Source organism: Bacillus sp. FJAT-29937 (assembly GCF_001509555.1).
Taxonomy (GTDB): Bacteria; Bacillota; Bacilli; order Bacillales; family Cytobacillaceae; genus Cytobacillus.
Genome location: NZ_LMAS01000005.1, coordinates 182,521 through 297,863, shown reverse-complemented (window position 1 = coordinate 297,863; position 115,343 = coordinate 182,521). Strand labels below are relative to the sequence as shown.

At 38.3% G+C, this 115,343-nt stretch carries 104 protein-coding genes, 1 pseudogene and 2 other annotated features (1 of these 107 running past the window's edge); of the genes and pseudogenes, 32 read left to right on the top strand and 73 right to left on the bottom strand.

Annotated features, from left to right (window positions below):
* The first annotated feature begins 223 nt into the window (after positions 1-223).
* Positions 224-955, top strand: coding sequence for a DUF3784 domain-containing protein (locus tag AR328_RS13465; protein ID WP_066295736.1), 732 nt, complete (start codon positions 224-226; stop codon positions 953-955).
* A gap of 72 nt (positions 956-1,027) precedes the next feature.
* On the opposite strand, the gene AR328_RS13460 is transcribed toward AR328_RS13465, so the two are convergent.
* Together AR328_RS13460 and AR328_RS13455 are read right to left on the bottom strand one after the other, a co-directional pair.
* Positions 1,028-2,863 (bottom strand): M6 family metalloprotease domain-containing protein, encoded by a 1,836-nt coding sequence (locus AR328_RS13460; protein WP_066295735.1) that lies wholly within the window; start codon positions 2,861-2,863, stop codon positions 1,028-1,030.
* Positions 2,864-3,057: 194 nt separating this feature from the next.
* On the bottom strand, positions 3,058-3,672 hold the full coding sequence (locus AR328_RS13455) for a GntR family transcriptional regulator (RefSeq protein WP_066295734.1): 615 nt from the start codon (positions 3,670-3,672) through the stop codon (positions 3,058-3,060).
* Between the two features lie 275 nt (positions 3,673-3,947).
* Between AR328_RS13455 and garR the strand changes: the two genes are divergently transcribed.
* The 3 genes from garR to AR328_RS13440 all read left to right on the top strand — a co-directional run bounded on the left by garR (position 3,948) and on the right by AR328_RS13440 (position 7,759).
* Entirely contained in the window at positions 3,948-4,841 is an 894-nt protein-coding gene (gene garR / locus AR328_RS13450; protein ID WP_066295732.1) for a 2-hydroxy-3-oxopropionate reductase, read from the top strand.
* Entirely contained in the window at positions 4,841-6,286 is a 1,446-nt protein-coding gene (locus AR328_RS13445; RefSeq protein WP_066295731.1) for a four-carbon acid sugar kinase family protein, read from the top strand. Before garR ends, AR328_RS13445 begins: the two co-directional genes overlap by 1 nt.
* A gap of 132 nt (positions 6,287-6,418) precedes the next feature.
* Positions 6,419-7,759 carry a GntP family permease gene (locus AR328_RS13440; protein WP_066295730.1) on the top strand — a complete coding sequence of 447 codons (1,341 nt, stop codon included), beginning with the start codon at positions 6,419-6,421 and terminating at the stop codon, positions 7,757-7,759.
* A gap of 50 nt (positions 7,760-7,809) precedes the next feature.
* Here the strand turns inward: AR328_RS13440 and AR328_RS13435 are convergent, their stop codons facing one another.
* Entirely contained in the window at positions 7,810-10,236 is a 2,427-nt protein-coding gene (locus AR328_RS13435) for a S8 family peptidase (protein WP_066295729.1), read from the bottom strand.
* A gap of 328 nt (positions 10,237-10,564) precedes the next feature.
* Between AR328_RS13435 and AR328_RS13430 the strand changes: the two genes are divergently transcribed.
* A complete protein-coding gene (locus AR328_RS13430) occupies positions 10,565-11,014 on the top strand; it encodes a CoxG family protein (RefSeq protein WP_066295725.1) in 450 nt (149 codons plus the stop codon).
* Between the two features lie 40 nt (positions 11,015-11,054).
* Here the strand turns inward: AR328_RS13430 and AR328_RS13425 are convergent, their stop codons facing one another.
* Both AR328_RS13425 and AR328_RS13420 read right to left on the bottom strand, forming a co-directional pair.
* Entirely contained in the window at positions 11,055-12,365 is a 1,311-nt protein-coding gene (locus tag AR328_RS13425; protein ID WP_082677232.1) for an alpha/beta hydrolase family protein, read from the bottom strand.
* Positions 12,366-12,578: 213 nt separating this feature from the next.
* Positions 12,579-13,049 (bottom strand): ribonuclease H-like YkuK family protein, encoded by a 471-nt coding sequence (locus AR328_RS13420; protein ID WP_066295955.1) that lies wholly within the window; start codon positions 13,047-13,049, stop codon positions 12,579-12,581.
* Between the two features lie 296 nt (positions 13,050-13,345).
* On the opposite strand from AR328_RS13420, the gene AR328_RS13415 reads away from it, so the two are divergent.
* The gene (locus AR328_RS13415) at positions 13,346-14,077 is read left to right on the top strand and encodes a DsbA family oxidoreductase (protein ID WP_066295723.1); all 732 of its coding nucleotides are present in this window, start codon (positions 13,346-13,348) and stop codon (positions 14,075-14,077) included.
* Positions 14,078-14,258: 181 nt separating this feature from the next.
* Positions 14,259-14,861 carry an AAA family ATPase gene (locus AR328_RS13410; RefSeq protein WP_066295720.1) on the top strand — a complete coding sequence of 201 codons (603 nt, stop codon included), beginning with the start codon at positions 14,259-14,261 and terminating at the stop codon, positions 14,859-14,861.
* A 61-nt stretch (positions 14,862-14,922) separates the two neighbouring features.
* Here the strand turns inward: AR328_RS13410 and AR328_RS13405 are convergent, their stop codons facing one another.
* Positions 14,923-15,846 (bottom strand): hypothetical protein, encoded by a 924-nt coding sequence (locus tag AR328_RS13405; RefSeq protein WP_066295714.1) that lies wholly within the window; start codon positions 15,844-15,846, stop codon positions 14,923-14,925.
* A complete protein-coding gene (locus AR328_RS13400; RefSeq protein WP_231734834.1) occupies positions 15,830-16,375 on the bottom strand; it encodes an RNA polymerase sigma factor in 546 nt (181 codons plus the stop codon). Before AR328_RS13400 ends, AR328_RS13405 begins: the two co-directional genes overlap by 17 nt.
* A gap of 613 nt (positions 16,376-16,988) precedes the next feature.
* Here AR328_RS13400 and AR328_RS13395 point away from each other — a divergent pair.
* Positions 16,989-18,662, top strand: a complete 1,674-nt coding sequence (locus AR328_RS13395; protein ID WP_066295713.1) for a hypothetical protein — start codon at positions 16,989-16,991, stop codon at positions 18,660-18,662.
* Positions 18,663-18,722: 60 nt separating this feature from the next.
* Here AR328_RS13395 and AR328_RS13390 read toward each other — a convergent pair whose 3' ends face one another.
* Positions 18,723-19,259, bottom strand: coding sequence for a DinB family protein (locus tag AR328_RS13390; RefSeq protein ID WP_066295709.1), 537 nt, complete (start codon positions 19,257-19,259; stop codon positions 18,723-18,725).
* A gap of 21 nt (positions 19,260-19,280) precedes the next feature.
* Positions 19,281-20,183: a LysR family transcriptional regulator gene (locus AR328_RS13385; RefSeq protein ID WP_066295707.1), complete on the bottom strand. Its 903-nt coding sequence runs from the start codon at positions 20,181-20,183 to the stop codon at positions 19,281-19,283.
* Positions 20,184-20,371: 188 nt separating this feature from the next.
* Here AR328_RS13385 and gdhA point away from each other — a divergent pair, with 188 nt between their 5' ends.
* The 4 genes from gdhA (at position 20,372) to AR328_RS13365 (ending at position 25,543) form a co-directional block, all read left to right on the top strand.
* Entirely contained in the window at positions 20,372-21,754 is a 1,383-nt protein-coding gene (gdhA, locus tag AR328_RS13380) for an NADP-specific glutamate dehydrogenase (protein ID WP_066295705.1), read from the top strand.
* A gap of 138 nt (positions 21,755-21,892) precedes the next feature.
* Complete coding sequence (locus AR328_RS13375; RefSeq protein WP_066295697.1) at positions 21,893-23,176, top strand: sensor histidine kinase; 1,284 nt, start codon at positions 21,893-21,895, stop codon at positions 23,174-23,176.
* Positions 23,173-24,066, top strand: a complete 894-nt coding sequence (locus tag AR328_RS13370; protein ID WP_066295695.1) for a response regulator — start codon at positions 23,173-23,175, stop codon at positions 24,064-24,066. Before AR328_RS13375 ends, AR328_RS13370 begins: the two co-directional genes overlap by 4 nt.
* Before the next feature lie 199 nt (positions 24,067-24,265).
* Positions 24,266-25,543, top strand: a complete 1,278-nt coding sequence (locus AR328_RS13365) for a cation:dicarboxylate symporter family transporter (RefSeq protein WP_066295693.1) — start codon at positions 24,266-24,268, stop codon at positions 25,541-25,543.
* 56 nt (positions 25,544-25,599) lie between these two features.
* Here AR328_RS13365 and AR328_RS13360 read toward each other — a convergent pair whose 3' ends face one another.
* Positions 25,600-26,796, bottom strand: coding sequence for a class I SAM-dependent rRNA methyltransferase (locus AR328_RS13360; RefSeq protein ID WP_066295945.1), 1,197 nt, complete (start codon positions 26,794-26,796; stop codon positions 25,600-25,602).
* 256 nt (positions 26,797-27,052) lie between these two features.
* Between AR328_RS13360 and putP the strand changes: the two genes are divergently transcribed.
* Together putP and AR328_RS13350 are read left to right on the top strand one after the other, a co-directional pair.
* Positions 27,053-28,531 (top strand): sodium/proline symporter PutP, encoded by a 1,479-nt coding sequence (putP, locus tag AR328_RS13355; protein WP_066295685.1) that lies wholly within the window; start codon positions 27,053-27,055, stop codon positions 28,529-28,531.
* A gap of 200 nt (positions 28,532-28,731) precedes the next feature.
* Complete coding sequence (locus AR328_RS13350; RefSeq protein ID WP_066295683.1) at positions 28,732-29,964, top strand: MFS transporter; 1,233 nt, start codon at positions 28,732-28,734, stop codon at positions 29,962-29,964.
* 6 nt (positions 29,965-29,970) lie between these two features.
* Here AR328_RS13350 and AR328_RS13345 read toward each other — a convergent pair whose 3' ends face one another.
* The 8 genes from AR328_RS13345 to AR328_RS13310 all read right to left on the bottom strand — a co-directional run bounded on the left by AR328_RS13345 (position 29,971) and on the right by AR328_RS13310 (position 38,409).
* On the bottom strand, positions 29,971-30,885 hold the full coding sequence (locus tag AR328_RS13345; protein ID WP_066295680.1) for an AraC family transcriptional regulator: 915 nt from the start codon (positions 30,883-30,885) through the stop codon (positions 29,971-29,973).
* Between the two features lie 237 nt (positions 30,886-31,122).
* A complete protein-coding gene (speG, locus tag AR328_RS13340; RefSeq protein ID WP_066295676.1) occupies positions 31,123-31,650 on the bottom strand; it encodes a spermidine N1-acetyltransferase in 528 nt (175 codons plus the stop codon).
* A gap of 786 nt (positions 31,651-32,436) precedes the next feature.
* Complete coding sequence (locus tag AR328_RS13335; protein WP_066295672.1) at positions 32,437-32,655, bottom strand: hypothetical protein; 219 nt, start codon at positions 32,653-32,655, stop codon at positions 32,437-32,439.
* 135 nt (positions 32,656-32,790) lie between these two features.
* Positions 32,791-34,305, bottom strand: coding sequence for an acetyl-CoA hydrolase/transferase family protein (locus AR328_RS13330; RefSeq protein ID WP_066295671.1), 1,515 nt, complete (start codon positions 34,303-34,305; stop codon positions 32,791-32,793).
* 286 nt (positions 34,306-34,591) lie between these two features.
* Positions 34,592-35,236 carry a LytTR family DNA-binding domain-containing protein gene (locus tag AR328_RS13325; protein WP_066295670.1) on the bottom strand — a complete coding sequence of 215 codons (645 nt, stop codon included), beginning with the start codon at positions 35,234-35,236 and terminating at the stop codon, positions 34,592-34,594.
* A gap of 124 nt (positions 35,237-35,360) precedes the next feature.
* Positions 35,361-35,762 carry a hypothetical protein gene (locus AR328_RS13320; protein WP_231734831.1) on the bottom strand — a complete coding sequence of 134 codons (402 nt, stop codon included), beginning with the start codon at positions 35,760-35,762 and terminating at the stop codon, positions 35,361-35,363.
* An 83-nt stretch (positions 35,763-35,845) separates the two neighbouring features.
* Positions 35,846-37,057, bottom strand: coding sequence for a benzoate/H(+) symporter BenE family transporter (locus tag AR328_RS13315; RefSeq protein ID WP_066295665.1), 1,212 nt, complete (start codon positions 37,055-37,057; stop codon positions 35,846-35,848).
* Positions 37,058-37,407: 350 nt separating this feature from the next.
* Positions 37,408-38,409: a hypothetical protein gene (locus AR328_RS13310; protein WP_066295663.1), complete on the bottom strand. Its 1,002-nt coding sequence runs from the start codon at positions 38,407-38,409 to the stop codon at positions 37,408-37,410.
* Positions 38,410-38,700: 291 nt separating this feature from the next.
* Here AR328_RS13310 and speD point away from each other — a divergent pair, with 291 nt between their 5' ends.
* Entirely contained in the window at positions 38,701-39,072 is a 372-nt protein-coding gene (gene speD, locus AR328_RS13305; RefSeq protein WP_066295659.1) for an adenosylmethionine decarboxylase, read from the top strand.
* 68 nt (positions 39,073-39,140) lie between these two features.
* Here speD and AR328_RS13300 read toward each other — a convergent pair whose 3' ends face one another.
* The 5 genes from AR328_RS13300 to AR328_RS13280 all read right to left on the bottom strand — a co-directional run bounded on the left by AR328_RS13300 (position 39,141) and on the right by AR328_RS13280 (position 42,781).
* Positions 39,141-39,326: a histidine kinase gene (locus AR328_RS13300; RefSeq protein WP_066295654.1), complete on the bottom strand. Its 186-nt coding sequence runs from the start codon at positions 39,324-39,326 to the stop codon at positions 39,141-39,143.
* Between the two features lie 34 nt (positions 39,327-39,360).
* Entirely contained in the window at positions 39,361-39,972 is a 612-nt protein-coding gene (locus tag AR328_RS13295) for a LysE/ArgO family amino acid transporter (RefSeq protein ID WP_066295943.1), read from the bottom strand.
* Between the two features lie 144 nt (positions 39,973-40,116).
* Complete coding sequence (locus tag AR328_RS13290; protein ID WP_066295652.1) at positions 40,117-41,289, bottom strand: MFS transporter; 1,173 nt, start codon at positions 41,287-41,289, stop codon at positions 40,117-40,119.
* Between the two features lie 164 nt (positions 41,290-41,453).
* Positions 41,454-42,260, bottom strand: a complete 807-nt coding sequence (locus AR328_RS13285) for an aminoglycoside N(3)-acetyltransferase (RefSeq protein WP_066295649.1) — start codon at positions 42,258-42,260, stop codon at positions 41,454-41,456.
* Positions 42,257-42,781 (bottom strand): GNAT family N-acetyltransferase, encoded by a 525-nt coding sequence (locus AR328_RS13280; RefSeq protein WP_066295645.1) that lies wholly within the window; start codon positions 42,779-42,781, stop codon positions 42,257-42,259. The genes AR328_RS13285 and AR328_RS13280 overlap by 4 nt, the downstream gene beginning before the upstream one ends.
* A gap of 252 nt (positions 42,782-43,033) precedes the next feature.
* Here AR328_RS13280 and AR328_RS13275 point away from each other — a divergent pair, with 252 nt between their 5' ends.
* The 6 genes from AR328_RS13275 to AR328_RS13250 all read left to right on the top strand — a co-directional run bounded on the left by AR328_RS13275 (position 43,034) and on the right by AR328_RS13250 (position 49,917).
* Positions 43,034-44,557 carry an ATP-binding protein gene (locus AR328_RS13275; RefSeq protein ID WP_066295643.1) on the top strand — a complete coding sequence of 508 codons (1,524 nt, stop codon included), beginning with the start codon at positions 43,034-43,036 and terminating at the stop codon, positions 44,555-44,557.
* Positions 44,558-44,560: 3 nt separating this feature from the next.
* Positions 44,561-45,781 carry a sensor histidine kinase gene (locus AR328_RS13270; protein ID WP_066295637.1) on the top strand — a complete coding sequence of 407 codons (1,221 nt, stop codon included), beginning with the start codon at positions 44,561-44,563 and terminating at the stop codon, positions 45,779-45,781.
* Positions 45,778-46,443, top strand: coding sequence for a response regulator (locus tag AR328_RS13265; RefSeq protein WP_066295633.1), 666 nt, complete (start codon positions 45,778-45,780; stop codon positions 46,441-46,443). The genes AR328_RS13270 and AR328_RS13265 overlap by 4 nt, the downstream gene beginning before the upstream one ends.
* 145 nt (positions 46,444-46,588) lie before the next feature.
* On the top strand, positions 46,589-47,521 hold the full coding sequence (locus AR328_RS13260; protein WP_066295631.1) for an ABC transporter ATP-binding protein: 933 nt from the start codon (positions 46,589-46,591) through the stop codon (positions 47,519-47,521).
* Positions 47,522-47,533: 12 nt separating this feature from the next.
* Positions 47,534-48,748 carry an ABC transporter permease gene (locus tag AR328_RS13255; RefSeq protein WP_066295629.1) on the top strand — a complete coding sequence of 405 codons (1,215 nt, stop codon included), beginning with the start codon at positions 47,534-47,536 and terminating at the stop codon, positions 48,746-48,748.
* 14 nt (positions 48,749-48,762) lie between these two features.
* Positions 48,763-49,917 carry an ABC transporter permease gene (locus tag AR328_RS13250; protein ID WP_066295624.1) on the top strand — a complete coding sequence of 385 codons (1,155 nt, stop codon included), beginning with the start codon at positions 48,763-48,765 and terminating at the stop codon, positions 49,915-49,917.
* 74 nt (positions 49,918-49,991) lie between these two features.
* On the opposite strand, the gene AR328_RS13245 is transcribed toward AR328_RS13250, so the two are convergent.
* The 4 genes from AR328_RS13245 to AR328_RS22265 all read right to left on the bottom strand — a co-directional run bounded on the left by AR328_RS13245 (position 49,992) and on the right by AR328_RS22265 (position 53,234).
* A complete protein-coding gene (locus tag AR328_RS13245) occupies positions 49,992-51,161 on the bottom strand; it encodes a DUF4317 domain-containing protein (protein ID WP_066295623.1) in 1,170 nt (389 codons plus the stop codon).
* 162 nt (positions 51,162-51,323) lie between these two features.
* Entirely contained in the window at positions 51,324-52,421 is a 1,098-nt protein-coding gene (locus AR328_RS22840) for an RNA-guided endonuclease InsQ/TnpB family protein (protein ID WP_066295622.1), read from the bottom strand.
* Between the two features lie 134 nt (positions 52,422-52,555).
* A complete protein-coding gene (gene tnpA / locus AR328_RS22270; protein ID WP_197414464.1) occupies positions 52,556-52,873 on the bottom strand; it encodes an IS200/IS605 family transposase in 318 nt (105 codons plus the stop codon).
* A 238-nt stretch (positions 52,874-53,111) separates the two neighbouring features.
* Positions 53,112-53,234 carry an FbpB family small basic protein gene (locus AR328_RS22265; RefSeq protein WP_082677230.1) on the bottom strand — a complete coding sequence of 41 codons (123 nt, stop codon included), beginning with the start codon at positions 53,232-53,234 and terminating at the stop codon, positions 53,112-53,114.
* Between the two features lie 330 nt (positions 53,235-53,564).
* Here AR328_RS22265 and AR328_RS13230 point away from each other — a divergent pair, with 330 nt between their 5' ends.
* Entirely contained in the window at positions 53,565-54,275 is a 711-nt protein-coding gene (locus AR328_RS13230; protein WP_082677229.1) for an anthrax toxin lethal factor-related metalloendopeptidase, read from the top strand.
* A gap of 120 nt (positions 54,276-54,395) precedes the next feature.
* Here AR328_RS13230 and AR328_RS13225 read toward each other — a convergent pair whose 3' ends face one another.
* Positions 54,396-55,778 carry a M28 family metallopeptidase gene (locus AR328_RS13225; RefSeq protein WP_066295614.1) on the bottom strand — a complete coding sequence of 461 codons (1,383 nt, stop codon included), beginning with the start codon at positions 55,776-55,778 and terminating at the stop codon, positions 54,396-54,398.
* 430 nt (positions 55,779-56,208) lie between these two features.
* Between AR328_RS13225 and helD the strand changes: the two genes are divergently transcribed.
* Genes helD through AR328_RS13210 form a run of 3 tightly spaced genes read left to right on the top strand, consistent with a single transcriptional unit; the run spans position 56,209 to position 59,310 of the window.
* Entirely contained in the window at positions 56,209-58,533 is a 2,325-nt protein-coding gene (helD, locus tag AR328_RS13220) for an RNA polymerase recycling motor HelD (RefSeq protein ID WP_066295610.1), read from the top strand.
* Between the two features lie 46 nt (positions 58,534-58,579).
* Positions 58,580-58,867, top strand: a complete 288-nt coding sequence (locus AR328_RS13215; RefSeq protein ID WP_066295607.1) for a hypothetical protein — start codon at positions 58,580-58,582, stop codon at positions 58,865-58,867.
* Positions 58,868-58,923: 56 nt separating this feature from the next.
* Positions 58,924-59,310: a RidA family protein gene (locus AR328_RS13210; RefSeq protein WP_066295603.1), complete on the top strand. Its 387-nt coding sequence runs from the start codon at positions 58,924-58,926 to the stop codon at positions 59,308-59,310.
* 37 nt (positions 59,311-59,347) lie between these two features.
* On the opposite strand, the gene AR328_RS13205 is transcribed toward AR328_RS13210, so the two are convergent.
* From AR328_RS13205 to AR328_RS13170, 7 genes are all read right to left on the bottom strand, one after another.
* Positions 59,348-59,650 carry a hypothetical protein gene (locus tag AR328_RS13205; protein ID WP_066295602.1) on the bottom strand — a complete coding sequence of 101 codons (303 nt, stop codon included), beginning with the start codon at positions 59,648-59,650 and terminating at the stop codon, positions 59,348-59,350.
* Between the two features lie 452 nt (positions 59,651-60,102).
* Positions 60,103-62,013 (bottom strand): threonine--tRNA ligase, encoded by a 1,911-nt coding sequence (thrS, locus tag AR328_RS13200; protein WP_066295600.1) that lies wholly within the window; start codon positions 62,011-62,013, stop codon positions 60,103-60,105.
* Positions 62,014-62,061: 48 nt separating this feature from the next.
* Positions 62,062-62,283 (bottom strand) — a binding site (T-box leader).
* A 38-nt stretch (positions 62,284-62,321) separates the two neighbouring features.
* Positions 62,322-62,542: a binding site (T-box leader), on the bottom strand.
* A 75-nt stretch (positions 62,543-62,617) separates the two neighbouring features.
* A complete protein-coding gene (locus tag AR328_RS13190; protein ID WP_066295595.1) occupies positions 62,618-63,244 on the bottom strand; it encodes a fumarylacetoacetate hydrolase family protein in 627 nt (208 codons plus the stop codon).
* A gap of 70 nt (positions 63,245-63,314) precedes the next feature.
* The gene (locus AR328_RS13185) at positions 63,315-63,770 is read right to left on the bottom strand and encodes a GNAT family N-acetyltransferase (protein WP_066295594.1); all 456 of its coding nucleotides are present in this window, start codon (positions 63,768-63,770) and stop codon (positions 63,315-63,317) included.
* A 256-nt stretch (positions 63,771-64,026) separates the two neighbouring features.
* Positions 64,027-65,397, bottom strand: a complete 1,371-nt coding sequence (locus AR328_RS13180; RefSeq protein ID WP_066295592.1) for a DUF4179 domain-containing protein — start codon at positions 65,395-65,397, stop codon at positions 64,027-64,029.
* The gene (locus AR328_RS13175; protein WP_066295590.1) at positions 65,390-65,920 is read right to left on the bottom strand and encodes an RNA polymerase sigma factor; all 531 of its coding nucleotides are present in this window, start codon (positions 65,918-65,920) and stop codon (positions 65,390-65,392) included. The genes AR328_RS13180 and AR328_RS13175 overlap by 8 nt, the downstream gene beginning before the upstream one ends.
* Positions 65,921-66,066: 146 nt before the next feature.
* Complete coding sequence (locus tag AR328_RS13170; RefSeq protein ID WP_197414463.1) at positions 66,067-66,531, bottom strand: hypothetical protein; 465 nt, start codon at positions 66,529-66,531, stop codon at positions 66,067-66,069.
* A 142-nt stretch (positions 66,532-66,673) separates the two neighbouring features.
* Here AR328_RS13170 and AR328_RS13165 point away from each other — a divergent pair, with 142 nt between their 5' ends.
* Positions 66,674-67,654, top strand: coding sequence for a glycerophosphodiester phosphodiesterase family protein (locus tag AR328_RS13165; protein ID WP_066295935.1), 981 nt, complete (start codon positions 66,674-66,676; stop codon positions 67,652-67,654).
* Positions 67,655-67,707: 53 nt separating this feature from the next.
* Entirely contained in the window at positions 67,708-67,953 is a 246-nt protein-coding gene (locus AR328_RS13160) for a DUF2164 domain-containing protein (protein WP_066295588.1), read from the top strand.
* Positions 67,954-68,056: 103 nt separating this feature from the next.
* On the opposite strand, the gene AR328_RS13155 is transcribed toward AR328_RS13160, so the two are convergent.
* On the bottom strand, positions 68,057-68,425 hold the full coding sequence (locus tag AR328_RS13155) for a hypothetical protein (RefSeq protein WP_066295585.1): 369 nt from the start codon (positions 68,423-68,425) through the stop codon (positions 68,057-68,059).
* Positions 68,426-68,741: 316 nt separating this feature from the next.
* On the opposite strand from AR328_RS13155, the gene AR328_RS13150 reads away from it, so the two are divergent.
* Together AR328_RS13150 and AR328_RS13140 are read left to right on the top strand one after the other, a co-directional pair.
* On the top strand, positions 68,742-69,404 hold the full coding sequence (locus AR328_RS13150) for a hypothetical protein (protein ID WP_066295583.1): 663 nt from the start codon (positions 68,742-68,744) through the stop codon (positions 69,402-69,404).
* Positions 69,405-70,028: 624 nt separating this feature from the next.
* On the top strand, positions 70,029-70,454 hold the full coding sequence (locus AR328_RS13140; protein WP_066295577.1) for a VOC family protein: 426 nt from the start codon (positions 70,029-70,031) through the stop codon (positions 70,452-70,454).
* A 290-nt stretch (positions 70,455-70,744) separates the two neighbouring features.
* Here AR328_RS13140 and AR328_RS13135 read toward each other — a convergent pair whose 3' ends face one another.
* The 8 genes and pseudogenes from AR328_RS13135 to AR328_RS13105 form a co-directional block, all read right to left on the bottom strand.
* Positions 70,745-71,182, bottom strand: coding sequence for an NUDIX domain-containing protein (locus AR328_RS13135; protein ID WP_066295576.1), 438 nt, complete (start codon positions 71,180-71,182; stop codon positions 70,745-70,747).
* 51 nt (positions 71,183-71,233) lie between these two features.
* Positions 71,234-71,692, bottom strand: coding sequence for a DinB family protein (locus tag AR328_RS13130; RefSeq protein ID WP_066295575.1), 459 nt, complete (start codon positions 71,690-71,692; stop codon positions 71,234-71,236).
* Between the two features lie 79 nt (positions 71,693-71,771).
* Entirely contained in the window at positions 71,772-72,665 is an 894-nt protein-coding gene (locus tag AR328_RS13125; protein WP_066295573.1) for a DMT family transporter, read from the bottom strand.
* Positions 72,666-72,782: 117 nt separating this feature from the next.
* Positions 72,783-74,030 (bottom strand): cysteine desulfurase-like protein, encoded by a 1,248-nt coding sequence (locus tag AR328_RS13120; protein ID WP_066295571.1) that lies wholly within the window; start codon positions 74,028-74,030, stop codon positions 72,783-72,785.
* A 243-nt stretch (positions 74,031-74,273) separates the two neighbouring features.
* The gene (locus tag AR328_RS13115) at positions 74,274-74,843 is read right to left on the bottom strand and encodes a DoxX family protein (protein WP_442854449.1); all 570 of its coding nucleotides are present in this window, start codon (positions 74,841-74,843) and stop codon (positions 74,274-74,276) included.
* A 365-nt stretch (positions 74,844-75,208) separates the two neighbouring features.
* Positions 75,209-75,352, bottom strand: a pseudogene (locus AR328_RS23080) (rhodanese-like domain-containing protein); the annotation flags it as partial.
* A 103-nt stretch (positions 75,353-75,455) separates the two neighbouring features.
* Positions 75,456-76,241: an SDR family oxidoreductase gene (locus AR328_RS13110; protein ID WP_066295565.1), complete on the bottom strand. Its 786-nt coding sequence runs from the start codon at positions 76,239-76,241 to the stop codon at positions 75,456-75,458.
* Positions 76,242-76,403: 162 nt separating this feature from the next.
* Entirely contained in the window at positions 76,404-77,141 is a 738-nt protein-coding gene (locus AR328_RS13105; protein ID WP_066295564.1) for an SDR family NAD(P)-dependent oxidoreductase, read from the bottom strand.
* Between the two features lie 194 nt (positions 77,142-77,335).
* On the opposite strand from AR328_RS13105, the gene AR328_RS13100 reads away from it, so the two are divergent.
* Entirely contained in the window at positions 77,336-77,944 is a 609-nt protein-coding gene (locus AR328_RS13100; RefSeq protein ID WP_066295562.1) for a TetR/AcrR family transcriptional regulator, read from the top strand.
* Between the two features lie 298 nt (positions 77,945-78,242).
* Here the strand turns inward: AR328_RS13100 and AR328_RS13095 are convergent, their stop codons facing one another.
* From AR328_RS13095 to AR328_RS13060, 8 genes are all read right to left on the bottom strand, one after another.
* Positions 78,243-78,572 carry a DHCW motif cupin fold protein gene (locus tag AR328_RS13095; RefSeq protein ID WP_066295561.1) on the bottom strand — a complete coding sequence of 110 codons (330 nt, stop codon included), beginning with the start codon at positions 78,570-78,572 and terminating at the stop codon, positions 78,243-78,245.
* Positions 78,573-78,679: 107 nt separating this feature from the next.
* On the bottom strand, positions 78,680-80,023 hold the full coding sequence (locus AR328_RS13090; RefSeq protein ID WP_066295560.1) for an NCS1 family transporter: 1,344 nt from the start codon (positions 80,021-80,023) through the stop codon (positions 78,680-78,682).
* Positions 80,024-80,259: 236 nt separating this feature from the next.
* Entirely contained in the window at positions 80,260-81,009 is a 750-nt protein-coding gene (locus AR328_RS13085) for an aspartate/glutamate racemase family protein (protein WP_066295559.1), read from the bottom strand.
* A 78-nt stretch (positions 81,010-81,087) separates the two neighbouring features.
* Positions 81,088-82,506 carry an NCS1 family nucleobase:cation symporter gene (gene ncs1 / locus AR328_RS13080; protein ID WP_066295556.1) on the bottom strand — a complete coding sequence of 473 codons (1,419 nt, stop codon included), beginning with the start codon at positions 82,504-82,506 and terminating at the stop codon, positions 81,088-81,090.
* A 201-nt stretch (positions 82,507-82,707) separates the two neighbouring features.
* Positions 82,708-83,955, bottom strand: coding sequence for a Zn-dependent hydrolase (locus AR328_RS13075; protein WP_066295551.1), 1,248 nt, complete (start codon positions 83,953-83,955; stop codon positions 82,708-82,710).
* A gap of 44 nt (positions 83,956-83,999) precedes the next feature.
* Entirely contained in the window at positions 84,000-85,775 is a 1,776-nt protein-coding gene (locus AR328_RS13070) for a hydantoinase B/oxoprolinase family protein (RefSeq protein ID WP_066295548.1), read from the bottom strand.
* Positions 85,776-85,778: 3 nt separating this feature from the next.
* Positions 85,779-87,851 carry a hydantoinase/oxoprolinase family protein gene (locus tag AR328_RS13065; RefSeq protein WP_066295546.1) on the bottom strand — a complete coding sequence of 691 codons (2,073 nt, stop codon included), beginning with the start codon at positions 87,849-87,851 and terminating at the stop codon, positions 85,779-85,781.
* Positions 87,852-88,190: 339 nt separating this feature from the next.
* Entirely contained in the window at positions 88,191-89,885 is a 1,695-nt protein-coding gene (locus AR328_RS13060) for a sigma-54 interaction domain-containing protein (protein WP_066295545.1), read from the bottom strand.
* A 430-nt stretch (positions 89,886-90,315) separates the two neighbouring features.
* On the opposite strand from AR328_RS13060, the gene AR328_RS13055 reads away from it, so the two are divergent.
* Positions 90,316-90,978 (top strand): GntR family transcriptional regulator, encoded by a 663-nt coding sequence (locus AR328_RS13055; RefSeq protein ID WP_066295544.1) that lies wholly within the window; start codon positions 90,316-90,318, stop codon positions 90,976-90,978.
* A 167-nt stretch (positions 90,979-91,145) separates the two neighbouring features.
* Here AR328_RS13055 and AR328_RS13050 read toward each other — a convergent pair whose 3' ends face one another.
* From AR328_RS13050 to AR328_RS12970, 16 genes are all read right to left on the bottom strand, one after another.
* A complete protein-coding gene (locus AR328_RS13050; RefSeq protein ID WP_082677227.1) occupies positions 91,146-92,162 on the bottom strand; it encodes an oligopeptide/dipeptide ABC transporter ATP-binding protein in 1,017 nt (338 codons plus the stop codon).
* Positions 92,140-93,126, bottom strand: coding sequence for an ABC transporter ATP-binding protein (locus tag AR328_RS13045; protein WP_066295543.1), 987 nt, complete (start codon positions 93,124-93,126; stop codon positions 92,140-92,142). The genes AR328_RS13050 and AR328_RS13045 overlap by 23 nt, the downstream gene beginning before the upstream one ends.
* A 17-nt stretch (positions 93,127-93,143) precedes the next feature.
* Entirely contained in the window at positions 93,144-94,001 is an 858-nt protein-coding gene (locus AR328_RS13040) for an ABC transporter permease (RefSeq protein ID WP_066295540.1), read from the bottom strand.
* A gap of 55 nt (positions 94,002-94,056) precedes the next feature.
* Positions 94,057-95,022, bottom strand: a complete 966-nt coding sequence (locus AR328_RS13035; RefSeq protein WP_066295537.1) for an ABC transporter permease — start codon at positions 95,020-95,022, stop codon at positions 94,057-94,059.
* Positions 95,023-95,097: 75 nt separating this feature from the next.
* Positions 95,098-96,678, bottom strand: a complete 1,581-nt coding sequence (locus tag AR328_RS13030) for an ABC transporter substrate-binding protein (RefSeq protein ID WP_066295534.1) — start codon at positions 96,676-96,678, stop codon at positions 95,098-95,100.
* A 2-nt stretch (positions 96,679-96,680) separates the two neighbouring features.
* Positions 96,681-98,735: a prolyl oligopeptidase family serine peptidase gene (locus AR328_RS13025; RefSeq protein WP_066295533.1), complete on the bottom strand. Its 2,055-nt coding sequence runs from the start codon at positions 98,733-98,735 to the stop codon at positions 96,681-96,683.
* A 281-nt stretch (positions 98,736-99,016) separates the two neighbouring features.
* Positions 99,017-99,664: a GntR family transcriptional regulator gene (locus tag AR328_RS13020; protein WP_066295529.1), complete on the bottom strand. Its 648-nt coding sequence runs from the start codon at positions 99,662-99,664 to the stop codon at positions 99,017-99,019.
* A 781-nt stretch (positions 99,665-100,445) separates the two neighbouring features.
* Entirely contained in the window at positions 100,446-101,231 is a 786-nt protein-coding gene (locus AR328_RS13010) for an SDR family oxidoreductase (protein WP_066295526.1), read from the bottom strand.
* Between the two features lie 34 nt (positions 101,232-101,265).
* Positions 101,266-102,480, bottom strand: a complete 1,215-nt coding sequence (gene lhgO, locus AR328_RS13005; RefSeq protein WP_066295930.1) for an L-2-hydroxyglutarate oxidase — start codon at positions 102,478-102,480, stop codon at positions 101,266-101,268.
* 45 nt (positions 102,481-102,525) lie between these two features.
* Positions 102,526-103,254: an IclR family transcriptional regulator gene (locus AR328_RS13000; protein WP_269433522.1), complete on the bottom strand. Its 729-nt coding sequence runs from the start codon at positions 103,252-103,254 to the stop codon at positions 102,526-102,528.
* A 62-nt stretch (positions 103,255-103,316) separates the two neighbouring features.
* Positions 103,317-104,501 carry a CaiB/BaiF CoA transferase family protein gene (locus AR328_RS12995; protein WP_066295521.1) on the bottom strand — a complete coding sequence of 395 codons (1,185 nt, stop codon included), beginning with the start codon at positions 104,499-104,501 and terminating at the stop codon, positions 103,317-103,319.
* A gap of 15 nt (positions 104,502-104,516) precedes the next feature.
* Positions 104,517-105,344, bottom strand: a complete 828-nt coding sequence (locus AR328_RS12990) for an enoyl-CoA hydratase/isomerase family protein (RefSeq protein WP_066295519.1) — start codon at positions 105,342-105,344, stop codon at positions 104,517-104,519.
* Complete coding sequence (locus tag AR328_RS12985) at positions 105,325-106,386, bottom strand: acyl-CoA dehydrogenase (protein WP_066295517.1); 1,062 nt, start codon at positions 106,384-106,386, stop codon at positions 105,325-105,327. The genes AR328_RS12990 and AR328_RS12985 overlap by 20 nt, the downstream gene beginning before the upstream one ends.
* Positions 106,383-107,537, bottom strand: a complete 1,155-nt coding sequence (locus AR328_RS12980) for an acyl-CoA dehydrogenase family protein (protein WP_066295515.1) — start codon at positions 107,535-107,537, stop codon at positions 106,383-106,385. The genes AR328_RS12985 and AR328_RS12980 overlap by 4 nt, the downstream gene beginning before the upstream one ends.
* A 138-nt stretch (positions 107,538-107,675) precedes the next feature.
* On the bottom strand, positions 107,676-108,944 hold the full coding sequence (locus tag AR328_RS12975; protein WP_066295513.1) for a (Fe-S)-binding protein: 1,269 nt from the start codon (positions 108,942-108,944) through the stop codon (positions 107,676-107,678).
* Complete coding sequence (locus tag AR328_RS12970) at positions 108,937-110,346, bottom strand: FAD-binding oxidoreductase (protein WP_442854451.1); 1,410 nt, start codon at positions 110,344-110,346, stop codon at positions 108,937-108,939. Before AR328_RS12970 ends, AR328_RS12975 begins: the two co-directional genes overlap by 8 nt.
* A 133-nt stretch (positions 110,347-110,479) precedes the next feature.
* On the opposite strand from AR328_RS12970, the gene AR328_RS12965 reads away from it, so the two are divergent.
* Positions 110,480-111,121, top strand: coding sequence for a hypothetical protein (locus tag AR328_RS12965; RefSeq protein ID WP_066295511.1), 642 nt, complete (start codon positions 110,480-110,482; stop codon positions 111,119-111,121).
* A gap of 62 nt (positions 111,122-111,183) precedes the next feature.
* Here the strand turns inward: AR328_RS12965 and AR328_RS12960 are convergent, their stop codons facing one another.
* The 5 genes in view from AR328_RS12960 to AR328_RS12940 are tightly spaced (at most 29 nt apart) and all read right to left on the bottom strand, a layout consistent with a single transcriptional unit that may run on beyond the window.
* The gene (locus tag AR328_RS12960; protein ID WP_082677226.1) at positions 111,184-111,981 is read right to left on the bottom strand and encodes an ABC transporter permease; all 798 of its coding nucleotides are present in this window, start codon (positions 111,979-111,981) and stop codon (positions 111,184-111,186) included.
* A complete protein-coding gene (locus tag AR328_RS12955; RefSeq protein WP_066295505.1) occupies positions 111,981-112,928 on the bottom strand; it encodes an ABC transporter permease in 948 nt (315 codons plus the stop codon). The genes AR328_RS12960 and AR328_RS12955 overlap by 1 nt, the downstream gene beginning before the upstream one ends.
* Positions 112,892-113,992 carry an ABC transporter ATP-binding protein gene (locus AR328_RS12950; protein ID WP_066295502.1) on the bottom strand — a complete coding sequence of 367 codons (1,101 nt, stop codon included), beginning with the start codon at positions 113,990-113,992 and terminating at the stop codon, positions 112,892-112,894. The genes AR328_RS12955 and AR328_RS12950 overlap by 37 nt, the downstream gene beginning before the upstream one ends.
* A gap of 17 nt (positions 113,993-114,009) precedes the next feature.
* Complete coding sequence (locus AR328_RS12945; RefSeq protein WP_066295499.1) at positions 114,010-115,122, bottom strand: ABC transporter substrate-binding protein; 1,113 nt, start codon at positions 115,120-115,122, stop codon at positions 114,010-114,012.
* A gap of 29 nt (positions 115,123-115,151) precedes the next feature.
* Positions 115,152-115,343, bottom strand: the 3' portion of a protein-coding gene (locus AR328_RS12940) for a TAXI family TRAP transporter solute-binding subunit (protein ID WP_066295494.1). The gene runs 786 nt beyond the window's last position; only the last 192 of its 978 coding nucleotides appear in the window; the start codon falls outside the window, past its right edge; its stop codon occupies positions 115,152-115,154.

The window sequence follows — 115,343 nt, the reverse complement described above, 5'->3', positions numbered from 1 at the left end:
TGATGCCGCCCTATGAAGGGTGGCATCTTTTTCGTTTATATCATTACTGCATGGACTTTTCGATGGCCTCTTTCACCCAAAATGTCCATCCAGCTACTGTGCTTGGACTTTTCAACAGCCTCCACCACCCTAATTGTCCATCCAGTGAATATATAGAAGGGAGCCTGCTATTTTTCCAATATTAGTTTATAATTATTAGTGAATTCAAAAGGGGGCCTCTTTTATGTGGGGACTTATTGTTTCACAACTCATCATTATAATCATTTTCAGCTTAATAGGCTGGGCCATTCGTTACAAGAAAGCTTATAATCTTATTTCTGGATTCTCCTCTCGCCCGGAAGTAGAGAAGCAGCAGCTAATTGCAAATGGTTTCCCACAGAAAACTGGGAGCCTATTAATAATTACTGCTGTTGTCATGGTTCTTCTGCTTCCACTTTCCTTTACTTCCTTTACATATTCAATGGAAGTTCAATTTGGAGCTATGATGGTTTTATTAATGGGCGGATTCATTTATTTATCTAAATTTGATATTCCTAGTAAAAGAAAGCGAAGCTACACGATCAGCACGATCCTTTTTATCGCCGTTATTGGGTCGATTACAGCAATATCTGCATTTAGCTATCAGGGATATGAGCTAAGAGTTAAGGAAAATAGTTTTGAGATTACCGGGATGTACGGGGATGAATGGGACACTGGTGGCATTAAACACGTTGAATTAATGGAAGAGATGCCCTATATTATCGTTAGAACGAACGGGGTTGGACTGCCAACGCTGTCAAAAGGCCATTTTAAGGTTAAAGATTATGGAAACAGCCTGCTATTTATTCAAAAAGGCTCCTCCCCCTATGTTTATATCGAACTAGAAAAAAGAAAAATCTTTATCAATGATAAAGACCCGAACAAGACCGTATTATGGTATGAGCAATTGAAGGAAAAGGCTCACTCGACTAAATGAATGGTTGTTGACCCTGTACGAAAATCTAAAAAAACCTGATTCCCATAAAACTACGGGATCAGGTTTTTCCAATTAATTTTTTCCTTGATTTGATTGATAGTAAAATTTAGCCGTAATGGATCCATCTTTATTTTCAACAATATCTGTTACATAGATGCCAGAATCACCTGGTGTCGAGTTATGACCCTTCCAGAAGTAGTAGGAACCTGTATGAACTTTACCTGATACAGGTGTTAGCTTACTTCCCGTTTTGAAGAAGTCGCCCGCATCTCCACGGTTTACATTTTTCTCTAAATCGTATTTTCCGTCTGCTTGAACGACAGAAAGACCATAATGAGTCACAACCGTTCCATCACTTGCCGTTTCAGATTGGTTGTACTGGAAGCGCTTGTTCATCCAGTTTTCCACATTGTTCGGACGGAAGCCTGCCGTTTGATAAAGGTTAATAATATTTTCATCCACATGCCACGCAACTAACCCGTGAGCATTTTCGCCTTGGCGAATTAACCCTTTATTAAACCCGTCCTGCTGGACATTTTCAAATAAAAAGTATTCAGTCCCATTCGATCCTGGCACTTCCATTTTTACAATTCCGTTGTCATCTTTAGCTTTATTAATTGCCGGGAGGGTGATTTCCTGTACGCCATCTTCAGGTTTGACTTCGATTGGATTTGCCCAGCCTAGGAAAATCTTTGAGAATGGGTCAAAATGCGTTGGAGAATTCCCAGAATACGCGGCATTGTCTGGATAGCGCATCCATGAGCCGCCTGCCATCATGGAATAATTCCCTACTCCCTCAGATGAATAAGCCGTATCATAGAAATCTGGCAATCCTAATGCATGGCCAAATTCATGTGCATATACCCCTGTTTGTGCTGGGAATGGGCCAGTTTTCATAGAATCATCATATTTGCCAGTAGCTGTATCAAATCCAGCAACATTTCCGCCAATCGCCGGCTGAATATTGTAGTTGTTTACGATAACGCCATCATAAGTCAAGTCTTCAGCAACTGTTTTGTTAACCCAAGCCCCTTGGTTCATGCCTGCGTGGACATCTGCAGGTTTACCAGTTTCATAGTATTTTCCGTAATATAAGGCACTCAGAATGTTCCATTTATGAGACCAAATTTGTGCTGGATCTCTGCTGAATTCTGCACCTGTTCCTTCATGTACGATGAACACAGTCGGAACTTCCCCGTTTTCAGCATACTGGGAAAAATCCACTTGCTCATCTGCTGCCTTCAATAAATCACGGACAAATTCACCGATATGGGCATCGCCATTTTCATTGCCAAGGACATATTGGCCATTTTCCGCATGCTTGCCCTCTTGATCTAAATAGTAGGAAGCTCCCTTCGGCATTTCAACCCACACAAATTCAGTATTTTCCTTCCTAACTAGATTTACTTTTCCATTACTAGATTCCTTATAAACATTTTGCATCGTTCGATTTGTCGGGGCCTTCTTTCCATTAAACTCAGCATACTGTTTAAACTGTTCTAGCTCATATGGATTATATTCCTCTCCAAAAATCAAATCCTCATAGTAATGGGCGGGAACTTGTCCAGGCATATCCCCTATCGGCTCGTCGCCATCTTTATATTTTGCTAGAATGACTAGAACCGGAACATCCCCTTTTGCCGTTCTATAGGCAACATGATTATTTCCCGCTTGCTGAAATTTCGTTCCATGCTTGGCCGCTTTTTCAGCTGGATCCACTTTTGATAAGTCAACTCCAAGTCTTTTTGCCTGCTCGGCAAGCTCTGGAGAAGCTCCGACATAATGCGCTAAATTCAGATGATATGTACTCTTCTCTTTCGCTGATACGTCTGCACTGCCTCCCCCTGCAAAAAGCGTACTTCCCACTAATGATAATGCTAATGCAGAACTTGATAGAACCTTTAACAAATACACCACTCCCTCAAAATATATCTACTCTCTAAATAAATGATACGAAATAGTCTATATTTTCTGAATAAGTAATTAGTACCTTTTGTATGGAAAATAGGCATGTCTTATTGCTTATTTCATTTGACTTAAAACTATTTGTGAAAAAAAAATAGAAAGCCATTCAATAGGTTGAACGGCTTTCCATGACTACATTATTGATTTAGCATATGCAAACAAAAATCCAAGTCTGCCTGCAAATGTTCCTTCATGATTCTCTCAGCTTCTTCTCCATTATGAGATTGAATGGCATCAAAAATTTGTTGATGCTCATCAATTAAAAATGGACGTTTATGATAAACAACTGTTTTTCTGAACAAATAAATAATCGATTGCATTCGGTCAATAATATCAATCATCATCGGGTTATTCGTTGTTTGTACAATGATATTATGGAATTCTTCATTTGCTTTCATAATTTCATCCGTTGTTCCGGAGCGTCCAATTTCTATGCATTGCTTTAACTTTTCCAACGCAGCTTCGCTCATATAAGTTGCTGAATAACGCGCTGCAAATCCTTCTAGCAGAATCCTTACTTGAAAAATATTTCGTAAATCCATATCTGTTGGATTAACAACCCTCTTTTGTTTAACTAGTCCCTCCTGTTCGAGCTTTCTGATCGATTCCCGTACTGGTGTCCGGCTAATCCCCAATTCTTCTGCCAGCCTTTCTTCCACCAGCTTCGTTCCCCTTGGAAGCTCACCATTTAAAATTTTATCTCTTATATATTCATATGATTGCAAATACGCTAATCCTGTTTGCTTAACCAATAACGATCGACTCCTAAAAAAAATATTCCCCTACAATAAGAGTACAAAATATGAGTATTTTCCTCTAAAAGGAAATAATACATATTGTCAGCATGCACACTTATATCCTTACGTAAAAGTATAGTTTGAATCATCACTTTTTTAAAGGAATAACCTAAATGTACACATTCATCAATATTTTGTATACTTTTTATAATTTTTTGTATACATTTTTAAATAATTTGTGTACAATTAATGTCGTATTTGAAAGCGTTTTATTAAGAGGAGGATTTGACATGAAACTAGGTTTCATCGGACTCGGAATCATGGGAAAACCCATGGCACGCAATCTTATAAATAAAGGCTATGAAGTGACTGTATTTGATATAAATGAGGCTGCCGTTCAGCAATTAAAGCAGGATGGGGCAGGTGAAGCCCATTCTCCAAAGGAAGTCGCTCAAGGCAGTGAGGTTATTTTTACAATGCTTCCAAAAACGGAGCACGTAAAAAGTGTTATTTATGGTAAAAACGGAATTATGGAAGGTGCACAGGAAGGTTCTATTATTGTCGATATGAGCTCCATCACTCCTGTTGCTTCTAAAGAAATTGCAGCCGCTCTTGCTGAAAAAGGATTGCATATGCTTGATGCTCCAGTTAGCGGCGGAGAACCAAAAGCGATCGATGGGACACTTGCCTTTATGGTCGGTGGAAAAGAAGAAATTTTTGAAAAAGTAAAACCGGTATTAGAATGCATGGGAACGGCTATTACCCTTGTTGGGGATCATGGCTGCGGAACAACAGCTAAGCTTGCCAATCAAATTATGGTTAATGTAAATATTGCTGCGATGTCAGAAGCGCTTGTTCTAGCAGCAAAGGCGGGCATCGACATTAAGAAAATGTATGAAGCGATCCGTGGAGGACTAGCTGGAAGTGCCGTCCTTGATGCGAAAGTACCATTAATCCTTGAAAGAAATTTTGTTGCTGGCGGAAGAATTGATATCAATCTTAAAGATTTAACGAATGTCATGGATACAGCCCATTCAATTGGCGTCCCTATCCCGCTCACATCACAAGTATTGGAAATGTTCCATGCGTTAAAGGTGGAAGGCAAAGAAGCAGATGATCATGGCGGCTTAGTTCAATATTATGAAAAGCTTGCTAATTTTGAAGTGAAAGGTGCCGGTAATTAATGGAATGGCAGAAAGCAGATGAAGTAATTGCATCCTATCCACCCATTGATAAAGAAGCTGTAAAGAATTTGTGGACAGCCATTCGGCCTGCCTTTCATCATAAAATTATTGTGCTTGATGATGATCCGACTGGTGTGCAAACCGTTCATAATGTTTCTGTTTATACAGATTGGTCAGAAGATACGATTGAACAAGGCTTCAAAGACGAATCTCAGATGTTTTTTATTCTGACAAATTCCAGAGCTTTCACCGCGAAAGAAACGGAGCAGGTCCATCGTGATATTGCGGAATGTATTGAGAAAATCTCTAAGAAATATGAGCGCCCCTTTATTCTGATTAGCCGTGGTGATTCTACTTTAAGAGGACACTACCCGTTGGAAACTGACGTGATGCGCCATGCGATTGAAGAAAATAGCAGTGTTCCAATAGATGGAGAGGTACTCATCCCCTTCTTTAAAGAAGGTGGGCGCCTTACTATTTCTAACATCCATTATGTACAGCAAGGGAATGAGTTAGTACCAGCTGGTGAAACAGAATTCGCCAAGGACAGAACATTTGGCTATCGTTCAAGCCACTTAGGAGAGTGGATTGAAGAAAAAACTGGCGGTCAGTTTTCTAAAGAAAATGTCACCTATATATCAATACAATCCTTGCGCCAGTTAGATGTTGAAGAAATTACAGAGCAGCTTATGAAGGTTTCTGATTTTGGAAAAGTGGTTGTCAATGCGATTGAGGAAGAGGATTTAATCGTTTTCTCTTGTGCATTAATAAAAGCGATTCAAAAAGGAAAACAATTCTTATATCGCACAGCAGCAGCGTTCACAAAAATCATTGGGGATATTTCCACTCGTCCTTTATTAACGAGGGAAGAATTAATTACCGATGAACAAACAAACGGCGGACTTGTTATTGTCGGATCCCATGTGCAAAAAACGACCGAACAGCTGCAAGCTTTAAAATCTTTAACCTCTCTTCACTTTATTGAATTAAATGTTCATCTAGTTCTAGACAAACCGGCTTTTATGAAGGAAGTAGCGCGTGTCAAGCTTGAAGCAGAGCAAAAGGTTGCTGAAGGAATGACGACCGTTATTTACACAAAACGGGAGCGGCTTGACCTTGGTGAAGGCATGGAGGAAGAGGAGTTAAAGTTATCTGTTGAAATTTCCGATGCTGTAACAAGTATTGTTCGCGATTTTTCTGTAAGGCCTAATTACTTAATCGGAAAAGGCGGTATTACATCAAGCGATATTGGAACGAAAGGGCTAAATGTAAAACGTGCTTTAGTTGCTGGCCAAATTGCTCCAGGAGTTCCTGTTTGGAAAACAGGAGAAGAAAGCACATTCCCTTATATTCCTTATATCATCTTCCCGGGAAATGTTGGGACGGCTACAACTTTACAAGAAGTAGTCCTTTGTTTAGAAGGAGAAAGCAACTTTAAAAAATGAGCTATCATTTATCCATAGACCTGCTGACCTAGCTGTTTAAAGCATTGTGATAGCTGGTCTATCGGCTAATTTTAATAGATTTCAGCTTAAATTATTATAAAATTTAAACTTTTAAAAAGGGGAGAAACTAAAATGGTCACTGGAAATATGCTAATAGTCATTTTTCTTTTATCATTAGCGGCATTATTTTTTCTAATTTTAAAATTAAAGCTTGAGCCTTTTCTTTCATTAATTGGGGTTGCTTTGGCAACAGCCATTGTTATTGGTATTCCGATTAATGAAGTACCAGGTATTGTAGCAGGAGGATTTGGGGCTACGTTAACAGGGGTAGGGATATTAATTGGTCTTGGTGTTATTTTTGGCCAGTTCCTGGGTGCTTCTGGTGCGGTGGAAAAAATTGCCCAAGCTGTTCTTAAGGTATTTGGAACGAAGAGATCTGCTGCAGGACTTGGGTTAACAGGGACTGCTGTTTCGATTCCAGTATTCTTTGATGCTGCCTTCGTAATCCTAAGTGGTTTAATTAAAAGCTTGTCGAAGAAAACAGGACTTTCTGTTGTTACATTTGTTACTGCGCTTGGTGTAGGTTTAATCGTATCTCATAATATGATTGCACCAACTCCAGGACCACTAGTTGTTGCTGAAAACACGAAATCTGATCTCGGATTATTTATTTTATATGGCATTATTTGTTCTATTCCAGCCACATTAATTGGTGGATATTTATATGGTTTATTTATTGGAAAACGTGTACAGCATTCTGGTGAGATGGAAGAAAGCGCTGGCGTGCCGGATGCTCCAAAAAAGGAAATTAGCACTGGCCTATCCTTCTTTATGCTTGCTTTGCCAATCGTTCTAATTTTAGCTAATACCGTTTCACAAATTTTAGTTCCAGACACGATCATTTCTTCTGCGCTAGGTTTTATTGGGGAAAAGAATGTAGCACTCTTTATTAGTGTGATCGTTGCTATCGTTGTACTTGGTCCTTATATTTCAACACCTAAAGAAACATTATATGCAGAAGCTATTAACTCTGCCGGAATCATCATTCTTATTACTGGTGCGGGCGGTGCATTTGGTGCCGTTATTAATAAGAGCGGAATTGGTGACCATCTGATTGCTACACTGCAAGATTTAAGCATCCCAGTTTTATTGCTGGCTTTCATCTTCTCTCAGATTTTACGTGCATCACTAGGTTCTGCTACAGTTGCTCTTGTAACAACTTCCAGCATCATGGGACCACTTGCTGTAGACCTTGGCGTTTCTCCAATTTTATTAGGACTTGCTATTTGTTCTGGTGGAATTGGATTATCCCTTCCAAACGACTCTGGTTTCTGGGTTGTCAGCAAATTTGGAAAACTGACGATCCCGCAAACATTAAAAGCTTGGACAGTCGGTGGTTTCTTAGCTGGTTTATCGGCACTGGCCATGGTATATGTATTAAGCTTATTTTCTGGAATTCTTCCAGGGATTTAATACGGGAAAAGGTCACCGTTCAATTATATGGACGGTGACCTTTTCATTTTTTATTTTATTAAAATATTTGTTCCGGCTAAATCGGATTCACCTCGGTATGTTGCATAAGCGTAAATATTATAGTATCCAGCTGGAATCTTTTTGCCATCTATTTTTCCATCCCATTGGAAGGTCGTATAGCCTGACTTAACATTATTATAAACGGCAATATCGCCTATAAAATCTAATGGCTGGCCTGCTTCGTTTGATTGATAGACAAATAACTCAACTTCCTCTGCTCCACCTGGGAAATAGCTTTCAATTTCAATTTGCCCATTTTCAAGCTGACCCGCTCCTAGGTATTGGACACGTGGATAATCTGGCTCTTTTACGAAAAGAATTGTAGGTAAATCGAGCGTTTCTGATCCATCACTAATCGTGATTGTGCCTTCATAATAGCCTTGTGCAAGCTTTCCTGCATCTACCTGTACATTTAAATTAACATTTTGGGATTGACCAGGATTCACTTTTAAGTTATTGCTCGTTGAAACTTTAATTGCATCATTATTCATTTTCACATCGAAGCTATAAGTCTTTCGTTCTGATGATAAATTTTTGATTGTAAAATGCTGCCTTTCTACTTGCTTCCCTTTGTCTTTATAGAACGTTCCGAAAGAATGGCTTCCAGGAGTAACAAGTGTTTTTGTTTGAATCGCCTCTACAACCTTGATGCTTCCTGCCCCTTGCGTATTATGCGGGTAAGCTTGTCCTGTAGCTGGATTAATTACATTTTCAGCCGTATTCATTAGAGCTGCCTTCACATCAGCAACACTCCAATTAGGATTAGCTTGCAGAATTAGAGCAGCAGCACCCGCAACATGTGGAGATGCCATGCTTGTTCCTTGCTTTGCTCCATAGCCATGTGGATTAGATGGATCATGGGTTGGAACTGTACTTACGATATTTACGCCAGGTGCAGAAACATCCGGCTTAATCATCCATGTGGAAATGACTGGGCCACGAGATGAAAAGTCTGCTACTGTTTCTCCAACTTTACTGGCAAATTGAATGCTAAATGTCACTTCATTATTGCCTTTTGCTAATTCGGCTAATAATTTATTACCGTCTTCTAAAGTTGTTCTAATAGTAGGGACATCAGTGCCAGGCACTTGTACAATTTCTCCATCAACATTATTATAAATAATCGCTGCCACTGCACCAGCTTCTTTCGCAGCAGTTGCTTTATCAACAAATGCAATTCCATTACCACGGCTAATTAACGCTACTTTTCCTTTAAAGTCTTGTCCTGCAAATTCTTCAGGAGAACCAAATCTTGCATGAACAAACTCTAAAGTTTGACCATTAAGATCTGTAAGAGCTTTGTCATTTGGAAAGCCCATTACTTTTGCCGAAGGATAATCTACACCCTCCGATGTGGAAATCGTAGAATTATAAACATTATACGGAAGCTGAGTTGCCCCTACGGAGATTGCATCACGAGCAGTACCCGGTGATCCAACTGTCCAGTTTTTCGGACCGCTGTTTCCGTTGGATGTAACAGCAACAACGCCTTCAGCCATTGCCCAGTCTAATGCAATGCTTGTTGCATAATCAGGATCATTAAGAGAGTTTCCTAGTGATAGATTCATAACATCTGCCCCGTCTTGAACGGCTTTTTCAATTCCTGCGATCACATCAGCCGTTGTCCCGCGCCCGCCAGGACCTAATACACGGTAAGCAAGTAAAGTGGCTTCCGGAGCTACCCCTTTTATAAGGCCATTAGCCGCGACTGTTCCTGCAACATGTGAGCCATGAGTTGTTTCAGCCCCTCTAGGATCGCCTTTCGGTGTTTCTTGCGGGTCATTATCATTATCGACTAAATCCCAGCCTTTATAGCTGCCAAACGCTTTTTCTAAATCCGGATGCGTATAATCAACCCCTGTATCAATAACCGCAACCGTTACACCTTTCCCTGTATATCCTGATTCCCAAGCCTCATTGGCGCCAATATATGGTGCACTATTAAGCATATTTGGGCTGTACTCCTCAGAGGAAATCATCTCCCCTTCTCCTAAGCTAGTTGCCTGATATTCAACATCAGGGTAAACTGCTTTTACTCCAGGCACAGATAATAAAGCGGGAATATCATTTTCAGCCAGTTCGACAGAAAAACCGGAAAAAACATAGTCATATTCGCGAATGACTTGAGAGCTTTTTGCTGCATTGCTAACATCTGATTTTACTTGATTACGAGTTTTTGCAAGATTTGCCTTAGATTGGCTCTTACCTTTATGCTTTGCTTCCACTAAAGATGGTTCTGTTAATTCGACAATAACACTTGTTCTGTTTGATGAGGAAAAGTTAAACTCTCCGACTAATTGTGCCAGTTGAGCAGCTGATTTGCTTTGGCCTTTACTAGCAGCACCTGCACCCATTGGTGAAAATGCTAATAATAATACTAGTGCCAATAGAAAAGCTTTCATATTCTTCTTTAACATGAATCCTTTCAACTCCTTTGTTGTTAGTTAGAATGCCAATTAACCAAACACACCTCCAGCGTTTACCCACAGCATCCTAATATGTATAACATTGGAAATATTCTGTATCCCTTTACGATAACCCTTGAGTCCTTCATCCTAACTTTAATAGGCCATTAGAATTATTTTGCAATTGGTGCCTTATATGGCGCCATGCACCATTGGTGGATAGTGTCTTTTTGGGGTGCCTGGCACTCCTCATGGCACCTCTGAAGGAATACCTTCTGTACAGTTTGAATACATATCCATGTAGGGCATCGATGAATAATTTTTAAAGGGGCGGAAGTACATGCCAGTTTATAGTCATCAAGTTGAAGTAAATGCACCGATTGAGACCGTATGGGATTTTGTGAGTCATATTCATAACTGGGCTCCACTTGTACCGGGGTATATTGAACATCAGATTCTTAGTGATAAAGAGTCAACATGGTGCTTTAAAAGTGATATCGGGATTATGAAGAAGAAAATTGAATTAAAGGTTGATATTACAGGCTGGGAAGAGCCTTCAAAAGTGACATTTAATTTAATTGGGCTAAATGAAAAATTTACGGGCCACGGCTATTTTTTAGCCGAGCAAAGGGGAAACGCTAAAGTGCTTATGACAGGCTGCCTTGATATTACAGCCGAAGGAATGCTGGCAAAGGTCGCAAACTCGATATTAACAACCTCTCTTCCCGAAACGACTTCAGAACTCACTGAAGCAGTAGCTGCCAAAATCGAGGAAGTTGCATACAATTAAAAAACAGGGGCACTCTCACTCAAGAGAATGCCCCTGCTTTTTATTTTTCCAATACTTTATTTTTTTCTAAGAACTCAATGATATGCTCCACTAGTCCGTCAGATAACGGCAAATCAGGATTTGTATAGGTTGCGTTATTTCCTTCTGGATCCTGAGGGGCATCCTTTAAGACATGATTCATCCCTTCAATAATATATAGCTCGGAATTAGGTTGGGCCTTATGCAAAAATTCGGCTTCCTTCACAGGAACCTGCAGGTCGTTGGTCCCGTTTATGATGAAAACAGGAACATCTAATTTTTTCAATTGTTCCTGAGGATTGTACTTCAGCCATGAGATCAGGTATGGCTGAATAGATGGACGGAATAAGAATTGCAAATCTGAACTGACGGATTTAACCTGTTCGCCATGCTTTAATTTATCCAAAATGTCCTCTGATTCCTGCAGCTGGCTGGCTGGCAGCTGGGCTAGCTGTTCACGTAAAACCTCATCCATCGGTCTGCCTGCACCGGAAATTGAAATATATGTATCCACATCTGTCTTGTCAGCTGCTATCATCCCTATTAAAGAGCCTTCACTATGTCCGATGATTCCAACCCTTGAAAATCGGCTATCCTCTTTAACGAACTGGACCCAAGATTCTACATCATGAATAAAATGTTCAAAACGCAAATCCACTTCCTTTACCCCTATATCCAGGTTTTGGCCAAGTCCTCTCTTATCATAGCGAATACTCGCCACTCCATTAGCCGCCAAGTCTTCAGCCAACATTTTCAAGCCATTATTCTTTCCTGGTAATATTGTTGTGTTTCCATCCCTATCCGTCGGACCTGAGCCGGCAATAATAATCATAATAGGAAATGGTCCCTCGCCTTGAGGAGTGGTCAATAATCCCTTCATCGTTCCACCCTCTACTTCCATCTGTACAGGGTCGCCAACCTCTTTAGATGCTTCTGCCGTTCCCTTCTTTAGTTCAAAAGGAAAGGACTGGCCCTGTTGCTTAAATGTACCTGAAATTTTCTCATTATCCACTTTGCCATCAAATGTAATATGCTGGCCTTGAAGCTCCGTAGCCAATGACAAGTTAGAATCTGATAATTTCGCCTTGGCAAATGGGTGTTGATTCAGCCCTTGAACTGGAATACTTAAGGTACCGCCATCTTTTGAAAATTGAATATGTATCGGCAGCGGCTGATTCGGAATTTGTATAACACCTTCCCATACTCCCTCAATGCTTTCCAATGAACTTCCCCCTTTTTCACTTTCGTCTTCTTTTTTATTCCCCTTGCTGCATCCAAGTAATAATAAGGAAATACTTGTCACCACTAATAGAAGATATAAAAATTTCTTCATCCATTAATCCTCCAGAATATTAATTTTTTAAAACGAAATAAGATGATTAAGCAAAAAAATTAAGACTCTTCATTTAAATTTGGCATGTCTCATTATCTCTATAAAAATCTAGCGAAAAAGCAATACTTTATACTTAAAATATAGCAATTTTGTTATATATTGTATATAAAAAAATAAAACCCCATTTCTGGAGTTTTACAAATTAAGTTAGGATTATTTTGTATAACGATTGGCATAACTAGAAGCTACAAAAGCGTCAGGCTTTATTTTTGGTTCTACTCCCATTGACTCCATTCTGGAAACCATCTCTTTTACAAATTCCCGTGTTTTATTTCTTTGTCCAATCCCAATGTCAAGATGGCCCTCCATCGTAAATGTTGCTCCATGGTAGAGATAAGGAAGGATTAGATCAATGATTTCGTTTTTTTTCTCATGTGTAAAAAGGGCTACAATCTGTTCGGTTAGTGAGGTTTCGTATGAGATTCTCTCATGTAAATGAAGCATTTTCCTAGGGATAATATGTTTCCTAATACAGGCCCAAGCCCCTTTTCCTTCGTTTTGGATCACAATTCCCGTAATAAAAATGGTCCGATCACAATGAACCTGGGAATCCGTCCCGACCATTAATCGATAATGACCACATGGGCTCCTTTTGATGAATTTAAGAATTCTTGTGAAAACCATATCAAACGTTAAATTTCGTTCTTGTAAATTTTGAAACGTGAAGTTTACATCTTGATCATATATCACCTATTATCACCACATTATGTTTGGAGTGAAGTAAGAATATCTTTGTCCCTTTTCCCAAAACTGCTTATATTATCAGTATATTAAATCATTTATTCAGGTTTCCCATTATTTAAGTTTTTCCACAATAATTTCAAGATAAACATAGTGTATTTTGATTCATGAGCATCTTATGATTGGTTTCTTTTATGAGTATGCTAATATGAGGGAAAATATAATTGAGGTGTTCATTTATGAAAATTCAAGTATGGTCGGATTTTGTTTGTCCGTTTTGCTATGTTGGGAAACGCAGATTAGAACAGGCACTTGACCAATTTCCCCATAAAGACCAAGTTGAGGTAGAATTCAAAAGCTTTGAGTTAGACCCAAACTCTCCTAAATATGACGGCAAAAGCATTCACGAAATCCTTGCTGGGAAATATGGAATGAGTATTGAACAAGCTAAACAATCAAGTGAAGGAGTCGGACAACAAGCAGCGAGCGTAGGCTTAGATTTTCGTTTTGATGAAATGAAGCCTGGCAATACGTTTGATGCCCATCGTTTGGCAAAGTTTGCTAAGGAAAACGGTAAAGAGGCCGTACTTACTGAGAAGTTGCTTCACGCTTATTTCACAGAATCAAAAGACATAGGTGATGAAGAAGTACTGGCTGAAATTGCGGAATCAGCCGGACTCGATCGTGATCAAGCTTTGAAAATTGTTCAGGATAAAAATGCTTTTGCAAATGATGTACGGATTGATGAGGCAATTGCCCAGCAGTATGGCATTAAAGGAGTTCCTTATTTTATCATTAATAATAAATATGCGATTTCAGGCGCACAAGCCCCTGAAACATTTGCAGGTGCCCTTCAAAAGGTTTGGGAAGAAGAATCTGCCGCTCCTGCATTTCAAGACCTTTCTGCAGAAGGCTCAGAAGATGCAAGCTGCACGGACGAGAGCTGTGGAATTCCGGATAAAAAGGAATAATACTGGATAAAAATATCAGGCACCCCCCAAGGTAGTGCCTGATTTCTTTATGCTGGATGGACTTTTTAAGGTGGATAAGGACAGAAAAGGTAAAAGCACACAGTGATCTGATTCCTTATCTTACATGTTAAATGTTATATTTTACATATAGTGGTGATAACGGCTAGTTTAGGAGTGGAAAATGTACATAGAAAAAATCCTCAAGTCAAAAGAAAGGAATCGTATATTAGTAGTAGGAATTGATGGTTTAGGCGGATCAGGGAAAACAACCTTTACAAGTTCGCTAGTTAGAGACCTGCAGAACAATGGTATGAAAAATTCGGTATTGCACATAGATGATTTTATTCACCCCCAATCCGTTCGCTACAATGATTCATTTAGTGACTGGGTATGCTATTACCATTTACAGTGGAGATATGATTACCTTATTGGCGAGATTTTGTCCCCCATTCAAATGGGGCATCCGATAAATAAACAAATTGAGCTATATGACAAAGAAAAGGATGAATATTTGCACCAACATATCAAATTGGATTTGGACACCCTTTTGATCATTGAAGGGGTTTTTTTACAGCGAGAAGAAATAAGGCCTTTTCTGGATTATGTAATATTTATCGATGTTCCTAAGGAGGAAAGATTAAAAAGGGTTCTTAGAAGGGATCTCTATATCGGAGATGAGGCCGCTATCTTAACAAAATATGAAAAACGCTATTTTCCTGCAGAGGATCAATATGTTTCAGAGTGCGACCCGGCAAAAAATGCTGATTGGACTATCAATCCTTAAGAGCTATTTCCAAAAATAAGAGACCAATTTTCAAAAAAGAATTGGTCTCTAAGTACTTATTTCATTGTTCATCGTCATGAAGATAAGTAAATTCATATATTAAGTTTTTATCTTTTAAAGTGATTGATACATTCTCCATTCCATTGCCTGAAACAAATGTCGTTGTTGCCCCCTTTGTCGATTCCCTTTTCCAATACCCTTCAGAAATTTTATCTAAATATTGATAATACGAGGTAAAGGAAGCTTCTTCCCAATGATATTTTTCTTCGCCTGGTGAAAGGGAAATGGGTTCTAGCCCGACCGGAAATATCATTGCTCCATAGCCATGTTTCACATATATTGGCTCTTTAGACTGTTTGGGGGATATTCCTTCAATTTTCAAAGTGGCCATCGCTTGGAAAATCTCAGCGTGTTCAAGCTTAGGATAATCAAAACTAAAATGAGCAAATTTCTCATTTTCAATTGGAATAAAGAAGTGATATCTAATCGCTGTATCCATCATCTTCACATGCTCTATATTCATAGTGGTTGGGTATGGGAAATTTTCTAGCTCTTCTTCAACGAACATAGCTAATCCTGTAGTTATCCCCTTCATTTCCCCTTCTGTTACAACCTCAATGATTCCGACTATATTTGATGAATCCTGTGAATAAATTTCCCAGCCTTTTGATGACTTTTCAATATGAACATCCTTAGCCTTCCAGCTAAATTTATTGTCCATCGAAACATGTTCCTCAGCATTTCTTGGTTTAGCTGTATGAGGCCCTGTACCATCTGAAATTACTTTCCAAATAAATCCGCTGCAAATTAGAACGAAAAGGCATGATGATAATAGTGCTTTCCATTGGAAACTTCTTTTTGGAGAACGATTTATAGATTGATTCTTTAGGGAATGCCACAGCCTTGCTCTTAAAGCATCCTTCTCCTTTTGGGTTGGTTTGAGATGTTTTAATTGCTTCCATTGGTCGTCAAATTGATTGTTCAACACGTTCACCACCTTCTTTTTCACTCATTTCTTTTAATGACTGCAATGCCCTTGATAGTGTTTTTCGAACCTTAGCCTCAGACCAATTAAGTATTTCTGCCGTTTCAATTGTTGAAAAACCTTCTATCTTTCTTAAAATAATAACAAGTCGATAATTTGACTTTAAACGATATATTGCCTTCATCAGGGATAGAACCATTTCTTTGTTTTCTACATATTGCTCAACATTAAAGGTAGATGGCACTTCTCTATCTTGAGAATTGGAATTAAAAAGCCTCCATCGTTGCCGTTTGCGAATTTCATCGATGACAATATGCTTGGCAATACTAAACAGCCATGTTCTAATGCTCGAACGGTTGTCAAAACGTTCAAAAGCCGTATACGCTCGAACGAATGTATCATGAACAAGATCCTCACAGCTTTGTTTATCCTGGATCATAAACAGGATAAATCGGTAAACATCTTCATAATATTGTTCATACCACTCTATTACGAGCTCATCCCGATTCTTATTCAATTTCTTCCTCACCCGCCTTTTCCCCCTGTTTATTTATCAGTCGTTCTAATAAGAAAAACGTGACAGTGTTCTTTTATTTCGTTAACTTCGGGAAACACTAAACATGAACTTTATGGCATTTATTTTTAATTGAGATCCTTGAAAATGAGTTCCGTGGAGCGGTCATGGTGACCGTTTTTAATGGGTGCCTTGAAAAGCGACTACTATGAAGCGTTCATAGTTATCCTTTTTGACGGTGATCTTGAAAAACGCGTGCCATAAGGCGTTCATGGTTACTTTTTTTGACGACGTCCTTGGAAAACGCGTGCCATGGGGTGTTCATGGTTACCCTTTTGGACGACGTCCTTGAAAAACGCGCTCCATGAAGTGGTCATGGTTGCCCTTTTGGACGACGTCCTTGGAAAACGCGTGCCATGGGGTGTTCATAGTTACCCTTTTGGACGACGTCCTTGAAAAACGCGCTCCATGAAGTGGTCATGGTTGCCCTTTTTGGCCCAGACCTTGGAAATCGCATTCCATGGAACACTATTGGTGACCGCGAATGTGTTTTAGCAATCCAAATTGAAACTTTTCCATCTTACCATTCGTAAATACACTTAATAACTCCTTTGAAAGAAGTGATTATATGAGCAATATTATTCTATTTACACTTATTGCGGGATTAGCGTCTGCGCTGGTGCTCATCCCTTTCTCAAAAAACAAATCAAAAGAGGGTAAAAAGTCCAAATCTGCATCACTTATTGCAGCCATTATTCTTATCATTTTAATTGTCTTTTCCTTCTATTATTTTACCAATCTTGATCGCAACCTGACGTCTTTATGGTTTTTTGCTATGATCATTACCCTTGGTGGAGCATTGTTTGCTTCTGGCAATGAAAGAATGGTCAAAGGGCTACTATTCCTAGTTAGTCTGATCGTTGGAGGATTTTTCTTAACTGCCTTTCTCTTCAATGCCGATGATAAATACGAAATTGCCAAAATGAAAGAGAAAATGGAGATTGAGACGTTCGATGAAAAAGAGACTCCTGCAAGTGTTCCGCCTCAATTTGCACGCAATAAAATGAAAAAGGCATTCGGACAAGTGCCTAATACGAGCTATTATGAGCTTGGAAACTTGCAAATTCAAAAGGTGAATGGGAATTATGTGTATATTGCTCCGGTTGAATTTTCGGGATTGTTCAAATGGATCAATGGTAAACAAACTCCAGGTTATTTTACCATTAGTGCCACTGACTCTTCCGCAAATCCTAAATTTATTCAGGCTGAAATGATTTACACCCCTTCTTCATATTTTAATAAAAATCTAGAACGCCATATTCGAATGCAATACCCTAAACATATTTTTTATGGCGATGTTCAATTAGAGATCGATGACGATGGCAAGCCGCATTATATCCGTACATTTGGCAAATTTGTTTCGGCCCGGAATGGTTTCGATGTAAAAGGAATCATCATTGTGGATCCCAAAAATGGAGAAACGAAGGAATATCGTTTAGCGAATGTGCCTGCATTTATTGATGGTGCAGTTTCTCCAGAAGCAGTCAGTTTACAAAACAGCTATTTCGGAAAGTATGTACACGGATTTTGGAACAGCGCATTTGGCAAAAAGGACGTAAAGCTCCCTTCTGACGAGGGGACAGAGGCGAATGTCAGTCCTATTTTTGATGAAAATGGCGACATGTATTATTTTACTGATTTTACGAGCCCGAAAGAAGGCGTGGATTCGATGCTTGGGTATTCCCTGACCAACTCAAGAACCGGTGAAGCGACTTATTATACTGGTAATCTTGAAGAATCCTACATGGACTCCCAAGGTGCCTTACAAATTATCGAGAAGAAATTTATAGAAAAGAAATGGGAAGGTGAAATGCCTGTCCTGTATAACTTCTATGGAGAAGCAAGCTGGCTAACGCCTGTTCTCGATTCTAACGGATTTTTACAAAATTACTTTATTGTATCAGCAGCTAATCCGGAAATATCCGTATATGGAAATACGCCGAACGAAGCCTTGAAGCTATACAAAACAGCTCTCCAAAGAGGCGGGGGCACAGTGGACGGAAGCTCTAAGGCTGAGGAAAAACAAGTTAGCGGCACCGTCGTTCGAGTTTATAAAGAGAAGGTTGGAGATTTCACTGTAGTGTCATTCCTCCTAGATAACAGAAAAAACTATGTCATTTCTTCAGAAAACAGCCCCATGGCGATTTATTTGCAGGAAGGCGATCAAGTAAAGGTTACCTATTTGGATACCGGTGAAGCATTTATGCCTGTGAAAAATATTATGATTGAAGGATTAGAATAAAAAAAATCACGGTGAAGCTCTTTTTACAGGACTTCATCGTGATTTTTTATTTAAAAGGTTCTATCTAGCTGGATAGTCGGATGAATTGAAATAGCGCTCCAGTAGGATTTGGCGATGATGAAGCTCATGTCCCGCTATAATACTTGCAATCGCACGGACTGTAATCTCAAAGCCGTTAGCATTTCCTTTCCTCAGCCATGCAGCTGAATCTAAGCTTTTCAGCAAAACGATTGTGGATTGGCGTACAGTTGAAAAATTTTCTAAAAGTTCTTGCATGGACAATTGATTAAACGAGCCGTTTTGAACATAAAGATTATCGTCAAATCCCGGAAGCGGAGCTGTTTCACCCCTTGCAATGCAAAGAATCCGATAACCCATAATACGTTCTGTGTCTGCCATATGTCCAATCACTTCTTTTACCGTCCATTTATTAGGAGCATATCGAAATTGGCTCTGTCTTTCTGTCACATCATTAACTGCATTCACCGTTGCTTTCAGCTGCTCATTCAATAGCTCAAGCAATTCCCCATCTGGCACTAAATGAACATAAGCCGAAAAATAGGCCGGATATTCATTTGCTTGTGGTTTTTGATACATTTACCTTTACCCCTTATTCGTTTATTTTTGAAAACTGCCCAGCATGTTGAAAAATTCATTCAGAAACTCATGGAAAAGCTTTGCAGTTGGAAGCATTTCACGATCGGTCGGAATGATCACACCAACCGTCCTTGTGACTTGAGGTTCGATTTGGGTTTTTACTGTTTGACGGGGCAAACTGTCTATCAATGTGATTTCGGGAATTAAAGTTACACCGAGACCGGCTGAAACTAAGCCTTTTATCGCGTCTATATCCTCACCCTCAAATGTCACATTTGGTTGAAACCCTTGCTGCTGACAGGCATTAACAGTAATTTCACGCAAAATATAGCCGTTCGGAAACAAGACGAAGGAATCATCCCGTAATTGGCTTAATTTGATTGACTTCCGATCTGCTAGAGCATGCCTTACTGGCAATAAAGCGACTATTTTTTCTGTGAATAAAATATTCCCCAGCACTTTCTTATCATCTTTCGGAACCGGACCAAGAAGCGCCATATCAATATCTCCCTTTTTAACTCCATCTATTAAACTTTGATAAGAGCCTTGGCGAAGCTGATATTTTACATCTGGATGCTTTCGGCTAAAGGCAGAAATGGCTGTGGGGAGAGTGTAAGCGGCTAAGCTGCTCGGGAAACCAACGCGAATCGTTCCCTTTTCAGGGTCTAAATACTCGTCTACCTCCCTTTTGGCACTTTCAATTACCTTCATTGCTTCCTCCATGTGCTCGAGAAATATCTTTCCTATTGGCGTTAATCGAACATTTCTGCCCTCGCGAATAAATAAATCAACTCCAAGCTCTGCTTCTAAATTAAAAATCTGCCTGCTGACTGCTGATTGAGCGACATGGAGCGCATCTGCCGCCTCCGTTACATGCTCCCTTTTTGCAACCTCCATAAAATACTGTATTTGTCTTAACTCCATATATGCCCATCTCCCCCGATTCATCTCACATCGGCATTGTTCTTATCTAAAATTCATATTGTTTAGATTATTTTTTCATTATAAAATTTCTTTAACAGAAAATCCATTTATTTGGCTAAAAGTTCTAAATGTATCCAACTATCGCCAACTAATTGAAACTTAATTTATACAGAGGGGAATTGATCATTATGCAAACAATAGAGGAAGTGAAAAATAACGAATCTAAAGTAGCCGTTAATTATGTAAATGAAGTTTTTGAAAAGGTAAAAACAAGGAATCCGTTTGAATCAGAATTTCATCAGGCTGTTGAAGAAATTTTTGATTCACTTTTACCTGTATTTTCTAAACACCCTAAATATATGGATCAAAATATCCTAGAAAGAATTGTTGAACCTGAAAGGGTCATTACCTTCCGTGTTCCATGGACTGATGATAAAGGAAAGGTACAGGTAAATCGCGGATTTCGCGTCCAGTACAGCAGTACCCTCGGCCCCTATAAAGGCGGCATTCGTTTTCATCCTACCGTAAATTCCAGCATCATTAAATTCCTCGGTTTTGAACAAATCTTCAAAAATTCCTTAACTGGTCTCCCAATTGGAGGGGCAAAAGGCGGGGCAGATTTTGATCCGAAGGAAAAATCAGATGGTGAAATCATGCGTTTTACTCAAAGCTTTATGACTGAACTATATAAGCATATTGGTCCTGATACTGATGTCCCAGCAGGTGATATTGGAGTTGGCGCAAGGGAAATCGGCTATATGTTCGGGCAATATAAGCGACTTCGAGGCGCTTATGAAGCTGGCGTGTTAACTGGCAAAGGGCTTGAATATGGAGGAAGTTTGGCACGAAAAGAAGCAACCGGATATGGCCTTGTATATTTCGTTGAAGAAATGTTAAGAGATAAAGGCCATAGCTTTAACGAAAGCACCGTGATTGTCTCTGGATCAGGGAATGTTTCCATTTATGCCATCGAAAAAGCCATGCAATTAGGCGCGAAAGTAGTGGCTTGCAGTGATTCCAATGGGTATATTTATGATGAAAATGGGTTAAATCTTGAAACCGTTAAACACTTGAAAGAAGTTGAGGGCAAGCGAATCTATGAATATGTTTATGAACACCCTCACGCACAATATGTTGAAGGCTGTTCCGGCATCTGGTCAATCCCATGTGATATCGCTCTTCCATGTGCGACTCAAAATGAAATAAATGAATGCTCTGCAAAAATCCTTGTAGCGAATGGGGTCAAGGCTGTTGGAGAAGGCGCTAATATGCCGTCCAACCTAGAAGCGATCGATGTATTTCTAAAGAATGATATCCTCTTTGCACCTGGAAAAGCAGCAAATGCAGGTGGAGTATCAGTTTCTGCACTGGAAATGTCTCAGAATAGTGCAAGAATTGCATGGACGTTTGAAGAAGTAGATGAGAAGCTTCATCAAATCATGAAAAATATTTACCGCAATACTGTTAACGCTGCTGAAGAATATGGGTATCCAGGCAATTTAGTAATCGGTTCAAACATTGCAGGCTTTATTCGTGTAGCAAATGCTATGATTGTACAGGGTGTTGTTTAAGAGAAAAAAGGTGGATGCATTAGGAAATTTCTAATGCACCCACCTTTTTTCTTTGTGAATTCCTTTTAATTTATGATTAGATTATAATAAAATGAAACTTTAATCAGTTGGGGCACAAATCCCTATTAGGAGAATACAATGCTTTCCACATATATATTTAGTAGAAATATTATCAGAATTAAATGGGTTCCATTATTTCTCACCGCCATCTTAACTGCTTTCTTAAGTGAGGTCAAAGTGATCCCTTTCTATGGAGAGGATTTTCGATTCGGATTAGGCAGTATTACTTTTTTTTTGCTGATTCTCATTTTTCCTCCTGTATCTTTAATTCGTACAGGGTTCATCACAGGATTGACTGTTGTATGTTTGCGTATTTGTGAGGATTTGGTGTTCAGTGATATTTCATTTTTGCTTAGCATTGAAAATCATTTCCCGGCTTTTCTCTATTATTTCTTGTTTGCTTTAGGATTTAGCGTTATTAACATAAATACATACAAAGCCTCCCCTCTTCTCCTTGGAGCTTTCGCTGCGTGTTTCGAATTTATTGGAAACAGTGCTGAGCATCTTATGCGTTATTTGCTTACCTATCATTCGAACATTAATCTGCAAGAATGGTTAATGCTTAGCGGCGTAGCCTTACTCCGAAGCTATTTTGTAGTAGGAATCTATAGCTCCATTACGATTTCCGAGCAAAAAAAACGCATGGAAGAAATGCTGGAGGTTGGATCAGAATTATATGCCGAAACTCTTTATTTACAAAAGTCAATCGATCATATTGAACAGATTACAGGATCAAGCCATGATTTATATCGAAAATTAAAAAAGCATAATCTTTCCGAGTTAGGCAGGCAAGCATTGCTCATCGCCCAAGAAATACATGAAGTGAAAAAAGATTCGCAGCGGATTCTTTCTGGACTAGCAAAAATTTCATCGCAAAAGAAGTCAGATTCCGTCTATCTTTCTGATGTTCTCGGAATCGTCGCAGCATCTAATGAAAAATATAGTGAGCTGTTAGGGAAAAAAATCATCTTTCATTTAAAGACATCAACTGATTTTGAGACAGCACAGCAAATTCCTCTCCTGGCGATATTAAATAATCTCACTGCAAATGCTGTCGAAGCCATCGAGGGTATAGGGGCAATTGATATTCAGGCTATGAATAAGTCAGCCAATACTGTAATTATTGTAAAAGATACAGGCAAAGGAATTGCAAAAGAAGATCTGCCAATTATTTTTGAACCAGGATATACGACTAAGTATAATGATCACGGAGTGGCAGCAACGGGCATTGGTCTTTCCCATGTACAAGACATTGTACATTCGCTGGATGGCCAAATTAATATAAAATCCTCTGCAAATGGAACTATTTTCAATATACATATTCCAACTAGAAACATAAGAAAGCGAGTTGAATCAAACTGAGATATTTTATTATAGATGATGACATGGCAAGCCGTAGTATGCTTAAAAAAATCATTGCCGATGGAGAACTTGGCCATGTCATTGGTGAGGCTGAAAGCGGACATGAATCGCTTCAGCTCATCCTTTCAACTCGTCCTGATTTTGTCTTAATTGACTTTTTGATGCCTGAGCTGGATGGGATTGAAACCATCGAACAATTAAGAAAGCAAGGGTTTCAAGGTCAGTTTATTATGATTTCCCAAATAGTAAATAAAGAAATGGTCGGAGAAGCATATGAAAAAGGGGTTGAATTCTTCATCCACAAACCAATCAATCGGGTTGAAGTCCAAAGCATCCTAAAGAGAACAGCTGAACAATTTCACCTCAAACAATCCCTATTAACGATCCGAGAATCACTGGCTCATATTGGATCAACTAATCATGCGAAAAAACAACAAAGCGTAAAAGAAATAGCCTTATCGATATTGAATGATTTAGGGATTATCGGTGAAGCAGGAAGCGAAGATATGGTGTTGATGATGGAATATTTAATAAATCAAAAGAATGGAAGCACCCTACTGCCTCCTTTGAAAGAATTATACGAGGCAGTCACCATTTCGAATGATACGGACTCTCCCCAAATAAAAAAAGAAATTAAATCCATAGAACAGCGAATCCGCAGAGCCATTATGGCAGCACTTAATAATTTAGCTTCATTAGGAACTTTCGATTACACGAATCCTACATTTGAATATTATGCCCCTCGCTATTTTGATTTTCATGAAATCAGGATGCGAATGAAAGAAATGGATACAGTCACTAATGAAACAATGAAAGTAAAAATTAATATAAAAAAGTTCCTGCAGGTTTTGTATATGGATACAATGGAAAAATTCAATCAAGGCTCATAGTCTGGATATTCATCAAGTGACATAATAAAAATTGAAAGCCCATCACTTAAATGATTTTAAGTGGGGTTTTTTTATTTTTCAATAAAACTTTTTAAAGCATTGTCGGATTTTGTAGGATTCAGTAACTTCTCCATATAATTAATTTATTATTTTCCTATCACATAGTAAGCGTTTTCATTATATAAGGAGAGGTGATTTGATGAAAAAGAAAAAGTTCAAATTTAGCTTAGCTTATCAAATTCTTGTCGGATTAACTCTAGGGATTATTGTCGGAGCGATATTTTACGGAAACCCTAACGTGGCAACTTATCTACAGCCAATCGGGGATATCTTTATTCGACTAATTAAAATGATTGTTGTCCCAATTGTTATTTCTACATTAATTCTCGGCGTTGCTGGAACTGGCGACATGAAGAAATTAGGAAGACTTGGCGGAAAAACGATTCTTTATTTTGAAATTGTAACAACGATTGCCATTATCGTTGGATTACTTGCAGCTAATATTGTTAAGCCTGGTGTAGGGCTTGATATTTCCAAGCTGGCTAAAGGGGATATCCAACAATATGTGAACACAACTGAAGAAGTACAGAGTCACAGCTTTGCCGATACTTTTGTCAATATTGTTCCATCTAACATCATTCAATCTTTGGCAAATGGAGATATGCTTGCTATTATTTTCTTTGCGGTTATGTTTGGGTTAGGGATTGCTGCTATCGGTGAAAGAGGAAAACCAGTTCTTGCTTTCTTCCAAGGTACTGCAGACGCGATGTTCTGGGTAACAAATCAAATTATGAAGTTCGCTCCATTTGGTGTTTTTGCCCTAATTGGAGTTACCGTTTCAAAATTTGGGGTTAATTCATTAATACCCCTTGGAAAATTACTCATCTTAGTGTATGTAACTATGGCTTTATTCGTAGTTGTTGTTTTAGGTGGAATTGCGAAGATTTGTGGAATAAGTGTCTTTAATCTCATGAAAATCTTAAAAGACGAACTCATCTTAGCCTATTCAACATCAAGTTCAGAAACGGTATTGCCTAAAGTAATGGAAAAAATGGAGAAATACGGCTGTCCGAAAGATGTTGTTTCCTTTGTTATTCCAACCGGTTATTCATTTAACTTAGACGGCTCTACCCTTTATCAAGCACTTGCGGCCATCTTTATTGCCCAAATGTATGGAATCGATTTGAGCATTACGCAACAAATTACACTAATGTTAGTACTGATGGTTACATCAAAAGGAATTGCCGGTGTCCCTGGAGTATCCTTTGTCGTTCTATTAGCAACATTAGGCTCTGTCGGAATTCCACTTGAAGGTCTTGCCTTTATTGCGGGAATCGACCGTATTCTAGATATGGCCCGTACTGTTGTTAACGTAATTGGCAACTCACTAGCGGCAGTTGTTATGTCTAAGTGGGAAGGCCGTTTTGACAACAAAAAAGGAAAAGAATACATCACTGCTATTCAAAAATCAGCATAATAAATAAAATAAGGCTGTCCTTAAGGTGTAAGCACCCTAGAGGACAGCCTCTTTTTTTAGGTCAACTTTTTAATAATCGCTACTTTAAGATAGTTGCCTTCTTTAAATTCCTTCAGAGTTTTAAAATCCTCTGGGAGGCTAAATTCCTCAAGAATTGTATATTTACTTTCTGTTTGCTTAAATGCCTTTTCAATAAATCCCTTGAATTTTTTCATATCAAACGTACTGCAATTCGTTGAGGCAACGATCATTCCATTATTTTCAGTGATTTGAATCGCTTGCTCGAGTAAAGCCGGATAATCCTTCCCTGCACTAAAGATATGTTTTTTAGAACGTGCGAAGCTTGGTGGATCAAGAATGACCATCTCGAATTTTAATTGCTTTCTTACAGCATATTTAAAATAATGAAATACATCTTCTACAATAATATCGTGAGCTTCATATTTTATTTCGTTCACACTGAACTGTTCAATTGTCTTACCCTTACTTCGGTTAGCAAGGTCCACACTTGTAGTTTTCAAAGCCCCGCCTAAAGCAGCTGCTACAGAAAATGCTCCTGTATAGGAAAATGTATTTAATACGTTTTTTCCTTTTGCGTACTTTTCCCGTATTGCCTTGCGGACATTCCTTTGGTCCAAGAAAACACCCACCATGGCCCCGTCATTCAGATATATCGCGAAGTTGATGCCATTTTCTTTTACTATAAGTGGAAAGACGGCACGCTCCCCTGCAACAAAATCATCATCCTCTATGTAAGTTCCCTTTAAGTCAAACCGTTTCTTTTCGTAAACCCCTTTCACATCTGCTACCTGGAATAAAGCTTGTAAAATATCATTTTTAAACTGATAGATCCCCTCACTATACCAAGTAGCTAAATAATATCCAGCAAAGTAGTCGATCGTCAGTCCGCCGATTCCGTCACCTTCCCCGTTGAAAACACGAAAGGCCGTTGTTTCCTGGTCATCAAAAAAAGCTTTTCTATTATCCAAAGCTTTTTTAAGCCTTTTTTCAAAAAAGTCCTGATTAATCAATTCCTGCTGATTTCTCGTTAAAATCCAGCCCCTGCCCTTATTTTGCTTGCCATAATAACCTGTTGCTAAATACCGATTTTTCTCATCAAACAAGTTAATAATCGTTCCTTCTTCAATACCAACCGGCATTTTGATAATTGAATCCTCAGAAATAAGCGGATAGCCGCTTTGAAAATTCTTCACAAATGCAGATTTTACTTTTAAAGATTCTTCTTTTCTCATTTGTTCACCCAATCATTTATTTACTCATGTATAGATATTACCACTTGTGAGATTATACACCAAATGGATCTATTTCACAGCTTCTCAGATGCGAATATTTTATGGCTTCTTAGTGGAAAGTAATGATATTTTAGAATATTTTTACTTTTATTTTCAAATAATTTCACATCGCATTTTATGTCGAATAATGTTAGAATACGAATAGTCTTTTTTCTTTGTTTTATAAATTTTTTCAAAAAAATTGGAGGGATGTAAAATGTCAGATATAGGTCTTCAGCTTGTTTCCATCGGTATTTATATGGTAGCTATGCTCATAATTGGCTGGTATTCGTATCGAAAAACTAGTGATCTGACGGATTATATGCTTGGCGGTCGTTCTCTTGGTCCTGCAGTTACAGCTCTTAGTGCTGGTGCCGCAGATATGAGCGGCTGGCTGTTAATGGGATTGCCTGGCGGAATTTATGTAAGCGGTTTAGCAGATGCTTGGATTGCTATTGGATTAACGATTGGCGCCTATTTGAACTGGTTGTTAGTTGCACCTAGATTACGTACCTACACACAAGTAGCGAATGATTCAATCACAATTCCCGGCTATCTTGAAAATCGCTTTAAAGACACAACTAAATTATTAAGAATTGTTTCTGGAATTGTTATTCTTATTTTCTTTACATTCTATGTGTCTTCCGGAATGGTAGCAGGGGCAGTATTTTTCAAGAGCTCATTTGGAACGAGCTATCATACTGGACTCTTAATTGTTGGCGGTGTTACGGTAGCCTATACATTATTTGGCGGCTTCCTGGCAGTTAGCTACACTGACTTTATTCAGGGTCTAATGATGTTGGTTGCATTACTTCTTGTTCCAATTTTGGCTTTATCACATACAGGCGGATTAGGCGAAACTTTTGCGACTGTTAGAGAAATTGATCCAACATTACTCGATTTCTTTAAAGGAACAACAACAATTGGAATTATCTCAGCAATGGCATGGGGATTAGGCTATTTTGGTCAGCCTCATATTATCGTTCGTTTTATGGCGATTACTTCTGTTAAAGAAACAAAGAGTGCTCGTCGCATCGGGATTGGCTGGATGATTTTCTCCTTATTAGGAACTATTTTTACAGCTTTGATTGGACTTGCCTTTTTCCATCAAAACACTCAATATACGTTAGATAATCCTGAAGCAATATTCCTAACTTTAGGACAGATTGTCTTCCATCCTTTATTTGCAGGCTTCCTGTTAGCAGCCGTTCTAGCAGCAATTATGAGCACAATTTCTTCCCAATTAATTGTTACTTCAAGTGCACTGACAGAGGATCTGTATAAAGTATTATTGAGAAGAAATGGAACTGATAAAGAATATGTATTCTTTGGACGTATGGCAGTATTAGCTGTTTCCCTTATTGCAGCAGTTCTTGCTTTCGAGCAAAATGATACGATTTTAGGTCTAGTTGCTTATGCTTGGGCTGGCTTTGGTGCAGCATTTGGTCCAACTATTATTTTAAGCTTATACTGGAAGAAGATGACGAACTGGGGAGCGATTGTTGGTATGATCGCTGGTGCTTTGACGGTTATCATTTGGAAAAATGCCGGTCTTGGAGACACTCTCTACGAAATCGTACCAGGTTTCGCTATCAACTTAATCCTTACCCTTATTGTCAGCTTAATGACCTATAAACGCAACGAGGAAATTGAGAAAGAGTTTGATGAAAGCGTTAGATTACTGAAGAGTGAATGATAGAAAAGTCCTCCTTTTTTAAGGGAGGATTTTTTTCTTGTCATTGTTCACCAGTTTTTTACATAAAACGGACATTTTCCTGGGAAATATCTCGAAACTTGTCAGATGCTCGTCGCAGAAGGAACTGACTTTTAATATCGCAAATTTGGAAAAGAAAAAATTCTGCCTCCTTCTTATAATCAATTGGAGGAGGTAACAAAATGAATTTATTCAACATAAAAAGTCCATATCACGTTTACATTTATACATGTTTCTTTTCGCAGTTTTTCTTCACTTTTATTTTTACGGTAAATTTGTTATACCATGTGCAAATCGTCAAGCTTAATCCGCTTGAGCTTGTTTTAGTGGGTACGGTTTTAGAATTGACTGTTTTCTTATTTGAAATCCCAACCGGAGTTTTATCAGATGTGAAAAGCCGAAAGCTTTCCATCGTGATTGGATACTGTTTAATTGGAATTGGCTTTCTCGTGGAGGGGTTATTTCCACTTTTTACAACAGTGATTATCGCTCAAATCCTTTGGGGCATTGGGTACACCTTTACTAGCGGATCCCTTCAGGCATGGATTGCCGATGAAATTGGGGAAGAACGTGCTTCTTCTGCATTTATAACAGGTGCGCAGGCTGGTAATCTTGGGAAGATGATTGCGATTCCTTTAAGTATAATTACTGGATATTTTATGATCAATCTTCCTATTATCATTGGCGGTCTATGCATGGTTGGACTTGGCATCTACTTAATCCTTTTTATGAAAGAGGAAAACTTTCAGCCATTAGATAAAGTGAATCGAACATCAACATGGGCAAACATGAAAGGAAATTTGGAGATAATTATTGTTTATTCAAGAGCTAACTATTTGATGAGATTGCTCTTCCTTATTGCTTTGTTTGTTGGATTTTACAGTGAAGGATTTGATCGATTATGGATTTCTCATTTCTTTGAAGCAGCTAATCTAGCAGCTTTTACTAATCAAAGTTTTGTTATTTTATTAGGCGGGGTCCAATTTGTGGTCGTTCTTCTATCGTCTGTAGTTCTCCACAATTTAAATCGAAGTCCCTTCTATCAGCAGCTGAACAAGATTTATGTCGCACTCTTTGTCGGGAGCTTCCTAATTATATGTTCTTTATTAGGCTTTGCTTTTTCAACTAGCTTTATCAGTCTGCTTACCTTTTATATTCTCATTCAAGTGGCAAGACAAGCTATGTATCCTTTGGAGGATATTTGGCTCAATAAGATTATCCCCGACTCTTCTATACGAGCAACATTCTTTTCTGTAAAAGGCCAAGTAGACGCAATTGGACAAATCGGAGGAGGTCCCATCATTGGATTTATTGCTTCAGGTTTTACGATTAAAGCAGCAATCATAGCTAGTGCTCTTTTATTAACACCTGTTTTATTTTTATATAGGACCGTACTAAAAAAATCTAGAGGATAAATATTCTTATCCTCTAGATTTTTCTTTTATCGGCAAATGAATTTCCATATAGATTCTCTCATAATCCCAATAATGGCAATGTTCATCATAGTATTCAAAGTCATAGCCTCTTTCATCGACTTCATATGAAGAGCATGGGAACCAACCCTCTAAAATATATCGCCAAGTTCCTTTAATGGCTGAAGCGAATTGTTCTTTTTCAACGAGCGGTGTTTTAAAAATGGCATAAACAGTCTCCGGAATTTTAAACTTCATAAAGCCAGCCGGGAGTTCTTCCTGATGATTTAACTCAACCGCAAATAAATACGTAAAATAATCTTGATGGATAGCGTTAGTTAAATTAATACAATATTCCCCATGATTTTTTGGAGACAATGTTTCATATAGTGCCCTTTCAACGGAACCATCATTTAGGCCATCCTGATCCCAAAAGGCTGGAGCATCTCTTGTGTAATTAACATTTGGCACATAACTTTCAATCTTTTTTCCAGCAACCCAGAACGACTCCCTTGTGATAATCTTCGGCTGCAAAACAATACCGCCAAGATTTTTTTCAAACAAATCTTTTAAATTTAATTTATGAGGAGGTGAAATTGGACAATGAAGCTTATATAAACTGGGTGGGCTGCCAAAGCATTTTTTAAAGGCCTTCGTAAATCCAGCATGTGTTTCAAATCCATAATCTAAAGCAATTTGAAGGACTTTTTTCCCGCTGGCTAATTCATATAAGGCATGCTGCAGCTTTCTTTTTACAACATAGTCCATTATTGTGTAACCAAGAACTTTGCGAAAAATTCGGTAAAAATGAAACGGTGAATATCCGGCTATTTTAGCTAATTCCTCAGCATTTATTTCTTCTTTTATATGTTCATCAATATAATCAATCGTTCTCTGCAATAATTCCAACTGCTGAATCTCCATCGCCATCCCCTATAGATATGTATTAATGTTATTTTAATTAAACTGATTAGCAGGAGCTATTGTCAATTGATATGAACGAAAATCTTTCATGAGTGTCTACTCCCAATCAAGTATGTAAATGTCGTTGGCTTCATTTCTCTGCGCTGGTGATTACTTCATACATCAAGGCTTGTTCAATAAATCCAAAGACAATTTAATTTTCAAAAAAAAGAAGAACTCTTTAAAGTTCTCCATAAATTAGGCATCCATCGAATTACTCCCCAAGTACTGATGCTGAAACATACACATTCTAATGGCATTATGATACTCGCCATCCACAAAAAACTCGTCAATCAATTCACCTTCAAAATGAAATCCCAGTTTTTTATAAATATGAATCGCTTTTTCATTATTTTTGTCTACAATTAAATAGAGTTTATAGAGGTTTAATACCGAAAAAGCATAATCCATAGCACGGTGCGTTGCTTCCTTTGCATAACCGTGTCCCTGATGATTGGGATCAATAATGATTTGGAACTCTGCTCTCCGGTGGATATAATCAATTTCTACTAATTCTACAAGGCCGACCATCTCGCCGCTTTTTTCCACAATAAATCGACGTTCACCTTGATCGTGAATATGTTTATCATACAGATCCTGTAATTCAACGAAAGCCTCATATGGTTCTTCAAACCAATAGGACATCACGTTGGCATTGATGTTTAATTTATGGACAAATCCTAAGTCCACTCTTTCCAGCGGCCTTAATCTAACCCCATCACTCATACTTCCATCCTCCGCATTCATCTTCTTTGCCTTATTTATATTTTATGACCAAATACTGAGAATTATCATAAATGAATGTTAATATAATTATGGACACACGAAGAAAAAAGTGTAAATCTACATTCAATTGTGAATCGGCACTTATAAAAATACTCTTGATCTTTATTCTTCATTTAGCATTGGCAATAAAACTGCGAAGTATTTCATTTAATAACCTGCTTTCTATATTTTTTACTTGTGATGCAATGTGTACATCTCAGGAGACGAGTTTTCTTTGGCTCTCAATAAAAATGAGTGCCATGAAAGCTTCATAGTGCGTGTTTTCTTCGGTTCCCGACAAAAACGAGTGCTATGAAAGCTTCATAGTGCGTGTTTTCTTCGGTTCCCAACAAGAACGAGTGCTATGAAAGCTTCATAGTGCGTGTTTTCATTGGCTCTCAACAAAAACGGGTGCTATGAAGGCTTCATAGTGCGTGTTCTCTTCGGTTCTCAACAAAAACGAGTGCTATGAAAGCTTCATAGTGCGTGTTTTCATTGGCTCTCAACAAAAACGAGCGCTATGAAAGCTTCATAGTGCTTGTTTTCATTGGCTCTCAACAAAAACGAGCGCTATGAAAGCTTCATAGTGCTTGTTTTCTTCGGTTCCCAACAAAAACGAGTGCTATGAAGCCTTTTCCGGATTTCTTTCTTTTATTGCATTGAAGATTTGTCTATGCCTCGTAAAAGAAAAAATAGGTACTACTTCCAACTAAGGATTTGTACCTACTCTCTCTATTCCTACTTTTCTTACCTTTTTTTCTTTTTCGAATTATCTACTACAGGTGTATTCTTTTTAACCGCTTCTAATGCTATTTGTACATTAATATGTTTTTCATCAACATTTTTCACACTGACAATTTTTCCTTTACGGCCTTTAATCGTTAATTCCTCACCTACTGTCGGTACACGTGTAAGCAACTGGCATAATAACTGATTTTTGTTTTCAAAAAAATGAACAGCAAACATTATTGCATCACCTATTTTCATATAGTATTCGTTACACATCTTGTAACCTCTATATAAAATATTAGATTGCTGCTAGATTTAGACCAAAAACTATAAAAAAACTCTAGGCAAAAATCCGCCTAGAGTTCGCATCTCTTATTTGCTTTCTACTAATGCCTTCAGCATCGTTCCATTCTTCGCAAAATCTGTGTGCCAAGAAAGAGCTTTTTCTAATACATTTGGAGTGTGGCCGCCCCTTGTTAAGGCTTCTTGATAGTATTCCCGAAGCTGCTCGCGATACATTGGATGTGCGCAGTTTTCAATAATTAATTCGACACGCTGTCTAGGAGCTAGTCCGCGGAGGTCTGCATAGCCTTGCTCTGTCACAATCACGTCAACATCATGCTCTGTATGATCGACATGGGATGCGAAAGGAACGATGCTTGAGATTTTGCCATCTTTCGCAATGGACTTTGTCACAAAAATAGCAAGTCGGGCATTTCTAGCAAAGTCGCCAGAACCTCCAATTCCATTCATCATTTTCGTTCCTAAGACATGTGTGGAGTTTACATTTCCGTATATATCTAATTCCAATGCAGTGTTAATTGAAATCAAACCGAGCCTGCGGATAATTTCCGGATGATTCGATATTTCTTGCGGTCTCATCAAGATTCGATCACGATACTGATCAAAATTTGAGAATACTTGCTTCATTTTTGATTCGGATAATGTGATGGAACAGCAGGAGGCAAAGCGGACCTTTCCTGCATCCATTAGATCAAAGACGGCGTCCTGCAATACTTCTGAATACACTTCCAAGTCCTCAAACTCTGAATCTAGCATTCCATGAAGAACCGCATTGGCGACCGAGCCTATTCCAGACTGCAATGGAGCAAGCTTTTCAGTTAATCTCCCCGCAGCTATTTCTGTACGGAGAAATTCCAGCAAGTGCCCGGCCATTACTTTTGTTTCCTCATCTGGCCGAACAATTGTTGAAGGAGAATCATCCTGATTAGTAAAGACGATGCCTTTAATTTTCTCGGTATCTACTATTATGCCTGTCGACCCAATACGGTCATCCGCCTTTGTTAGAGGAATAGGCTCTCTTTCCCCCTGCTTTCCTGGTGCAAATAAATCGTGCAAGCCTTCTAATTCTGGTGTTTGCGCAAGATTAATTTCTACAATAATGGATTTGGCATGCTGCGCAAACGTTAACGAATTTCCGATTGATGTGGTCGGAATAATTTGTCCATCCTCCGTAATCGAAACCGCTTCCAAAATAGCAAAATCAATAGGATCCATTACATTTGCGCGAATTAACTCTGCAGTGTGTGATAAATGCTGGTCAACGAATAAGAAGTCCCCCTGATTAATTCCTCTTCTCATCGTTGGGTCAGCTTGGAAAGGCAAGCGTTTATTAATGATCCCAGCCTCTGCAAACAATTTATCAACATCAGAACCTAAAGAAGCCCCTGTATATACATTGACTTTGAAGTTTTCAGTTTTTGTTCTTTCTATTAAAGCAAATGGTACCGCTTTCACGTCCCCCGCACGTGTAAAGCCGCTTAATCCAAGAGTCATGCCATCTTGAATCCACGATGCCGCTTCCTCAGGAGTGACAACACGATCTTGTAAACTAGTGTTTTTTATACGTTCATACCCCTTATCCATTCTCCCAACCCTCTCCCACTATATATATAATCATTTTACCTATTAAAAACAGGAGAAAGGAGTTTTCGGACTAAATAGAAGAAAATTAGGATAAAACAGATAAAAATTAAGATAAAGCAGAATATTTATAATCTGCTTGGACTTTTGAACGGGGACTTCACCTGAAATGTCCGTCCACCAACGCTGCTTGGACTTTTTGAACGACTTCTTCCCTTAAAATGTCCGTCCAGCAACGCCGCTTGGACTTTTTAATCGATTCTTCACCTTGAAATGTCCGTCCAGCATTTTAAAACCCTAATAATTTTCGAAAATAGCTGGAATACGACTGGCTGACTGTTAGGCGGTCCCCATTATTCATCGCTAGAATAAATGTTGAATGTGTATCGGGATAAATTTCCTTAATATGATTGACATTGACAATATAAGACCGGTGACAACGGATAAAATAATCTTTAGGCAATAAATATTCAAATTCCTGAAGGGCATATTTATGTGTGCCTGAATATTCTTCTGTATGGACGAACGTTTTCTTATCCTTTGCTTCAATATAAACTACTTTAGAAAAGGGTGTCGGTTTCCAGCCGTCATGGCTCCTTACAGTTACAACCGCTTTCCCATCAGTTAAAGCTGGATAAATAGCAGTGACACAGCCCTCTAGAACTCCATCATGATGAAAGGGAACGGCCATTCCGTGGTATGGCACTCCAAATACATCCCGATTGATAAATTCTGAAGCCTTATTCCCTGTGGCAATGGCCTTATAGGCGATGGTTCCTTCCTTAACAGGGTCCCCCGGCTTGATTTTTAAATCTACACGTTTACTCGGGCGATAATAAATATATTCCTTCGTGTTAGAAACCGCAATTGAAATTTCATCTGAAAACAGTTCACCAATTACATCAAGTAGTGACCTTACTGAAATACTCTTCATTTCTTGACTTCCTTCCAAACAGAACTAAATAAATTAGTTTAATATTACAAGGTTTTCAAGCAAGATTCTATTCTATTCAGTTAAACGATCTGATTCGTACAAAAAAAAAGCCCCTAAAGGCTTCCTATCTAACATTTCCATCTGTATTTTTAACATATATTGCCTGGCTTGTATTGATGATTTTACAGCCTGCTAAATCCTCATCCTTTAGCAGCCCTAAATTTATGGCAGATTTTATTTTTGACTCATCTGGCTTTTTCTGGATAAGGTCCATTAGGTTCAATTCTTCTAAGCGATGAACTGTCGCTTCCTGCTCGTATTTCTCTGTTATTCTAATTTGTCTTTGCAGCTTAAAATCATTTATGGCTAGTTCCCCTTTTACGTTTTTTCCGAAAGCCATGTCAAAATATTGATTAAAAGCCTTTTTTAATTCATCCAGCTGAATTTCAATTTCTTTTTTCCGGCGGTTTAATTCATCGTAATTGGCAAGCATTTCTCTTGTAATGAAAGTGTTCTGATTTCCCACCCTTATCCCCTCATTCCACATATACTACTTCATCTTATTGTGAAATGCGAAAGGATATTCTCATTTTTTCATTACTTGTCCAGTTATTTCTCTATTGTTCTTGCCAGAACAGCCCCAAAGACAAGACCCCATACTGGTGCACTAATATGCAAGAAGGATACACCTGATAGCGTTACAATAAAAGCGGCTATTGCACTTAATCGATAACGATTCTCGGAAAATCCAACTTGAATGCTTGAATGCAGAACACCTATGAGAGCAAACCCTGCCAATAATGAAACAAAAGCTTGTGGCAAAGATTGAATGAACGGGACAATTTTCCAAGCGAAGATTCCGAAAAGGATAATGACAATGCCTGATACGACAGCAGCCATATACCTTTTTGAGCGGGGACCTGAATCTGGCCCTGCACTTATCACTGTCATCATTCCCGCAATATTGGCACTTTGTCCTCCAAAAAAACTGGCGATCATCGAAAATAACCCGCTTAACGAAATAATCTTTCGGATGGGCGGCTGATAATCGGAGCTTTCTAGAGCGCCTACTCCCGGTGCCGCATCATTACTCAGAATCAGCATGGCAAGAGGCAGCGCCACGGTCAGCATCCCTAACCAAGTAAACTCCGGCATTTGTAAAGATGGCAAGAAAAAGGCAATTTCCTTAGAAGGCTCAAGGCTCTCCGTAACTAGCAACACAATAAAAGCAACAACGATAGCGACCAACACGGGCGGAAACCGTTTCAAATATCTTGAACAAAGAAAGAAACTGATGACAGCGGCTCCGCCAACTGCGGGCATTGCCTTTACAGCAGGAACCAATTGCACAACATAACCGGCAACGAGCCCTCCAAGCATCGCAGCAATAACCTCTTTTGGTACCCATTTAATAATTTTTGTAAAAAGGCCCGATATTCCGATTAATAGGATAAGCAATCCCGAAAGAACATAACTGCCTATTAACTGTGGATAGGTAAATTGTGCTGTGACAGTGGCTAGAAAAGCAACACCTGTTATAGAATGCCCCCCAGTAATGGGAATCCTGTATCGCATTGCCATCATTATTCCAAATAATCCGCCAAAAAAATAGACTGCAAACATCCAGGCAATAGTCTGCTGATCTGTAAATCCTCCAGCGGCCGCAGCCTGCAAGATAATTATGGCTGGGCCTGTCATAACCAATGTACTGGAGATTAAGCCAGATGCGATGTTCTCTCCTGTTACATCCTTGAGAAGTTTGCGTTGCCGAGATCCTCCCCCCGGAACTAAGTCATTTTCTTTTACTTCTGGCAATCCCATTTAATCCACTCCCAAACAATCTATTACTACTTATCATTAGGGGAGGATGGATGAATTGTCAAATAATTCAATTCCTTTTGGCATAAATTTTTTTACATTAATGAAATTTTAAAACCTAAGCGGACATTGAATCCGTTATTCTTAGAAAATGACCATAATTTTTGGCTATGCGGTCACTGAGTACTCTATATACAAAAAAGGCAGGGAAATCACTGATTTTATATAGATTAGCAGATCCTATGTCCGCAAGCATAAGGAATTACCCCATTTTGGTTCAAATAAATGATCTGATGTCCGCTAAGATCAGGCAGACTAGATGACCATCGTTATTGCCACATGGTTATTTCAAATTACATATAGTCTTCTACTTCTCTATTAAAAATCTCATGTAAGACTAAATGGTCCTTCCTATTTACCACTGCTCTTTCTCTTGCCTGAAGGGATCCATTTGGAAGGGAAAACATATAATCAATCTGTTTCGGTAATGTTCGATGAGGAACAGGAATTTTTCGTATTTTGGTAGAAAATGGTTTTTTGGCACCTATATGAAAGCCCCAATCTCCAAAGGAAGGGACAACCGTATGATAAGGTTCCGTATGAAAACCTGCTGCTTCCATTGTCCGGCCAATACTCCAAAAGACAATAGGCGTTTCATCAATTGCGTTAGACTGACAAACTATTTTGCCGTTCATAGCTAATCTATTATGGATCTGATGAAATAATTCTACAGTATATAAATTAGCCAATAATGGAACGGTTGGATCAGGGAAGTCTATTATGATGAGGTTGTATCGACTTCTATTTTCCTCTATAAATTTAATTGCATCTTGAGCGTAAACATGTACCCTTTTATCAAAAAAAGCTCTGTCGTTCATGGCTGCCATCTTCGGTATATTTCGTGCAGCATCCAAAACCTTTTCATCCAAATCCACCAAATCAACATGTCTGACGTCTGAATACTTTAATACTTCACGAAGTGCTAAACCATCGCCACCGCCAAGTATTAAAATTCTGTCCCGTGAACGGACTAAAGCCATTGGAATATGCACAAATGCCTCATGATATATCCGTTCATCTAAAGAACTAAATTGTAATTGTTCATTTAAATACATTCTAATATCTGTTGCTTCTACAATTTTTATATCTTGAAATTTACTTTTTCCAGCGTAGAGCTTTCTATGTTTGCCTGCTAATAACTCCTTAAGTCCAATTTGATCCCACTTGTCACCTCGGGAACTTCCTTCAATTTGTTTGACCTCATTTATTTGGTCTGGTTGCCCCTTTAATGAATTGGAGTTGCTGCCAGTTTTTATTTGTTCGGATAACCATGGAATTCTTTGATTATCGGACACTTTTATCCCCCCTTAGATTCATATGAAATAAAGAGATTCCTGCTAACTCAATTATTCCAGCGGTCAATGATAAAATATCTTATTACCATGAATGATAAAAAGTTTGGACATTTACCCAGATCCGTGTAACTACCCCAAGTAAACTACCTTGCCTTTACACCCATCTTGCAAAAAAGGATATATCAAGATAATTAAATAGTGGATTTTTGCGAGTACACATTGGCTTGTCCATACAGTTTTTGAATACTTTCGTAATATATAGGAAATGGAGTAAAGGATGTGAATAAGTCAATGCATCTAACATTTGGCAGGCATGTAATTGCAGATGCGTGGGGAATTGAATTTGATAAAATCAATGATATTGATTTTTTGAAATATCATTTAGAAGAAGCCGCCAAAATTTGCGGTGCTCATTTATTATCTGTGGATGGATGGGCATTTCAGCCATATGGAGCTACCGTTGTCGCAGTACTTGCTGAAAGTCATCTATCCATTCATACGTATCCTGAAAAAGGCTTTGCGGCCATTGATGGGTATACATGTGGGGATAAAATTGATTCAGAAAAGGCTATCAATTATTTATTGGATATTCTAAAGCCACAAAAAGTGTACACGCACAAGATTATCCGCGGGGCAGGAGATTTTGTCCACATTACCAAATAGTATTGGATCCACAAAAAAAGAAGACCTCACTCTTAAAAAGGCGAGTGAGGTCCCATCCGTATGATATGCTAATCATTGTTCGCTTTTCCTGTTTTAAATAAAAAGAATGATATTAATCCTGAAAAAAGGGCAGCACCCGCAGAAATAATCACTCTTGTTTGATAATCAAGAACCGAATAATCTCTATGAAGCATCCACATGGCTGCAGCACCAACTATAAGCATAATTGGAATGACCAGGGCTAATTGTCTCATCTTTACATCCTCCTACATAAGGCAAGCCAAGAAACTAAATTAGGATTTGTGCGCCAATATAGAGCGCCATTCCCCATATGATTATAGCAGATATTTGGTTCATCTTCTTTAAAAAGCGCCCGCTCGTGTCGAACTCTCCTACTTTCCTGCCAACGAGTGCTAAACTGAAAAACCATATCCACGAAATACCAATACATGCTAGAGAAAACGCCCATTTTTCTAAGCTTTCATAGGCTAAAGAGCTTGTGCCAATGACGCCTATTGTATCCATAATAGCATGCGGATTCAGTAGAGAAACCGATGCAGCAAACGTGATCTGACGCTTCGTTGAAAAGGAAAGCCCCTGCTTATCATTCTTTACTTCAGGTTCGCTTTTCCATACGGACCAGCCCATATAGGCTAAAAAAAAGAAGCCGACAAGAAAGAGCACGTTTTTGATCCATACAAATCTAAACACAATGATCGATACACCCATTACAGCCAAAAGAATTAAGATCGTATCACAAATTCCTGCAGTAATCACTGCTGGCAATGCTCTTGTAAATCGCTTTTGTGTCGCCCCTTGGTTAAAAACAAATACATTTTGCACACCTAATGGCAGGATGAGTCCGAAAGCAAGAATGGCTCCATGAAGAAATGCTTCTATCATAAGGTCCTCCGTAATTTTTCTTATGTAATTTTAATCAATTAAACTATCACCGTACCAAATTCATTATAATGTAGTATATCATAAATTGGAATTTACAGGCATTCTTCGTATTAAAAACAGCCGGAGATTCCCGGCTGTTTTTTAATTGGCTTCATTCTGTAAATAAGCTTTCCGGCCGCCCTTGGCCATTGAGAAAAAGGCAGTCGCAAACGCAAATAAAACGAATATTCCACCAGCTATTGGATTTAGATCTACAGACGATGTCTGCTCAATCACAAGTCCCCCTATTAATGAACCTAATGCAATTCCAATATGGACAGCAGAATTATTTAAGGTTTGCTGAATATCCGAAGCACCAGCGGAAATTTCAATTAAATAACTTTGCATGGGAGGTGTGATCGCCCAGCTAAGCAAACTATACACACCGAGGATAATTAGAAAAATCGGCAGTGAAAATGTTGTAAATGGAATGATAAACATCGATACGGCAAAAAGGGCCGTAACTGATAGAATGGTAGTCTTAGTGCCAAATCGATCAGAAAGCAAGCCTCCGATTCCACCTCCCACTACCGCTGCGATACCAAAAACTAAATAGACAATACTAACCAATTGACCATCCAAACCCATTTTCATTTTTAGAAAAGGAGTCAAGTAACCGTAAAATGTTAAATGTCCCGCCAGAAAAATAATGGACGTTAATTGCGCAAGTAAAATTCTTCGATTCTTCAAAGTCTTTAGCTGAACTCCAACAGGAACAGCTGGCTTAGGCGGGACTTTTCCTAAAAAGAAATACACACCAGCCATCGAAACGAGGGTAAGGATTGATATCAGGATAAAAGGCGCGCGCCAGCCAAATGAATTTCCAAGCATTAATCCAATTGGTACGCCCAATACAAGAGAGCCGCTCACTCCCATAAATACAACCGAAATGGCACGAGCACGGTATTTTTCATCGACAATGGCTGGAACCATCGTTAAGCATAAGGCAATGAGCAACGAGCCGCTAGCTGCTGATGTGATACGCCCCACTAGTAAAATACTATAATTCGGGCTGAATACAGCAATCACATTCCCAAGCAAAAAAACAGCTAAAGACATCATTGTAAGCTGCTTACGATCTACTCTCTGGGTCACCGCTAACAAAATGGGGGCGGCAATCGCAAATGAAAGCGAAAAGGCTGTCATAAGAAAACCTGCCTGCCCTAAACTGACATCTAAATCATTTGCTACTAAATCAAGTAAACCACCTATAATTAACTCCACCATCCCAACAACGAATGAGACAATGGCTAATAAATACACACGTTTATTCATCAAGCAAGACCTCCTACAGTACCTTACTCATGGTAACGATTTATTCACCTTTTAACAAGTGGTAATTCCATCAACTTTTAAATATGGAATTTTTCGTAAACGGCAATTACACGATAAAAAAGCCTCGATTAGCGGATTCATCCGAAATGGAGGCTTTCAATATTCTATTGAGTGTGTTTTTGTAACCATTCACGGCCAAAATCAATAAGCAGACGCTGCTTCATGAGCTTGCACGTGGATAAACCAATTTGGGAAGAGTGAATTGGATGATTCTCTTCAAACTCTTTCCCTAATGCATCGAAGGAATCTGAATCATAAACGATTTCTTCGTATGTTTTCCATACTCGTTCGTTATTTTCAACTAAAGCAGCCCCTTTTAGGACCTTCTTCCTATTAGCGATTGCATGTTCAGCAAAATGCAATGAAGTATTGCTATCATGCTGCACCCCCAGCAATAGTACATAACCATCCAATTCATAGATTTTGGCTAAAGGGGACTGATGACCAAATCCTTCTTCTAAAGGCTGTTCAGATACTATATACTCCGCATGCTTACCCCAGGCTGCAAATGAATAAGTTGGGTGCAAGCTCCTTTTAACCTCCGGGAAGGTTCTAAAAGCTTCAACAATTTTCCCCATTCCCCTTGTTGGTGTGAATTGTGGATCATATGCGGGTGTTTCCTCACGAATAATCGGCCACCATTCCTCTGGTACAGGAGGGTTTTGCCATTCTGACGGGTCTGAATTATCCCCTGTTTGCGTTGGCATAATAATTGTCCCCTCTTCTCCAACGGCATCCATCAGGGCTTGGACAACGGCTATCGGCCCTCCACAAACCCACCCAAGGGAACTTAAGGACGAATGGACAATAACTGCCATTCCTTTTTCTATGCCGAGATTTTGCAAATCCTTGTGCAGGCTTGATCTTGTATGTGGTTTTTTCATTTTATTAATAACATTTACTTCACTCATATTGTCTTACGACCCCACTCTTCTTCTAAAATGGCATAATAATATTCATCCCACCAGTCATTCCCCTGTGGAATGCATTTCTTAAAAAACCCTTCTCTTCTCATGCCGACTTTCTCCATAACGCGGAAAGATGGAGGATTCTCAGGCTGGCATGTAGCTATTATTCTATGTAACTTCATGCCTTCAAAACCATATTTCAATAAAGCTTCTGCTGCCTCTGTGGCATATCCCTTATTCTGAAACTCCGGATTAAACACCCAGCCAATCTCATAAGTATGCTCACCAAAATATTTTTCAAAAGCCATGTGGCCAATTAGAATATTATTATTCTTTAATAATACAGGAAATTTTCCCGCGTGATCAGCAGAATTTTTGATGACAAACTCCTTTGCATCCTCTTCTGTAAAAACCCCTTCTGGTATATATTTCATAACAATAGGGTCAGAGGTGTACTTGTAGACTGCTTGCCAATCATCGAAAATGAATTTCCTGATGATTAATCTTTCAGTTTGTATGAACATTCCTTTTACACGCCTTTCCTATTATCCTAATCATTTGCATTTACCTATTTCGACAAAAAAACCTTTACCTCCTGCTTAAATTCAAATAGCCATAGAAGTGTGCTCCGTTGCCAACTATTGAACCTTCTTAATAAATAACTTATTATTAGAATAATTATAAATGGTTTACCTGCTCATTCTCCATAGAAAAGTTATTTTGAGGATCTAAACTTCGCAAAAAAAGATTGCGATAGTAAAGGGGAAGAACTGTTCATGCCTACTCGAAACACGAAAATAAAGTTAAAAATATTCCTCATTTATTGTATCTTCACAATCGTGCCTTCGTTATTAATCAGCTGTTTATTGACGGTACAAAAAATGGAGTTTTATGAAAATGAGTATAAAGAGAAAGCACACAGAAGTGCTGGCCTTCATTCAAAAAGCATCGACAACTTTATTGGTGAAACGTCTGGCCGCCTTGAAATGCTTTCTACGTTAATCAAGGTACAGCAATTTAGCTTTAATCATATAGATGAGGTATTGAGGGAAACGCATAAACAGGATGATCGGTTTTCCGGCTTTTATTGGGCGAATCCGAAGGGAGATATTCTAATAAGTTCAAACTCTCCTTTTTCTCCTGTAAATGTAAGTGATCGCGAATATTTCCAGAAAGCGGTTGGAACCGGGCAAACGAGTATATCTGAAGCACATCTTGGCCGGGTTACAGGTAATTATATTATCACATTAGCTACTCCTATTACCGAGAATCATAAGGTCATGGGTGTATTGCTTGCTAGTTTAAACATAAAGACATTAGAGGCTAATTTATCTACCCTTTTGACTGATGAAGAAATCATCGTAACTGATGAAAAGGGAATACCCATCATACAAGCAGGGGCGTTACATACAAATGAAAAATATAGCATGAGTGAATTAAACTTAGACCGGCTGCCGTGGACGTTAACAGCAAGGATCAGCTATGATGATGAGCATTTACGGTTAAAAGCCTTTATTAATTACTTTTTTATAACCTTTATTTTTACAAATATCCTTTTGCTCTTAATCTACATTTTCCGCTTAAAATGGAGAGCAAAATTAGAGAAAGAACAGTATGAGTTTCAGAAGATGGAGCTGATTGGTAATCTGGCGGCCAGCACAGCCCATGAAATTAGAAACCCTCTTACTGGGATTAGCGGTTTGATCAAATTATTAAGCGAAGAATATCATGATAAAAAAGCCCAGAATTACTTCGAGGTTATCCAAATTGAAATTGATCGAATCAATTCAATCGTCAGTGAGCTTCTATTTCTGGGACGCCCTACAGCCTATACATATAAAACGTACAATATAAACGAAATATTGAAAGAGATCGAACCTATTTTACAATCTGAAGCTAATTATATGAATGTGCAGTTATCAATCTCCTACTCTAATAATGATCCGCATATATCCTGTGTGAAGGATCATTTAAAACAAGTCATTCTAAATCTTAGCAAGAATTCCTTACAAGCAATGCCTAACGGCGGAAAACTTACTATTTCGATAGAAAGTGATTCAGCAAGCTGCATGATTGATGTAAAAGATACCGGTATAGGGATTCCAATGGAAGAGCTCGAGAAAATATTCCACCCCTTTTTCACAAAGAAAAAAGATGGCTCTGGCATTGGATTAACCGTCTGCAAACGAATACTTGATTCCTATAATGGAAGCATTTCGATTGAAAGCACAGTAAATGTGGGAACTGAGGTAAAAATGATGATTCCTATAGTAAAAGAAGATTCTCTTAAGGATGGATGAACTTTGAAAAATTTATCATTACTCTTACTTTCCTCAACAAGAGTTCTCATGTTTTTACTATTGAGCAGCTATTATTTTCAATTTACCGATTCTAGGGATGGCTGGAAGCTCTGCTTTATTATTGGGGCAATGATTCTTTTTGTTGGAAATCATTTTCTGCAAATCTTCACTGAAAGGATAAGAATAAGAGTATTCTGCACAGCTGTTGATATGCTGCTGAGCTATGGGTTTGGGGCTATATTTCCGTCTAGTGGCAATTTATACTTAATATTCTTTGGAGTGATATCCACAACCGTCTTTTTATTTTTTTCTAATCGCAGCATTTTAAAATGGTTTTCGATCGCCTTTTTCATTATGTGGGTATTGATTACCGCTGAAAAATATTATTTATTCGGGTCATCTGCATTTTCCGATAATATCTTAAATTTGATGTTCATCGTATATGGGGCGATAGTAGGGAGCCTGATCCGCAACTTACAGAGGGCACGAGAAACGATTAGCAGCCAGTTCCAGCAGCTTAATGACTCCCACGGTGCTCTGCAGAATGCACACGGGCAGTTAAGTGAGTATTCCAATCAAGTGGAACAATTAACAGTCATACGAGAACGAAATGAAATTGCACGTGAAATACATGATACAGTCGGCCATAAAATGACAGCCTTGCTCGTACAGCTGCAATTAGCAAATGAAATGATATCGATGGATGTAGATAAAAGCAAAGCCATATTACACACATGTGAGCAATTGACTCGCGACTCTCTCCATGAAATTCGCTTATCTGTTCGAACATTAAAGGATGAAGATCACTTGAAAGTTTCATTTCTGCATATTTTGCGGGAGATGATGGATGAATTTGCGAATCTGACTGGAATGCAAACACGACTGGAAGTAGATGGTGACCCAACGTCTATTCCTCTCTCCATTCAACCAACCATAAAAAGAATCGTCCAGGAAGCTTTAACAAATGCACAAAGGCACGGTTCAGCCAATTTATGTAAGGTGTCGATTCAGATTAATAATGAAGCTGTTCATATTGAGTTGGAGGATAACGGAAAGGGAACTGAGAATGTAGTCCCAAGCTTCGGTCTTATAAATATGAAAGAACGTATTTTAGAACACGGTGGAACGATACAATTTAAAAGTGCGGAAGGTCTAGGTTTTTCAATTTCTATTAAACTTCCAAATAAGTTTGTGCAATGGAGCTCAGTAGGGGTGATGAAATGATTAAGGTTTTGATTGTGGATGATCAGCCATTAATAAGGGAAGGTCTAGGCTCTCTGCTAAATCTCCGTAAAGAAATTGAAGTGATTGGAACAGCCGGTGATGGAGCTGAAGCATTAGAAAAGGCTTTAAGTCTCACCCCTGATATCGTTTTAATGGATATCCGGATGCCAAATGTCAATGGGGTTGAAGGAACAAAGCTATTAAAGGAAAATATCCCCCAAGTGAAGGTGCTAATGCTGACTACCTTTAGTGATAGTGAATACATTTTTGATGCGTTAGAAGAAGGGGCAAGCGGATATTTATTAAAGGATATGTCGACTGACACAATCGTTCAGGCGATTTTAACCGTTTTCCACGGAGGCGTAGTCCTCCCTAAGGATTTCACTTCCAATGTGCTAACAGAAATGCGGTTGAAAAATAGTAAGGAAGAAAGCAGCTCAGAAGCCCCTATCCCCTTTTCCCTAAATGAATTAACAAGCCGTGAGCGGGAAGTATTGAGCCATCTTGGCAAAGGGTTAAATAATAAAGAAATTGCCGATGCCTTATTTATTACAGAGGGGACGGTCAAGAATCATGTTTCGAACATTATACAAAAGCTCGAGCTTCGGGATCGCACCCAGGCAGCCATTTTTGCGGTACGCTACGGCATCACTACCTTTTAAACATCTCATGACTTCTGGCATATGGCAGGATGAACTACGACACATAGGTGTCGTTTTTTTTATGCTTGAAAATCTATCGCCAGCTAGATGGAGTGGCCCCTGCTTTCAAATAAAATGAAGGTAGTTAATAAGGAGGCGGTTGAAGATGCTTGCACTAAACAATATTAAAAAAAGCTTTGGCCAACATGAAGTCGTTAAAGGAATTACCTTAAATATTGAAAAAGGAGAAGCGTTTGGTTTACTTGGACCAAATGGAGCTGGGAAATCAACGACCATCTCCATGATTTGCGGGTTAGTTCCGTATGAGGATGGAGATATCCTCGTGGATGGGGTTTCAGTGAAAAAAGACCCGGCATTTATCAAGAAGAAAATTGGCGTTGTGCCACAGGATATTGCTCTTTATCCGACAATGTCTGCAATCGATAATTTAGTTTTTTGGGGACAGATGTACGGTTTAAAAAGGAAAGAGGCTAAAAACCGGGCGAAGGAAGTGCTCGAAATCGTTGGTCTTTCCGACCGGGCAAAGGATAAAATCGAGACTTTTTCAGGCGGGATGAAGCGGCGGATTAATATTGGAGCGGCCTTAATGCATAAACCGGAGTTGCTGATCATGGATGAGCCGACTGTTGGCATTGATCCGCAATCGCGAAATCATATTTTAGAAACGGTTAAATCGTTAAATGAGCAAGGAATGACCATTATTTACACTAGTCATTATATGGAAGAGGTTGAATTCCTTTGCAAACGAATTGCGATTATCGATCACGGCCAATTAATCGCAAGCGGGTCAAAAAAAGAGCTCACAAACAGGCTTTCCGGCGGCAAAGTGCTTCATCTTGTTATAGATCAAGTGAAGCCTGATTTTCTCATGGAGTTGAACTCCATGGATGGGGTTGAAAATGTTACGGTTCAGCAAGAAACGGAAATTAATATCTTCGTGCAAAATCATAAAGAGCTGCTAGCTGATATCGTTGTGCTTGCCAATCAAACAGGTGTTATACTGCAGCAAATTCAGCTTCAGGAGCCAAATTTAGAGACATTGTTTTTACAATTAACCGGACGTTCATTGCGGGATTAAGAGGTGAGTGAAATGAAAATGTTTATTATAGCCGCGAAGGATCTAAAGCTTCGATTGAAGGATAGAAAAGCCATCATCTTGATGGTCCTTATGCCCATCCTTTTGACCGCGATTTTAGGATCTGCCTTGAAAGGGGCCATGGGTGATAGTCAGCTGCCTAAAACAACAATAGGTATTTACACTGTGAATGCTGATGCTCTTGCTGAGACATTCATTAATGACGTTTTACTCGATGAAATGAAAGATTCAGTATCTGTTAAGCAAACCAATTCTAGTGAAGAACTGCAGAATTGGGTTAAGGACTCCCAGGTGGATGTTGGCCTAGTTTTCCCTAGCCACTGGGAAGAAGACTTAGAAAATCAGCAGGAAAACCCTGTATACATTTATCCTGCAGCAGGTAAGGATTTTGAAGCAGCTTTTATCCAACAAATCACTGATTCCTTCACAATGACTACACAAACAATGGCTGTTTCGACGAAGGAAGTGTTGTCTGATATTGCTGTGACAGCAGCAGCCAATGGAAGCACCTTTCAGCCAGAAGCAATCCAAATGGAACTTTTGCAAAACATGGAAAATGCAATGAAGCTTCAGCAGGATATCATATCGGATCAGCCAGTTGGCGAACAAAGTGTATCATCCATGCAATACTACGCCGCAGCGATGGCGGCTATGTTCCTATTATTTAATGCGATGAATGGCGGGAAAGCTTTTCATCAAGAACGCAGCACGGAGACATTAACCAGATTAATGACGACACAAGCGAGTAACAGCTCCATTTTATTAGGGAAATTTCTAGGGACGCTGTTCTTTGCCTTTATCCAATTTCTGATTTTTATGGCTGCGACCCATTTTGTTTTAAACGTAGGCTGGGGAAACAATATTCTCCAAACCATCTTCATTGCTTTCATTTACAGCTTTGCCGTGTCAGGACTATCGATGATAGTGGCTGCCTTTACTTCGAGTGAAAAAATGGCAGACACACTAGGCGGAATTGGTGTACAGCTCCTTGCCCTTTTAGGGGGTTCCATGCTGCCCGTTTCAGCATTTCCAAGCCTTATGCGGCACATTTCAATGATTACACCAAATTCATGGGCTTTAACAAGCTTTACAAATATAATGTCTGGAACTACATGGGGCTCATTAATAGCGCCAACGATCATATTAACTTTGATTGGTATTGTATCGATCATCATTGGAACGATGCGCTTACATCATAAGGCTCTCTAGGAGGATTGGGAATAATGATGAAAATATGGGCAATTTGCCAGTTTGAACTTAAACGTACATTCAAAAAGCCGTCTGCATATCTGCTAATGTTCGCCATGCCACTTCTGTTTACCTTCCTATTCGGGAGCCTTTTCGGTGGAAGCTCGGACCAAACGATCCATATAGGCATTGTCGATAAAGATCAAACAGAATTATCAACTGGGCTCATTACACAGCTGAAATCGAGTGAGCTTGTTACGTTTCATGATGTCGAAGCTGCAGAGGCAAAGAATTTGCTAGTGCAACAAGAGATTCAAGGAGTTTTTACCATAAAAAAAGGATTAGCCACTCAGCTTTTTCAACAGGAAAAGCCTGAGATTACCTTTCAACATTTGCCTAGCAGCACAACTGCACCTGTTGTGAAGCAAATAATGAATGGGGCTGTACGAACGATGGGTATGCAAGTCTCGGCAGCAAAAACGGTAAGCCAATTTAACGGGGAGGATTGGGATGCCATCTACAATAGACTTGCAAACGGCCAAGAAAAACAGCTTGCGTTAACAAAAGTTATGAATGGTGACGGCTCAAATGGGAATGTTCTGAACAGAATGTCCTACAGCTCTGCGGGATTTTCTATCATGTTTGTGATGATGATGATGCTGTCGGCCACTGGGGCTCTCATTGAAGCAAGAAATATGGGCATTTGGTCAAGATTGTTTTCCACTCCAACTTCTAAATTTCAAGTGATGTTTGGGTACTTCCTATCATTTTTCGCGGTTGGCTGGATTCAATTCTTCTTATTGATCGTCATGTCCTCAGTCATTTTTGATGTAAAGTGGGGAGATCCTGTTGGGTTGTTTGTTCTGATCTCTTCATTGCTATTAGCTGTAGTCGGATTAGGTCTCGCGATTGCCGCCTTTGCCAAAACAGCCGAGCAGCAAAACGCAATTGGCACGCTCATCATTGTTTCTACCTGCATGCTTGGCGGTGTTTATTGGCCAACAAGCATTACACCAGGAATCATGCAGACAATGGCCCAATTCGTTCCCCAATCTTGGGCGATCAAAGGATTTACCGAATTAAACGTTGGGGGCGCAGCTGTTGGAGATATCCTGACACCCATTTTCATCTTGCTTGCCTTTGCTGCGGTGTTTTTTACAATCGGATTGTCTAAAGTTCGATATGAATAAGGAAACAGGAGAGTCTCATTGGGCTCTCCTGTTTCTTATAATTATTGTGAGCTTGATTTACTCACTTTCTAGTTCTATCCCAAAAATGTTTCGGGAATTAGCGTAAATCCTTCAACCATCGTATCTTCGTCCACTTCTATCAGTAAACAGCGCTTGCCGTTAAAATTAACCTGTCTAACATATTTTAAATCCTGTGGACTAATAGAGATATTTGCTACCTTCGTGTTAATTTTAATAGATTTCGTATTATAATTCGGTACAACACTGCTTGCTTTCAGTTCGTATGTTTGATCATCAATGATTTTCTGGAACGCCATTTCAACCTTTTCAGTATTAACATCCTCTACACCACTTACCTTTAATACACGTTCTACATCCTTGTAATCCAATTTAGGAGTGTCTTCCTCTTCTTCTTCAACCATGATTCGATTGATTTCTTCATATACATTGGAAAGGGTTGTTGCATCAACCTGTTCTCCAACGACTTCTTTGACGATTTCCTCGAATACGGCTTTATCATCTTGAGCAGTCATAATCTCTTCGCCATTCAATACTTCTTCGATAAAATGATAATCGGGCTGATTTGGTTTCCCGGATGAGTAGAGAACGCGGTTTACATCTGATGAATTCTCAGTAAAGCTAGGATATAAAAAACCTGCAACAGGAGATGTAAGATTAATGATGGAATCAACGACAACACTAGACTTAAATTCCTTTTCAATATAATCAAACAACAAAGATCTTTTTGGCTGTATCGTTTGATTAATGCTGCACAGGATAAAAGGATGATTATACACCTCATCCCTACCGCTAACTTCTGCTTCTTCATTACTCCTTTTCGTTGGCTTAAAATATTGCCCCCGAATAAAAGTCACAACCATGTCCTGTTCATATTGAACATCTTTAAACATTTTCTCAACCAATAGAAGCATTTGTTCCTTCCAATCTTCTACATCATCAGACTGCAGCCCATCATGGAGAATGAATTGGCTATGATTTTCTGCTTCTCGTTTGAACTTTACCTCAAATAACTTCACATCCATTTGACCTGTAAGTACTTTCTTAAAGTTAGTCATGAATAACTCTTGCTGTTCCTGGTCTAACATCGGAAATGGATGACTTTCTTCATGATAAATTTCACTGCTTTCCTTCCTTATATAAACATTGAAGATATCTGCGATTTTCAATAAATCATTATCAAGCTTGAATTGTTTACGTATGTTTGCTATATCCTTCTTATTCATATTAAAAGTCCAACTCCTAAGCTGATTAGTGTATTCGTGAACCTCTCGTCATTCAAATGACGAGCATCTGATAAGCAGATACATCTTTCGATGTTTCTCGTTTCATTGAGCCAAGCATCCTTGCGCTCTCCCCGAAGGCATGTTCCACACCTGTTGTTTTGGTTAGGTTGTTTGTTTCTGTTGTAAACCAAGTTGTAAAATATTCTTTGCTGCATTCACATCACGATGAATTTCGTAACCACATAAACACTTATGCAGTCTTTCGGCCAATGTTTTCTTTACGATATGCCTGCAACTCGAACAAATTTGACTTGTATTGTACGGATTGACACAAACCACTTCTTTACCAGCGTTTTCAGCTTTGTATTGAGTAAACTGTATCAATTTCCGCCATGCACTATCAGTAATGCTTTTTGATAAATGACGATTTTTGACCATATCCTGAATGTTTAAATCTTCAAACACTATTAAGTCATAGTTGCTCACTAATTGACGGGATACCTTATGGGCAGTATCTCGTCTTTTGTTGGCGATATGTTCATGCCATTTGGCAAGTAAACGGACTGCTTTTTGTCGTCTGTTTGAGCCCTTTTTCTTCTTAGATACCGCACGTTGGAGCTGTTTTAAACGCCTTTCTGCTTTTTGTAAATGTTTTGGGTTATCGAAAAACTGTCCGTCTGACGTAATAGCTAAATGAGTGACACCAAGATCAACACCAACCGATTGATTCGTTTTCAGTTCACTGACCGCTTCTGTCATTTCGCAAGCAAAACAAACATAGAATCGACTGTTTTTATGAACAATTGTACACGTTTTGATTTTCCCTTGTATTTGCCGATGGCATTTGATACGTAAATCACCAATTTTGGATAGCGAAAGAAATTTCCCATTCAGTTTGAATCCGCTTTGGCTGTAAGTGAACGAATGGAAGCGATTCTTTCCTTGAAAGCGAGGAAATCCTGCTTTTTCACCTTTACTTAATCGCTTGAAGAATGCTTGATAAGCTTTATCTAAGCGCTCCAATACATCCTGTAGTACTTGTGAATGAACGGTTTTAAAAATCGGCAACTCCTTCTTTAAAATAGGTAATTCTTTCTTCTGCGCGTAGAACGAAATCGACTTTTTGTGTGTCTTATACTCGTAAATACGCTGTTCCAAACAAGTATTATAAAGCCAACGACACAACGATAGTGTTTCAATTATTTTCTTTTGTTGCTCGGCTGTTGGTACTAGTTTGAATTTATAAGTGCGTTTCGTCATGTTCTGTCTCCTTTCTTCTGGTTTTTGGATATACTTCTTAATTATTTCTTCTGAGATTGAATCAACGGTTTCAATATAGAAACTGCTGTTCCATTATCGTCCTTTCCATAGTTTTTGTTTGATTTCAGGGAACCTCAAAAAAGCTTTCTGACCGAAATGCCTTTCAGCATTTTAACAATATAAGAAGAGGCGACTTTTAGATGGGCCGATGCAAATACATGAATATGATCTTTTTCACCCACTTCTATCATGACTACTTCAAATTCCTTTTCCTTTGCAATTTCTCGGAAAAGGTCTTTTAAGTACTTCTCATTTTCTTTTGTTAACACTTTCCTTCGATATTTACTGACTATACTAATGTGGGAATTGCCGTTATAGACGCACGTTCTAGCATGTCTTAAATATGATCTATTTTTCCATACATATAGTATATAATAAACGCCATGTACCATAAATAAATTTAAGGTCTATCATTAAACATATAGTCCGTAGATTCTACAAAAGAAAGCGGTCAGAATTCTCCCTATTGAAATATGGAGAATTCTGACCGCTTTAACCTAAATTATAAGCAATCTGTTTGCTTAAGGAATGATTAAGTTCGTCAGCGTTACTAGTATCCTTCAGCTAGAAGAAGACGATCAAGCAGATGTTCATATTTTTTCTATAAGTAACATTAATGGCTTTATTGACCTATGCCAGCCTTTTTAATTCATGTCTTGCTTCAATTCGTTTCTCAATTTTCTCTATAGCCTTTTTGTCATTTAATAATTCTTGTTTGTTTTCTTCAATAAGCTCTTTCATTGTTTTTCGCATGATCAATGCACCCTTTATTTTATATTTAGTCTGAATATTCTATACTTATATGTTACACCTATTTACATGATTTAAAACTTAACTATTTGAACATTTTGTGAACATTTGAACTTATTTGCTGATCTCAAGACAGTGGTGGATTATTTATCGAAACAAAAGAAGCAAACAATAAAATCCATCGTAGATCCGCATTTTCGGGACTGTCCTCCTGCCATTTTACAAAAAAGAACAATTTCTTAGGCTCTTCTTCCTGAAATTAACAATAAAAAAGGGAAACTATTGAATTCGCAGAATATCTAACTTATAACTACTAATTTTAGGAGGAGTAATATGAAGAATATTTTTTTGAACGGGAAAAGGGCCTTTTCTATTGTTTTATTAGCAACCACTTTAACATTCACTTTTTCTACTTCTGCATTAGGTGAATCCGGAACTACTCAATCAATTAAAATGAACAATGTTCTTGAGAGGGTGGTGACGGTTGAAACAAAGGGTGATTTTGATCAGGAAGAAACCTTAAAGATGGTTGACCGACTTTGGAGCATTCCCACAAATATTTTGAATGTAATGCATAGGCAAGGAGTTCACGTTAAATTAATTAATTTCCCTCTTACTGAATTGCCTGAATACGAACATTTAAAGGGAGCCGTACCTAGAGGGTGGGAACATACTCCATATACTTGGGATGATGTTCCGGGAGCGGGAGGGCAGACGGTTGTTGCACGAATTGGCTATAGCTATAAAAAAATGCATAGTTCTGAAAACCTCGAGCTTCATGAAGTAGCTCATGCTATTGATCGTTATGTATTTGATAATATTAGCTACTCCGATGAGTTTACTAATATTCATGCTTTAGAGAAAAAAGATTTTCTTGATACTGCCTATTTTGAATACAAGGAAGAATATTTCGCTGAATCCTTTGCTTATTTTTATGCTGGTCCAGAAACGAAGGCTGAGTTAAAAGAAAAAGCTCCATTAACTTATAAATTTATTAATGAGCTCCAAAGTAATATCCCTTCAGAAAAGCATTCAAATCAGTAGAATGATAGAAAGGCTATTGCCATCGGAATGGACCCGAAGAAAATAGGATTGGTTTTCTCCTATTTTTGGAGAGCCCAATGAAAAGAGAGAAGTGCTGAACACACTTCTCTCTTATTTCTATTAATTATTTCCAGGCGTTTTCTTCCTCACAACATCGAAAAGTCCTGATCCAATAATGTCTAAGGCAGACTGCATTCTCTCTGCAGAGATATTATCCTCAATCGTATCTTGAGGTGTGTGGTATACCTTTTCGATATGGTAGACTAGCGGATCCCAGCTATCAATGCCCATCCAGATGAACAGGGCTGCAGGAATACCAGCTTGGTGGAACGGCACATGGTCACTAGATCCGAACGTACCTGGGAGAATATCTGAATTTCCTAATCTAGCACCTGCTTGACCGGTAGAATCTGTAACGATATTCGTGCTTCCATCAGGAGTCATGGCATAAAGATTACTTGCTTTATCATAATTGGTTGCCACCATATCAGGGACAAAAACAGCTTCAATTTGGTCCCTTTGCTCCTGTGTTAATTGATTTACATAATATCTTGAACCTAGCAAGCCTCTTTCCTCTGAACCAAAGGCAATAAATTTCAATGTTTTATCCGTATTATACCCTTTATAAACGCGAGCAAGTTCAAGCATCAAGCCAACGCCTGACGCATTGTCATTTGCACCTGGCGCTCCAACAACGCTGTCATGATGCGCACCGAGAATGACCTCTTTCACATCCTTATCCTTTGACTTCGCTTCTTTTGTCGCAATAACATTTACTGATTGGAGATTTGTATAATGTGTAGCCGTTAAACTAATCTCAACTGGCTCTTTTGCGATTTGTTCCTTCAGCCATTCCCCTTGGATAAATGCAGCCCCAAATACTGGCACATTATATTTAGTTGTCAAACTTGGGTTAAACGTCTGACCGTAATTTCCTCGGCTTCCTACTAAACTCTGAAGAATAACACCAGCAGCGCCAGCTTTAACCGCATTGTCTACTTGTGCACGGTAATCAGCAGTAGAAGTTGCTCTTGCCATCAATACGACTTTCCCCCTAACATCGGAAAAATCATTGGCACTTGTTCCGCCTTCAACATATACAACTTCAGCTTTGACAGCTGTATCACTAAGAGCTCCATTTGGTGCCGCAGCCATTTCCCATGACGTACCATCAGAAAATCCGACATTGGCTATGTATTGGTCCGCAACTGGAAAATATTGATATTCTACATCATATCCATAGCTTTTTAACGTTTTTGCGATGTAGTCAGCTGATTTTTTCTCAGCTTCCAGTCCTCCTGGTCTTGTACCAATTTCTTTTGATAAGTATTTGATGTGTTCAATAGCACGCTCCGCATCCACTCTTGCCACAATTTTTTGATCTTGAGAATACGTGGATTTTCCGTTTTCTCCTCCAGCTGGTGCAGCATACCCAACAGAACCGAAAGCAAGTGAAGCAGCTAAAACCGATGCTAAAACTTTTGGCATTTTACTATTTCTCATTTTTTCAAACCTCCTATTTATATTGATTAATACTAGTAAATTTAGTATAGTTGGAAGTTCACTTGGAAATAAGAGGACTAATTCCCAATATTCCGATAATTATTTTCGTCTTTTAGGAAGAAAGAATTGCTCCTTAATACCTTTATTTAAGGCTTTCAAAAAAATAACCAGCTAAGCTATTTGCTCAACTGGTTATTTTTTACACGTATTCATTTTTTAATAGATTATTAAAGTCATAAATCTTGATTATAAATTTGAAGAACCATCATAACAATTGTTCAATAGACATTGATAAAATTGAAAAACTGTGATAAATTAGTTTAGAAACGCAAAAAAGGAAAGTGCGCAATCACACTATCCCAATTATAATTTTACAACATACTCCCCTGTTTGTCAACTCTAATTCCATTTTTCTAAAGGAGTGCTTGGAATGAACAATGAACTACGTCAGGAGCAGGAACGATTAGATAACGTAATCGAAACAATCACGGACCAAATCGGCAAGCTGGAAGATGAAACTGGCCGGCGCCGAAAAGAGGTAGTCAATATTCGGAAGCACTTTTGGGATGATGTCAAAGTAAATATAGATACATTTGACGATTATCTTGAGACGATTATTGGCTTAAGACAACAGGCACAAGACTTGGCAGTAAACCAAAGTACCCACAGACATGCCTACAATCGGCTGTCTGTCCTTCGCCGTATGGAGGGTGTCCCTTATTTCGGCCGGATCAACATAACTGAAGAAGGAACTTCAACAGCAGAAAAAATTTATATCGGCATCACAACACTTACTGATACAAGCGGTGAGAACTTTCTAATATACGACTGGAGGGCACCCGTTTCAAGTGTTTACTACGATTACCCGCCAGGTCCGGCTGAATACGACACACCAGGAGGAGTAATCCGCGGCGTCCTGGATCAAAAGTGGCAATATATCATTCGGAATGGTGTTATCGAATCGATGTTCGATACTAGCCTTACTATTGGAGACGAGATTTTGCAGCAGGTACTCGGCAAAAGCACTGACAAACATATGCACAGTATCGTAGCCACTATTCAACAAGAGCAAAATCGAATTATCAGACACGACCATGGGCGGCTGCTCATTGTTCAAGGGGCCGCTGGCAGTGGGAAGACATCAGCCGCCCTGCAGCGAATCGCATACTTGCTCTACAAGTATCGAGAGTGGCTTAAAGCTGATCAAATCATTTTATTTTCGCCAAATGCAATGTTTAACCATTACGTTTCCAGAGTGTTGCCAGAGCTTGGTGAAGAAAATATGCAGCAGGTTACGTTTCAGGAGTATTTGGACCATCGGCTGGGCAACGATTTTCAAGTGGAGGGTCCTTACGAGCAATTAGAATATGTGTTGACTGCGGCGGATGATCCTTCATATCGAATCAGGACCTCGAGTATTCGATTTAAGGCGTCTACCCGTTTTTTTGAGACCATCAAAACATTCAGACAGTCGCTGGAGTTATCTGGAATGGTCTTCAAAGGGATTAAATTTAGAGGAAAGCCGCTCATCTCCTCCAAACAAATCTTAGAAAGATTTTATGGCAGCAGCACCTCTCTTCGCTTTCATAACAGAATTGGAAAATTGACAGAGTGGCTATTAGAGCAAATAGATGAAACGGAAAAGCTCGAAATGACAAAGCAATGGGTACAGGATGAAATTGAGTTACTTAGCAAAGAAGATTACCAAAAGGCCTATTCACACTTACAAAAAAAGCACGGGTTTAGTGAAAACTCTTTTGATGATTATGATAGAGAGCAGGAATTACTTGGGCGTATGATTGTTCGCAAGAAGTTGAAGCGGATTCGCAAATGGATTCGATCGCTTCAATTTATCAATATAACAGGAATATATAAGCAGCTTTTCACTGATCCAGCTCGGATTAATATGTGGATTGAGGGCAAAACACCTGATGATTGGGAGGAAATTTGCTTATCTACCGTGAATATGTTAGATAAAGGCAAACTGTTTTACGAAGATGCTACTCCGTTTTTACTTTTGAAGGAGCTCATTCAAGGCTTTCAGACGAATAACTCTATCAAACACGTACTTGTCGACGAAGCGCAAGACTATTCTCCGTTCCAATTTGAGTTTTTGAAACGTTTATTTCCTGCGGCAAGGATGACTGTGCTCGGTGATTTTAACCAAGCAATCTTCGCCCATGCCAGTGAAATGGTCGATTTCGATACGCTTACTGGCTTATATGGACCAGATGAAACGGAAGCAATTAACTTGTCCCTAAGTTACAGATCCACAAAACCAATCGTTGAATTTACCCGCAGACTGGTGCCCGGAGGCGAACGAATTACTGCTTTTGATCGTGACGGTGAGAAGCCTGTACTGACTCAAGTGTCCAATCATGCTGAACTGCACCGCTACATCGCTTCCAAAGTTGCAGATTTGCGGGCGCAGCGGTATCATACGATCGCGATTATATGCAAATCCGCTGAAGAAAGCACAGCCGCATATGATGCTCTGAGCAGCATCGAAGAAATCAAGCTCGTGAAAAGCGGCTCGATTGAATATGAACAAGGCGTTGTTGTCATACCGGCGTATTTAGCCAAAGGCATCGAATTTGATGCTGTTATCATTTATGATGCTTCGGCGCAAGTATACGGGGATGAAAGTTTGCGCCGATTGTTTTATACGGCCTGCACAAGAGCTATGCATTATTTGCAGTTATACAGTGTTGGGGAACCTAGCCACTTTTTGCGAAATGATACTTTGGAGAGTTAAAAACGAATATTCAGGTTCTAATGAGAAAGATTTAAGGAGGACTTCTATGGGATTATTCTTTTGGCCTTTTATGATTGCTTCAATCGTATTATCAATTATTGGTTTACGCTTAAAGAAGCCAATATTGCTTGTGATTTCCTGCCTGCTGATAACACCATTATCACTTTACTTAGCAGCAACACCACGTTTTGAATGGTGGGGTTTGATATTTCCATTCTTTTACCTTGGAGCAGCCTTATCCCTAAAAAGAAACTTCAGGTGGCTATCAGCATTGTTGATTTCCCCAAATATTTTACTTATTGGATGGATGGGATTCGCTGTAGTGACTCAATAGGAAATTCATTTTTTCAAAAAAAGCAATAACTTTTCAAAATTAAAGGAGAATCCATTTTGAACATAATCAAATCAAATCCTAATAATGTTGCTCCCCCCATCGCCCAATATCATCATGTAACCGTTGTGCCGAGGGATGCTGAAATAATTGTGTTATCTGGTCAACTCGGAAATGAAAAGGACGGGATCCTTCCAACTGATATAGAAACGCAGTTTGCCAATGCTTTAGAAAATATTAAATCCATTTTAAAAAGTGAAGGTGTAGACGTAAACAATGTTTTCAAAGTGAATTTTTGGTTCACTGAAAATATTAATAGAGAAATCTTTTTGGAAAAATGGAGCGAATTTCATAATCAATCCCCTCCTGCTACAACATTGGCGTATGTTTCAGCTTTAGCACGGCCAGAAATCAAGGTGGAGATTGAGGCTTGGGCTGCAAGATAATAAATATTAGTTAAATAAGGGGGCCTTTTTTTGCCCCTTATTTTATTTCTTGGCTAAGTACATAAACACGCTTGAGATAGTGTTCTCTTTTTCTAGAGTCAGGAATAAATGAAATAAACAAATTAACTCCGCTCATATTTTTGTCCATCATATTTTCTTCTGATCTCCATGGAATTCTGACAGCAAGTCTTCCGAGATTTCTTTCTTCCACAAGAAAAACTGCGTTTACAACCCCGCTGGCAAAAAAGGTAATTTCATTCACTGCCCAATCCAATTTATTGCTCAACACATGATTAATGCCAGCTCTTAGCTCTTCTATTTTATAGTTTGTTAAGGTCATAGTTTATTTCCTCATTGTTTTTTTGTGTGCTCCTTTTACAAGTTAGCGTTTAGGATATTCTCTAGCCAAAATGCACACTTTGATGGGTTCATAGTTAGCGTTTTTGGGATTCTTCTGCTAAAATACGCACTATGAATCGTTCATACTTTGCGTTTTTGGGATTCTTCTGCTAAAACACGCACTATGAATCGTTCATACTTTGCGTTTTCGGGATTCTTCTGCTAAAACACGCACGATGAATCGTTCATACTTTGCGTTTTCGGGATACTTCTGCTAAAATACGCACTATGAATCGTTCATACTTTGCGTTTGCGAGGTTCTTCTGCTAAAACACGCCATCAAAACCTTCAATATCCCCAATAAATTTTACCATATGCTTTTTCAAAAACTGATAGCGAAATAAGGCTAAAAGAACGGCCTTATTTCGCCAAGGTAATCAATATGTTCCACTATTATAAACTGCGCTCTTTTATTTGCTTTACAATTTTCTCTTTAAAATCCGCAAATGGTACACTTTCGGATTGCTGTTCCCCATATCTCCTAACATTTACATCAGCATTGTTAGCTTCCTGATCCCCCAGCACCAGCATATACGGTACCTTTTGCATCTGGGCTTCCCTTATTTTGTACCCAAGCTTTTCATCACGATTATTAATCTCCACTCTAACTCCTAAGTTCCGCAGTTCCGCCTGGATTTTTAAACAATAGTCTAAATGAACATGTGAAACAGGAATAATTTGAACTTGTGTCGGTGCAAGCCAAACTGGGAAAGCGCCCGCAAAATGTTCAATTAATATCCCAAAGAACCGATCGATGGAGCCATAAATAGCACGATGAATCACAACTGGACGAACCTTTTCATTTTTTTCATTAATATAACTCAAATCAAATTTCTCCGGCATTTGAAAATCAAGCTGAATTGTTGCACATTGATGGCTTCGTTTTAAGGCATCTTTTATGTGAAAATCAATTTTTGGGCCATAAAAGGCACCATCGCCTTCGTTTAAATGATAGTGGATGCCTAAATCCTCAAGTACATTTTTCAGTGCCCCTTCAGAAATTTCCCAAAGGCTGTCATCACCCATTGAATTTTCAGGGCGAGTCGAAAGTTCTACGGAATATTCGAATCCAAAAGTTCTATACATTTCATCCACTAGATGAATAACTTCCTTAATCTCACTTTCAATCTGATCCTCACGAACAAAGATATGGGCATCATCCTGACAGAAAGTGCGCACCCGAAGCATCCCATTTAAAGCCCCGCTATACTCATGACGATGAACTTGCCCAAACTCCGCCAATCGAATCGGCAAATCTCGATACGAGTAGAGACTGTTTTTAAAAATGAGCATATGCCCCGGACAGTTCATCGGCTTCATTGCAAACTTAGTTTCATCAACTTCGGAAAAATACATATTCTCATGATAATGATCCCAATGACCCGACTTCTCCCAAAGCTGCTGATTCATCATAAAAGGAGTACGAACCTCATCATAATATGCCTTGCTTTGAAGCTCACGAGAAAAGTTCTCCAATTCATTTCTAATGATCTGCCCTTTTGGCAAGTAGAAAGGCATTCCTGGCGCTTCCTCTGAAAACATGAACAGCTCCAATTGTTTTCCTAGTTTACGATGATCACGCTTTGCCGCTTCTTCTAAGAAATGCAAATACTCGTTCAAGTCCTTTTGCTTTTTAAAAGCTACCCCATAAACCCGCTGAAGAACTTCGTTTTGGCTGGCCCCTCGCCAATAAGCGCCTGATACGCGAGTTAATTTAAATGCCTTTATAAAACCAGTAGATGGAAGATGAGGCCCTCTGCATAAATCAATAAACTCTCCTTGCTGGTATAAAGAGATCTTTTCCCCTTTTGGGAGGTCCTTTAATATTTCTAACTTAAATGGCTCCTCTTTTTCCTTAAATAACTGTTCAGCCTCTTCATAGGAAACCTCCATGCGTTTAATTTCTAAATTTTCGTTGATGATTTTTTCCATCTCTTTTTCAATGCCCAGTAAATCTTCTGAAGTCAAGCTTTGTTCTAACTTCATATCGTAGTAAAATCCATCTTCAATCACAGGTCCAATCCCTAATTTTACATTTCCGTAGATTCTTTGAACGGCTTGAGCCAGCACATGTGCTAAGGAATGCCTTAATATTTGCAATCCTTCTTCTGAATCGATAGTTAAAACGGATAATTCAGCATCCTGTTCTAACTTGTAGCTTAAATCCACCAGCTGCTCGTCTACCCTCCCAGCAACCGCATTTTTTCTCAAACTTTTACTAATGAACTCGGCAACCTCTCCCACTGTGATGCCCTTTGAAAATTCCTTTATTTGTCCATCTTGAAATTGAACTTTAATACTCATTTTGAATACTCTCCTTTTTTTAAAATAAAAAAACGCACTCATCCCTATGCAAGGGACGAGTGCGTTATATACCCGTGGTTCCACCCAATTTCCCATAAGAAAAAACACTTATGGCTCTGGTGCTTTAACGCAGCATGGACGATATCAGATACTTAAGTTCCCTGATATAGCTCGTAGGCGGTAAATTATTTTCCTAAGCCAGGAAGTTCGCAGCTATCCTTCCCTCTCTGAAAGCCGTAAAAAAATTCATGTCCTTCTCATCGCAATAACTATTTTTTTGTAAAATAAAAAACGCACCCATCCCTATAGCAAGGGACGAGTGCGTTATACCCGTGGTTCCACCCAATTTCCCATAAGAAAAAACACTTATGGCTCTGGTGCAGTAACGTTGCATAGACGGCATTGGATACTTAGTTTCCCCAATACAGCTCAAAGGCGGTAAGATACTTTCTTGTGTTAGGAAGATTTCAGCAAGCCTTCCCTCTCTGGAAACCGTAAAAGTAGCTCATGTCCTTATCAGTGCTTAAATGGATTTTTTATACATATTATTATAGATTACAAAAAATAGCAACGGGTTTTTAAAAAATTTCTTATAGCAATTTTCCTAACTCAGCTTTATGGAACAATTGCCAAGAACTTGTTCCCCCCATAGCAGTTCAAGTTGATCTCCATTCGATATAGGTCCAACCCCTTCAGGAGTGCCGGTAAAAAGAATATCGCCTTTATCAAGGCCAAAATTTAAGGCGGTATAGTCAATTAGTTCTTGCATATCAAATATCATATCCTTAATATTACCGATCTGAACCGTTTCTCCATTCTTCACTAAAGAAAACTCTGTCCTTTTACATTCATTCACACCCGGGAATTTAATAAATTCACTTAATATAGCAGAGTTAGGGAAGCTCTTTGCTAATAGCCATGGATGTCCTTTTTTCTTTAATTCGCTTTGGACATCACGTAAAGTAAAGTCAATCCCGACGGCCATGCGATCTACAAGGTCATCGACTGTTGCCCCTTTTTCGTAGGGTTTGCCGATTCGAATGACTAATTCCACTTCAAAATGAATGGAGCCACGGTTTGCTGGCAGCACGATTTCCTGACCATTGGCGTAAGCTACAGCATGTGTAGTTTTTCCAAATAGAAAAGGAAATTTAGGAATTTCATTATTCAATTCTTTTGCATGCAGAGCATAATTTCTTCCTACACAATAGACATTTTTAATTGTTTGCATTGGAAAATCTCCATTCATTTAAACATATTATTTTTAAAAAGGAAAATCTACAAACTGACTGTTCCATTGCTTATTCATTTACATATTTAATAACAGCCATTTCTTTACCGAACCGATCACCATGATCCACAAATCCCAAACTTGCATACAATCGATGTGCACCAATATTATCTGGATGATATCCTACAACTATTTTTTTCGCATTTGGCAATTTTGCCATCTCTGAAATCATTAACTCAGTTGCAGCTTTCGCAATCCCCTTGCCTTGGGAATCTTTGTCTACCATAATTCTGTATATCCAATAACCATCGAGTTCTTCTTGAATAGAGTTATACATGAGAAACCCCACTACTTTTTCATCTAAATAAATGGCATATGGTTTTAAAGTAGGTTCAAACTTCGACTGGGCTATCGAAACTGAATTTGGTTCAATATATTCAATTTGTTCTTTAAATACCTCTAATTTGCAGCATTCATACCAGTTTTCCGTATTTAATTCTACAATTTTCACTTTACTTGTTTTCATTACTTTTCCCCTTCCAAATTTAGAGGAAACCCTAAGCAATTTTTTAATTAGGCGTTATCCCCCTATAGTGATTTATGTTCAAATATTTCTTAATTGTCATAATGAACGCCCCCTTAACAAAATTTACCTAAAATGCACCTTTTTAATTATACTATATTTTCCTTTTAAGTTTCTGCCTAAATAGGGTGATTTTTCTACTATAATAATTCTATAAAAAGAAGCCCAATATAATACTAATTGAGGCTCCACTTTACAATTATTCATTTTCCAAATTAACTTTAATCATCTTGCTATCTATATAAGGTGTTTTGACTACTTCAGTGATTAAAGAAATAGGACCTGTCGTTTTGTCAAACACCCTTTTAAAGAATAATTGGTCCGTACTTGTTCGTTCTGTATTCATATCACCAACTATTGTTTCTCCATTTTTATCTTCAAGCACCATAAAGGCATTTTGTAAGCCGAGATTTCCTTCAATATCATAATAGATAATCGTTTTATCTGCTAGTTGCTCATAGTTTGTGATCATTAACTTACTATCATTAGGAAAAGTAATGGTATATGGGAATGTTGTTTCAGCTAAAGGTATTTTCACCATTTCAGTATTGGAAGGATCGTACATTTTCCCATGATTATTAAATACTTCGATATTTAATCCCTTTGGAGCAATTTCACGCCCAGGGAGTAAAAGCGTGTCTTTAAAGTTAACAAAGCCATTTCCTTTGTCAATAATGGAACTGCCAGAACCTCCTGCAAAACCGAGAGAAGTGCCGTTTTCATCATAAATGGCAAAAGAATAATTATCTTTATCATCTTTTGGAAGTGTTCGATCAATAATGATTTGTGATCCAGCTGGCGTAAATTCAGCCTTTTCTACAACAAAAGTTGCTTTGTCCCATGTAGTTGATACCATTGGATTAAAGGATGCAGTTGCAGCCAAAGTCTCCTTATTACTAACCGGAACAGTAAAATTCCAAGAGCCTTTAATTCCGCTTATTTCGGTTACGTTTAATTGAAGAGTTGGCTCCTCTGATAGTTCAGATTCTATACCGACACCCATATCAATGATTCCAAATGCCGCTCCATCCTTTACACTTTGTTCAAAGTCGGACATATAGGTGAATCTTTCACCATCCAACAAGGCTTTGAAGGATAAAGGTATTCCTTGATACTTTTCAAATGACTCTAATTTAACCTTGTCAGTATCGATTTTATAGCCAATGGCTAAGCGCCCGCCTCCGAAGTAAGCCTCAGTAATTGTAAGGGATACTCCGTTGTCAGTAATGGTCTCATTTAATTTAGTAGCAAGCCCCTTTTCATCCACTTTTTGCAAAGAAGAATCGGATGAATCGGCAAAGATTGAGCCTACAATCGGAACTTCACTTAATACCTTTGCCATTGTTGGAGAGACGAATCCAGAACCAATTACACCAAATGTGAGTACGGCAGCAGAGACGGCAATTGCTTTCACGGTCATCCTATTCCTTCTTTGCTTCGGTTGCACCGTAGGATTATGTAAAGAAGGCAGATTATTTAGTGCCTCATCAATCCCTTTTGAAAAAAATGCAGGAACCTTTTCCTCTTCTTTTCCCCAAGCATGAAGCTGCTCCTCTATTTTTCTATTCATGAAGCATTCTCCCCTCAATTTTATTCACGTGCAATAGGTTAAATAATTTAGTCCTTGCCCTATTTAAACGAGACTTTACTGTTCCACTTGCTATGTCTAAAATAGTACCAATTTCCTTTATGGATAAATCTTCGTAATAATACAGGGTTATAACAGTTCTAAGGTCAGGTTCTAATGAATGAATAGCTGTTTGCAAATCAATAATAGCATCACGCTGTTCCGTGATAGAAGGCTCCAACATTCCATCCATCTTCACAATTTTTGTTTGTCTTTTCCGGATATTATTACATTCATTAATAAGAATTCTAGTGATCCACGTCTTAAAAAATTTTGGTTCGCGTATTTGATGTAAAGTAGTGTAAGCAATCAAAATGGTCTCTTGAACAGCATCCAAGCATTCCGAATCGGATAAAAGTATAGCTCTAGAAATTTTATAAAGTGAATGTTCCATCTCTTTAATTAATTGTACAAATGCTTCCTTGTTGCCTTGTTGTGCACGTATGACTAATGTTTCGGCATTCAAGCTATGTCCCTCCTTTTGTTTTTCCATATATTAGAGGGGAATTATGATCATTTGGTTCACAGAAATAAAAACTTTTATTAAAAAACGAGAAAAAGCAACGATTTTCCCCGTTGCTTTTCGCCCTTTTCCTGATATTCACCGTACCTTCAATCTACTTCTAAAGCAAATGCATAAAAAGCATCTCCATGTGATAAATGCTCAACCTTTTCGTCCATCCACCAAACTCCATACGAATAGTAATAAACTCCTTTTTGTGCAGGTGCTGAAAAACTATTATCTTTAACCTCAATTGCATGTTCTTCGTTATCATGGATCTGGAGCACATAGAATTCGTTTGGCTTTGGATTATAATCCATCACGAATGTAATATTTTCACCAGGCTTTACCTTAATTGGCTGCTTGCCTTCTAAAAGTTCCACTGGCCCAGCCGTATCAACACAAGTACTTACACCTTCCCCATTCCAGCAATAAGTGCCTAATGTCGTTTCATACGTCTCATTATTAATTTTTAATAATGCATTTGGCGGCTTCTCTTCTAATGTAACTCCTTTAGAACAGCCCAGTAGAATCGTACCCATAAGCAGGAATAACAGCGGTAATTTCCTAGTCATTTCCATCCCTCCATCATATTGGACGGAAAATTCCGAAGTTTGTTACCCGCTAAAATCTTTTTCCACAAAATAAGCAGAGCTTCTGATTATTTTTCTATGCTAAACTAATGGAAGGTATGTCCATATGAATATTGGAGGTATTATGAAGAAGTTAAAACGATTCGCCAAAAGGTTTTCTATATTTATATTGGTTTTAGCAGCTTTCATGTTTTTTAATAATAGCTCTCTATTTACGAAGGCCACTGATGAGCCTCCATTATTATTAGCACACAGAGGGATGGCTCAAACGTTCCCGATGGAAGGAATCACGGGTGAAACGTGTACGGCTGAAAGGATTTATGAGCCTGAACATCCATTTTTGGAGAATACAATTCCCTCAATGGAAGCAGCCTTTAAGGCAGGTGCTGACATCGTTGAATTTGATGTTCAGCTAACCAAAGATGGCAAATTTGCTGTTTTCCATGATTGGACACTTGAATGCCGGACGAATGGGGAAGGTTTAGCAAGGGAACACACGATGGAAGAATTAAAACAATTGGATATAGGATATGGATACACGGCTGATAATGGGAAAACGTATCCTTTTCGTGGCAAAGGCGTTGGGCTAATGCCAACACTTGATGAGGTGCTGGAATTTTTTCCAAATCAGTCATTTCTCATTCATATAAAAAGTAATGACCCTGAAGAAGGAATGCAGCTTGCAAAATATCTCTCTGAACTGCCAAAGGAACGCTTAAGTCAATTAACGGTTTATGGCGGCGACCAGCCAATCGAAGCTTTAAAAAATCAGCTTCCACATCTTCGTGTCATGTCAATGGCTACCCTAAAAAGCTGTATGCTGCCTTATATCGCCATTGGTTGGACAGGCTATGTCCCCTCTTCCTGCCATCATACACAAATACATCTACCAGAGAAATACGCTCCTTGGATTTGGGGATGGTCAAATAAGTTTATAAATCGGATGGATAAGGTGGATTCCAGAGTCATCATTGTAGCAGGAGATGGCGGATGGTCGGAAGGTTTTGATAAAGAACAAGATTTAGAGCGTCTTCCGAAAAATTATAGTGGGGGCATCTGGACTAACAGTATTGAAAAAATAGCTCCTATTATTCAAACAAAATAATCAAATCACCTTGTTTAATTACCTATAATAACTTTTTGAAGGAGTGTTCTAATTTGTTTATTAAGCTCACAAAAGATCAACAACAATTAATGATTGCAGACATTCAACATTTCTTTTTGCAGGAGCGGGACGAGGAAATATCAGAATTTGCTGCAGAAAGTGTATTAGAATTCGTTAAGGAATCACTTGCCCCCCATTTTTATAATGCTGCCGTTACAGATGTTAAACATTTAGTCTCACAGCAATTATCTTCACTGGAAGATGAAATTTTAACTCTCGAACGTCCAATTAGAAAATAATAATTTTTCTTAGAGTCTTTACTATGAAGTAAGTAACATTAAAATAGGGCATTATCATTTTAAAAGAAAATGCCCCTGCTTTTTCCCTATTGTATACCTTACGTTATCCTTTGATTTGAAGCTGCTCTAAAAAAACCTTAACAACACCAGCCGATTCAATTGGATGCTGCATCCAAACATAAGCATGTATAGAGCCTTCAATTTGATAAACTTCATATTCATCTAGTAAACTCACAAAATAATTAAGACTATGCCTTATTTTTGGGTTTTTCGATTCTTCTTCACTAGGAAGAAATAAAACAGGACATGTGATTTGCTGATAATATTCTTCAAAGCGGATATCCCAATATTTCTGTATATATTCAGTTCTTACATGATTCTTATAGAAATGCTCAATGCCTCCATCTGCCAGTACCTCTGCACAGCTTTCAAGGTATTCCCTGAAATGATCATTCCAAAGTCCTTGTCTCATTAATGGTGCCTTAAGGTCGTTAACGAACTCAACTTTAGTTCGATATTTGGAGAGTTTCCTCTCATTTATCCGCTAAAAAAAGCCTTTCTGAAAAGGATAACAGGTTTTTCCTTCATTTCTATTGAATATTGAATGTTAAGGCACAAGTTGTTTTCTAGTTGAATTCTTTTTTCGATCATCTTTCAAGCCAACTCCTTTCCATCTTACCCACTTTTTCTCCATTTTCCTTCTTAAAAAAACTACCACAAAAATCCAACGTCCTAGTTTGTTAACCTATTTCAATCATGATATTCTGTAATAATGAGGAGGTAGAAACATGACTCGAATACAAAAATTAAACATATTAAATGGACAAGAAATGTACAAATATTTTAAGAAAACACAATATCTTCAACAAGAGACAATGGTTCCGTTTAACGAAGCGATGTGTTATGGAAACACATCCGCCAATCTTTTTTCAGACGAATTTGCCGCCATTCGTGCAAAGGTTCATCACGTTACTTCCGACCAATATCATGAAATCACCCTTATGCCTTTGCAGCCTCTTTTGAGTAAAGACTATACACACCTAGCATTATGGTTTGGGCCTGATATGTTCTGTCAGATCAATGTCCTTACGATTCTCGCATGGCTCAACGAAACACAATACTTACAGCCAATTGACCTTCATCTAATAAATGACCATTATGAGCACTTGGAAACATTCACACTTGAAGTTAATGGATATCAAACCTTATACAAACAGGTTTTGATCGATAAAACGATGCCTGCCGCTATTTACCCTGAACCATTAAAAAAGGGGATTGAACTTTATTTGAGTTATCAAAATGAAGATAGTGACCTCATGCTGTATATTAAAAGTTATCCAAATGTATCTGAAAATGAGCTTATGTATGATCTGATGAGGAAATTCCCCGATTATGGGCTAGGTGATATACAATATTTAGAGCTTATAAGAAAGAGTCGGGATTCTATCTAATTGGTCTAAATATAACTTTTTCTCATGAATTCATAGCTTATAAGATACATAAAACTTGTAATTCCAAATAGAAGAAATATACCAGGTGTCATTAGCATGTATAAACATAGAGGCAATGACCAAATGAACGCAATGAACACGAAAAGTTTTTTTGATTTATAAAAGGAATATATCGCTAAACAAGCAGGAAGAACCAGCATCAGGAAAGTGGTCAACATAGTTTCATAGCTAATCTGATTTGTATATGGATTAAAGAAGTTAAAAACAAGCCAGAGAATTATTGAAGCCATCCCTGCAACAAACCCGATTAAAGCGGACTTTTTTTGCATTTAAGCGCGTCTCCTTTCTAACTTCCTAGAAGTTTTTGTATTTCTTTCGATCGATTGCTTGGATGGGATTCGAAATTTACAATCCCCTACCTGCTATCTTATCACCAATAGCCAATTCATTTTTCCTGAAGAGAAAAAGGGAATTTATCATTTATTTTTTGAATCTTATAACTATTTAATGAAAATCTAATGTTTTTTATTAAAATAATAGGATAAAATGATTATTGGGTGAAATTCACGGTATTAGTGGACGAGCCCTACAAAATATGATCTTAATCTAGGGAGTTGAGTAGCCATGTCATTTAAATTCATTCCGTATTTAATGATGGATGGAAACGCAAGAGATGCAATTGGATTTTATGAAAAGGTTTTTAACGCTGAAGTTATGGGGATTCTTACATTTGGACAAATGCCTCCTAACCCGGAGTTCCCGTTACCAGAAGAAGCAAAAGATCTTGTCTCACATGCAACGATAAGAGTTGGAGAGTCGGAGCTTATGTTTTCCGATATTTTCCCTGGTCAGCCACATCAAATCGGAAGTCAAGTAACCATTTGCATTACTCTTAACAATGCAGATCAAGCACACCAAGTTTTTGAATCGTTACAAGACGGTGGACAAGTAAGCATGCCTCTACAAAAAACAGATTTTAGTCCAGCTTACGGAGTCGTAACTGATAAGTTCGGTGTTACGTTCCAGGTTTACACAGGAAACGAGCAATAATTTTTTTTTATAAATCTCATCTCCTAAGATTTACATAATATTAGCTATTCTAGTTTAACCATTCAAATTGCTTTTATATTAGGGATTTCGTATATATAGGAATATAATAAAAAGGAGAAGTGCGCAAACACTTCTCCCTGCAACCTCTACCATCAGGGTGGTTGTTGTCAACCAATAATTTAATTCTTATCTAGAGAACCACCCTTTTGCTTGCGACGGCGCGGGGTGGTTTTCTTTTGTTCTAGTATGTTTTTCTAAATGAAATTTAATAATTAAAAAAATACTGTTAATTACTTTAAAGAACGAATTCCAATTAAAGATTCTGCACGTTTTATACTTTCAATTAAATACTTTGGTGATTGGGCATGGCTAAATATTTCTTCGGCAGATAACCATAGTACCTGTTCCACCTCATTAGGGCTTTTAGGGAATGCTTCGCCCGATTCATGTTCGCAAAGAAAAACAATATTCACAACATTTTCACCAGCATCCGTGACAAAGGATGTACTATGTACGAAACCTAACCTGTCTTGTACCCTTACACCGACTTCTTCAAAAATCTCGCGCTTTAACGTCCTTTCTAATATGTCAGCGGAATTCCCTTCTATTTCCACCTTTCCTCCGACGAGAGAGAGCAAACCACCAGCATGTTCCTCTTTTTTGCTTCTTTCAATGATTAGCCACTTGCCATTTTTCCACATAGCAGCCTCAACATTTACAATAAACATTTTCGGTACCTCCTAGTTTTCCGTCTTCTATGAAAAAGACAGCACGCAGTATTAAACAATCCTTTCAATCTGCTCAAAATGATGTATATCATGCTTAGCCATTCCTGAAAAATAACTATACAAGGAAAGTTTTGAATCACCTATAGTAAATTCCTGTTCCCATAAGCTATCCTCGAAATTCTTTAATGCACCTATAAGGTCTTCCCTAACGGAAATAAATTTATTAATTGTTTCTTCCTTTGACCTTTCCCGACTTTTGGCAGCTGCCTGATTATTAACTATTTCGGCATCCGGACCTTTAGGCAATTGATTATCTTGGAAAAAATAAGGAATACGCTGCTTTAAAATGAATTCATCCCAAGGAATTAAATGGCCAATTACTTCAGCAATTGTCCATTTTCCCTCTTCTATTGGCATTCGCCATTTATCCTCTGATAAACTATAATATTTTTTTACCCGATCAATCGTAGTTTCATAATGACTACAGATTTGTCTCTTTTTTTCATTCATTATTATCCACCCTATCTGAAATAATATCCGATAAATTATTCTACTATTTATTTGACTAAAACTCCCTTAAACTGCAATTTTAGTTTGTACGAATAAATTTAGGCTTTTCTACACTTTTTTCTTTTTTAGGAGAATAACTAATCCCTGCAAAAACTAGCAATATTCCAAGAAGCTGATAGACGTCAGGACGATAGCTCAAGATCGTTACATCAAGCAAGATGGCGACAACCGGATCCACAAAGACTAAAATGGCAATGGTTTGAGCCTTTAATTCACGTAAACTATCGAAAAATAAGTAATAGACAAATCCAGTATGAATAAATCCTGTTACTAGAATATAGAACCAGTTTTCCATAGTAAGCTGAGTAAAATATGACCAATCCACAAGCGGTAGCAATAATAAAATACCTAGACTCGTTTGAATAACAGTCGTTAACAAAGGATTGAGCAATTTGATGCCCTTTCCCGTGATCGAAGTAAGAGCATAGAAGAGGGCAGCAGCAAATGCCCATAAAACACCCGTTGATAAAAATCCAGCAATACTTGTATGTTGATGGATGCCCCCAACTAAAAATGTACCTATGAGGCAAATTAAGAAAAAGACTAGTCCCATCCCTGTTAATTTTTCTTTATAGAGGAAAGAGCCTAAAAGGAGCACAATTACTGGCGCTAAATGATAAATTGACACAGCTACTGTAATAGACATCACTTCTAAAGAACGAAAGAAAAAGACCCAATTGACAACTAGGAAAAACCCACATAATAAGGCAAGGTAATATTCCCCGCGAGGAATAGGTTCCCTCTTTTTATTTGTTTTTAGTCTACTAAACCCCCATATAGCCCCCAAAAGAATACTTGCACTAACACAACGGATAAAAACTAATTCAATCGAATGCAAACCTGTTTTTTCCGAGAACAAGCCGATTGAACCGAATATGGCCATGGAGATGGCCATTTTTATTTTTGCATTCATCTAATCCATCTCCTATGTCGTTTTAATAAGTCTATTATATTTGCAATAAAAAAACAGCTTGTATACTCAGCTGTTTTTTCCCATCACTATAATGATAGACCCACTACCTCATTCTACCTAAATATTCGCTCTATTTACAACATGTGTTTCTACATAATATTGAATAGCATAAATTAAGCGATCTGTTTCTATTTGTGTATTATAAGGAGCAAAGCCTGCACGGATCCATCCGCCAGTTTCATTGATTCCTAATTTATCGGCAAGAGTAGATGCGTAAAAATCTCCACTTGCAAGGAAGATGGCATGTTCTTCTGCAAGCCATTTACAGAATTCAACAGGATCGACTTCCTTAATCGTAAAGGCGACTGTTGGTGTTTTGGCAACGGAATCTGGTGCCTGGTATAAAGTGACTTCAGGAATACTTGTAAGTTCATGACGAAGTCTGCGGGCCAATTGATTTTCGTATTCTTCTATTGATAAAAAGGCATTTAAAATTCTTTCCCTGCGATTTGAACCTGTTCCTAAACTTGCAATAAAATTAACCAAAGCTTCAATGGATACAATGGCTTCATGGTTTTGGGTACCTGTTTCTAATTTATCGGGAAAATAGGTCGGTGCTGGTTGCAGTTTGTATACTGAGAGACACTCAAACACTTCTTCTTTAATCACAGCCATTCCAATGTGAGGGCCAAAAAATTTATAAGCAGAACATAATAAAATATCAGCGCCTAATTGATCACGGTCAATCGAAAAGTGAGGAACAGCGTGTACAGCATCCACAGCTACAAGAGCACCAACTTCATGAGCACGCTCAGCAATGTTTGTTAAATCTGTTATAGTTCCGATCACATTTGATGCTAGTGAAACGGCTACAAGCTTTGTATTCTCATCGATAAGCTCATGTAATCGAGATAGATCAAGCGTTAATGTCTCTGTATTTACTGGAATAAAGCGGATTTCTGTGTTGGAGTCTTTTGCTGCTGTTGCCCATGAGTCTACATTTGACCGGTGATCAATTTCAGTAACTACGATATTATCTTGGCTAGTCCATGTTTTAGACAAAGCCCGCGAAATGGAGAACATTAGAGAAGTAGAGTTTTGACCGAATGCCACTTCATTTGGTTTGGCACCAACAAGATCTGCAATTGCTTTTCTGGCATTTTCAATGTGATGCTCTGTTTCTTTGCTTGTAGGGAATTCTCCATGTAGGTTAGCCCCGCCTTTCGACATATACGAAACCATCGCATCAATCACACTCTCAACCACTTGTGAGCCTCCAGGTCCATCGAAATAGGCAACCTGCTTACCATTATAATAACGGTTTAATGCTGGGAATTGCTGACGGACTTCTTCAATTGGAAACATACGATCTACTCCTTTTATATAATAATTTTCAGATTTATATGCTAATTCAACAAAAGGCGACTGAAAACCTCTTAGTATGGCCTCAAAAAGTTTCCGCCTTCCATTTTTCCATTTAATTAACTATATCCTCTATCAATCAAGCCTCCTATCAACTTTGCAAAGTTTCCACTGTCTCCTAATAGTAAGAGCCCTAGTTTAATAGACTAGAGCTCTTGGGTACTATTTATTATCCCTTATACAATTTTAGTTTGACTTATTAATAGACGATTTCATAATAGAAGTGCCTTTATTCCACGGTGTACCTAAATAAGGAAGCGCCCACCTATCTAACCCGTACCAACCAGCGACTTTCCATGCCATTACTAACCAAGTAGCCAAAATAAATAAAAGTGGATTTGTGCTAAGTGTTCCTGCAAACAGGAAGCTGACATTCATCAACGAACCGAAAAAAGCGGCAATACCAGTTAATAGGCCAAAAATTAATCCTAAACCTACTAGCACTTCACCGTAGGCCACGAGATAACCGAATGTAGAAGCGTTTGGAAGGACAATATTTTCTAAAAACATGGCATACCAGCCTGTAACATCTTTTCCTTCCGCAGCCTTCGCTAATGCTCCTTTAACAAAACCTTGAATGGCACCACCTGCATTTTCACCTGTCCAATTATCGTCAGTAATTTTATGCCACCCTGCATTTATCCACGCATAACCGACATACAAACGAATGACAAGCCAAATAAAAGCAGACTGCGTATTATTGAATAAAAACATGGATACTGGGTTTTCTGGAATAGAGATTGGGCGTTTATCCATCTTCATTACCTCCTAAAAATTAGAATATCATTTCCAACAATCCCATTATATGCAAATTACCCCAAAATTCAACAGTACTTACGTAATATTCACATTATCGAAACAAATCTTAATGTTTCAGCATAATTTTCCTCTATAGGATTGAAAGGAGATACTGACTTTCACAAAAAAACACTTGGGTTATTTCAAATGAACCATTATAGCCATTTTAAATGTTCTTTCCCATATGAAACGAATCCTTCAGAAAAGGACTCGTTTCAACTCTGGAGCTAAAGCTGATTTATTGGAAGAACTCGAAAAAAAGAGCGTCTGCTTAGGTAATAGCAGATGCTCTTTCAACTACCCTTTTATAATTAATACCCTTACTAAGTTTCGAGTGGCAATGACGGATCTTTTGCCCATTCTGTCAAAGAGCCATCGTAGATAGCTACATTTTCTTGCCCAAGTTTATTTAATATTAGAGCATTCCAAGTAGCTGCAATCGCACTGCCGCAATAAGTAAATAGTTTCTAATGTATAACAAATACTCACAACGCAGCAATGCACTGTGAGTATTTTCCTTTAAGCGATTCATAATAATAAACAGGGTTCCTGCTTCTTTCTGATCCAATATTAATATTTATAAGATTGTCCGCCATCAATCGGAATAACAGTTGCGTTGATGAAGTTGGCTTGATTGGATAGCAGGAATGCCACTAAATAACCAACTTCCTCCGGTTTACCAAAACGTTTCATTGGATTCGGCTCAACAAATTGTTTTCCTACTTCTTCCCAGTTGTCTGGATCCATTTGTTTTAATGAACCTTCCACCATCGGGGTCATGATAGCTCCCGGTGCAATGGCTTTGATGCTGATTCCGTATTGACCGTATTCAATTCCAGAGTTTCTAGTTAGTCCTACCACGCCGTGTTTACTAGCTGCATAACCTGATTGGTTTCCTACCCCACGAATTCCACCAACAGAAGCCGTATTAACGATCGAGCCAAAACCTTGTTCTCTCATGACTTTCAATACATGCTTCATTCCGTAAAAAACACCATTTAAGTTAATATTCACTACCTTTTGGAACTCCTCCATGCCAAAATCCTCTGTGAGGTTTTGTTTTCCCTCGATCCCTGCGTTATTGAAGAAGCCATCGATTTGCCCAAATTTCTCAACTGTTTCTTTTACATAGTTTTCAACTGCATTTTCATCTGCCACATTTGCTGTGATAAGCAACACTTCTGCGTTTGGCGCAACTTCTAACACTTTCCCTTTTGTTTCTTCTAATGAAGCAGCGTTTAAATCAACGAGTGAAAGTTTTGCTCCCTCTTTAGCTACTTGTAAAGCGGAAGCTTGTCCCAAACCAGATCCTGCACCTGTAATTAATACCACTTTTCCATCAAAACGATTACTCATTGAAAATTTCCCCCTTTGTTTGGATATCCTTTTGGATTGTCTCGGTTTAAATCATCTTCAATTAAGTGTATATAGCAGAATAACGTCATTTTTTCTGCCTAGTTTCAGATGGTACAAGTAATTTTCCCAAAGCTAAAATATTTCAAACTTGAAGCAAATTAATTATTGAGCCGTATACCCACCGTCTACGATTAAACTATTTCCAGTCATGAATGATGAGTCATCTGAAGCCATGAATAATACTGCTTTTGCCATTTCTTCTGCTTGACCAAGACGTTTCATCGGTGTGGCTGCAGATAAAGCTTGCTTGCTTTCTTCAGGAATAATAGGTGTATCAATAAAACCAGGACATAATGCGTTAACACGAATATTTTGTTCTGCATATTCAAGGGCCAGAGAACGAGTTAAGTTAACAACGCCACCTTTTGCTGCGTTATAGGCTGCTGAACCAGGTGACCCCACCCAACCGTACATCGATGCCGTATTAACAATCGTACCGCCGCCTGTTTTTAACATTTCACGGATGGATTCACGTGCTACTAAGAACACACCATCTAAATCTACATTTACAGTATTTCGCCATTCTGAGTACTCTAATTCATGTGAAGGATGCACACGTCCAATTCCCGCGTTGTTGAAAACAACATCCACTTTGCCGAACGTTTCAACAGTTTGTTTAAACACATTTGCAACATCTTCTTCACTCGTAATATTTGCTTTAATAAAAAGGGCTTCAGCGTTAAGCGCTTTCAATTCCGCTTCAAAAGCTTTCCCTTTTTCCTCATTTAAATCAACAAGAACCACTTTTGCCCCTTCAGAAATGAATAACCGTGCTGTCGCTGCTCCGATACCAGATGCTCCACCAGTAATAACAGCTACTTTATTTTGTAATTTCCCCATCTTAAAATCCCTCCAAGTATTAAAATTCCCCATAACATATTTTCGTGAAAAATACTAGCAGATTAACATCTGTGCTATTTTGTTCACAATTTAATTTTACTACTTTGTTCACTTTTAACAATCATTAAGATATCATTAAGTGTCGACTAATTAGACACTTATGGTGAATTTGTCTATTTGAAGGAGAATTTTTTATGAATAACGAACATAAGACGACATCCAAGCGACAAAATCGGACAAAAGAACATTTAAAACAAGCATTGATTGAACTTATCAAAGAGAAGGGGTATCATTCCGTTACTGTAAAAGACATTGTGGATCATGCCGCTTATAATCGCAGTACCTTCTATATTCATTACCTGGATAAAATTGAATTAGCTGAAGATTTACTAGCTAGCATGCTTCAAGGGTTAGAAGCTTCAGTTGGCGAGCCGCATGTGCCTGGTCATAAAGTATATACGGCCACGCTAAATGCGCCGTCTTTTAATATCGTTGCTTATATATATAAAAATCGGGATTTTTTTGAACTGATTAATTTTGATGACACATTACCAGGATTACATACACGGTTCCCTCAAACGATCTTAAAAATCTACAAGGAACAGTTTATTTTCGAAACCATCAACATGATCCCAGTCAATATGGATTATTTTAAACATTATACAGCCTATGGTTTTTACGGACTTCTTCATCATTGGATTCAAAATGGATTCAAAGAAACACAAGAGGATTTTATTGAAGAAGTTATTGATCTTACGAAGACACATATTTACTCGTTTAAGTATATTGGAAAAGGGGAATGAGGGCTGAGGATTCCTTATGGATTTTATGGCAAATGCTTTTTAAGTATTAGTATTCGTGAGATCTAGACAATGTTTAAACAAATGTTGAAAATTTCAGATCAGGAACTTAATGAAAAAATCCCTTAATATCAGAACGCTAAAATAAGCCAATATTAAGGGATTAAATAATTATTAAACTAATGAAAGCCTTTTTGTCTTTTAATTGTTATGGTCCTCTAACATTCTAAAATGTTGGATATACGTTCTTACTCCTTAACAAGGTAGTCCTTGAGAATTTATGATATTTCACTTCCATTTACTAATCAACAATAAAAACTTTAGCTCCAGATACTGTAGATAACCTATGAGCTTCAGCACCATCTGCAACCTGAAAACTCATACCTGTATTTAACTGAAAAGTACGACCATCAGCTAGTTCAATTTCCAAATCTCCTTCAAGTACTAAAACTACATGGCCCCGACTACACCAATGATCGGCAAGGTATCTAGGTGGGTACTCTATCATTCTTATACGTAAATTGCCAATTTCGAATGTTTTCGATGAAGCCTTTCCAGTCTCCCCATCGTCCCACTTAGGTTCAATGGAATTCCAAGCAATAGTACTAAATGGTACGTCAATTATCTCCATTTTTCTCCTCTCATTCCTTAATTCATATAAAATATTCCAATAGTATAATTTTTTTACCAAGCAATGCAATTTCAAACTTCCCAAACAATTAGAACCACTAATCATTGTTAATATGTTACATCAACCCCATTACCTGGTTTCCTCGATTTATAATTAGGAAGATATTGATAACCAGCCCAGTAAAGAAATGCACTTATTGGCATGCTGACCATCCAAGAAATCTGTAAAAAGATAACACCAATAATTCCACCAATGGCAAGCGAGCCAAGCCCTAACCAATTATATTTAATTGTATTTTCATAAAGTGCATCAACGTTAAACTTTTGTTTATGAATAAAATAGTAATCCGCAATAAGGATTCCTAATAATGGGCCAAGGAATGCTGAATAGAAAGAGATGAAAGTGTTAAAGACAGAGCTTGAAATTAATAGCCACGGAAAAGTGACAATACTTAAAATTCCCACAATAATAACTGACAATCCCCAGGTAATATTGAATGTTTCCATTAAAACTAGTGCGGGAGGCTTAATATTAATGGTTAAATTAGTTGTAATTTGAGCAACAATAATAAAAATCATCATGGCAACTGCAACAATAGGGTTGGGGATAACAGAAACTAGAGCTTGAACCGGATCCCATATCCCGGTAGCTGCTGCGGATAATACACCTATTCCAAGTATTAGGATATACATTGGTACTATTCCAACAAAGTGCCCAATTGCATTATAACCTGGCTTATTTTCAAGGAATCTACTTAAGTCTCCGTTATTGATTGCAGCCGTAATTAAGATACCCACAGATGCTGTAATCGCCGCAAAAAATGGCATCCCCCAGCTGCCACTTGTGTTCCACGTATTTGCTATTTTTAGTCCACCTACATTAATAAGCTGAATTGTAATATAAATTAAGAAGCCAAGTACAACAACGGATAGTATGGAGTCAAACCATTTTATTGTATTCATCCCAAAATAAGCAATATACGTTTGGACAACTTGGAAGAAAATAAAATACACCCAAATATTGCCCCATCCCCAAATCGTTTGTGTAACAAATTCCATCGCTGAGGCACCAATCCAAGATCCAATTCCATACCAAAATACAGCAGGTAAAACCCTTATTAATGAAGCAATCCTCGCCCCGTTATATCCGAATGAAGATCGTGCTTGAACTATGAACGGAATCCCATATTTAATTCCAGGCCTTGAATTAATCACAAACAAAAAACCTAAAAACAAAGCAGAAATAACTGTAACAAGCCCTGCTTGAAAAATATTCAAATTCCCTGCAGGTGGCAGAAACGACTGACCAACCATAAAAATTTGGATAACAACCATAGACGAAATCCAAAGTGTTATATAGGTTGTTAATCCAAATAATCTATTCTCATTTGATACTGGACTTAGAGATTCTCTTTTTGAACCTTTTGTAATATCCGTAGCATTCTGTCCCATAGCTCTCAACCTCTCATTTTTAATTTTTTTATTCTTTCCAAAAGATTTAATAAGTACGCCAACATGAGAATTAGACCAAGGTTATCTAAATCTATCATTGCATGCATAACAAATAATCGGCTGTTCTATAAAAAAGTTAGGCAAATTTATGATAGTTAAAAATTTGCCCAACTTTATGGAGAATCTAACATGAAATTTCTCTAAACTTATTAGATTTTGCTAATTACTTATAACCACTACTTAATTTTAGACTGACTCTTTCCGAACTTCTCCAACGCACCAACAAAAGATTTTTTCTCTGGATATTTATAGGTTTTTAACTTACTAGTTTTCTTTCCTAAATCGACAATAGATTCCGCAAATTTAACTGCTGCTACTACCCCATCAATAACTGGGACTCCCAATTCCTTTTCAAGATTATTAGCAAATTCAGCCATACCTGCGCAGCCAAGCAAAATAGCCTCTGCTTGATCTTCTTCAACCGCTTTTTTCCCCTCTTGTCTTAACATTTCCATCCCCGCTTCAGGATCCCTTTCAAAATCTAAAACGCACATCGGAGTCGTCCTAATGTTTAGGACTCGCTTACTTACCCCATAGGAATCAACAAGGTCTTCTAACATCGTTTTAATTCTTGGTAACACTGTTACAACGGAAAATCTAGCAGCTAGCATTGACGCTAAATAAACTGAAGCTTCGGCGATACCTACCACGGGTTTATCTGTAACTTCCCTTGCAGCTTGTAAACCGGGGTCACCCCAGCAAGCTATTACAAACGCATCTACTCCTTCTTCTTCTCCCTTTTTAATTTCTTCAAGCACCCCAGGAATACATAAATACTCATCATAATAAGATTCAATGGAGGCTGGACCCATTTGAGGACTCACTGCTATTATTTGTGTATCTTGCCTAGCAACAGACTTGGCAGCATTTTCAATACCTTTCGTCATTTCCCACGTTGTATTTGGATTAATCACTTTAATTTTCATATTTTTATTCCTCCATAAAAGTGTTTTTTAATTATCATAGTTATTACAGAGTTCTCTCTTCTCTTAATGACTAACGCTTTATGCTTCCTTCTTAACCTCTTGATGATCCAATTTAAAGTTTTCATTCGTAATTTCTGGCTGGTCGTATACTTTGCAAATCCAATATTTCATTAATGTATAGTACAATACGGCTGCAATTAATAGGGCAGAAACGAAGCCGTAATCAGGAAATAGGAGAACAGATAGACCAGCCGGAATATAAGCAATAATTGCTGCAGGATTCACATTGTACCAATATTTATATTGTCCACCAGCTTTATAAAGTTCATGGATATTGACCCTACGTTTTCTAAGAAAGTAATAGTCTGTGAACATAATTCCAACGATAGGGGCTAAAGTTGCGGTAATTATCATTAGTATTTGGGGAACATAGTCGGCATAATTCCAAGGTTGAAGAAGCAATCCTAAAACACCCGCAATAATCGAACCAGTTACAAATGTTATTTTACGCGGGAAAAAGTTAACAATAATATATCCTGGCGGCAATAAATTGGCACTAATATTAGTAGACCACTGTGCTAGGATTACAAAAGCTAAACACACGATTAACAACCATGGATTATCCTGCCCCATCGTCTGAACCATTACATCAATTGGATTCCAGTTTCCAGTTGCAACACCACTGGTTAAACCGATAACCGTAAACAATAACATTGATCCAACAAGACCGAATGTATGCCCAATAAAGCTTCCCTTATTCTCTTTCCACCAACTTGGTTTATTCTTATCTATGTTTGTTTTTAAAAAGCGCGTGAAATCCGGGGCATTTAGTGCCATCGTAATATAAGTACCCATCATGACTACAATAGCAAATCCCATGGATACGCCACCTTCACCACTTTTGGAAAAAATTTCACTGAACGTTAAATCATGTTGATTCATGATGAAAATCTGTAAAAGAACACCGATTATTAAAATACTAGGGGATGCTAACCATTCAAATTTTGTTATTGCCTCTATCCCCATGGCAGTATTAATAATTTGTACGGCTCCAAACACAATAATTAACATCATCAAGTTTGAATACCCAGTTAACATTTCCATAATGACATTGAGTGCATATGCACCCATCCAAGTTTGGAATCCAAACCAGAAAATAGCGGGAATTGCACGAACCACTGCAGGTATGTGCGCTCCAAGGTAACCGAAACAGGCTCTGATATAAACCGCATACGGTATACCATATTTAATACCTATATCTCCAAGTAATGTTAAAAGAAGAGCAACAACTAGATTACCAAGTAAGCAGGCAACAATAATTTGTGTCGGTGATAAGGCAGGGTATAGCTGTGCTGCTGCAATGAAAGTGACAAGTTGTACAGCAATCCCAATCCATAAAACTAGGAAGCCCAATGTAGAAATATTTCTTTGATTGTCTGTAGTAGGCATGATATCCTTACCAGTTAAACTAATTCCCTTTTCTGAATCATGATTCATAGGTCATATCTCCTTTTCATTTCATTTTTTAACTTAGAAGAAAGTTTTCAGTATCATCTGGTAAGTATTATTAGGAGGGATTTTCCAATAACTTCTCCACAGTTTTATACGCCTAGTTTTTACTGAAAATATAGAATTTTCAGAATATAGGAACCAAAATGACCTTTTTGTATGGCAGCCATTTCTGACCGCCATACATTTCTAAACAAACTTTAACACAGCCTCCAACAACAACTCTGTCCCCAGTGTAATATCTTTTTGTTCAGCCTTTTCGTTCGGTTGGTGGCTAATACCTTTCTCACATCTTACAAAAATCATTCCGATGTCCGTAATTTCTGACATTAACATTGCATCATGACCTGCACCACTAATCATAATCGGAGCAGCAATCCCTTTTTCCCTACTAATCTCACGTAATGAGTAGACTACATTTTCCGAACACGCTATCGGATCCACATCTAAGTGTTTTTCGATTCTGTATGTCAATCCTCTTTTTTCACATATATTTTGTACTTTGTTTACTATTTTCCCATATACATTTTTTCGTCGTTGTAAGTCGATATCTCTTAAATCAAGTGAGAATTCAACAGAGCTTGGTATAACATTACTTCCACCTGGAAATGCCTGAATGATTCCAACAGTCCCCACCGTCTTTTTTTCGGGTTCTTGTTTGCATAGCCTTTCTATTTCAGATATTATTTCTGCTGCTCCCGCTAAAGGATCATGCCGTAAATTCATCGGTACAGTTCCAGCATGACCTGCCTCACCAGAAAGAAAAATGCTGTACCAGGAAGGACCTGCAATTCCTTCTACAATACCTATCGCATGGCCATTTGTTTCTAAGATTGGTCCTTGTTCAATATGCATCTCCAAAAATAATTTGATATCTTTATCTGTTCGAATGGACTCTTTGATTTGATCTGGATCTACTCCAAAACCAAATGATTTTAATGCCTCGTATCGACTAATCCCATTTTCATCTTTTTTTAACAGGTCACTTTCATTTATTTTGCCAACCATTCCTCTGCTCCCAAAAAGTCCATCGTTAAAGCGGGAGCCTTCCTCTTCACAGAAGGCAACTACTTCAAGAGGATGTTGATGAACTATTTGAGCAGATGTAATAGCCTGCACAACTTCAATCCCTGCAATGACACCTATAATGCCATCAAAGCGTCCCCCATTTCGCACGGAATCTATATGAGAACCAATCATCACTGCAGGTAAATCAGGATTCTCTCCTTCTTTTCTGCCTATTAAATTACCGAAATGATCATGTGAAACACTTAGCCCTGCTTCTTCCATCCACTGTGAGACTAATAAATGAGCTTCTTTATCTTCTTTACTTAAAGCTAATCGATGTACACCATTTTGATCATTTTTCCCAATTTCCCCTAGGCGTAGAATACGAGAATAAATTCTATCGCCATTAATCTTGCAAATTGTTTGCATGTCATCCTCCTTTAGTAAACAACACTTGGAAGTACGAAAACTCGTTACTTACTTTTTCTTCTTTCATAAGTTTGCTCGTAATCGACCTCACCTGTATCTGTAATAACAACCCCATAATCCTTTAAAGCATTTTCTTTTAAAATAAATCCATCTAAATAGTCGCCTAGCACTTTCTCAGGGTCTCTTTCAAAAGGATTTCCATATCCACCGCCACCTGGTCCAGCCAATTGAATGGTATCTCCCGTTTTCACGGCTCTGTTTGGAAGTTTGGATGGAAGTTGAACTAATTCACCCGTTCCTTTTTCGCGAATACGAAGGCTTCCTGTTGAACCAGAATATCCCCCATCAAAGCCCCAAGGTGCATATTTATGCCCATCTGCTTCCACTGAAAAACTTCCTTCATTTAAAAACGTAATTTCTTTAACAGAACCAATTCCCCCACGCCACTTACCTGGCGCACATTCATGATCTTTTAACTCATATCGGTTTACTCTTAATGGATAATGAGATTCTATGTCCTCGATTGGATTATTCCTTGTGTTTGCGTACAACGTATCCACAGCATCCATACCATCTTTTCCATAACGCCCTCCGTAACTCCCTTCCATAATGTCCATATATACCCAATAGTTATCATCCTTTTTACCACTAAAAGCAACCACTTGCAGATTTCCAACACCTGCACTAATTTGATGAGGAACTACTTGTGCCAAAGCTTTCATTAGAGTATCCGCCACAATATTCCCAGAGCAGAAACGAGCAATCGAAGGTGCCGGGAAGATCGGATTACACAATGTGCCCTTAGGTGCTACGATTTTGATTGGACGAATCAACCCGGAGTTTTGCGGGAAATTTCCATAAATAGTTGAATCTAATAAAATTGAACGTAACGTTAAATAAATCGCAATATCTACTGTTCCGAGTAAAGGCATATTTATTGGCCTATCACTCACTTGAGGGGAAGTTCCCGTTAAATCGACAGTAATATCACTTCCACTTACTTTAACTGTTACTCGAATTTTCAAATCTTTCTTTGCTGGATCATTACTATCTAAGTAACCATCTAAATTACCTTCTGCTGTGTACTCTCCATCTGGAAGCTTTTTTATCGCGTCCCGTATCATTTTTTCCGAGTAATTCATTAGTTCTTCACTGGCTGCTTCAACAGTTTCTAATCCAAACTTTTCAATTATCTCGACATATCTTTGAACACCGATTTTAGCAGCTGCAATTTGTGCTTCCATGTCACCTACAACCAATTTAGGTGCACGAATATTATCTTTTAATAAATCCCATATATAACGATTTTTAACTCCTTTTTCATATACTTTTATCGCTTTAAATTGCAGACCTTCTGCATAAGCATCAACAGCATCAACAATTCCACAGCTTCCTGGAGTAGAAGAGCCAATATCTAAATGGTGGGCAGTTGTAACTGAAAATCCTATCAGCTCATCATGATAAAATACAGGGATACAAAAACCTACATCCGGTCCATGGGACGCACCATGATAAGGAGAATTATGCATTATCACATCTCCAGGATTAAATGTATCACCGCGTTCTTCCATGATTTGACGTATTCCTTGGACGTATCCTGGAATTGGGCCGGATTGTAGCGGAGTACTATGCGAAGACTCACATAACTGTTGGCCTTTCAGATCAACAAGTGCACAGCCAAAATCTTCTGATTCTCTGATTATGCTTGAATATGCCATTCTCGCAAGCTTATGCCCCATTTCAACTGCAACATTTTCTAATGCACCAAGAACTACTTGAACAGTAATAGGATCGATTTTTTTATTTTTGATTTGTGTCATAAACTATACACCTACCTTGATAATCATATTTCCGTTTTCCTCGATATAAGCTGAACAGTTCGGCGGAATGACAGTGGTTGTATCTTTTTGAAGCACAATACAAGGACCTTGGAAGTCTACACCTACTGGAATTCTTTCCCTTTGGTAAAACTTCGTCTCCACTTTTTCAAGATTACCGTCAACGTTAAAAATTGTTTCACCAATTTTTAGCATTGCATCTTTAAGTTTATGGTCATGATGGATAGCCTGCTTTTCAATTTTTGGCATATACCCAGTACCTGTTACACGAATATTTACAATTTCAATTGGGCTATCAAGGAAGTTATGACCATATTCAGATTTATGACTTTCATGGAAATTATTAAATGCTTCTATAATCGTTACTTCATCGAGCACACCATCTGGCAAATCAACCCGTAACTCATACCCTTGACCAGCGTATCGACAATCAGCGCTGCGGATCACTTGAATATCATTCTCATCAATGCCATCCGCTTTTAATTGTGTAACCAATTGCGTTTCTAAACCACCAAAATCTTCGTTCAAACAAAAGAAATTCATATTCGTACTAAACATAAATTCTGTTTTAATAACGTCGTATTTTAAATCAGTAGTCAATAATCCTGTCGCTGAGTTAATTCCTGGATATAGTGGGATTATGACCTCTGGAATATTTAAGATCTTAGCAACTTCTACTGCATGGAGGGGACCTGCTCCTCCAAATGCAACTAATGAGAATTCTCTAGGGTCTTCTCCTTTTTGAATGGTTTTTTCTCGAATTGCATTCGCCATATTGTTATTCATAATTTGCAAGATTCCTTCTGCTGTTTTTTCTCTACTTAAATCCAGATTTCCGGCTAGCTCATTAATTACTTTATAGGCCTCATTCGAATAAATTTTCATTTCTCCACCAAGGAAGTTATGCTCATCTATTCTTCCAAGTACAACGTTTGCATCGCTTACTGTAGGCTTTAACCCTCCGTGTCCATAGCAAGCCGGTCCTGGATGTGATCCTGCACTTCTTGGCCCTACCTTAAATGCACCGCCTTCATCGATATGAGCAATGCTGCCACCACCTGCTCCAATTGTATGAATATCAATCATTGGAACCATAACAGGATAACCTGCAATCCATGTGTCACGTGCAGTGGATTCACTATAGCCGTTATCAGTGATAATACCAATGTCAGCACTAGTGCCACCGACATCAAAAGTGATTAGTTTTTGACGATTTGTTAACTCTCCTGCCCAGGCGCCTCCAAGAATACCCGCAGCTGGACCCGATAATAATGTATTAACCGGTTTTTCGGAAACTGTTTTAGGAGTTGCCACTCCACCGTTTGAACACATAATATGAAGCTCTGCAGAGACACCTGATTCCTTTAACCGCTCCTCTAAATTTTGAATATAGTTTTTTACTTTCGGTCCAACAAATCCATTAATAGATGCTGTTGTGAAACGCTCAAATTCTCTAAATTGCGGGGAAACCTCAGAAGAGACCGTGATAAAAGCCTCCGGGTATTCTTCCTGAATGATCTCTTTGACTCTTTGTTCATGCCCTGGATTAATATAGGAAAATAAGAAATTAACAATAATAGATTCAACGCCCTTTTCTTTAAGCGTCAAAACAGCCTGACGTACTTGATCTTCTTGTAAAGGCAGAATAACTTGGTCTTTAACTGGTCCCATTCTTTCTGCCACGGCAATACGATCTTTACGCTGAACTAAAGGTTTATCTTGCCAAGGGATATCTTGCATAATAGAGTAGTTCTGCGGACGTTGATGTCTTCCAATATGGATAATATCTCTATATCCTTCTGTTGTTAACATCCCGGTTTTTGCACCTTTATACTCTAGAATTGCATTCGTTGCAATCGTTGTTCCATGAAAAACATGATCAATTTGTGATTTGTCAATACTTTGACGCTCACATAGCTCTACTATTCCTTGTACAACTCCCGTAGAAGGATCATCCATCGTAGTGGGAACTTTATGAATGGCTGTAATCCTTTGTTCCGTATCGTTAAATATTACGTCAGTAAAAGTTCCACCAACGTCTACTCCAAATAATTTCATAGTGCAGTGCCTCCCTTAATGTAATACTTTTTATTAATGCAAGTACCATGCCAAATCCAAACATGAAAAACTCATTTTAGGAAAACTTTCACTTTATACAATACATACTAAAATAAAAAACGCTGATAATATCACCCTGTCAGCCCATTTGATAAATAAAAAAGTTAAATTAAGTCAGACCCATTCCATATTAATCTTTTTTTTATTTTGCTTTATTTCTTTCATTTTTCGTATGGGATTTTATTCAGTGCTTTAAACCAAATTGCAGATATGCAATTTATAAATGGTCATATATTCGGAGAATTCAGTAATATTGCACAAAAAAAGAAAGTTGCGAAGTTACATAATGAATTGCAACTTTGCAACATTAATTTTGTATTTCCGGACTTTTCTGCTAATTGTCGATGCATCCACACCTAACTTTTTACTTGCTTCCCTCATCGTTGATGAAGTTTCAAGTGCACGAATAATGAGTTGTTTCTCAAATTCTTCTACTTCTTGTTTTAAATCTACATTTTCCAACACTTCTCTAACTTGTCTGGAAGGAGACAAAAGGAACTTTTCCGGTAGATGCTGTAGTTCAATATGTTGAGCAGAAACAGTGAGGACAAGTCTTTCTACCGTATTTTGTAATTCTCTCACATTCCCTTTCCATTCATAATCCGTAAAAAATTCGATTACTTCTTTATCAATGGTTTTATATTGCTTATATTTTTGACTATTAATCTCTAAGAAATGACTTACTAAAAAAGGGATGTCTTCTTTTCTTTGTGATAGAGGAGGGATGGTAATCGGTACGACAAATAAACGATAATACAAATCTTCACGAAATGTTCCTTCCCGTACCATTTCCTCTAAATTACGATTTGTTGCCGCAATAAATCGTACATCTACCTCGATAAGCTTTGTTTCACCAAGTGGGGTAAACCGTTTTTCTTGTAAGAGTTGAAGTAATTTAGCTTGAACCTGAAGTGGTAACTCACCAATTTCATCTAAAAATAAAGTGCCCTCATGCGCAGCAAGAGCTAATCCTTTTTTTCCATCTTTATTGGCTCCAGTGAATGTACCTTTGGCATATCCAAAGAGCTCAGATTCAATAATGCTATCTGGTATAGCTGCACAATTAATTTTTACAAAAGGAGCATTTTTTCTAATACTTAAATTATGGACGGTTCTTGCTAATACTTCTTTTCCCACCCCTGTTTCACCATGAATAAAAATAGTCGCATCCACATCAGCAACCCTGCATGCTAGTTCGTATACTCCTTCCATTGCTTTCGATTTATAAATCATTTCTTGATCTTTTTTCTTCAAAATACGAAGTTCTTGCTGATAATAATCCAACACACTTTTCGTTTCTTCTAATTTCTTTTGTAAATTCTCAATTTCCGTTACATCCTTTGATATGTTAATTACTTTATGTAAAGATCCGTCCTCCTTAAAAATAGGATGTGCATGAACAATTAAACGACGTCCAGACTTTGTAACTTGATTCATCGTAATTTTGCGTTTGTTCTCAATTACATATTTAGTAGACGATGGTCTAATCACACCGCTTTTCTCCATAATTGGCGCAGATTTTCCTATAAAGTCTTGTTCCTTTACACCTAGAATCTGCTCGCAAGCGTTACTAACTCGTAAAACAATACCGTTCGCATCTGTAATTGTTACTAATTCACCATTTAAATTCATAATCGCTTCTAGTTCTTGTTTTAAATCTATTACCCTCGGAGATTTACTTAATAGTTCATGATAAATATCATTAGGAAAAAAAAGTATCATACCTAGCTTCCCAGCACTGATCGGGATATTCAATAATGCCGTTTCATTATAAGCGCTTATCTCAAATTGTCCTTCTTTAATCACTTTAATAATAATGTTCCCTGGTAAAATCTCTTGAATAAATTTCTTGTTTGTATTTTCTGTGTTTAAAATATGCAGACAAGTTTCATTTTGATAATGTATCTCTCCATTAATATCAACAACTAAAACACCAAAAGGAACACACTTCCCAACTTCAGACAAATCATACAACCCTGAGTCCCCCTTTAATAATAAAGTTATTAATTCTTAATACTATAAAAGAACTATCTTTATTCTATTGTATTATTATAACAGTCTATTTTGTAATATTATGAATTTTTGAAATGAATGATAATCAATTGATAAACAGAGTATTATTTTCTTACGAAGGGTATTGTTAAATACTTCCCAAGAACACCAATAGCCAGCATCCCCATTAATAGATGCTGGCCAAAAAACTACTTCTTCGATCTCTCATGATGCCCGTACAAAACCTATGGCAGTACAAAGTCGAAACTAGCCATCCATTATAAATATTCTTTGCAAAATCGATTTCTCTAAGTTTTAATTGTAATCGTAATAATAGTCATTTATCCTTTAATTAAATAGTTATTTGTAAAGAGGCAGTTCCTATAAATGGACGGTCTAAGGAGGAATTCTTTTGAGCATATCCAAAATTAAAACTGTCAACCGGAAACCATTAAATATGGTTGTATATGATAATATTAAATCAGCTATTGTTAATGGAGAAATAGAACCGGGCACGCGTCTAACTGAAACTGCCGTGAGTGAACAAATGAATGTAAGCTCAACTCCAGTTCGTGAAGCTTTTAGACGGTTGGCTTCTGAAGGTCTTGTCAAAATTATTCCTTGGCGTGGGGTAGTGGTTCAAGAATTCTCATTTCAGAAACTCGTTGAAGTATACCAGTGCCGAGAAGCTTTGGAAGTAAAGGCAATTCAGTTAGCAGCAGATCAAATTGATGAACCAGGAATAGAAAAATTAAAAATGCTTCTGGAGAAATCAAAAGTAACTAACGATTATACTGAATACACAGCAATCAATACTACAATACATGAAACCTTATTTGAGTATGCGAATAATAATACACTTACCAATTTAATTGGCCAAATTAATGATGTAATCATGCATGATCGGAACGTTTCGTCTTTCAGCGAAAGCCGGAAAGACGAAATTTATGAAGAACATAAAAGAATAATTCATGCATTAGAGAATAGAAATAAAGATGAAGCCGCTATTGCCATGAAAAAGCATGTAGAAAATGGATTTAAATATATTAAAAATCGATTGGATGAGAAGAAATAATTTTGTATGAGAGCACCTACTCAAAAGGAGAGCGCTTCTTTTTTGTAACTTTAACGAGGAATATTATTAGGTGTTAATAAATAAACTTTAATTCCTAATATCCACGTTCTATACAAAAAGCCTTGCACGATAAACGATCATCCTGCAAGGCTTTCTATTTGTCATCCTTAATAAAAACAACTGTAAATATGGTCGTTAGCCTTCTTCACATAGTCAGGATAGAATTCACGACATTTACTTGTAGCTTTGAAACACCTATCTGCAAAATAACATCCGGGCCCTGGATTTATAGGTGTAGGAGGCTCTCCATCTATTCGAATTGGTTCCTCATTTTCATTAAAATCGATCGAAGCACAATTTGAAATCAAAGCCTGTGTATAAGGGTGCTGAGGGTTATGGATTACATCTTCTGTGTCTCCCATTTCAACGATTCTTCCTAAATACATGACTGCGATTTTATCCGAAATATACCTAGCTGCAGCGATATCATGGCTAATGAAGACCATAGCGGTATCATTTTCCTTTGTCAGCTTGATCAACATGTTGATAATGTCTGCTCTAACTGATAAATCCAGCATCGATACAGGCTCATCCGCTACCAAAAAAGTCGGATTCAATAACATCGCTCTCAAAATGGAGATTCTTTGTAATTGCCCTCCTGACAATTCATGTGGATACCTGGACATAAATTCCTCTCCAGGTTTCAATCCGGCATTTTCAAGGGTTGTCTTACAAAGGTCAAAACGCTCCTTTTGTGAAGAGCCAATTTTGTGGATTTCCAACGGCCTCATCATTAATCTGCCTATCGAATGCCCCGGAGGAAAGGTGTCAAAGGGATTCTGGAAAATCATTTGTAAATTACGTTTGAATGATTTCTTATCTTTTTTAATCAGTTCGGCTGAAGAGGACCCATTAATCAGAATGTCTCCGTGCGTCGGTGTTTCCAAATGAATAAGAACCTTCCCCAATGTCGATTTTCCGCAGCCACTCTCTCCGATTACCCCTAATACTTCACCTTTAGCCAGTTTAAAACTGACTTTATCGACAGACTTTACCCAATTTTTCGGTCGCAAAAAAGAAGATCTTTGCTCGAACCATTTGCTTATATTATTTACTTCTAAAACATTTTGTTCTGCACTTTTTTTGTTATCTGTTATCGGTTTAGTTAGCTCTTCTGTTTTCATAATATTCACTCCCATGCATATGACAGGCAGACCGTTGGCTCGAACCGACTTCATAGTTCTTCGGAGTAACATTTCGACAAATATCCTTTGCGAAATCACATCTTGGTGCAAAAATACAACCATTTTGCTTTTCAGATAAATCCGGCAGAAATCCTCTTATTCCGGCCAGTTGCTTTTTTTCACCTTTTAACGAAGGAAAAGAATTCAGTAAACCTTGTGTATACGGATGTGATGGTTTTGTTAATACATCCTTAACATTGCCGACTTCCATCACCTTTCCCGCATACATAACGACCACTTTATCGCAAGACGTGGCAACAACGGAAATGTCATGTGTAATCATCATTCTTGTCATCTTAATTTCCGTTTCAAGCTTTTTAATTTCTCTCAAAATCTGCCCTTGGGTGACAACGTCCAATGCCGTTGTTGCTTCATCCAATACAATGAATGACGGATTATGAATAAGACTTAAAGCTATTGAAACCCTCTGAAGCATTCCCCCGGATAATTCATGCGGATAAAGGTTGTATACTCGTTCAGATAAATTTACCATCGTAAAGAGTTTTAGAATTTTCTCTTTGATTACTTTTTTATTTTCATTCGGTTCATGGACTCGATAAATATCCTCAAGTTGACCGCCGATTTTGTGAATCGGGCTAAGGGCATTCATTGACTTTTGGAACACAACCGATATTTCTTTCCACCTAATCTGCTTGTAATCTTTTAAACTCATGCCTAAGATGTCTTTGCCTTGGAAATTAATCGTGCCTGATACTTCTGCTTTTTTCTCAGACAAAAGCCTAAGAACCGCCATTGCAAGCGTTGATTTTCCAGATCCACTTTCACCGACAATCCCTACGGATTCGCCTTCTGCGATTGACAAGGAGACGTCGTTAACTGCATAGACCTTTTCCTTCCTGCCTGTATATACAACATTCAAGTTTTCTATTTCTAAAATATTCACAACGAAGTTCCTCCTAACTATTCACCTTTACGTTTAGGATTCAGCAAAGTATTCAGACCATCACCAATCAGGTAAAAGCTAACAACTAGAATAACTGTCGCAAGACCGGAGAAGGTAGATATCCACCATGCTGATGTCATATAAGCTTTTCCATCAAAAATCATTTGACCCCAGCTGATTAAATTCGGATCTCCTAATCCTAAGAAGCTCAAACCTGCTTCTGTCAATATTGCCCCAGCCACACTAAGTGTCGTATTGGCAATAACGGGAAAAATACCATTTGGAATGATATATTTAAAAAGAATGGAAGCATGATTTTCTCCGATTGTATCTACACTTTGGATAAACACTCGCTCTTTAAGACTGATCGCTTGGACCCTCATAAGGCGGGCATTGCTCGGCCAAGAAGTTAAACCAATAACGATCATCACATTTAGCAAGTTACTGCCGAATAACGCAACAACGATTAAAATTAAGAAGAAAGATGGAATCATTAAAAAGACATTGATGATTTCCGAAATAATTCTGTCCGTTTTACCGCCGAAGTAACCGGCCGCAGCACCGACCAACGTACCAATAACACCAGAGATGAGCGCTGAAACCAATCCAATCAAAAGCGAGGTTCTCGCCCCATAAAGAATCATGCTGTAAATATCTCTTCCCAAGCCGTCCGTTCCAAGCCAGTGTTCCTTGCCAGGGGGTTCCAATAAATTATCACCTAATACATATGGATCATGAGTTGCAAGCAAGGGAGCAAATGCAACAACTAGTAAAATGATGAATAAGATAAAAATTCCTGATCTAAGAAGTGAATTTTTTTGGACCGCTGAGAATGACTTTTTAAAGATGGCATCATTTCTTTTTACAAGTTCCATAAGTCTTTTACTCCTTCCTGAACTACTTTACATCTGTAAAATCGTATCGGCCCAATTACTTATACCGAATTCTTGGATCGATAAAGGCGTAAACGACATCAGTTACAACCATCATGACAGCAATCGAGACAGACATAATTAAATAGATTCCCATAAGAAGCGGGTAATCTCTGCGCATAATGGCGTCTAACATAAGCCTTCCTGTACCGGGCCATGAAAAGACAATTTCAATTAAGGCCGATCCGGAAACAATATAAGCGAGAGTAAGACCGAATACAGTAACTGTTGGAAGCAATACATTTTTCAATACGTATTTATTGAAGATTTTTCTTTCGCTCATACCAGTTGCCATAAAAGTTGTGACAAAATCCTCTGACTTTACTTGCAATACGGTTGTCTGTGCAATTTTAAAATAGGTTGGAATTTGAATCAGCGACAGCGTAGCAACAGGTAACACCAAATGCTTCAATATATCCGTATAATAAGGCAAGCCCGTATAATTCCTTCGTAAATCCATCATTCCGGAGGTTGGAAGGATATTTAGCCATGATGCAAAAATCATGATAAACATAATAGCCAACCAGAACGAAGGCATAGAATTAAAAATATACGCCCATCCGGTGATGACCTTATCCCTTTTAGAACCGTAATGCTGACCGGCATAGAGTCCGAGTGCCGTTCCAATAATTAGAGCTATAACAGCTCCAGTAAGTGCCAGGAGCAAAGATGGACCCATTGTAGCCACAATAAGCTTCATTACCGGTTCATTGTAAAGAATGGATTCTCCAAAATCTCCCTTGATCACGTTTTTTAAATAAGAAAGTAATTGAACATGGACAGGCTGATCCAAGCCATATTTTTTCTGCAGTTCGCTAATCATTTCTTCAGATGGGTTATCTCTTCCAGCCAAAATTCGAATCGGGTCACCCGGTGCTGCATGCATAATAAAGAAACTGATGACCATGACTGCTATAACTGCCAAAAACCCAGTGGATAAGCGTTTAATAATAAACTGTTTCAATCGTCATACCCTCTTTCTGTATGAACATCAATGGCAATGTACATAGACATTGCCATTGGTAGATTAATAGAATACTTACTTGGCCGTATCTAAGATGGAATACTCTGCTCCCCCCACTTTACCGATTCCATCATCAATCGGGTGACCTGAAATATAATCTTTCATAACAAAGATATACATCCATTCCGTAAGTGGAATAACAGGGAATTCTTCAGACATGATTGTTTGGATCTTTTTATAAATAACCGCACGTTCATCTTGATCTGTCACGCGCAAACCTTCTGCTAAAAGGCTATCTATTTCTGGATTGCTATAATTCATCAAGTTCATCGATCCCCCAGTACCTACACGAACAAATAATCCTTCAGGATCGACACCATGGTTGCCGCCTAGGATGGTAATTTCATAGTCACCACTCCGGACTTTTTCATCCCATGCAGAATACTCAAGAGAAGAAATTTTTGATTCAATTCCAATTTCCTTTAAATTCGCTTGTACAACTTTAGCCATATCTGCAAAAACAGGGAATTGGAAGATCAGGATTTCCAGGTCTTTAATTCGAACGCCGTTGCTATCAGCAGTTAACCCTGCTTCATCTAGTAACTGTTTCGCTTTATCAATATCTCTTTCCGGCATAAGATCCTTATCGTTAAAAGCCCACTCTACCGCTGGAGTATAAAAGCCTTCTGCCCTCCAGCCATATCCTTTATGCGCTTTCGCCACCAATTCATCCCGATCGATTGCAAGGGCTAAAGCTTGACGAACCCGAACATCATCCCATGGCTTTTTCGCTGTATTGGCAATCATATATTGTCTTGAATTGGAAAGAGTTTTAACGATTTTCACATCATCTCTTTTCTCCAATCCTGGTACAGCTGCTGGTGTAATCGCTGAACTGTAATCAATGACATCAACTTCACCGTTTAAGAAAGACTGTACAACTGTATTTTCGTCAGGAATAACAGAGAAAATTAGCTTATCAAGTTTTGGTGCTCCGCGGAAATAATCTTTATTCGCTTCTAATACCACACTTACACCACGATTATGTTCTTTCAATTTAAAAGCACCTGTCCCAACCGGATTTTTATTAGTCGGATTCGTTACCCAGTCTGTTCCATCATACAAGTGGGAAGGCATGATCAATGCACCCGATAATATACTTAATATTGCTGCATTAGGCTCGTTAAGGTTGAACACTACAGTGTCATTATCTGGCGTTTCGATACTTTCAATTGATCCTAACTGATTGACAATAAATCCTTTTTCTTTAATGATCGTATCAAATGTCCACTTTACATCCTTGGATATAAATGGCTCGCCATTGTGCCATTTGACTCCTTTAAACAAATGGAAAGTATATTTTTTCCCATCTTCCGAAATATCCCAAGTCTCAGCAAGATCCGGTAAGATATTATAACCGTCATCAATTTTTACTAAAGAATTCATGATATTGGCTGTAATGTAGCCGGATCCGCCATCGCCAACATTCGGGTTAAAGTGAACCGGGTCAGACCCTAATGCGATAACAACGGACTTTTCACCTTTTTCAGCCTCGCTGCTTGCTGGTTTATCAGATTCTACTAACGGATTGGATTTACTGCAGCCGGCAAAGACTAGCATGATTGCAAGTATTGGAAAAACCAAAATTTTCTTCACGTTCAACTCTCCTTAAAAACGATATTTAGTTCTTTAAATAAAAAGGTGTACAAATCGACTTCTTCTTCAATTACCTTGGATAAGGGCTTTCCTTGTCCGTGCCCGGCATTTTTCTCGACTCTTAGAATGATAGGGTTATTTCCACTTTGTGCTTCCTGTAAAGTAGCAGCAAATTTCTTTGCATGCATCGGCACTACCCGATCATCAGTATCAGCAGTAGAAATAAGGGTTGGCGGATACTCTGTTCCCTTTTTGACATTATGTAAGGGTGAGTAGCTGTACAAGAACTTAAAATCATGCTCGCTTTTTTCCGCATTGCCAAACTCGGTTGTCCAAAAGCGGCCAACTGTGAAACGCTGGAAACGCAACATATCTGTCACAGGAACTAAGCATAGTGCCGCACCGAATAGTTCTGGGCGTTGTGTTATACATGCTCCAACTAGAAGCCCTCCATTACTTGCACCCATAATGGCCAGTTTATTCGAATTGGTATAGTTTTCTTGAATGAGCCATTCTGAAGCAGCAATAAAATCATCGAAGCTATTTTGACGTTTCTCAAAAAGTGCTGCCTGATGCCATTCTTGACCGTATTCCCCGCCCCCACGGATATTTGCAACTGCGTAGATGCCGCCTTGCTCCATCCACATCTTTTGCGATGGAGAATAGGATGGGGTCATACATGCGGTATAGCCGCCATATCCGTAAAGTAGTACCGGATTATCTCCGTTCAATTCCAGCCCTTTTTTATAGGTAAGGAACATTGGAACAACCGTTCCATCTTTTGAAGGGTAAAATACTTGCTTTGTTTCGAATCGTTCAGCTGATTCGCTGCCTTGCTTGTCGAAAACATTCATCAACTTTCCAGTGTCAAAGTCATATTTTATTACCTTCAACGGATGGAGGAAGGATGTATAGCTGATAAACATTTCAGGTGTAGTGCTTGTCCCTTTTACATCATTGATTGAAATAAAGTCTGGAAGTGGCAACTCGGTCGGCAAAATTCCATTTTTCTCATAAATGGTCATTTTATAGTGCGCATCATGCATAGTACAAACGATGAACTTGCCGTTCACCATTTTACTGAAGGCAATTGGATCTTCTTTCTCAGAGACTAGCTCTTTCCAATTGTCCTGTGCAGGATTCTCTAAATCTACAGAGATCAATTTCCCTTTTGGTGCCCTATCATTTGTTTCGAAATAAAATGTTGATCCATCATTGCCTAAAAAACTGAAGTATGCAGGGACCTTTTCAATTACTGGCTTAAAGCCATCGGAATCATTCAGTTGTTTATAATAGATTTCATTAATTGGTTCCGTCCCGTGAGTTACATGCAAGATAAGATATTGATGGTCTTCGGTAATCGACGGATAAAATATACGTTCTTTACGATCTGGCTCTTCATAGATCAATTTATCTTCTGTCTGTGATGTGTTCACTTGGTGAAAATAAACTCGATTATAATAACTGTCCTCTCCAGGATTCACTGTCGAGGGATCAGGATACCGATTATAGAAAAAGCCTGATGAATCCCCACTCCAAGCAAAGCTAGAAAATTTACACCATTTTAATGTTTCAGGGTAGTCACCACCCGTTTTGAGATCTTTAATTTTTACATCTTCCCAATCGCTTCCGTTATACGCGACAGCATAAGCCATCAACGTTCCATCATGATTGAATGAAATGTTCATTATTGCAGCAGTACCTTCATGACTTAGCTGATTAGGATCCAATACTACTTCAAATACATCATCTTCCAATGACAAAGTACGATAGTAGACCGGTTGATTTTGGAGACCGTCATTCTTAAAAAAGTAATAATAATCTCCTTTTTTCTCCGGTGTTGAATATTTCTCATAATCAGAGAGCTCTTTGATCCTCTTATGGATACTTTCCTTTTGAACCTGACCATCTAATAATGCTCGAGTAAGCTCGTTTTGCATCTCTGTCCACTTTTTGGTATCTGGAAGAGTTTCATCTTCCAACCAACGATAAGGATCTGCTACTTCGACACCGAAAAAGTTTTCAATAACATGATCTTTTCTAATCGTTTCTTTCAATTGAAATCCCCCTCTCAATTTGTTAAACTCTTATTCCAGCTAGTTGGAATCTTCCAAAGAACAACATGCAGTTATTCTTTATTTGACGTTTCTTCGATAGGATTTAATTTCTAGTAGATATGCTGATTATCCAAAATTTTTATGACTTTACATTCCCCCTCTCAGTTAGCTATGCGTTACAGATGTTTTTGATCACACTCATCACAAACACTGCATTCTATAGAATTAGAATACTCAAAAAATTACAGTTACTTATTTAAATAACTGCAACAAAGGATCCTTTAAATAGAGTTAAACGGATTTGCCGATCTAATATAATGACGTTTAATTGAATTTTTTATTTCTTCTTTATCTCCCGTTTTAATCGTATTCAAAATTCTTTCATGCGCGGGACGCTGATCTTTAGATTCTGCTAACTTCAAATTATATGTTGAGGTAAAAATGACAACATTTGCACTCCAGAATGTTGACCATACATCGTAAAGCCTTTCATTTCCTGATTCCTTAATTATTTTTGTATGGAAAAGCTCGTCCAATTCAACTAGACGAAAAATATCCCTTTCTTTTGAGGACGATTCCATTTCTTCGAGTAAGCTGTCCATTTCTTGTATCGTTTCCTTTTTATATTCACCATCACAAATATCCACTGCCAGCATCTCTAAATGTGCCCTAATTAAATAAATATCTTCTACCTCTTTGGCATCAATAGTCCGGACAGTACATCCTTTATTGGATTTGTATTCTATCAAACCCTCGTGCTCAATTTGACGTAGTGCCTCTCTAATCGGGCCCCTGCTAATTTCCAAATCCTTTGCAATTTCTGATTCGATGATTCTACTTCCAGGCAATAATTCACCTTTTATAATTTTATTTCTAATGATGGTTACAACATTATCCTTTAAAGTTGGGTACACAATTTTATTGTTCATACCAATCTATCCATCCTTTAGTCATTTACAGTAGACAATCGTAAAAATTGTAGATTGTCAACAATCTACAATTTTTGTAATTAAAAGCATTATATAACAGAAAAAATGACAAAACAATACATAATAATTGAATTGTTTTAAAAAATGAAATATTCTGTAGATAAAACTTTTTTACAATAAGTTTAATATTTTATAAGAAGTAGGTATATAAACAAATTCTATTGAACTTAGTAGAACTATTAGAAATGCGATAGTATTAAAATTAATAAAAAAGATCACGATTCTTATAAGAGAACGCAATCATTTTTATGTTCAACGAATCTTTTTGCCATCCATCGTTCTAATATTTTCGCAATATCTACAGCTATTATTCTGATTCAGGCAGCTAAACAAAAGTCCTTTTTAAGTTATTCATTTTTTAAGTTCTAAATTTAAAACAGGTCGGTTAAATTGTTATGTTCTTCTTTTATTTTAATTTTGCTAATATACTAATTTTAGATTAAGTTTTATAAATTCACGCAACCATATGCCTAGTTGTAATCGAACATACTTTTCACTTTGGCTTTGCGTCTTTTTCATTTTTCAAAAGAAATGCATAAGGATTGCTGAAATTTTTCCAATCTCTTAAACCAGATATCTAAAGGATTCTTATTGCGATTCGGCGGATGAATCTGATGTTTTGCTGTGGTTTTAAATCCATAAATAAAAGGATCAGGCACGGTTCCAGATCCTTTTTGTAGATTAGTATTTAGGTATCTTTCATAACGATAAATAAAATACATTATATCGATCTAATCATCCCACCATCAACTAAAATTGAACTCCCAGTTACATAGGTACTTGCATCGGAAACTAAGAATGTTACGACGTTAGCAAATTCCTCTGGAGTTCCATATCGTTTTAAAGGAATATTATTTTGGGCTCTTTCTTTAACTTGCTCTTTCGTAACGCCTAATCTCTCTGCATTTACTTGATCAAGGTGTGCCACACGATCTGTTGCAATTCGTCCAGGGCTAACTGTATTCACAAATATGTTATACGGGGCCAGTTCTTCTGCCAATGTTTTAGCTAGTCCCACAATACCTGTTCGAAATGTATTCGAAAGAATAAGTCCAGGAATAGGCTGTTTAACAGAAGAAGAAGCAATATTCACAATTCTTCCTCCTGCTTCTTTTAGATCGGGAAGAACTTCACGGATGATTCTTATATAACTCAACAAATTCAGTTCAAATGCATCTTGCCAGTCTTTATCGGAGAATGATTCAAATGATCCAGCGGGAGGTCCGCCAGCATTATTAATTAAAATATCAATTTTACCGAACACTTCATTCGTTTTGCCAACTAACGTTTTAATGTCTTCTACTTTTGTAATATCAGCTGGGCAATAGGAAACTTTCCCTTTATTTAATGCCTCTAATTCATTTTTTACATTAGCTAACTTTTCAGCATCTCGGCTAGTTAGCATAACATTTGCTCCTTCTTTTACTAGTTGCGTGGCTATCGCTTTCCCTAGACCTTGACTAGAGGCTATAACTAGAGCAACTTTATTATGTAGATTCAGGTCCAAATCTAAACACCCCTTTTTGTATGATCTTAAGATATTAAACTAGTTTAGCTTCTTTTAAGTTTAGCTGTTCTGGTATTCTATTAACTACTTCTTTTCCAATTTCAATAGAAGCTGTTGCAGCTGGTGATGGGGCATTACATACATGAACGGTTCGTTTTCCCACAATAATATGAAAATCATCGACCATGCTTCCATCGCTTCTTAATGCTTGGGCACGAACACCAGCAGGTGCAGGTATTAAGTCATCTTCTTGGATTTCAGGAATTAATTCCTGCAGGCTTTTTGTAAATTGTTTTTTGCTAAATGAACGGACGTATTCATCAAATCCTTCTTTTGCAAATTTACCCGCCATTTTCCACAAACCAGGGAAACAGAGTGATTCCATTAAATCTTTTGCATTAAAATCTGTCTTTTTATAGCCTTCACGTTTAAAGCTAAGCACGGCATTCGGCCCTGCATCGATTTCGCCACTGATCATTCGCGTAAAATGCACCCCTAAAAATGGAAACTTTGGATTGGGGACTGGATAAATTAAATGTTTAACAAGATAGCGTTTTTCAGGTTTCAATTTAAAATACTCGCCCCTGAAAGGCAAAATTTTCATATCCGTTTTATATCCTGCTGCTGCAGCTACACGGTCACTATGAAGTCCTGCACAGTTAATCACTATACTCGCTCTATATGTACCTCGATTTGTCTCGATGACCACTTGGTCTGATTCTTCGTGCATTTTCTCTACTTTTGTATTAAGGTGGATCTCTCCACCGTGCTTCTGAATAATTTCAGCAAATTTTTCACTTACTTGTCTGTAATTAACGATACCAGCCTGCGGGACACGTATTGCCGCTAGACCGTTAACATGCGGCTCGATTTCCTTTAATTCATCTACACCAATTTTTTGAATAGCTAATTCATTTTGCAGTCCACGTTTATATAAGTTTTCAAGAAGTGGTAACTCCTCCTGTTTTGTGGCAACAATTACTTTTCCACAAATATCATGGTCTATTCCGTGGGTTTGGCAGAATTCAGTCATGGATTTACTTCCTTGACGGGCAAAGCGTGCTTTGAAACTATTAGGCTTGTAATATATTCCTGAATGAATAACACCACTATTGTGCCCTGTTTGATGTTCTGCGACAACGGACTCTTTTTCCAAAATGGCTACTTTCGCATGAGGAAAACGTTTATAAAGTGCCATTCCCGTTGATAAACCGACAATCCCTCCACCTACAACGGCAAAATCATACACCATTTACCACCTCCATTCTTCCAGATTCATCACATATTTCTATATTCAAGAGATTCTTTGAGCTGCTTCTTGCAATCGCAAGATAAGATGTTTGATATCATACTCATCGTAACGAATGTAAGGAAATGTAATAGACAACGCACCTAGTAATACTTGCTGTTTAGCAATAATTGGAACGCTAATGGAGGTAGCACCTTTGACACGTTCCCCTTTTGTTATCGCATAGCCTTGATTTCGTATTTCATGAAGTTGTTGAATCAATTCTTCTTTTGATTCAACAGTAATTTCTGTAATCTTTGTTAATTTAATTTTTTCTATATAACTCTTAATAAACTCTTCGCTCTGAAAAGCAAGCAGAGTTTTGGCAGAAGCACCAGCATATAACGGGGACGTATGACCGACAAATGTTAAGGCAGCCAATTCATGGCGACTCGGTAAATTATAGATGCAACGACGCTCGTCACGTTCAATAATGTTTATTGAAATATTTTCTTTCGTTTCTTGATTCAGTTCTTCCATGATTGGAATCGCTTTTGAAAGCAATGCATCGTTTTTTTCAACAAGCTGACCTAAAAACATAAGCTCTAAACCAAGACTATATATTTTTGTTTTTTCGTCTTTAACTAAAAAACCTTCGTATACTAACGTGCTAACAATACGTTGTAAGCTAGAAATCGAAATGCCGGTTCTTTTCGAAATCTCTGTTAACGATAATTTAGGATAATCCACAGAAAATGCTCGCAGCACTTGGATCACCCTGTGGATCGATGACATCGAATAATTACTTTTAAATCTTTCATTCTCCATTGAGAGCACCTCTTTCAGATCAACTCTCTTCATATTACATTGTTTTTAGACAAAACTGAAAGTTCTTCTGCCTCTATTCCAAGAAGTTCTTCAAATACTTCCTTATTGTGCTGGCCTAACACGGGCGGGCCAAATTTCGTCTGGATATTTAACCCACTGTGCCGGAGAGGACTAGCCAGCAGCTTTACCTCACCCGTAGCATGAGGAACTGTTTCGATTCCTCCTCTTGCCATTACTTGATCTTGCTCCAATGCCTGTTGAATATTATTAACACGTCCTACAGGAACCATAGCTTCTGCAAGAATTTCGACCCATTCACTTGACGTCCTGGTCGCTAGTACTTCCTCAATCAGCTGAACTAATTCATCTTCGTTTTGTTTTCGATCATTATTTGTTAAAAAGCGTTCATCACTACCCCACTCTGGATGATCCAATGCATGAGATAGCTTTCGGAATAAGTGGTCGTTCCCTGCACAAATCATAATTGGGAAGTCTGCGGTTTGAAATACTTGATATGGCGCAACATTATTATGCTGATTGCCTTTCCGCACAGAAATCATTCCTGTATTTAAATAAGCACTAGCCACATTGGCCATACTTGAAACTTGAACATCCAGCAAAGACATATCGATATATTGGCCTTCTCCAGTTAGATCTCTTTGCCGTATTGCTGCGACTATACCTAATGCAACATAAACCGAAGTTATGATATCGGCAATCGGAATCCCTACTTTTGTGGCTTCACCATTCGGGTCACCTGTTACATCCATCAATCCGCTCATTGCTTGTATGACTGGATCAAAGCCAGGCAGTAAACCCAAGGGCCCATCTTGCCCAAATCCGGTTACCGAGCAAACAATGATACCTGGATTCCGTTCCTTTAAAACTTCATAATTCAGCCCGAGTTTATTCAAAGTTCCAGACTTAAAGTTTTCAATGACAACGTCTGATTTTTCTACTAAATCCAGGAAAAGTTTCTTCCCTTCCTCCGTTTTTAAATTGAGGGTGATTGACCTTTTATTACGATTAGCACTTAAATAGTAAGTACTCTCTCCATTTATAAAAGGGCCCCACTCCCTCATACTATCCGAACCACCTGGTGGCTCTACGCGTATGACGTCTGCACCCATATCTCCGAGTGTCATGGCTCCAGCTGGGGCAGCATAAACTCTAGACAAATCCAGCACACGTATATCATGCAGGGGTTGTACCAATCCAACTCACCTCCGTTACTTTATGGCAGCTCTATTTTTTCCGAAATTCGGTTTTCTTTTTTCTGTGACAGCTCGCACACCTTCTTGATGATCTTCCTCTTCCATAACGAGCGCCATTTTCGATGAAATATAGTCAAGCGAGGAACGTAATGACATTTCGCTATTTTGATAGACAGCACGCTTGATGAGCTGCGTTGCCAGTTGAGGACCACTTGCTAAGTTGTGAGCGTAGTCTGCAACTGCTTGATCAAGCTCCTCATCTGGCACAACAAATGTAACGAGTCCGCGTTCTTTTGCCGCTTCTGCTGTCAGCACTTCTCCCGTCCACAACATATGCAATGCCATATCTCGGCCAACAAGTCGCGGCAAGAAGTACGCCCCACCGTCTCCAGGTACAATACCTACTTTGATATAACTTTCGGACAAACGAGCTGATTCTGAAACAAAACGAATATCACACATAAGAGCCATATCAAGTCCTGCCCCAAATGCCACTCCATGTACTTTCGCAATCACTGGTTTGTCGATTTCTTCTAATAAGAGAGGGATCCGCTGAACTTTTTTCCACAAAGAATTCTTTCGATTTATTCCTTTTGAAACAATATCTTGATCCGACTTGTAGAATCCGTTACCAGCGATCATCTCCTTAATATCTCCACCAGAGCAGAAACCTTTTCCTGCTCCTTGGACTATTAAAACAGAGATCTCATCTAAATCCCTCACTTTCTCAAGCGAGTCAATCCATAAATCTAGCATTTCGCCACTAAATGCATTTAGTGCTTCTGGACGATTTAATGTGATTGTTGCGATATTATTATTTACTTCAAACAGTAGATCCGGCATGTGCTCCCTCTCCTTTTACATGAGTAATCGATTCCCAAATCGTTTCTTCTCGAGCCTGATACAAACTGGCTAACTGATCTGCCCAATATGTCTCATTTCCTGCTTCTTCACGCCACGACCACAAACGACGAGTAAAATGATGAAGTTCATGTTCATATGTCATCCCAATTCCAGCATGAAGCTGGTGTGCTGCTTTTGCGACCACATTCGCGTTAGCGGATAGCTCTAATTTAGCCATTGCAATTTGCTCTTTCCCTAGATCTGATGGATAAGATGCACTCGCCACAGAAAGTGTTGAATAGGCTGCAGCCACCTCGCCAGCCATTGCAGTCAGGTGATGCTGGATAGCTTGGAACTTGTGCAGAGGGCGACCAAACTGCTGACGCTCTTTTGCATAAAAGGTAGATAAAGCGAGCACACTTTCCATCGCACCTGTCATCATCGCTACACGGCTAAGCGCTAAGAATTGTGTGTAATCTTCTAAAGCCTCTTTAAAACTTAGATCTAACTTCTTTGTTTCTCCTAGATTTACAAAGGTTAAGCTATCACGAGGCTCTGCGGCGAGATTGTCATTCTTCTCAATCTCACATGCTCGTGTATTGACTATTGAATAAGAAGCTTGTTCCCCCTCCTGCCGGATCACAACAACTTCATCAACATATCTTCCGTATGGAACATGTATCAGCTTATACGGAGATTGAATCGACGAGCTTTCTTCTGCGATATGAACGACTCTTAATTTATCCTCCACCTCACCTTCATGGGCGGCAAGAAATTGATTAGCGTATATAACCTCAGCTAAAGGAATTGGAGCAGCGTACTTTCCAACGACGCGCAAGATAGCAAAAACGTCGTCATAATCTCCGCCGACTCCACCTTTCTCTTCTTCAATTCCAAGTAATGTTAGTCCGGATTCTTGAATCGCTTTCCAAAGTGTACTCGCCCACTCACCTTCTTCAAAACGTTCACGTTGTTCTTTCGTCGATAAGTCTTTTAATATTTTCCCAGCAGTGTCTTCAATAAATGATTTCATCTCACTCATGCAGATATCACTCCTTTTCCTACGATTCCTCTGAGGATTTCAGTTGTCCCTCCACGAATGGTAAACCCTGGGCCGTGTAAAATGGATTCCGCTAACAGCCTGGCATACTCATCTTCCGCATGCTTGCTTGGCATCGCTGGTAAAAGAAGCCGAATGACTTCAGCTACATGTTGCTCAAAGCTATTGCCAAGATCTTTCACAAGAGCAGCTGCTAAGTTCACATCTTTTTTCTCTTCAAGCAGAGCTGCAATCCCTATCGACATATTACGGAGTGACCACATTCTGCTTACTAGTTTCGCAGCCTCCATCAAACCTCTATGATCCTCTTTTTCTTTCAATAAACGAATCCCCTCTTCGAGCAGTGGAAATGTGCTTAAAATTCGTTCAGGGCCACTTCGTTCGAATGCTAGTTCAGTTAATCCTTGTGCCCAGCCATTTCCAACTTCCCCAACTACTCTGTTATCTGGAACAAAAACGTTTTCAAGAAAGATTTCGTTAAAATGATGTTCACCCGTTAAGAATTGAATTGGCCGAATGGTTACGCCATCGGATTTTAGATCAATAATTAGCTGACTCATACCCCCATGACGATTTTTTGGATCCTGTGGAGAAGTACGGCAAAGGGTGATCATGTAGTGCGAATGATGAGCACCAGAGGTCCATGTCTTCATTCCATTAACGATCCAGCCACCATCCACTTTTTCAGCGGTTGTTTTTAGTGATGCTAGATCAGATCCTGAGTTCGGTTCAGAAAGTCCAATCGAAAAATAACATTCACCTTTCACGATTTCCGGAATGAAAAATTCCTTCTGTTCTTCTGTCCCAAACTTTAAAAGTAACGGCCCAGATTGACGATCTGCAAACCAGTGTGATGCAACGGGAGCTCCGAAAGCCAAAAGCTCTTCTGTAATAATGTAACGGTCAATCGAGGAGCGTGCTTGCCCTCCGTATTTTTTCGGGAATGTAATCCCGATCCAGCCTTTTGCCCCAATCTTTTTCGAAAATTCCTCACTATACGCGCTCAGCCAAGAATCAGCATGTGTGTCAAATGTTCCTTTTTGTTTCTCAGCTTGTAAGAAAGAACGGACTTCTTTCCGAAACTCTTTTTGTTCTTCCGTAAATTCAAATGCCGGAAGTTGTAATTGTCTCATTACCTCTCACTCCTTTTACCGATATGGCGTAATCGTTATGCAGATGGTATATATAAATTTATATTAATCCACCTTCACTTTATTTGTCAATTTAGAATTAACAGAAAATTAAACTAGTATTTATTCGTTGATTAGGAATTAATGTATCTCACAGGCTTCGGCTAGCAGTTCAACAATATGAACAACTTTTATTTTTTCTGTTTTCCCTTCGCGCTTTACACCTAATTTCATCTGTAAATGGCAGCCTGGATTACTTGTAACGATGATATCTGGCTCCACTTTTTCAATATGATTCATCTTTTGATCCAACACTTCCATCGCTTCATTGTAGTGGACAACATTGTAAATTCCTGCAGATCCGCAGCACATGTCCTGTTTTTCAAAAGTGCGATAATCAATCCCCGGAATTTTCATTATTAATTGATGAGGTTCATTAACGACTTTTTGAACATGCCGTAAATGACACGAAGGTTGGTATGCGACAACTTTTCGAATCTCTTTAGTAAATGGCAATGAACTCTCCGCTAATAAAACGCTAATATCCTTACACCGCGCGGCAAATTTTGCTGCACGAGCATGCCATTCTGAATGTTCGTCAAACAATTCAGGATACTCCACCAGCATCGCACCACAGCCACCGATACTATTGACAATAAAATCAAAATCATATTTTTCAAATACTTCAATATTCTTTTGAGCTAGTGAAATGGTCTCTATTTTTTTCCCACTATGATGCAATAGGGCCCCACAGCATGTTTGTTCTTCGATCAAGGTGACTTCACAGCCTGCTAGCTGAAGCAATTTCATACTGTCTTCATTGATTTTTGAGAACATCATATCCATAATACAGCCAACAAAAAATCCAACCGTATAAGTCTTCTTCCCAATTGGAGGTAATACTTTGTATTCTCTTTCCTTCTTTTTCGGCATCTTAATCTCGGGTGTGATGGATTCCATTGCCTGAATGCTTTCTGGGAACACCCTCATGATGCCGGCTTTTCTCGCTAATGATACCATTCCTGTTTTTTGTGCAAGTTCCAACCCTCTTCCAGCAGCTTTTTGCCACTTTTTATTCGGTAATCCTTTTTCCAGGAGTAACGATTCCATCCTAGAAGCAGGCATTTCTTTCGCGATTAATTCCTTAGCAGATTGTAAAATGGTCCCGTATTGAACATTGGTCGGACAGGCTGTTTCACAGGCTCTGCAGCCTAAACATAATTCAATGGAAGAAGCTGCAGACTCGATCGAAATTTTTTCCTCTGCTAATAACTTCACTAAATTAATTCGCCCCCTTGGTGACTGGGTTTCCACACCTGTCGTCTCGTAGGTTGGACATTTGGGCAAACAATAGCCGCATTGGACACATGCAAACGTTTCTTCATACGCTAATTGATGGCCTCTACTCATTAGTTAACACAAACCTTTGTCCAGGCTCAGGAAACATTTTTCCCGGATTTAAGAGGTTATGAGGATCCCAGGCTTCTTTAATCCGTTTCATCATGGATAATCCGGCTGCACCAAGCTCCATCTCCATAAAAGGGGCCTTCATCGTACCAATCCCATGTTCACCTGATAGCGTCCCACCCATTTCTACTGCGGCTTTAAATATCTCCTCAACTGCTTTTTCAACTCGCTTCATTTCTTCGATATCACGTTTATCTGCTATTATATTGGGATGTAAATTCCCATCTCCGGCATGGCCAAATACAACTAAATCAATGTTATACGTATCTCTTATTTCCTTTAATCGTTGAAACATGTCAGGAATCCTGCTGCGCGGTACAGTAGCATCTTCTGAAATTTTCGTTGGCTTTTTTCGGACTATCGCTGGAGAAACTAGTTTTCGTGCCTTCCAAAGCTCGGCTTCTTCTTCCTTTGTTTCTGCTATTTTCACTTCAATAGCACCAATTTCCAAGCAAATTTCCTTTACCCTTTTGGCTTCTGCCTCTATGGCAGCAGGGTGCCCATCCAATTCTATTAATAAAAGTGCTTCTATATCGGTGGGTAACCCTGATGGATCAAATTGCTCTACAGCAACAACAGATGCTTGATCCATAATTTCTAATTTTGATGGTAGAATGCCACCTGTCAGAATGCTAGAAATGGCTTTTCCAGCAATGACAAGGTCATCAAAAAGGACCATTAAAGTTCCTGTAGACTGTGGTTTAGGGATTAGCTGCAAAATTGCTTTAGTTATAATCCCCAAAGTACCTTCAGATCCAACAATTAATTTCGTTAAGTCATATCCCGTTACATTTTTTACGGTTCTTCCCCCCGTTTGGATTACTTCACCGTCAGCTGTAACCACTTCAAGGCCGAGCACATAATCTTTCGTAACCCCATATTTCAGTCCACGCGGGCCTCCAGCGTTTTCCGCTAAATTCCCCCCAATCGTTGACACATGAGAGCTGCTCGGATCAGGAGGATACATAAGACCATATTGATTGGCCATTTTATTTATATCCGCCGTTATGACACCTGGGGAAACAATGGCGGTTAAATCATCTGGCTCGATAATTAAAGTATCTGTCCATTTAGAAAAATCAAGAACCATTCCTCCATGAACAGGTAATGGTCCCCCGCTCAAGCTAGTTCCCCTTCCCCTTGGATAAATTGGGGTTTTATATTTATTGGCCACTTTTACAATGCCAACCACTTCATCCGTAGAAGTTGGCTGTATCACAATATCCGGAGGAAAAACGCCGAAAGAAGCATCATATGAATAACTGGCAAGGTCTGCTTCATTTGTAAGTACTCGACGTTTATCATTGACGACTTGACGTATTTCTTTTTCTATTTCTGCATGTATCAAAACACAAGCCTCCTTTGAAATTACTAAAATGTATGTGGTCATAATATTCAAAATATTTTATTTATTCCATTTAAAAATTATAGAATAATAGTTATAATGAACAAAATGAGAATGAAAGAGGATGACAAATTTGAAAGTAGCCTTGATCCATGCAACGACCACAGCCTTAAAGCCTATTGAAAAAGCCTTTCAGGAAGCAGCCCCTGAAATTGAACTGCTGCACTTAATGGATACTCATTTGCTTTCCATGATAGAACAGTCCGGTGGCTTAACTCCGGAGATTATTCGCAGATTCTCAGAATTGATAAAGCTCGCTGCTGATTCTGGTTCAAATTGCATTCAATTGACTTGTTCAGCCTTTAATAACATCACATCGATTCTGCAGCCCATGCATGCTGTTAAACTTTTTCGATCAGATGAAGCCATGTTAGATGAAGCACTTGCCTACGAACGAATTGGCCTCATTTCCACTGTTAAAGAAACACCTGTTGCCTTAATGAGTTATTTAAGAGAAAAAAAGCCGGATTGTATCATTGAATCTCTAGTGGATCCCGGAATTATCCACCTTCTTTTTCAAGGAAGAGTCGATGAACACGATGAAAAAGTACGAAACATGATACAGCAAATGGACGGAAAAATAGATGTCATTGTTCTTTCTCAATACAGCATGGACCATATTGCCAATCAGATTCAGACGTCTGTTCCTATCCTTACTGCTCCACAAGCAACTGTAAACAGATGTATAGACTATTTAAAAAATCATTCTTCTTGAACTGAAACAGCCAGCCGTTTATTAGCAAAACGGCCGGCTATGTTTTTTTACCTCATTATTTTTTAATGCTGGGTACCACCGAATACCTTTCCAACCCCATGAATTTTTTCAAGTGCGACTATTAATATGACAGAAATGAAAATAACCACACTTGAAACGGAAGCTACTATTGGATTATAAGCATCCTGCATCGTTGAGAAAATCTCGATTGGAAGGGTTCGCATATTAGGAGAAATCATAAACAATGAAACTGTGACATTATCAAATGATGTCAAGAATGCAAATAAACCCCCAGATATCATGGCCGGTCTGATAAGCGGCAGTGTTACCTTCCAAAAAACGATGAATGGGTTTGCTCCCAGAATAGCTGCTGCCTTCTCCAAATTGTAATCAAATCCGCTTAACCCTGTTAGTACCAAGCGAATAACATACGGAATACAAATGATCGTGTGTGCAATCAAAAATCCTGTTGATGTACCTGCAAGCATCATCGGTGTGAAATAAATAAGTAGGGCAATCCCCAATACTAGTTGTGGAACACTTAACGGCGCTGTCAAAATGGATGTAATATAATGTTTTCCTGGAATATCATATTTCGCAATCGCGAGTGCACCTAGTGTCCCGAATAAAACAGCAAAAAATGCGGCTAAGAAGGCAAATTGCAAACTATTAAAGAAGGCTTCGACGAACTCTTGGCGTTCTAAAATCTTTGTATACCATTGCAGAGAAAAACCTTTTGGAGGAAAACTTGGATAATTTGCACTTGTAAAAGATGCCGGAACAACAGCAATTAATGGAATTAATATATAGATAATCCCTAATACTGCAAGGATGAGTCGGAGTTTCCCAAGTGCTTTCATTATCTAAACACCTCCCTAAACTTACTTTTTTCAAATGCCCGTGTAAAGAAGAAAACGGATACAAGAGTAATTCCTAAGAGTACATAAGACAGCGCAGAGCCAAACGTCCATTTCAGCAGAGTGTTAATTTGGTCGTAGATTACAACTGGCATCATCGGAACATTCGCTCCTCCCATTAAAGAAGGGGTGACATAGGCACTCATGGATAAACTAAAGACGAGCACACATCCTGATATGATCCCAGGCAAACTAAGTGGAAGGGTTATCTTTAAGAAACTGCTCATCGGGCTTGCACCAAGAATGGCTCCCGCTTTCTCTAATGAAGGGTCAATATTATACAAGCTCGTTGCAATGGCTAAAACCATGAAAGGTAAATAGGCGTTTGAAAGCCCAATTACGACACCAAGTTCAGAAAATAATAGATTAAGCGGCTTTTTAATTAGTCCAATATTCATTAAAAATTGATTGATTGTACCATTTGGCAATAATAATAAGTACCATCCAAAATTACGTACGACGATGCTGACCAAAAGAGGCGATGCAATTAATAACGTTATATATCCCCTAACTTTTGGTGAGCTTTTGGCCATCGTTAAAGCGATTGGATATCCGAGAATAAGAGAAACAAGTACAGAATATAAACTGATTTTTACCGTCAGCCACATTGAAGATAAGTAATAGCTATCGGTAAATAAATTGATATAGTTTTGTAAGCTATAAACTGCATCCGCACCATTCAAATTATCAGTAGAAATAAAACTTAAATACAAAATATACAGCATAGGAACAATAAAAAATCCAAAGACGAATAAAAGGATTGGGATTAAAAGAAGAAGCCCAGCGATCCAACTTCTTCTTTTTCTCACTTTCGTCTTTCTTTGCGGTTCTCCCTTTACCTCTACTTGTTCACTTACTTCTTTACCAGCATAATTTCTGAGGGGTTCCATCCAACATACACCTCACTTCCATATAGCCAAGATGAGTCATATGAATTGGTTAATAATTGAATCGTTCTCCCTTGTAACGAAACATCAACTTCCCATGAAGTGCCAAGGTAATTAAGCTGAATAATTTTAGCAGGCTGAAGTTCCAATGTTGCAGATGATGTTTCTCTGGTAGAGGAAATGTAAACATTCTCAGGGCGAATATAAAGCTTCACCTCATCCCCAGCTATCAATGAACGATTCTCCCCTATAATATTAGCCGAATCGACATGAATAATTTCCTTACCTACCTTCACCGAAATTTTCCTGCCATCCGTATCCATAACCTCTCCTACAAAAGAATTCGATTTACCTATGAATTGAAAGACAAATTCTGTTTCGGGATGATTGTAGATAACAGTCGGTGTGCTTATTTGTTCAATTCTCCCTTCATTCATAACAACTACCCGGTCAGACATTGATAGAGCTTCCTCTTGATCATGTGTTACAAAAATCGTTGTTACACCAATTTCCTTTTGTAAACGTTTAATTTCTGCGCGCAGTTCATGTCGTAATTTTGCATCTAGATTGGATAGGGGCTCATCAAGCAGCAGTAATTCCGGCTCAACTACAAGCGCCCTTGCGATAGCAACACGCTGCCTTTGACCACCCGATAATTCCCTTGGGTAACGGTGCTCAAGCCCAGACATCTTAACTAGTTCAAGAACTCGATCAATTTTCTTTTTTTGTTCTGCTTTAGCCACTTTTCGTAATTTCAGACCAAAACTAAGATTTTCAAGCACTGTCATATGTGGAAACAAGGAATAGGTTTGAAATACCATACCTAAGTCGCGCTTATAGGGAGGGACTTTCGTTACTTTTTTCCCTTTAATATAAACCTCTCCCTGATCTGCTTCAAGAAAGCCTGCAATTAAATTCAATGTCGTTGATTTCCCGCAGCCTGAGGGTCCAAGGAGTGTTAACAACTCACCCTGTTTTACTTCTAAGTCAATATCATTCAATACGACATTGGAACCAAATTGCTTTCTTGCTCCCTTTATCTCTACATCGAATGTAATTGCATTCATGGGTATTTCCTCCATTCTTATTTCAGTAATTTACCGATTTCTGGAACTACTTCTTTCGTCCAACGATCAGACCATTCAGCACGAATTTCCGCAAATGCAGCAAAATCAGGTTTGTATGTTTTGTCTGTATCCTTTAGCCCAATTGATTCTTTGAATTTCTCTGGAAGCTCTAGTCCTTCAACAACTGGATAAAATCCCTGTTCTGAAATCAATTCTTGTGATTCTTTGCTAACTAAGTAGTTAATGAATTCAAGTGCCTCCTTCTCGTTAGGGGCATTTTTCACAAGGGCTCCACTAAAGGATTGAATAGGAACTCCTTCTTTCGGTACAACCATTTTAATTGGAACACCAGATAACGCTAAGTCACCAATAACATAGCTTCCCATTACAGTTACATCTGCAGAACCTTGCTGAATCGCTGGCATTACTTGTGTTGAATTTTTATAAAAAGTCGGTGAGTAACCGGCAAGTTCTTTTGCTTTTTCAATCCCTGGCTCCACATTATCTGTACCGCCGCCATTTGTCATTGCCAGTGCATATAATGTGTTAAAGCCCCAGTCATTTGTAATATCCACAAACGCTGTTCTTCCTTCATATTGACCTGATGGCAAGTCGTTCCATGATTCTATCGGTTTCAAACCTTTCTTTTCAAATGCTTCTGTATTATAAGCAGGGGAAATGACCAATCCAAATACTGGAGCGCCTCCACCCTCAACTGCAATAAATTTCGGATCCACATTATTCATATTAGGAACATTCGATCCATCAACTTTTTCTGTAAGCCCCTTGTCATTCGCGCGATATACATCTGTTGGAACAAAGATGGCTATATCAATTTGCGGAGCACTTTTTTGTAATTCTACTTTAGATAAAATCTCTCCAGAAAGTCCTGGAACATAGTTAACAGTGATCCCTGTTTCCTCTTTAAACTTTGGAGCAATGACGTCACGAATGGTTTTTTCAATAACCCCGCCATTTCCTGCAATGGTAATGGATTTTTCTCCACTCTTACTCTCATTCTTACTCTCATTCGTACTGGCTGTCTCTCCGGCCTTTTGTGGAGTAGGGGCGCCACACGCTGATAAAACAATTAGAAAAGCGATTGAAATTAATGTAATGATCTTTTTCATATTTACTTGCCTCCTATTTGTAAATTTTGTTATTTATACATTTCCTCAAAAAATAGTTTTGCTCCAGGATGAAAATCTATTGGAATCCCTCTAGTTGCTTCTGCTAATTTGATTTCCTTTGCTTCTGGGTGGGCGTTTTGCAATTCTGGTAAATGTTCATATAACGTTTTTACCATTTGATAAGCTTCTTGTTTTGGCAAATCTGGGTATGTAAGAAGGAC

Coding starts and splice junctions, on each gene's coding strand:
- AR328_RS13285 (WP_066295649.1), bottom strand. CDS start 42,260: ATGAGTGAAGTAAATGTTATTAATAAAATGAAAAAACCACATACAAGA.
- helD (WP_066295610.1), top strand. CDS start 56,209: ATGAACAATGAACTACGTCAGGAGCAGGAACGATTAGATAACGTAATC.
- AR328_RS13255 (WP_066295629.1), top strand. CDS start 47,534: ATGAAAATGTTTATTATAGCCGCGAAGGATCTAAAGCTTCGATTGAAG.
- AR328_RS13345 (WP_066295680.1), bottom strand. CDS start 30,885: ATGGAGATTCAGCAGTTGGAATTATTGCAGAGAACGATTGATTATATT.
- AR328_RS13445 (WP_066295731.1), top strand. CDS start 4,841: ATGGAATGGCAGAAAGCAGATGAAGTAATTGCATCCTATCCACCCATT.
- AR328_RS13130 (WP_066295575.1), bottom strand. CDS start 71,692: ATGAATGAAAAAAAGAGACAAATCTGTAGTCATTATGAAACTACGATT.
- AR328_RS13000 (WP_269433522.1), bottom strand. CDS start 103,254: ATGTCATCGATCCACAGGGTGATCCAAGTGCTGCGAGCATTTTCTGTG.
- AR328_RS13085 (WP_066295559.1), bottom strand. CDS start 81,009: ATGAAAATTAAAGTGATTAATCCAAATACAACGTGGGAAATGACGAAA.
- garR (WP_066295732.1), top strand. CDS start 3,948: ATGAAACTAGGTTTCATCGGACTCGGAATCATGGGAAAACCCATGGCA.
- AR328_RS13395 (WP_066295713.1), top strand. CDS start 16,989: ATGAGCAATATTATTCTATTTACACTTATTGCGGGATTAGCGTCTGCG.
- AR328_RS13465 (WP_066295736.1), top strand. CDS start 224: ATGTGGGGACTTATTGTTTCACAACTCATCATTATAATCATTTTCAGC.
- AR328_RS12975 (WP_066295513.1), bottom strand. CDS start 108,944: ATGAGTAGAGGCCATCAATTAGCGTATGAAGAAACGTTTGCATGTGTC.
- AR328_RS13385 (WP_066295707.1), bottom strand. CDS start 20,183: ATGGAGTTAAGACAAATACAGTATTTTATGGAGGTTGCAAAAAGGGAG.
- gdhA (WP_066295705.1), top strand. CDS start 20,372: ATGCAAACAATAGAGGAAGTGAAAAATAACGAATCTAAAGTAGCCGTT.
- AR328_RS13365 (WP_066295693.1), top strand. CDS start 24,266: ATGAAAAAGAAAAAGTTCAAATTTAGCTTAGCTTATCAAATTCTTGTC.
- AR328_RS13435 (WP_066295729.1), bottom strand. CDS start 10,236: ATGTTAAAGAAGAATATGAAAGCTTTTCTATTGGCACTAGTATTATTA.
- AR328_RS13425 (WP_082677232.1), bottom strand. CDS start 12,365: ATGAAGAAATTTTTATATCTTCTATTAGTGGTGACAAGTATTTCCTTA.
- AR328_RS13110 (WP_066295565.1), bottom strand. CDS start 76,241: ATGAGTAATCGTTTTGATGGAAAAGTGGTATTAATTACAGGTGCAGGA.
- AR328_RS13430 (WP_066295725.1), top strand. CDS start 10,565: ATGCCAGTTTATAGTCATCAAGTTGAAGTAAATGCACCGATTGAGACC.
- AR328_RS13225 (WP_066295614.1), bottom strand. CDS start 55,778: ATGAGAAATAGTAAAATGCCAAAAGTTTTAGCATCGGTTTTAGCTGCT.
- AR328_RS12960 (WP_082677226.1), bottom strand. CDS start 111,981: ATGAAAGCACTTGGGAAACTCCGACTCATCCTTGCAGTATTAGGGATT.
- AR328_RS13335 (WP_066295672.1), bottom strand. CDS start 32,655: ATGTTTGCTGTTCATTTTTTTGAAAACAAAAATCAGTTATTATGCCAG.
- AR328_RS13165 (WP_066295935.1), top strand. CDS start 66,674: ATGAAGAAGTTAAAACGATTCGCCAAAAGGTTTTCTATATTTATATTG.
- AR328_RS13275 (WP_066295643.1), top strand. CDS start 43,034: ATGCCTACTCGAAACACGAAAATAAAGTTAAAAATATTCCTCATTTAT.
- AR328_RS13100 (WP_066295562.1), top strand. CDS start 77,336: ATGAATAACGAACATAAGACGACATCCAAGCGACAAAATCGGACAAAA.
- AR328_RS13350 (WP_066295683.1), top strand. CDS start 28,732: ATGAATTTATTCAACATAAAAAGTCCATATCACGTTTACATTTATACA.
- AR328_RS13280 (WP_066295645.1), bottom strand. CDS start 42,781: ATGTTCATACAAACTGAAAGATTAATCATCAGGAAATTCATTTTCGAT.
- AR328_RS13135 (WP_066295576.1), bottom strand. CDS start 71,182: ATGTTTATTGTAAATGTTGAGGCTGCTATGTGGAAAAATGGCAAGTGG.
- AR328_RS13090 (WP_066295560.1), bottom strand. CDS start 80,023: ATGGGACAGAATGCTACGGATATTACAAAAGGTTCAAAAAGAGAATCT.
- speG (WP_066295676.1), bottom strand. CDS start 31,650: ATGAGTGATGGGGTTAGATTAAGGCCGCTGGAAAGAGTGGACTTAGGA.
- AR328_RS13115 (WP_442854449.1), bottom strand. CDS start 74,843: ATGGATAAACGCCCAATCTCTATTCCAGAAAACCCAGTATCCATGTTT.
- AR328_RS13290 (WP_066295652.1), bottom strand. CDS start 41,289: ATGAATAAACGTGTGTATTTATTAGCCATTGTCTCATTCGTTGTTGGG.
- thrS (WP_066295600.1), bottom strand. CDS start 62,013: ATGAGTATTAAAGTTCAATTTCAAGATGGACAAATAAAGGAATTTTCA.
- AR328_RS13205 (WP_066295602.1), bottom strand. CDS start 59,650: ATGACCTTAACAAACTATAAAATAGAAGAGCTAAGAGCTGGCATTAAT.
- AR328_RS12990 (WP_066295519.1), bottom strand. CDS start 105,344: ATGCCGGATCTACTGTTTGAAGTAAATAATAATATCGCAACAATCACA.
- AR328_RS13120 (WP_066295571.1), bottom strand. CDS start 74,030: ATGTTTCCAATTGAAGAAGTCCGTCAGCAATTCCCAGCATTAAACCGT.
- putP (WP_066295685.1), top strand. CDS start 27,053: ATGTCAGATATAGGTCTTCAGCTTGTTTCCATCGGTATTTATATGGTA.
- AR328_RS13155 (WP_066295585.1), bottom strand. CDS start 68,425: ATGAGACAAGGACTTTGGAATGATCATTTCAGGGAATACCTTGAAAGC.
- AR328_RS13360 (WP_066295945.1), bottom strand. CDS start 26,796: ATGAGAAAAGAAGAATCTTTAAAAGTAAAATCTGCATTTGTGAAGAAT.
- AR328_RS13215 (WP_066295607.1), top strand. CDS start 58,580: ATGGGATTATTCTTTTGGCCTTTTATGATTGCTTCAATCGTATTATCA.
- tnpA (WP_197414464.1), bottom strand. CDS start 52,873: ATGGTACATGGCGTTTATTATATACTATATGTATGGAAAAATAGATCA.
- AR328_RS13245 (WP_066295623.1), bottom strand. CDS start 51,161: ATGAATAAGAAGGATATAGCAAACATACGTAAACAATTCAAGCTTGAT.
- AR328_RS13415 (WP_066295723.1), top strand. CDS start 13,346: ATGAAAATTCAAGTATGGTCGGATTTTGTTTGTCCGTTTTGCTATGTT.
- AR328_RS13125 (WP_066295573.1), bottom strand. CDS start 72,665: ATGAATGCAAAAATAAAAATGGCCATCTCCATGGCCATATTCGGTTCA.
- AR328_RS13065 (WP_066295546.1), bottom strand. CDS start 87,851: ATGAAATTATTTGGAGTAGACGTTGGTGGAACTTTTACTGACGTAATA.
- AR328_RS13325 (WP_066295670.1), bottom strand. CDS start 35,236: ATGAAGAGTATTTCAGTAAGGTCACTACTTGATGTAATTGGTGAACTG.
- AR328_RS13390 (WP_066295709.1), bottom strand. CDS start 19,259: ATGTATCAAAAACCACAAGCAAATGAATATCCGGCCTATTTTTCGGCT.
- AR328_RS13070 (WP_066295548.1), bottom strand. CDS start 85,775: ATGACACAAATCAAAAATAAAAAAATCGATCCTATTACTGTTCAAGTA.
- AR328_RS13315 (WP_066295665.1), bottom strand. CDS start 37,057: ATGGGATTGCCAGAAGTAAAAGAAAATGACTTAGTTCCGGGGGGAGGA.
- AR328_RS13170 (WP_197414463.1), bottom strand. CDS start 66,531: ATGACTAGGAAATTACCGCTGTTATTCCTGCTTATGGGTACGATTCTA.
- AR328_RS22265 (WP_082677230.1), bottom strand. CDS start 53,234: ATGCGAAAAACAATGAAAGAGCTTATTGAAGAAAACAAACAAGAATTA.
- AR328_RS13190 (WP_066295595.1), bottom strand. CDS start 63,244: ATGCAAACAATTAAAAATGTCTATTGTGTAGGAAGAAATTATGCTCTG.
- ncs1 (WP_066295556.1), bottom strand. CDS start 82,506: ATGAATCATGATTCAGAAAAGGGAATTAGTTTAACTGGTAAGGATATC.
- AR328_RS13265 (WP_066295633.1), top strand. CDS start 45,778: ATGATTAAGGTTTTGATTGTGGATGATCAGCCATTAATAAGGGAAGGT.
- AR328_RS13300 (WP_066295654.1), bottom strand. CDS start 39,326: ATGAGACAATTAGCCCTGGTCATTCCAATTATGCTTATAGTTGGTGCT.
- AR328_RS12945 (WP_066295499.1), bottom strand. CDS start 115,122: ATGAAAAAGATCATTACATTAATTTCAATCGCTTTTCTAATTGTTTTA.
- AR328_RS13440 (WP_066295730.1), top strand. CDS start 6,419: ATGGTCACTGGAAATATGCTAATAGTCATTTTTCTTTTATCATTAGCG.
- AR328_RS13375 (WP_066295697.1), top strand. CDS start 21,893: ATGCTTTCCACATATATATTTAGTAGAAATATTATCAGAATTAAATGG.
- AR328_RS12950 (WP_066295502.1), bottom strand. CDS start 113,992: ATGAATGCAATTACATTCGATGTAGAGATAAAGGGAGCAAGAAAGCAA.
- AR328_RS13105 (WP_066295564.1), bottom strand. CDS start 77,141: ATGGGGAAATTACAAAATAAAGTAGCTGTTATTACTGGTGGAGCATCT.
- AR328_RS13230 (WP_082677229.1), top strand. CDS start 53,565: ATGAAGAATATTTTTTTGAACGGGAAAAGGGCCTTTTCTATTGTTTTA.
- AR328_RS13410 (WP_066295720.1), top strand. CDS start 14,259: ATGTACATAGAAAAAATCCTCAAGTCAAAAGAAAGGAATCGTATATTA.
- AR328_RS13140 (WP_066295577.1), top strand. CDS start 70,029: ATGTCATTTAAATTCATTCCGTATTTAATGATGGATGGAAACGCAAGA.
- AR328_RS12955 (WP_066295505.1), bottom strand. CDS start 112,928: ATGGAACCCCTCAGAAATTATGCTGGTAAAGAAGTAAGTGAACAAGTA.
- AR328_RS13330 (WP_066295671.1), bottom strand. CDS start 34,305: ATGGATAAGGGGTATGAACGTATAAAAAACACTAGTTTACAAGATCGT.
- AR328_RS13095 (WP_066295561.1), bottom strand. CDS start 78,572: ATGGAGATAATTGACGTACCATTTAGTACTATTGCTTGGAATTCCATT.
- AR328_RS13075 (WP_066295551.1), bottom strand. CDS start 83,955: ATGCAAACAATTTGCAAGATTAATGGCGATAGAATTTATTCTCGTATT.
- AR328_RS13180 (WP_066295592.1), bottom strand. CDS start 65,397: ATGAATAGAAAAATAGAGGAGCAGCTTCATGCTTGGGGAAAAGAAGAG.
- speD (WP_066295659.1), top strand. CDS start 38,701: ATGCATCTAACATTTGGCAGGCATGTAATTGCAGATGCGTGGGGAATT.
- AR328_RS13260 (WP_066295631.1), top strand. CDS start 46,589: ATGCTTGCACTAAACAATATTAAAAAAAGCTTTGGCCAACATGAAGTC.
- AR328_RS13020 (WP_066295529.1), bottom strand. CDS start 99,664: ATGAACAATAAAATTGTGTACCCAACTTTAAAGGATAATGTTGTAACC.
- AR328_RS12985 (WP_066295517.1), bottom strand. CDS start 106,386: ATGAGTGAGATGAAATCATTTATTGAAGACACTGCTGGGAAAATATTA.
- AR328_RS13420 (WP_066295955.1), bottom strand. CDS start 13,049: ATGGTTTTCACAAGAATTCTTAAATTCATCAAAAGGAGCCCATGTGGT.
- AR328_RS13040 (WP_066295540.1), bottom strand. CDS start 94,001: ATGGAACTTGTAAAAAGAAATGATGCCATCTTTAAAAAGTCATTCTCA.
- AR328_RS13185 (WP_066295594.1), bottom strand. CDS start 63,770: ATGAAAACAAGTAAAGTGAAAATTGTAGAATTAAATACGGAAAACTGG.
- AR328_RS13250 (WP_066295624.1), top strand. CDS start 48,763: ATGATGAAAATATGGGCAATTTGCCAGTTTGAACTTAAACGTACATTC.
- AR328_RS12980 (WP_066295515.1), bottom strand. CDS start 107,537: ATGAGACAATTACAACTTCCGGCATTTGAATTTACGGAAGAACAAAAA.
- AR328_RS13050 (WP_082677227.1), bottom strand. CDS start 92,162: ATGAAAACAGAAGAGCTAACTAAACCGATAACAGATAACAAAAAAAGT.
- AR328_RS22840 (WP_066295622.1), bottom strand. CDS start 52,421: ATGACGAAACGCACTTATAAATTCAAACTAGTACCAACAGCCGAGCAA.
- AR328_RS13150 (WP_066295583.1), top strand. CDS start 68,742: ATGACTCGAATACAAAAATTAAACATATTAAATGGACAAGAAATGTAC.